Origin of the sequence: uncultured Aquimarina sp. (assembly GCF_947492965.1) — a bacterium.
Classification (GTDB): Bacteria; Bacteroidota; Bacteroidia; order Flavobacteriales; family Flavobacteriaceae; genus Aquimarina.
In genome coordinates this window covers 115,343-230,685 of sequence record NZ_CANLOZ010000005.1, presented here as the reverse complement: position 1 = coordinate 230,685, position 115,343 = coordinate 115,343, and the positions used below count along the sequence as shown (strand labels likewise).

The following is a 115,343-nucleotide window of genomic DNA, read 5'->3' as shown; positions in this document are numbered from 1 at the left end:
GGATCTTTTTGATAAGTGTCATAGAGTTTGTTTTATGGTCTTCGATAGACATTATGGTGAGGCTATCTGGTGAGTATGATGATCTTGAGATTTTAGGATTAGAAAATTTTTCAGTGATATCTACGATTTTATCGTATGGAATATTAATCTACTTTATTGTCCGTTTTTATATCAATTATAAAAATATAAAGACTACAGATTCGGCATCTGTGTTGATGAAAAATATCCTGAATACAAGGAAAACTGTAAAACAATATGTCTGGGTGAATATTAGCTTTTTGTCTTTAACAACGTTGGTCGTTATTATGTACATGACTTTTTATACAGATACGTATGAAGCTCAATCCGCTGATCAGAATATTCCATTATATGTAGTAATCATTACCTCGGTACTGGTGTTAGCAGTTTTCATTGGATTATTAGCATTGCTGTATCGAGTGGTATATGGAATATTAACCAGAAGGCTTAAAAAGAATTATCAAGAACTTCAGAAACTTGAAGTATAAACAAAAAATCCCTGTTCACTTCAGGGATTTTTTTTATTTATTTTCATTAAACGCCGAAGGTAAAAGCTGAGGTATAAATTTTACCAATAACGGTAAAAGGAGACTTCCTCCGGGCAATATAAAAATAGCTAATGACGGAATAGTTTTACAAACGTCTAATAGCTGCTGTTTCATTTGTTGTTTTTCTTCCTTAGAAAGGTCTCTTACTGCAGATTGTCCTAATAATATCATTAAATCCTTACTCTCAGAGATTTCTTTTATAAGTCGTTTCTTATTTCTTAGGATAAGAATACTAACAGTTCTTGAAGTCTGTTTGTAAAAATGAAGTGCTGGATTCGAATAATTGAAAAAAGAAATTTCATCTTTATGATCATTTACAAACCTAAGAACAGAATCCAATGATTCCTGAACCCATCTGTTTGATAATGCTAACTCTGCTCCCAAAGCACGCATAAAATCCTGTTCTCCAAGATCAATTTCTTTATCATTCCAAACGGCTAAACTTGTAAGATCAAGAATATATCGTTTCTCTAAGTCATCGGTATAAGTATCTAGATCGACTTGGTCAAAACTTGCATCCTCCTCCGTACTAATCTTGGTATATCGTACCGAAGAAGCGAAAAGTTTCACTAACAATTCATAATAATCATCTTTCTCTATTTTAGAATTTAATGCCAGAAATACAATATTTGTTAAGGTTTCTTCCAGCGACGCTGCATATTCTATTGGGTTGATATCATGAATCAGAAAATGTTCAAAAGCGAGTACATCAATAAAGAGTAATGCATTTGTAAGCAAATGACTAAAGTTCTTTTTAAAAATAGATTCATTCGTTTGGATACGAGTGTTTATTATCTTTTCAAGTTTTTCACTCTTGTTAGAAGTCAATGAATTGATAAAAGAAAAGAAAGACTTTTTCGTATCTAAATATTCATAAAACTCAACCAATGCATTGATACAATCTTTAGAACTTCCATTGTCGATAGTTTCATAATAGGTCACTACCAATGCAGAGAAAAGATTAATTTTTGTTTTCTCTTCTTCCGAGTAGGTTATTTCGGAGTCTAACGATATCGCTAATGAAATGGAAGTGCCATAAATAAAACCAGCTTCTCTCAGTTTTGGATACAATTCATCTAGAGATGATACTGGGAGAGCGTCTAAGTCAAATTCTCTTAAAAACTTATCTATCCAACCAGAAGTTGATGGGTTCATGAGTCTATTGGTTTATGGCAAAGTTAAATTTATTTTTCTTCTAAAAACAAACTCAAAGGATAAGTATATGCAAATTTAATACTTAACTAATTTTTAACACTTTTAGGAAAACCGTCTTCTTCATAAGCTCGTAAGTAAAAGCGTAAACATTTAAAATTAAATAAAAATGAACAAGATTAGAAAAACAAATTTATACATCCTTGGAGGGCTTTTAAGTTTAGGGACTGTTTTAATGGCGGCAGACCACATTGATGCGCCAGCTGTTGTAGGAAGCACAGCAGACATTACGGATCTTTATGCATTTGAAGGGGGTAACCCAGATAATACGGTATTCGTTGCAAATGTTCAAGGATTACTAGCTCCTGGAAGCTCGGCAAGTTTTGACGAAAATGTCTTAGTAGAGATCAATATCGATAATGATGGGGATCTTATAGAGGATTTGGTCATACAAGCAATACCCAGAGATGGTATTATGTACTTTTTTGGACCTTATCAGCCTACTCAAACAGGCCTGAATAGCACAATCAATGAAGATACTCAGTATTTAGGACAAGTAGCCATTAGTACAGGAGCCAATGCTATTACTTCTGAAGCAAATGGTATATCCTATTTTGCTGGTTTAAGAGAAGACCCTTTCTTTTTTGACTCCAATCAGTTTAATGCAATTATAGGTGGAATGGCACCAGGAGGATTTAATAATCCAGGAAATGATGATTTTGATGGTACCAATGTATTATCTATCGTAGTAGAAGTTCCTAATTCACTATTAGGAGGAACCTTCAGCCATCCGGCAGGAACAGGTGTTGAAGTATTTAATACTTGGGCAGAAGCTAAAAGAAAACAATAATCAAAAATTTAATAATACATAATTATGAAACTTAATAATTTTAAAAATATATCAGCAATATTCATATTAACTCTAGGATTTGTTAGTTGCAGCAGCGATGATGACGTTATAGTAATTGATCCACCAGTAGCGGTAGATTTTTCTGGAACATTTTCTCAGGAAGATCAGATGGGAAGACCAGGAATCAATACAGTTTTTAGCGCAACACCAGATATCGAAAACGATTTTAATGTTACTATTCCTTCTCAACAGGGAGCAGCTTTTCAATCCTTATTTGAAACGCAATTGGCCAATCTTCATGGAGCATTTGGTGCTACTTATGAAAACAATATTTTAGGATTAGACATTACAACCCTAACAACAGTTCTTGCTTCTGATGTATTACAAGTTGCTCCAGATGCTCCGACAACATATTTTGATGGAACTAATGTGTTAACTGGTAGAACCTTAACGGATGATGTAATTGACGTTTCTTTAATATTACTTTTCGGAGGTCAAAATGGAGATCGTTTTAATGGACAAGATACCAATGGAGATGGAACTCCAGACTTACCAATCTTGGTAACAGATGGTGTTAGTAATTCTGGAGAAACTCCCTCTAATACTTTCCCGTATTTAGAAGCACCACACGGTTCTTAAGTATTATAAACAACATAATTTACTGTCAAACTGAGTCTGCCTTTTAGTATAAAAAGTCAGCCCTCAAATGACTTTGTATACCCTATAATGAAGGGGAAAGTAGACTCAGTATGGGCAGTAATCTTTAATTAACAAAATCAAAAAACAATACTTATGAGAATTCTAATAAATATAATGGTCTTGCTTATTAGTGTATTAGTACTATCCTGTGGGAATAAAGAACAACTAATTACTAATTCAGAAGAGTACGCTCAATATCTCAGCGTAACAGAAAACCAAAAATTTAGTGAAGCAAAATTACAACTAGAGTTTTGGAATAAAAGAATAAAAAAAGATAGTTTACAACTTACGGCTCTAGGGCCAGTGGCTTCTGCCTATACTCAACTTTTTGAATCTACTGGAGAGATTAAATATCTAAAATTAGCGGAAAAAGCATTAACCAAATCCTCGGCAATAGCTACGATCGGAAAATCAGATCATCTTTTAGCACTTGCTCATAACTATATCTCTCAGCATCGCTTTATCGAAGCTAAGGACGCAGCTATGGGAGCATATGTATTAGGAACCAATACGAATGCTACGGAAATGGTACTTTTTGATGTGTCTATGGAATTAGGGGAGTATGATAATGCGCACAAATATTTAGAAAAATTTGCAAATCAAAATGATTATAACTTTTTAATTCGCTTGGCAAAATGGAATGATTACAAAGGAAATCTAGATGCTACTATACGAAATATGGAGAAAGCGTTGAAAATAGCACTAAGTAGTAAAAATGATGACTTATTACTTTGGTCATATACTAATTTAGCTGATTATTATGGTCATGCCGGACGAATTAAGGAATCATACGCGCACTATATAAAAGCCTTAGAAATAGATCCTGCAAATGCTTATGCAAAAAAAGGAATCGCTTGGATCACATATTCTTATGAAGATAGACCAGAAGAAGCTTTGAAAATATTAGACGCAATAACAGATACTCATCAAAGTCCAGATTATTTTCTATTAAAAGCAGAAATAGAAGAATACCTTACTAATGAAATAGCCAAAAAGATAAACTTAATCAAGTACAGCAACGCTATAAAAGATAAATCATATGGCGATATGTATAATGTACATACAGCATTATTACTAGCCGAGGAGTATGAAATATTTGATAAAGCACTGGAAATAGCCGATTTGGAAATAGAGAATCGGCCAACTCCACAATCATATGATCTAAAAGCATATATATTACATCTAAAAGGAGAGCATAAAAAAGCACTAAAAATAGCTGAAGAATTTGTTGTTAATAAAACTTTTGAACCTGTCGCTAATCTTCATATTGCCCAAATCTATAAGGCAAACAATCTATTAGGAAAAGCAGATCCAATTTTTGAGGATTTAAGAGAAAGTACTTATGAATTAGGTCCAGTTATGTCCAGTGAAATAACTAACCTATAACTACTTAAAAGGTCTAAATAAAATACCATGAAAAATATTCTAGTAATACTTTCACTGATATTCGGTGTGTACGGCTACGCCCAAAACCAAACCGTAAAAGGAAAAGTTGTTGATACGTTTGATGTTCCACTTGGTGAAGTATATATCTACAGTAATGAAACTAAAAACCATACACATACCTTAGAAAACGGAACTTTTATCCTAGGAGATATTAAGGTAGGAGATACATTAACCGCGCGATTGCTAGGTTTTGAAACGAAAAACATCGTTCTGAAAAAAATGGACATTGAAAACGGAATTACACTAGTATTAGAAAATAAAATCTTCCAGTTAGATGAGTTGATTCTAAAACAAGAAATTAATCCTTTACAATTGATTAATAAATTAGATATGAAAGTTAATCCTGTAAACTCGTCACAGGAACTATTGCAAAAGGTACCAGGTTTGTTTATCGGTCAGCATGCTGGAGGAGGAAAAGCAGAGCAGATTTTTCTAAGAGGTTTTGATGTAGATCATGGAACTGATGTTTCAATTTCGGTAGATGGAATACCTGTGAATATGGTATCTCATGCACATGGACAAGGGTACGCAGATTTGCATTTTATCATTCCCGAAACAATAGAAAACATACGTTTTGGAAAAGGTGCATATACAGCTGATCAAGGAAATTTCAATACTGCGGGATATGTGGTTTTTAACACAAAAGACAGTTTTGAGAATAATCAAATTAAAGTAGAAGCAGGTCAATTTAATACATTAAGAACCGTAGGTTTATTCAATTTTTTAGGAGCTTCTAATCAAGGAAGAGGAACAGTAGCACTAGAATATTTAGAAAGTGATGGTCCATTTGATTCTCCTCAAAATTTTAATAGGATTAATTTTGTTGGAAAGTATACAACCCAATTACAGGATACGCAAAAGATTACTTTATCAGCCTCACATTTTACCAGTAGATGGGATGCTTCTGGTCAAATACCGAATAGAGCTGTAGTTCAGGGATTAATTTCACGATTTGGTGCTATAGATGATACCGAAGGAGGTAATACATCCAGAACTAATTTCAATTTTACCTATAACAAGTATATTGGAGATTATAGTTCTTTTAGAACGAATGTGTTTTATTCACTTTATGATTTTGAGCTATATTCTAATTTTACATTCTTTTTAAATGATCCTATTAACGGAGATCAGATTAGACAAAAGGAGCAAAGAAATTTATTCGGTTTTAATAGTGTTTTTAATACTAAAAAATATTGGGATCAAGTAGAAGCAGTTTTTAATAGTGGAATAGGACTTAGAAATGACGCTGTTAAAGGGAACGAATTATCCAGAACTGTAAATAGAAATGAAACTTTAGAAAACGTAAGTTTAGGAACAGTAAATGAAACCAATGCCTATGTCTTTGCGGATGCAACCATAGACTTTGGGAAATTAAAAATAACACCAGCAGTTCGTCTGGACTATTTTAAATATACGTACGAAGATGCCTTATTAACTCCTTTTCGAATACAATCAGAATCCAAAGCTATTATTGCTCCCAAATTACGGATTGAATATGATCCAATTGATAACTTACAACTGTTTGCCAAGTCTGGAATTGGATTTCATAGTAATGATACCAGAGTAGTAGTTACCCAAAAGGGAGAAGATATTTTGCCAAAATCTTATGGAATCGATGCAGGGATTAATTGGAAACCGTTTTCAAAAGTATTTTTAAATACGACATTTTGGTATTTAGGTTTAGAACAAGAGTTTGTATATGTAGGTGATGAAGGTATTGTAGAACCGAGTGGGGAAACGAGAAGGTTTGGGATAGATTTCAGTGGACGATATCAGGTCAATGATTGGTTGTTTTTAGATACAGATCTTACTTATACTCATGCCAGAAGTATAGACACGCCGGATGGAGAGGATTATATTCCGTTAGCACCAAAGGTTACAGCGGCAGGAGGAATTAGTATAGAAAATTTTAATAATTTCTCTGGAAGTCTACGATACCGTTATTTAGGAGATCGTCCAGCCACCGAAACGAATAGTATTGTTGCAGAGGGATATACAGTTATCGATATGTCTTTAAATTATCGATGGAAACAGTTTGACTTCTCCGTTAGTCTCGAAAACTTATTGGATACAGAGTGGAATGAAACGCAATTTGCTACCGAATCTAGACTTGCAAACGAAAGTGAAGCCGTAGAAGAAATTCATTTCACACCAGGAACTCCTTTTTTTGCAAAAGCAGGTATAACCTACAGATTTTAGAAATTAATAGTAATTAGAAAAACAGGAATAAGTAAGTTAATTGGTTTTGTTTTTTGATGTTGTTGGAAGAAGCTTGTTTGTTGAGGTACAAACAGGCTTTTTCTTAATGAAGTGTTTTAAACTTTTTTGATTTAAGTGAAAAATAGCAGTTTTGTGATCAGATGAAGTAATTTTTTAGTTGCATAGCAGCGCTACGGAAGTCAAAAATTGCGGAATATGGGTGCAAAAAAGCATTTTTTTAGCAAATTGAAAAAAGTTTAAACCACTTCAATATATACAGAAATAATATTTCACCGAAAACGGGTATTCTAAAATAATTTCTGTTGTATATCTTTGGTTACCATATGTAATACGCTAATCAATGATTAATTCAAAGTGCTTTTTATTCGGTTTTATCTTTTTTTGTGTCATTTCTTTTTCTTGTAATTCTTCAAAAACTTCCAAAACTTCCAAAGAAGAAGATACAAGGCCATATTTTGAAGGGGAAATTAAATTATCCGAAGCCAGAGGGTTGTATGGTGCTTTAACCAAGGTACATACCACCTACTATATTTCAGAAAATCGAATAAAGAGAGAACAAAGATGGGGAGGAGTCTATAGTGTTCTAGATAATTATGCGGGTATTATTATCGATATGGAAAAAGATAGTGTAACGATGTATTATGCGGATAAGTTTAGTAAGGTGAAAAATAAGCATATACTTAGTATTAAAAAGTATAAAACGTATTTAGAAACCAAAACAATTCCTAACGGTATTCCATCTCCAGTAGACCATACATTCGAGCTTCTACCAGAGTATAAACTAATACATCATGTTAAAGATTCTACAGTAATCCATGGCTTTACTTCAGATTTTTCCAGATATCATGATGATTCCGATTTTTTAAAACAGGATATTTTTGATTCCAAAGAAATAAAAGTGAAAAGAGATTTTTTAGAAATGATCTTTATAAATATTCCGAAAGAAATTAATTTTCCGCTAGCGTCAGAATCAAAGCTTACATTTTCTGAGATCAGTAACGATTCCATTATCAAAGGAAAACAAACTAGGGCTTTAGATCAATTTGCCAGGAAATTACTACGTAAAAAAGACTCAACCATAAACAAAGAAAGTGATCTAGAAAAACTAGCTAGCAATAAATGGTTGAATCTTGGTCTTAAAATATTGAAAAAGGGAGTGGATCTTAATATTCACGTAACTACCGAGGTTTCTGAATTTTCTGCCAGAGAACTTTTAGATATCGATATATCTTTGCCTTCAGGAGATTTTACAAATGTTTTAGAATTTGATGATTTTCTAGAGGATCTTCCAACTGGTGGTGGAGGAGATTTCGATGATTAAGTAGACTTTTTTATTTAAGAAGCTACCGTTCCCAAGGTGTATAATTGCTCTAGCGTAGGAGATTCACTTCCACCTTCAGGTTCTAAAGTAATACCAAAAGCTTCAGATTCATTGGCGTTTTTTAGAGAGAATATTTTGTTTTCATCTTCCGTAAACGTATCTAAAATTCCTAAACTTGTTGGAGTAAGAGGATTAAGTTGTAAAGACCATACTTGGTAAACCTTTCCTGGAGGAGGTGCAGGCAATCCAGCTACATCGATATATGCAGTTTGTTTGTCTTTGTCCCAATAAACTGTAGCATAGGCATTAGGATCCACTTTTTGAGCTTCTAAAGGAATCTGTAATATATCTTTATTTCTAAGGACACTTAATAATGATTTTGCATTGGATAAATCACTTTCTATAACATTCAGTTTTCCTTCTAATACGTTTTGTTCTATCTGGGATTGTACAACTTGCTGTCGTAATTCTTTATTCTTCGCAAATTGAATAAACAATCCAACCAATAGTGCAATAGAGGCTGCCCATCCTAGGTATGCTGTCCACTTGGTTCTTTTAGCATGTATAGGAATAGTCTTTACATCGGTGTCTCTAGAACTTAATTTGTTTTTAATCGAATTGAAAACCGTTTCCGGATTATAAGGCGCAGTGGTTGCAGAAAGTTGTAGTAGCGATTTTTCAATTGCTCTTACTTCTTCTTCGATTTCAGGATATTCCTTTAGAGCCTTATATACTTCAGCGTTTTCTTTTTCAGAAAGTGCTCCATATACGTAAAGCTCTAAAATTCCAGACGATATGTATTTTTCGATATCCATTCTTATTCTGCTAAGACTTCTCTTAATTTATTAATACAAATTCTGTTCCGAGTTTTAATCGTTCCTATTGGGATGTCTAATTCCTCTGAAGCCTCCTTTTGTGTATATCCCTTAAAAAATAGTAAGTCAATGACTTTTCTACAAATTGGTTCAAGTATATCAATATACTTTTTAATACCAATTGCATCCATTTTATTAGAAAAATTACTTTTTTGTTCTAATATATCTACGAAATTATCAGCGGTTTGGTTTTGCTTAGCGTTTTTAAAAGCAGTAGATCTTGTTTTATCAATGGCAGCATTTCTTGCAATGTTTAGTATCCAGGTAAAAAATCGACCTTTCTTCTCTGAATAGGAACTTGAATTATTCCATATTTTTATGAATACATCCTGTAATACTTCTTCAGCAAGGGTTTCATCTTTTAGAATGGTATATATAATTCCAAAAACATTTTCAGAATACATTTCGTAAATACGTTCAAAAGCCTTTTCGTTCTTTTGTTGTAATTGCAAAATTAATTCGTTAGGCTGCATAAAGATGAAATCGTGTAGTACGAATGTACTGTTTTTCTATAAAAAACAAAAGAGTCTAGTAGAGAAGACTATTAGACCCTTTTGATATATTATTTTGTAGTTAATTTATTTGATAATTCCTCCACAACTCACTCTGCTTCCAGCAGCGCCAGAAGGTTGCGATTTAAAATCATCAATACCCTGATGTACAATAATTGCTTTTCCGACAATATCTTTTTTATCATCTCCACAACCGATACACCATTCGTTAGTAGCAAATGTAATGGCACCTTTTCCATCAGCAGTAGCATTGAAATTACCAATATCTCCTTTATGATATCCTTCGATTGCCCCCCATTTTCCATGAGGTTCCATAGTAGGATTCCAGTGCCCTCCAGTAGACTTTCCGTCATCTGGTGAACAATCTGCTTTTTCATGGATATGGATAGCATGCTCTCCTTCTGCTAGTCCATTTAAATAGGCTACCATGGTAACTACACCACTATCTTCGGTAAAAGTTATATTTCCTGATACTTTACTGTCACTCTTTGGAGATAAGGAAATCGCTAATGTTTTTACATTTTGAATTTCTTCTTTTTCCTCGTTAGTTTCCTTCGAAATTTCTTCATTTACCTGTTTGTCATATGCTTTTCCTTCTTTTTTTTCACCATTGCAACTAACAAGAATGATAGATAAAAAGGCAATTATCGCAAAACTGAGCGTTTTCATATTTCATGGGGTTCTTTCGTTAAGTGCTACCTAAGATAGGGTTGTTTTCGCTTATAGCAAAGGATTTAAGAGGTTTTTACGTTTTGTTATATAGAAATTGTACTTAATTGTGTAATGCTAATTCCTGTATTATTGTCAGCAGCTAGTCTATATTGATACAAACCTGTCTCTCCGATAGCAATTAAAAGATCTCCAGAAATAATCACGTCAAAAGCTTGTTTATTTACAGAAGTAACCAAATTAGATTCTGCAGGATTCGAGATGTCGAACACTTTGATTTCGTCATCACAAACTATTAAGAAATCCTGATATAATCCTAACCCTCTTGGGAAAGTCAAATTTCTGGAACTTACCAATATAGGTTCTGTTACCGTTGTAATATCATATATTTCTAAAAGGTTTATATTGTTACCACAAAAGGTGTCTGAGTGTAAGGTAACGTAGGCATGCGTGTCATTTGCAATAACAGGATCACACGCTGTAAAATGTGCTACTTCAGATAATTTTTGAGGAAATTCTGGATTAGTCAATCCATAGATAAACATTCCGTTTCTAGAACCTATGTACAAGTAATTCTTGTAACTAAAAAGAGTTTCGATATCAAAACCAATAGGAATAGTATTTACCTGGACAGGATCTTTTATATCGGTAATATTAAAAACAGTGAGGTCGGTGTTATCCACGGTATATAGATAATCTCCTACTAGCGTAAAAGTCGCTAATGATCCTCCCTGACCGTCGGAAGAAATAGGAGCTGAAGTATCAGAAGAATCAGAATCGCAACTAAATATTATAAAGGAAGTGAGAATCATATAGATATATTTTTTCATAATGTTTTCTTTTAATTGATTAGAGTCCAACCTACAACGACGTTATCCGCGGGAATATCAAATGGTAAAAATCCATCTGGTGAGCGTAATTCTGGAAATACATTTACTACTCGTTTTGTGAGTGTAATTCCATTTGCAGTATCATATTCTACTGCGATGAGGTCAGTAGCTTGATTGATATAAATCATGTTATCCCTAATCGCCAAATCCGTAGATCCCGGGGCTTCTAAAAATTTAATGGGAGTTGGAGAAGATGGATCACTATTATCATACACATGAAAACCTTTATGTACTTCATTGATAAAAAGTAGATCATCTTTGATATAGATTTTTCCAGAAGTAGTAATAGAGATTGGGTCTTTTAATGAAACCGAATTTTCAAAATCATTTCGATTTATTAAAATTGGTTCATATTGTGATCCCATTATGATAAAATCATCATCATTGTCTTCGCAGTCTGTAAAAAAAGGACAGCAGCTTTGTAGTAAAATAAGGAAGGTTCCTAATAGAAGTAATTTCGTTTTTTTCATCTTTTGATTGTTTGCTTAAAAGATGAAATGATTTAAAAAAGGTTGCGTATAGGTTTTCTAGTTTGGTGAATTTTCAAATGGTATTCCTTTGGAATCCCTACTTTTTTGAGGTGTTTTTATAAGATTATAATTTCTTGATTATTTGTTTTTTATCTCGGATTCCGAGTTTTATGTTTTCAGTGATAATAAGTGATTTATCTATTCTGGTTTGGGAGTTTTTGTATTGCAATACATAGTAAATAAGACTTCTTTTCATTCCATCAGTAAAAGATTCAAAAACTTCAGAAGCTTCAGGGTCACTTTGCAATACAGCTTCTAATTCTTCGGGCATTTCTACACCATATTTAGAAGTGTCTTCTAATAATTGTACTTCGAAATAATCATTTGGAAAGACGTTTACTACTTTTTGATTTTTTTTACTAAACATGAAATAATACTGATCCTTTCGCTTTAATAATGCTGCATGAAATTTAATGGAAAATTCCCCAAAACTTATTTTTACAATAACTCTTTTATGATTTTGAAGAATGAAAGGTGTCACAATATCTTTTGGGATCAATACAGTATGCGTAGATAGTAGGGTAGTTTCGAAAATGGTACTTTTCATTGATGCTAATTAGATGTTTAATAAGTTATGATGTCTTTTTACTTTTTAACGTGGTAAAACCATGGTTAAAGTATTCAAAAATATATAAATATTTGAGTGTAAAGATTTAGTATCAGAATAAGTTGTTTAATGTTTTTTTGACTTTGTTAGTCAAATTGATAAAAATTGATCAGCAAAAACGATTTTTTGCCCAAAAAGAGAAAAAAAAATCTACAGGTATACCGTAATTAGAGAACGGGATAGTTATTATTCTGATTCTTAGGAATTTTGATTTAACCTAATGTTAATATTTTCTAAACTCTAGTGTTTATATAGGTTAACTAACAAATGATAGTTTGATAAAAAGTCTTCTTTTTTTTAATGAAGAAAAATCAATGAAAATGTAAAATTGTTAAACTTCTTTCAGAGTTTTGATATAAGTGCAGGAAACATTTGGGTTTTTGTTAACTTTATTTAACACAAATTCAAATTTATACATATGAGAAAAATGTACTCGTTTGTCTTACTGACATTATTAGTAGGGCAGGCAATGTTTGCACAAAGCATTATGGATGGTATTGTTAAAAACCATCTAAACGGAACGACTGCAAAGTCGGCACTCACAATGGACGATGTTTCTGAGTGGAAAGTAACGGATGTTGTTCCTTCACTAAACCCAGCGATTCAGCATGTTTATGTTCAGCAGTATCATTTGGATATTCCTATTCAATATGCTACGTATAAACTTACTGTAAAGAATGGGCAGGAGGTAACTTGGGAAATTGATCAATTTGTAAAGGATGTTAAGTCCAAAGTAAATTCTGCAAAAGCGTCTTTATCTCCTGAGACGGCAATTATGAATGTAGCCAAAGCTCATAATCTAAGTACGCCTAGATTAACCAAATCTAATAGTAAAGTAAAGGGTGATTGGGTATATGAAAATTCTGGAATTTCATTAGAACCTATTAAAGCCAAACAAGTTTACATTAAACAAGATGATCAATTGATACTTACCTGGAAAGTTAGTTTGTATCAAAAAGATGGTCAGCATTGGTGGAATGCTAATGTAGATGCTACTACGGGAAGGATTTTACATACCGAAGATTGGGTAATCAAGTGTAATTTCGGTGATTCAGATCATGCGGCTCATGATCATGATGGTCATAATCATGGAAAATCTGTACTTTTTGGAGCTGATATTCCAACTGCACCTACAGAAGCTGAAGCAAAGGCTATGGCTTCGTTTGCACCAGATTCCTATAATGTTTATCCACTTCCTGTAGAATCTCCAATTCATGGAGGTCGTTCTATTATAACTGATCCGGCGGATGCAACGGCTTCTCCTTTCGGATGGCATGATACAAACGGTAGTGCGGGAGCGGAGTTTACGATTACACGTGGTAATAATGTATGGGCTCAAGATGATAGTAATGGTAATAACGGGACTGGTTTCTCTCCAGATGCAGGAGCTAGTTTAGATTTTGACTATCCAGTAGATTTAACACAGCAACCTAGTTCTTATAGAAGTGCTGCAATCACTAATTTATTCTATTGGAACAATGTTATCCACGATATCTTCTATCAGTATGGTTTTGATGAAGCTAGTGGTAATTTCCAAGAGAATAACTATGGACGTGGTGGAGCAGGAGGAGATTCTGTAAATGCAGATGCTCAAGATGGTAGTGGAACAAACAACGCGAATTTCTCTACTCCTGGAGATGGAGGAAATCCACGTATGCAAATGTTCTTATGGAATCAAACCAATCCAGGAAGAGATGGAGATTTTGATAATGTAATTATCGTACACGAATATGGACATGGAATTTCTATCAGGTTAGTAGGAGGACCAAGTTCTAATGTACTTGGAGGTTCTGAGCAAATGGGAGAAGGATGGTCTGATTACTTTGGATTAATGCTTACCATGAAAGCTGGAGATGTAGGAACAGATGGAAGAGGTGTAGGTTCTTATGTATTAGGTCAGGCACCAGATGGAGCTGGAATTCGACCAACAAGATATTCTATTGATAGATCGATAAATAACACAGATTATGCTGATATAGGTGGTTTAGCAAGACCTCATGGAGTAGGATATGCATTTGCTACGATTTTATGGGATATGACATGGTTACTAATAGATGCTGAAGGATTTGATCCAGATTTCTATAATGGAACTGGAGGAAATAATATAGCATTAGCTTTAGTAACAGAAGGATTAAAAAATACGGCTAATAACCCTGGTTTCGTTTCTGGTAGAGATGGAATTCTTCAGGCTGATCAAGATTTGTATGGAGGTCAGTATGAGTGTTTAATTTGGAAAGCATTCGCAGAGCGAGGTGTTGGTCAAGGAGCTAATGAAAATAATAATGGAGGAACTAATGGTCAAACGGATCAGACAGTTTCTTTTGACAATCCTTGTGATGGTGGTGGACCTGGACCTGGTGGAGATGAGTGTTCTGGAGATATTGCTTCATTCCCATATAGCGAAAGTTTCGAAGGATCAATTGGAGATTGGTCGCAAGTAACAACAGATGACTTAGACTGGACTGTAGATTCTAATGGAACTCCTTCTAATGGAACTGGACCTAGTAGCGCTGCAGATGGAAATTCTTATATCTATGTGGAAGCTTCAGGTAACGGAACAGGATATCCTAATAAGAGAGCTATTCTAAATTCCCCTTGTTTGAATTTCAGTGGATTAACTTCACCAACATTAAGCTTCCAGTACCACATGGTTGGTAGTGCAATCGGAACTTTTGCTGTTGAAGCTAGAACTGACAATACAGGAGAGTGGACTAGCGTATTCAGTAGAACAGGAGCTCAGGGAACTGACTGGAATACTGCAAATGTAGATTTATCTGCTTATGCAGGTGAAGCAAGTGTACAACTTCGTTTAAATACGGTAACTGGATCAAGCTGGCAAGGTGACGTTACGATTGATGATTTAAGCATTACGGATGGAACTACTCCTCCAGATCCAACTTGTGATTCAATCGACTTTAACGCTTTCACAATTACTTCATTCTCTAATCAGGATGCAGCTGGAGATTTCTCTATAGTAAGTGGAGGAGCTGGTTTATCATTAAGCAATAACACTTGGAAGTATATCGCATTAAACTATACTGTTACTGCTAATACAGTAATAGAGTTTGACTTTAGCAGTACTTCGCAAGGAGAAATTCATGGGGTTGGTTTTGAAAATGATAACTCTTTAACTTCTACTAGATATTTCAAAGTACATGGTACACAGAACTACGGAGTAACGAACTTTGATAATTACTCTGGTGGAACAACTACTTACACCATTCCTGTAGGTAATTTCTACACAGGAAGTATGGATCGATTAGTATTCATTAATGATAATGATGCAGGATCAGGTAACAACTCAATTTTCTCGAATGTGAAAATATATGAAGGATCTTGTGGTAGTTCAGCGGTAGTAGCGGACTTCGGACCAACAACTCCAATTTTAGGAGATGAGGATGAAGAAAGTGTATCTATATTCACTATTGCTCCGAATCCATTAAAAAGAGGTGGAGTATTACAACTTTCTATGAATAATGCTAAGAGCACAAATACTACTTATTCTATCATGAACATGATTGGTCAGGTAGTTGGACAAGGAAAAGTAAGTGGTAGTCAAACTATCAATGTAGGAAACCTTGATGCTGGTATGTATTTATTAAAAGTGCAAGGAGAAACAAAGAGATTCGTAATCAAGTAGATTAGATTAATATCTTAAGTTAGTTAGAAAGCCGTTTTACTTATAAAACGGCTTTCTTCGTTTTAAACAAGGTACTGTAAGAGATTGTTTTACCATATAGAATAACTAATAAAGGTGTTAACCCATGAGGAATTCTGAATACCACTTCGTGTATATTTTGATGAATGGATTGTAATGGAAAATCCAAATAGAAATTTGCCGCAATTCTGGCGATTGCAGTTAGTAATCCCCAAATAACGGCATACCATAAAGCGTATAACTGAAGCTTCGGAATAAAAATAAGAATAGCAAGAATAAAATCGATAATACCTGCTATGTATAAAAATGTAATCGCGTTTTCTTCAGAAAACCCAAGAATTTGAATAACCATATCTACAAATTTTCCTGGGACTGGATAAAAACCAAAAGCATATAATCCATGACAGAAGAAAGTAAAAGCGATAAGAAGTTTAAGTACAAAGATGAACTTTTCTAAATTAAATTTTTCTGAGAAACTATACAGTAGAACAAAAGGTAATCCGAATTGAATACTATGCTCAAAAAACTGTGCAGTATGATAAAATTTTTCCTTAGTCATTAATACTGTAAGTAATATTAAACTAAATCCTCCAATCAATATCGGAATTCGAAACCATTTTCTATTGATGTTTTTTATCAGAATAACGGAAATAGCAGCTATCAGATACAGTACTCCGTTGAGTTTTATAATAGTCTGTATTACACTATCGGTTTTAGCACTTGTTACATATTCTTGCCAAGGAGTTTTAAATAACCCTTCGATGATTGGTTTTAAGGTGGATTCATCCCAAAAAAAAGTGCGATAAGGAGCATCCCAAAATAAATGTTGATAGGCTCTACCTATAAAAATGAGAAATACGCAGGTTTTAAGGAGTAGTTGAGTTTGATTACTTTTCATTTTGCAAAGTAACATAGCAGTATGTTAATAGACTGTGAAATGATGGTTATATTTTTTCTAGGTTATAGGTGTGAAATTTAAGTATGAATTAAATATCAGGAATTATTAATTATTTACAAATCGATACACTAAATTTGAGTAACTAACTTAATCATATTACCAAAATGAAACAACTTATTTCACTACTTTTAGTGGTTTGTGGGCTGCAACTCCATGCTTCAAATGATAAATATCGCTTAACCCTAAGAGGAAATCCATCGACCTCAATTGTGATAGGATGGAATCAATATTCTGGCAATAATGTAAGAGTATACTACGGAACTACAGATTACGGAACTAATTATAATAGTTATCCATTTACTAAAACACCCGATAGAACAGTATCTTACAAAGGAATGAATAATACATTTGCCAGACTGACTGGTTTACAGCCTGATACTGCATATTATTTTGTGATAAGAGATAGTCAGGGAACGAGTGAACGTTTCTGGTTTAAAACAGCTCCAGCGGACAAAAGTAGATTGTCATTTATTGCGGGAGGTGATTCTAGAAACAACAGAACACCAAGACAAAATGCCAATAGATTGGTGGCTAAACTAAAACCTCATGCTGTATTATTTGGAGGAGATATGACGGATGATGATACGAATAGTCAATGGAGAGATTGGTTTAATGATTGGCAGTTAACAATTGCTTCTGACGGCAGAATGTTTCCTATTGTAGCGACCAGAGGAAATCATGAAGATAGCAATAATAGTGTTTATAATTTATTCGATACTCCATCATCAAGTGTGTATTATGCACTAACGTTTGGAGATAATCTTGTGAGGACATATACGCTGAATACGGAGATTTCTATATCTGGTAATCAAACTACTTGGTTACGAAATGATCTGAATGCAAGTACGAACGTTATTTGGAAAATTGCACAATATCACAAACCTATGCGACCTCATGTTTCTTATAAATCGGAAGGATACAGCCAATATAATAACTGGGCGCAATTATTTTATGATAAAGGAGTAAGGTTAGTGGTAGAATGTGATGCACATACCGTAAAAACCACATGGCCAGTAAGACCATCTACAGGATCAGGTAGTGATGAAGGTTTTATAAGAGATAACCAAAATGGAACAGTGTATGCCGGAGAAGGATGTTGGGGAGCTCCATTACGATCTAATAATGACAATAAAAATTGGACTAGGAATTCTGCTAGATTTAATCAATTTAAATGGATTTTTGTTGATGAAAATAAAATCGAAACCAGAACGATAAGAGTTGATAATGCTTCGCAGGTTGGTTCTGTGTCTAATAATAATGTTTTTCAGATTCCTTCAAATTTAGATATATGGAATCCTTCTAATGGTAGTGTAGTTACGATCAATAAAGGAACTACTACAGATCCTGATACAGGTCGTATAGAAGTAGCGATAAGTAGTGGAAATGATGATGTAGAAGAACGACAGAATGGAGATATGTATACCAACAGTAGTGATTTAGAACTGGTATACGATAGTCATAGTAATGCTGGGAATCAGGTAATTGGTCTTAGATTTAGATCTTTGGCATTACCAAAAGATGTAACCATCACAAACGCCTATTTGCAATTTACAGCAGATGAGAGTAATAGTGCTAATGCAGAATTAGAAATTGCTTTACATGATAGCAGTAATTCTTCAGCATTTAGTACAAGTGACTATAATGTTTCGAATAGAGCTTTATTTTCAAATAAAGTAGTTTGGAATCCAAGTTCTTGGTCTAGCAACCAGAGTGGTTCTGGACAGCGAACTCCGAACTTGAAAAATATGGTGCAGCAATTAGTCAATAAAAGCAATTGGTCCTCCGGGAACAATGCTACTTTTATTATCAGAGGAATAGGAGTTAGTTTAACCAACACTTCTGCAAAAAGAGTTGCGGATTCTTACGAAGGAGGAGCTAGTAAAGCCGCAAGATTAGTTGTAGAATATAGTACAGACGGAGGCACAGATCCTGTAGATATTTGTTTAGGAATCGCTCCTTGGCAAAGTGGGATTAGCTATTCCGTTGGTGATAAAGTGACTTATCTAGGATATTTGTACGAAAGGACTGCATCAGGTTGGACAAACCTAGGTGCATGTGGTACTACGAGAAGCGCTACTGAGACTTCTAAAATTATATTTCCTCCGCTAGAAGATGATATGACTTTTAATATACATCCTAATCCTTTCCAGGATGAGATTTATATTACAACCTCTAAAAAAATAGATCATAAATATCAAGTTAAGGTATATGATTTAGGAGGGAAAATCATGTATCATAAAGAATTAAATAGTAATTCTGGAGATACGATGATTATTAATAACATACAGCAATCTGGAATCTATATACTATCCATAAGTGATGATCATGGAAAAATCATAAGAACACAACGATTGGTAAAAAAGTAGTGTTTATCAATACATCGAAGATGTTTACAAACCACTAACCTATATGGATTAGTGGTTTTTTTGTTTTTCCGTTGAGAAATCTTAGCCATATTGTTACTAATTATATTATATAACATTTTGATAATCATTAGATAATCGATGTTGAAGCTTTAATAAAGAACTTTGTACGAAACTCTTAAACCAAAACTACCATGAAATTACTAAAGTACATTACATTGATATTGATAGTTTGCTTTTTTGTATCCTGTGAAACTGAGCAGGTAGTAGATCAGACCATAGCAATTGAAGAAAAAAGTGATGTTCGTTTTGATGTGATTATAAAACTGGTAGATGAATGGTCTGGACAAGAAATTCCAGCAAGTACCTTACCTGGTTATGGTGCTACCAATCTTGAAACAGGAGCAATTTATTTTGATTCCAGATACGAAATTGGATTGTTCGAAAGTCTTCCTGTAGGAACCTATCGATTCGATGCACGTGATGGGTATTTTGATGGAGCGTCTTCGGCGATTGTAGAAGTAAGTGGAGAAAATGAAACTCCAGAAGGTTGGATCGAAGTAACACTACGATATTGGTCAGAATAAAGACCTAAAGATTTTTTATACTTTTCATAATGGAAAAAGGGAAGCGTGAGTCCTGTATAGCTTCCCTTTTTGTTTTTAAGTTTATGATAAATTAGGTGCTGGAATCTATAACAATCCTTTTTCAATAGCTTTTTTGATGATACCAACACTGTTTTTTGCTCCTAGTTTGCTCATGATATTCATGCGATGGGTTTCGATTGTTTTTACGCTTACAAATAGTTTTTCAGAAATCTCTTGTGTAGTTAATTCTTCGGCAATCGCTTCCAAGACTTCTTTTTCTCGTCTGGTCAGTTTTACTAAAAAGCCTTTTTTTGTCTGCATGCCCAAAGATTCATTGAGTAATTTTTTCTCTATATCTCTTTGAATGTATTTTCCGTTTTCTAGGACAACTTTAAATGCAGATAATAGCTCTAATTTATCTGTGTTTTTTAATAAATACCCATCTGCGCCATTACTGAGCATTCGTTTTATAAAAGAAACTTCATCGTAATTAGAAATAGCAATGATCTTTAATTTGGTATGTAGTTGCTTTAATTTTTTGCAAAGTTGTATGCCATTAATGTCAGGTAAATTAATATCTAGTAATAAGATGTCTGGTTGGTCAATTGCAATAGATTCAAGGGTCTGAGCTCCGTTATTGTATAGTCCAACGATAGTAACTTCGTTTACACCTTCGAGCATGGTTTGAATACCCTGTAATACAATTTGATGATCATCTGTTATGGCGATTTTGGTGGTCATGCTAATTTTTCGGTATTAATATCAATTACATAAGATGTTCCTTGTTCATCAGAAGTGACATCCAGTTTTCCATTTAAATAGGTTATTCTAGAGTTTATGTTTTGAAGTCCTATTCCTTCTATATTGGTTTCGGAAGTGTCAAATCCTATTCCATTATCTTCAACCGTAAGTTGTATAGTGTTATTTTCCTGATAACTTAATTGTACGTGTATTTCTGATCCTTGAGAATGTTTCAAGCTATTATTTACTAATTCTTGTACAATCCTAAAGATATTAACTTCAGCTTTCTTGGGAATCTCTATTGCAGAACCTACAGTCTGAAAAGAAACTTCTACATCCTGAATGCTGTTAGTAGTACTGCAATAATCCTGTAAGGTTTCTACCAAACTAAAGTTTTGTAAAGCAGGAGGAACTAAATTATGGGAAATGGCTCTTACTTGTTCACAGGATTTATCTATCATGGCCACAGCTTCATGAATGACTTTGTTATTTCTTTCCAGTAATGAAGTGAGTTTATATTTTATAGCAGATAAATCTACGTTTACTCCATCATGTAATTCTTTTGCCAATCGTAAGCGTTCTTTTTCTTCACCTTCTATCAATGATTCTAGAGTTTTTACCTGTTGTTCTCTTTTAAGGGTTAAAATCTCTTGATCTTTACGTTTTTGGCGTTGTTGATATACAAACCAGATTAAAATTGAAGTCAATAGTAGAAAAATAGCTAATCCTGCCATTATTACGTTTTGAGATTGTTGTTTTTGAATCTTAGCTTCTTGAGATTTTAATTCTAATTGTTGCTTTGTGATTTCTTTGTCTTTTTTTTCGGTTTCATATTTAACATCTAAGTCATTGAGTTTTTCCTTTAACTCGAGACTTTCTAAACTATCTTTTCTGGTATAATATTGATGTAATAATTCATTTGCTTTTTGATGGTTTCCACGCTTAGTTTCAATGGTACTTAAATAGAAATACATTAAATTCTCGTTAGAAACTGTTTTATTTTCTCTAAATATCTGAAGAGCTTCCTTTATATATCTTTCTGCTTTATCTAATTTGTTGGTTTCTATATAAACATTTCCTAAGTCGGATAATGAACCACCAATAGCAGATTTATTATTCATTTTTCTTCTTAAAACTAGTGCTTTTTTCAGGTATTCTTCTGCTTTTGTGAAATCTTTATTTTTAGAATAAATCATGCCAATGTTTCTATATTGGTATGATTTTACTCTGGTGTTATTTGTTTTTTCTGCAATACCCAAAGATTTTTTAAAATAGCCTAATGCTTTCGAAGTACTATCCTGTTTCATAGAAACCAAACCCAAACCGTTGTATACAATAGACAATAAGGTAGAATCTTTTTCTGCTATCGCAATATTTGCAGCGCTTATATGATATTCTTTGGCTTTGTTATACTGACTCGTATTCTTATAAATAACTCCAATAGCGTTTAGTATTTTTGCTTTTTGGAGTTGCATGTCTTTCATATTCTCTATATATGATATAGCTTTGAGGTATGTGGATAAGGCTTGCTCTTTTTTATCCTGATACACTTGAACCGTTGCTAATTGATAAATAGATTTTACAAATTCAATACTGTCCTTTGTTTTATTGGTGTAAGCCAAGTATTTTTCAATAAAGTTTTCAGCTTTACTATAATCCCCTTTCATTCTATTTAGAACTCCGTTATTATAGACGGCGTTCATCTTCATTTCTTCATTATTTTCTTTATTGCTTAAAACGAATAAGGAATCATTATACTTCTCAGAGGCCACAATATCTATATTAACCAGAGCGCGTGATAATTGGTTATATAAATTCATTTTAACTGTAGTGGTGGGATTCATCCTTAATTCATTCTGAATACTGTCTATGATTTTATTTTGAGAAAATCCAGAAGAAAGAAATAGGAATAATAGTATTCGTAGTGTGCCTTTCATAAATGATAAGATGTAATTCAATAAAGATAATTTATAAATCATTTATAAATGAGTTAATTACATTTTAAATTTAATCGATAATATCTTGTGTTATCTAAATAAGTACCACCATCTTCGCCATAAGTAACATGATAGTATCTGGACTCTCCATTATTGTAGTGCAAATACAAAAATACCTTTCCTGCTTCATCCTTAAATTCCCATTCGCCCTGATTATCTTGAGTACCTCCGCTATATCCATGTGCATTTTCGCTTTCTACAGAAACATTAGAACCTCCGTAATACATAAATGTACCAGATGCACATAAGTCTATGATTCTGGTAACACTATAACTGCCGCTCACACCACCAACACCACCAGGAGAGAATGTATTCTTTTCATGCTTCAGTCTTTTTCCACCTAGCTCACGTTTACATATAGATGCATTGAAGCTTTCGTTTACTTTGGGTTTGGTAAGCTTTAAACTATTTTTTATTTTTAAAAGAATGCTTTTATGAGCATCCGAAAAATCACTTGTTCTTGCCATGATCATGGCTGTTACACCATAACCATTAGGATTAAGACAACCATACGCCAATACTTTTACAGCTTGTCCATCAGCAGTTCCTGTATAATAACGTTTCACATAATTTGTTTTTATCTCAATATTATTTTCTGGGGTAAGGGAAATTCCTTCTTCTACAATGTTTTTAGAAAATTCCTCTTTAAGCGCATTAATTGTTTTTAGCTCGTTTACAATAAGCATAACGAGTCCAGTTTCGGTTTGAGATTGCATGGCATATCCATCATTCATCTCTTTACCAAACCATCCATTAGGAATCGTAAACTGTACTCCATATTCTGGATATTGAACAATTCCTGTTTGTAATTGCTGAGCGTTTAAAATATTGATCATTATTATTAAAAATAAAGAAGTTATGAATCTAGTTTTCATTAGTAGTTAGTTTTAGTTATTGGCAGACCACATTGGAGTCGAAGTTGATAACAGTTCCATTTTGTGTTTCTAAATCGCAAACACTTTGAGGAATCATTGTAATTTGATTATCGGTGATGTCCAGAGATTCAAGTTGTTGTAAATATTTCCATTGCGAAGGAATTGAAGTTAGATCGTTACTATTTAGTCTTAGTTCTTTTAAGGTTTTTAGCTTTCCTAAATATTGATTAGAACTTGTGTTGATAATCCGGTTTCTATCTAAAAACAGTTTTTTAAGTTGCTTTAAACCAGAAATGTTTACGGGAATAGTTGTGATTTGATTCCTAGCAAGATTTAACTCTTCAAGTTTTTCTAATTTGTAAATGTTATCAGGAATGGTATAGATATCATTCCAAAAAAAGTTAAGTCCTACTAAATTTTCTATCTCTAATACTGCTTCTGGTATGTTTTGAAATTCATTAAATGAAAGTGATAACCATCTTAGATGTTCCAATTTGTTGAAGTTTGATGGTAAAGTAGATAATTCATTGAAGCTAACATCTAAGTGTTGTAAATTGGTAAGTTTCCCTATTTCATTGGGCAAAGTATCAAGATTGTTACTACCAATAAATAACTGGGTTAAAGACGTTAAGTAATGTATTTGAGAAGGTAAAATGTCTAAATTCTTGTCTTGAAGATTTAGAATTATAATTTGACCTGCTGGATTTGTAATTACTCCAGAAAAATTATGGATATCCGTTGCGTAAAAATCAGTTTTGTTAAATACCCAACCCAAAGAATTACCTGGATTTTGTTTATCTATGGTATATAATACTTTAAGCTGATTTTTAAGATAATCATCATTATCTGATTTGAAATCATTATCATATAAACTATAGGATGGTAAATCTTCTTGTTCAGAACAACTAATAAGTAGTAAAGACATTAGAAAAACGAATCTAAATATGGATGTTTTCATAATCATTATTATTTGTCGTGATTTTGTTTTTAAAGTTTGGTTAGATGCAGAATTTCTGGTGGGTTATTACTTACACGCTCTTCAAATTCTATAGTAGTTCCATTATCGTTAATAGCGGTAACGATCCATTCTTCTATCAGATCTCTAAGTAGATTGTTTACTATTGTTGATGAACTATCTTCTCTAAAAGAGATATCAACTATAGTATATGTTTGACCGTTAATTTCGTCACTAAATAAGTCGTATTCTCCATCGATATTTAAATCTTCCACATCTGCTTCTACATGATCAATAGCGTTAAATAGAAAGCGGAATTCTTCATAATCCAAAGTTCTATCTGTTTGGTTCTCAAAGTAGCTTATTACCCAGGTTCCGCTAAGTTGTTCTTTGGTTAGTGTTGGAGGAGTATTATTAGCACTTATAGTGTCGTCATCATTACTGCAACTTAAAATCAAGATAAGTACTAATAAAGGCGTGATTCTTTTAAAAATATTTTTCATGTGTTTGTGTTTTATTTTTTTGTAATTGTCACATAGAATTCACCATTAATCACTTCAGTGGGTATCACCTTATTATTATGGTTCATTTCATGATATAAAGTTTGTTTTTGGATTACTCATTGGTATTGGTAACTCTTTCAAGATGTAATACTTCTAGATCAAATTGTGGATTGAGTGCTTTTTCAAATTCTATTTTTGAAGCATCTAAGAGCACTTGTTTTACAGGCCAGTTACCACGTATGTTTTCTAAAACTTCATGAGCATCATCAGTAATGTCTAATCCAATCTGTAGTTGCCAAACTCTCTCGGAATCTATTTCGAATGGATCTACCTCGTAGCTACCAAGTGTAGTAGCCTCCTCATTGAATGCTCGTAGCGCTGATGATTCTCCATCAAATTCTAATAAAATATTAATTCCGTCATAGCTTATATTCCGAACTTGATCTTGATATAAGCTGATACGCCATACACCTTGTAATTGTTCTGGTGAGAATGGAATAATTTCTTCATCATCATCACTGCTACAGCTGCATAGCAATACAAATAAATAGATGCTTAAAATTTTCGTTAGTGTTTTCATTGTTTTCTAATTATAAAATTTGATTGTTTTGTAAAGATGTGGGTAGTTGATTGCTTATTCTTGGTAAACCCATTTAGGGAAAAGGGATATATCGTTTACCGAATATCTTGCAGAAATCGGATAACCAGATTCGTTGTATTCGTACTCTATATTGAATTCGATATTTAGGTCTCCATTTCTATAATCTTGTAAATTGATTATATTATGATTTCCTCTTACAAATTGAATTCCATATCCATCGATATTAAAAGTACCAACTCGAAAAGACCTATACTCTCTCGGGACAGAAAATAGGGTTGGGATGTTAAATTGAAACTGCTCTTTGATGATGGGGGTCCAGGGATTTTTTTTGTTGTCATAGGCATAAACCTGTCTACGTGATGTTTCATAGGTGATACCTTCGTCATCACTAGTTTGAAATGTACGCTCCACTAAATTTCCAACATTATCATAGGATAATAACCATCTGTAAAAAGTCAATTGAACTCCATCTGTATTATCAGAGGTATGTCTCCTTTCAAAATGTAGCACGGTAAGATTTCCTGAAGTGTCATAGGTGTACTTCATTTTGGATACACCGACATAATTATTATCTCCGGTTCTGAGGATGTTAAGTTCGCGTATACGATCTTGATCATCATAAAGAAATTTTAAATCTCCTTTGCCAGTACCATCACTAACTTTTGTGAGTAGTCCGTTAAAATTATAAGTATATGTGGTATTACCTATGGATAATAAACGACCATTATCGTCATAAGCCATAGTATTAGTAACACTTTGGAAGCTTTGTATAGACTGTACTAATACATTATTATTGTCATATTCATATAGGAAATTATTATCCGAACCATTATCAGATTCAAAAAATAATAGTTTCATATAATCGGTTTTGAAGGTAAATGGTACTTCTATTTCATTTCCATTACCATCATTGGCAATGATGCTACCTTGATACTCTCGATCATATAAAAGGTCATCTATGATAAAACTGGTTGTATTTTGTGAAATGATTGGAGTGTTTTCCAGCATTACAGTATATTCTATAGTATCATTTTCAGGATCCTCCGCATTTGTCCAGCTTAACTGAGCTGTGTTTTTATCAATAGCTATATTGATTGTAAACTCCGTTGGTGATTGATTTTCTATTGATAATCCTTCGGTCGAGTCATCATTACTGCAGCTTAATATTAACAGTAGTAGAATAAATAAGTTGGAAATTTTAATGCTATTCCTCATCGTTACATAGTTTATTATTTACTTCTGCAAGCTATTATGATAGCATCTAAAAAAGGTAAGGGCATACCTTGATTTATAAAAATCAGGGTATACCCTTAGATGTATAAAGTACTAGAATATCCGATTATTCCATGTTACGATATCAGTTTAGTAATTACTTGTGTTTCTGTATGTAAAGTTTTATGTACTGGACATTTATCAGCTATCTGAAGAATTCTAGCGATTTGTTTTTCATCTAAATCACCCTCCAATTTAATTTCTCGATCGAATGTATCGATTTTAGCAGTTGGATCTTCACAATTCTCACAATCGTCTATATGCCTTCTATCATAACTGGTGTGGACTTCTACATTTTTTAGGTCCCATCCTTTTCGGGAAACGTACATCTTAATGGTCATTGCCGTACAGGCGGATAATCCTGCAGAAACTAATTCATATGGAGAAGGTCCAAAATCATTACCACCGACACTTTCTGGTTCATCAGCTACCATATAGTGATTCCCTACTTTCATTTGAGTAGTATATCCTTCATCATTTCCTAAACTGACTACTACCTGATGTGTACTCTTTAGTTTAGGTTCTTCAGGAATGTCTATATATCTAGATGACCAACCAGCAATTACATTTCCTACGTATATAGAATCTTCTTTACGCATTAGTAAATGATCTGCTCCATCTAAAGTAACGAAGCTTTTAGGATGTTTTGCAGCGTGATATATATCTTCTGCATTTTTGATACCTACCGTAGTGTCTTGTGGAGAATGCAACACCAGTAAAGCTTTATTTAGGTTTTTTGCTACTGTAGCTAATGATTTTGTTTCTAAATCATCTAAGAATTGTTTTTTGATGGTGAAATCTCTACCACTTAGATTGATTACAGCTTTTCCATTGGCTTCAATTTCATCTAATCCACTGCGTAACAAATGCTGTACATGAGTTGGATCTGAAGGAGCTCCGATAGTAGCCACCGCTTTGATAGCATGAAGTTTTGAAGCGGCGAATATTGCTGCAGCACCTCCTAAAGAATGACCAATAAGTAGGGAAGGAGCTTGATAATTTTCAGTAAGAAAATCTGCAGCTGCTACTAGATCTTCTACATTACCCGAGAAATTGGTATCGGCAAAATCACCTTCACTTTCTCCTAATCCAGTAAAGTCAAATCTAAGAACACCAAAACCTTGAGAAGTTAACGCTCTACTGATATTACGAACGGCACCTAAGTTTTTATTGCATGTAAAACAATGTGCAAAAAGTGCAAAATTATGTGGATGTTGATCTGCAGGAAGTTCTAAACGACCAGAAAGGACCTGACCCTCGGCGTTGGTAAAAGAGATTTTAGATAGACTCATTGGATTGTTGTTTTTCTAAAAGTCGAAATTTTTATTCTTTTCTAACTTTTAGAATAGGTTAAAAATGTGTTAACATCTATGAAGTCGATCTATGATATAGAGATAAAATCATACCGATTCAAAATGATGAATTGGTATGATTTAATAGGTTTGTTCTTATGCTAAATGTGCTTCGCAAGGTATCCAAACCTCATCTCCATCTGCATCGATAGATGATCCGCAATCCATCATTACGGATCCCTCTGGATAATACTGAACAAAAGTACAGGTGTTTACCTGTTCTGGCGTGCATTGATCTCTTTGTCCACCGCCAATTTTGATAAGTTCTACTCTAGAAAGTTTTTTAAAATGATCGAATTTTTCTACTAATGTTTTCATAAGTTTTAATGTAATTAAAAGAATAAAATATACTTCCTTTAAAAATACATTAAAAAGTGATTTTTTCCCCATTTTTAAATTAATTTAACTAGCTTTAAGATGTTCAATCAAAATTTTAAAATTATGCTACAAAAAATTCTTAATCTAAAAGGAGTAAATGAGTTACCAAAAGCTCAAATGAAAATTATAAAGGGTGGATTGGCTTGCTTTGGAGATGATGCTATATGTCCAGCACATTCAGTATGTGTCAACAATTTTTGCACAAGTAATGGGTGCTAAATAGAAGATTTAGTTATAGGTAGACTTTTAATCTACCTATAACTGTTTATTTGATAAAATATTTTGGGGTAATAATATCTTTGTTGTTCTGTGGAAGGACCTTAAAATTTATCGAGATTGGTTTATTTTTGTTCATTCAGACTCCAATCATATTCCAGATATGCTATTTTGGATGATTTTTGAATTTTTTCTTTAGCATACTGATTTACATAATCTTTTATATCTCCGTTATTAAAATCTTTCGCATACCATTCAAATACTTTGGACAGCTTAACATCATCATTAGCTACCAAATTCTTCGAAGGATCGTTTATGTATTCGATAGTTTTATCTTCTAGTGCTTGAGTAATATTTCTACTCGTGTACGCTCTATTCCATAGTTTTGGCGATGAGGTGGCAGCGCAATTAAGAAGGAAATGAATTCTTGGTTCATTCATTTTTCTTAGTACTTTATGTTCTATATCATCAAGACTATATTCTTTATTATTAATCGTTATGGATTTTTTCTTCCAAGGATTTTCTAAATCATTAATGGATTTAATGGGATAATGATCGATGACCATTTTCATAACAATGGCATTGTATAAGTTTACCCAATACGCAAGCTTTTCTGTAGCCTCGGAATTTTCTGCAGGATAATTAGTAGATAAAGATTTGAAGTATTTATCGAATAAAAATTTATCTCTAATAAAACCTTTATAATCTACTTTACCGTCATTAGATACGTTCAGCAATAAAAGCTGATCCCATACCATATGATCGATATGATTTTTTTGCGCCTGTATATCAGTAATAAAACTGAATAAAGTTAAGACAGTGAATATTAGAAATTTTTTCATAACAAAACTGTATTAGATTTAGGGGAAATTACAACTTAAATTATGTTAATTACGGTTATACCGTAAATCTATAAAATTTTATCGACAAAAAGCAAATTTTAACGATAAAAATACAATAATTTATGATTTTAACATTTTAAAAGTTGCTAATATATAAACCTAGACTATGAATTCAAGGAGTTTTTTTGGTGAAAAAATCACCTGTTTTGTCTTAGTTTTATGGAAAGAATTGATAGATTTTTGTTTTTTAACTCTGCTACGTATTTCAAATCAAAATTGAGATATTATCTCTTAAGAGTTATTGCGATTATTAGCATAAAATATCAACCAAGTAGCTATAAAATTATTAGAAAAATTTATTCAAAATTACTGAGTAAACTCTCGGTTTTTATGATAGTTGCAAATTCATCTTTTAGATTTGCAATTTCAATATCATGAACCATTTGAGCACTATACCTTTCTCCATTAACACCTATTTTGTCAAAAGCAGCAACACCATCTTCTATCAAAAATGTTTTAAAACCAAAGTTAGAAGCCATTCTGGTACTCGTAGACACACAATGTTCTGTAGTAAGCCCAACAATAACCAGTGTGTTGATCTTTTTATGAGTTAGTTGTTCTCTAAGATCTGTACCTATAAAGGCACTATTTACACCTTTTTCTATGATTGGTTCATGAGCTAGAGGCTTGATAAAATCCTGAAAATCATTCCCAGATTTACCTTTTGCCAGAGGAGATTCAGGATTTGTAGAACAATGCTTTACGTGATATACAGGAAGTTCTTCAGATCTCCATTTACGTAGTAAAGCTTCAATATTTTTTTCTGCATCAGGATTATTCCGTTCTGTACCATAATATCCTGGACTATTGATCCCTTTTTGAACATCTATTAATAATAGTGCCGGATTATCCTTTTTTGTAATTGTCATGATTTCTATTGCTTACTTCTAAAATCAGTATTATAGATAATACCTAGTTGTACTCTATCAAAATTAATTCCTGTAAAATGATTTTTTAAATATCCTACCTGAATGCTAAAGTTAGATTTTACGTTATATCCAATAGCTCCGTATAGTCTGTTTTGACCAAAAATTGGTTCTTGTAAATTGATAAAAACTTCATCATATACATTCAGAAACCATTTATCATTAAAAGGGTAGGTGAGTTGCAAACGATACCTAGCTCGATGTTCTGTAAAATCATCTGCTTGTGTACTGATAAAACGTTGTTCTAATCGATATCTATGTTCGAATGCTACTTTTCCAACTTTATTTTTGAGGATAAACTGTTCGAAAATTCGATGTTCATTGCTGTTTTCCTCACCGGGAATATCGGCAAAGGTTCCATCTGTGTTAATATATCCATATCCAATTGTAGCAATTGCATTGTCAGTAATATGATAATTAAGCCCAGTTCGCAATAGCAATTGGTTAAAAGTGTTTGCTACTTCATAAAATCGAAACTGTGCCTCGGAATGAATACTAAGTTTATCAGTTATTCGATTTGTACCAAAATACATATACCAAGCGCCTAACTCATTTTCACCGGTATTTTGCGCATTAACTTGAGTGATACAGGCTAACAATGCAATTACTAAAATTGTTTTCTTCATAAAAATATACTTATTCTTTTAAGAATCAGATTCTACAGTTTTTACTTCTTTTTTTCCATCATTAATGACATCTGATCCAGATCCTTTAAGGTAAGTATTCAGAAATTTTAAAACTTTTCCGTAAGCTTCAATTTGATTTTCTTTTTTAACAAAACCATGACCTTCATCTTCGAATAGAACATACTCTACTGGAACACCATTTTTTCTAACTCCTTCAACGATCTCATCAGATTCTACTTTTAATACTCTTGGATCTTGAGCACCTTGTAATACAATCAGTGGTTTAGTCACTTTTTCTGTATGAAACAAAGGAGAAATTTTACGTAGTCTTACAGAATCAGCCGTATTGGGATCTCCCATTTCTGTATATAAAGCATCTTTGAAAGATTCCCACCATGGCGGAATGCTTTTTAAAGTTCTTAACCAATTGGTAACACCAAATATATTCACACCAACCTTAAATTCTTCGGGAGTATACGTTAATGCAGCCATTGTCATATAACCTCCATAAGAACCACCGATAATTCCAATTTTGTTAGGGTCGATAATATCTTGCTCAGCTAACCAATCTTTACCAGCTACGCAATCTTTTAGGTCCTTATCACCATGATTTTGGTCATCCATCTTATAAAATGTCTTTCCATAACCACTACTTCCTCTATTGTTAACAGCTAAAATAGCATATCCATGATTTACCAAATACTGAATAATTGAGCTAAATCCTTGTCTAGATTGTCCTCCAGGTCCTCCATGCACCCATACCAAAGCAGGAACTTTATTGGTAGCTGATGCTTGCTTAGGTTTGTAATATATTGCTGGAATTTCTAATCCATCAAAAGATTTAAAACGTACAACTTCAGATGCTACTAAATGATCTGCATTGATATCTTTATTCAATACATCGGTTAGCTGATGGTATTCTTTGGTAGCTATGTTATATGAATATACGTTTCTTGGTGTGCTAGAACCTGCGACATTTAGAAAAGCCATCGTTTCATCTCTAGAAAAACTAGCGCTAGAGATTTCTTTATCTTTAAAGGTTGGGAAATCCATTGGTTTTCCAGTAGCCGCATCTTCTACAGCCATCACTGTTTTAGCATCCTCATTGGTGAACATTACTTTGTATTTTCCATTTCTGGTAAAGTAAAAAGAAGTGATGTCCCAATCTTTCTGAGCTACTTTTTCCTTAGTTCCATCCTCGAGATTGTATTTCATTAAATAACTAAATTCTGCACCATCATCACTCGTGTAATACAAAAATTTGTTATCAGGAGAAAAATCTTCCGGAGAGTTACCACTTAGGTTCTCATTAATCTTAGTTCTCTTACCAGTTTCAGTATTTAATACAAATAAGTCCGTGTCGTTTGTATTTACTGGCTTTAATAAAGCGATATATTTTCTATCATTAGACATACCAGCAAAATCAAATCCATCTTTATTTTCATAAATCACCTTAGACGAGAAGTCAGAAATATTCATTTCATAATGATCCATAAACTTCGGATTTCTTTCGTTACTTCCGTAGAAGAAACTTTTTCCATCTTTGGACCACCCTCTAAACAAGGCGCGTACATTCTTTTCTGGAGTAAGTCTTTTAATTCCAGCGCTATCTTTCATGAAGATTTTAAAAATTTCATCTCCATTACCATCCATCCTGAATAAAATCCTATCATCTTCAGGGAAATATGATATTCCGTATATAGATGAACTATCGGATTTAGTTACTGGGATTAATTCACCTCCTTTTACCGAGGTAGTATACATATTATAGATACCAGAACGATTGCTGGTCATCAGCACTTTGGATTTATCTTTTGAAAACCCATTGGCAAATGCATTTTCATTGTCCACAAACTGTTCTATAGAATACTCTTCTATTTTTACAGATTGTGCAACATCTTGCGTTTCTTCTTTAGCTTCTTTTTTGCAGGAATAGAATAAGAGAAGTCCCATTCCCAGGATAACGAGTTTTTTCATTGGTGAACGTTTTAATTGATTGTGAAAGTCTTTATTTCCTTAAAAGGAGAAGTGTCTAATTTTTCAATTGCCTGTTGGTACGGTAACCATTCATCTTTAAAGAAGGTGTTGGTTTTATTAATTGCATCAGTAAGAGCATCTTTTGCATGCTTCATTAGCGTTTTTTCGGTTGTGGTTAATCCATTTTGTCTACTGCCTGTGTACCATCCTGCGGTGCCCATTCGTTGCATCACAGTGACTTCTGGGTTTCTGGTAATTCCTTGCCTTTTATCTTCTTTACCTAAATAAATAGCAATTACTGAATCTATTTTCTTCGTGATTTCTTTGGAAGATTTTATTTGATCTTTAAATTTCTCTTTATCTAGTTTTTTAAGTTCTTTATGATATTTTGTAGCAATTTCTTTGCTTTCTACTAATTGCTTTACAGCATCTGCAGCTGTTTTTTGCATACTTTCTAGCTCTTTTGAAGCCGCATATATTTCATTAATATTCTTTTGAGAAACTTGTAATCTTGGATCAGATTTTACCGTGATATTGGTTTCAGATTTTTGATCACCATATTCCATAACCAATTTGTAAATTCCTGGTTTTACACCAACACCTCCTGGCTCTCTTTTCTGTTTTTGAATTTTTCTAGAAGGGCGTTGTACACCTTTTTCATCCATAAACCATCTCATTTCGTGAATACCGGTAGAGTCTGGAGTCTCTCTTTTAAGCGTTCGAATAAGCTTATCTCCATTATAAATTTTTAAATGTACAGAATCCCATTTCACTTTATTCTCTTCTTTTTCGTCCTTTTCTTCTTTCTCATCCTCTTTGTCCTCTTCTTTTTTATCTTTAGACGCTTTCTTTTGTTCTACGGTTACAAAAAATGAAATATGAGCTCCACCATCACGATTTTCACCATTAAATAATGCATCCCCACCGAAACGACTTCCTGTTGGTTGCTGATATGCTGCTTGGTATGCTGTTGGTGGTTCGAATAATTGTAATTTTTGGGTAAGGATGTTTTTGTTTTTAGCAATGGCTCTTAATGGTCTGATATCATCTAACACCCATGCAGCTCTACCAAAAGTTCCTATTACTAGATCATGTTCTCTCGGTTGGATTACTAAATCTTTTACCGATACAGTAGGGAATCCAGACGTCCATTTTGTCCATTTATTTCCAGCATCCACAGAAATATATAATCCGTCATCTGTTCCTAAGAAAAGTAAATTTTTCTCTACAGGATCTTCTACAATACATAGTGCATAACTTTTTACGTCATTACTATCAACAATTCGTTGCCATGTTTTACCATAATCTACCGTTCTATAGGCATAAGGAGTATAATTAAATCTTCGGTAGTCATTAGCGACTAATAGCGCTTCTCCTTTTTTCTTGTTAGATGCTTTGATCTGTACTATCCAGCTTCCAGTAGGCAATCCTTTGATATTACTAGAAATATCTGTCCAATTTGTTCCTCCATTTCTAGTTATATGTACTCTACCATCATCGGTAGCAGCCCATAGCATATTTTGTTCTAGCGGAGAAGGTTCTATGACTAAAACGGTACAATGGTTCTCTGCTCCGGTAGCATCCATGGTTAGTCCACCGCTTTCTGCTTGTTTTAGTTTCTCAGGATTGTTGGTTGATAAATCTGGAGATATGACTTTCCAAGTAAGTCCTTTATCGGTACTTTTATGTACAAATTGACTACCAAAATAGATAGTGCTATTATCAAACGGATCAATATTGATAGCAGCATTCCAATTAAATCGTAACTTAACTTCTGGATCTGGGTGTGTAGGTTTTACAGTATAATTATTTCCTGTCATCCAATCATAGCGACTTACAAATCCTTGTTGACTCATGGACCATCCGTATCTAGAATCGTCTTTGTCTGGTACCACATCAAATCCATCACCAAATGATATTTCTTGCCAATAAGAATTTCTTATTCCTTGTGCTTTCCATACATAAGCTGGTCCTCTCCAACTTCCATTGTCTTGCATTCCTCCGTAGACATTGTAAGGATATTCATTATCTACATTGATATGGTAAAATTGTGCAACAGGAAGATTGCCGATAAATCTCCAGTTTTTTCCACCATCTTTTGTAATATTTAAACCTCCATCATTTCCATCAATCATAAAGTTACCATCTTCAGGATGAATCCACCAAGCATGATGATCTGGATGTACACCGTTATCAACGCCGTAAGCAGGCATTAATTGAGTGAAATTCTTTCCTCCATCTTCTGATACATTCACATACGTAAAAATAGAATACACTCTATTTTCGTTTTGTGGATCTACATATATTTCAGAATAATAAAATGGTCTGTTACCTATATCGTTTTTATCATTTACCTTTTTCCAATTAAAACCTCCATCTTCAGATTTGTATAGGGCATTTTTCTTTGCTTCGATTAATGCATACACAATATTTGGTTTGTTTCTAGCAATTGCTATTCCCATTCTTCCCAAATCTCCTTTTGGTAAACCATCTTTGTCTGTTCGTTCTTTCCATGTTTTTCCACCATCATGGGTAATGTATAAACCAGAACCTTCTCCTCCAGATTTAAAAAACCAAGGATCTCTTTTGTGTTCCCATAAAGCTGCAATTAGTTTATTTGGATTCGTCGGATCCATAACCAAATCTGCGGCACCAGTTTTATTATTTGCAAAAAGAACTTTTTTCCAGGTTAGTCCACCATCCGTAGTTTTAAAAATACCTCTTTCAGGATGTTCTCCCCAAGGAGAACCAATAGCAGCTACATAAACGATATTAGGATCGGTAGGATCAACAATAACTCTATGAATATGTCGAGTTTTTTCTAATCCCATTAATTTCCAATTTTTTCCACCATCTAATGATTTATAGATTCCATAACCACCATTAAGACTGTTTCTAGGATTTCCTTCACCAGTTCCTACCCAAACTACAGATGGATTAGATTGCTGGATTGCAATAGCACCTATTGAGGCAGTAGCCTCGTTATCAAAAATTGGATCCCATTTAATTCCACCAGATGTAGATTTCCATAAACCACCAGAAGCGGTACCAGCATAAATAATATCAGGATCTGAAACAACTACATCTATAGAGGTAACCCGACCACTCATTCCACCAGGACCTATGTTTCTAGGATGAACTTTTTTAACAAAATCCATCGAAAAATCTTGGGCATACATTCCGGAAACCAGAATTATAGATAGTAGAAATAGTAATTTTTTCATTTTAGTGTAGAGAGTTAATTAAATTGAAATTGTTTTAAAACTTATGCGTGATTTTAATAGGAGAATATTTCCATTGGATTGAGCAATATTTCTATTAGAATGATTAGAGTTGTCGTGTTTTGGAAGCGTTAAAAGAAAATATCTTTTTAACATTTTTGATTGATTATAAAATTGAAAAGCTAAAGTTAAGAAAATGACAATGCGAAATTCTTAAAGGGGTGTTAAGGTGAAAAAGCGATACCTTTGGAGTATAAAATAGATCTTATGAAATTTATTGAACTTACTTTACATAATCATATCATTGTACACGGATTTGATGCAAGAAATCAAGAAATCACAGAAGAAGTAACGGTAGAGATTCCATCCAAAAAAATAGTTTCTGTAGATAGAATTTTATCTGTTAGCGAAAAATTTATCCTCATCAAATATGCTTTTGATAGAATAATTTATTGGGAATATATAGAAGATTACAACAGCGTAAAGGAAATGCTTACGTAATTATTACGGTATCATAACTTTAGCTTTCTTACTATCCCGAGCGGATATTAATTCGAAATCCTTATTTACTTTAACAATAATAATCTTTCCAGTATGCAGATTTATCATTTTCCATCGAAATCCATAGGAGGTTTCAAAAATTGCTGATCTTGCCATCTTACGCAAATCAACCTCGTCAATTTTTTCGATAACTTCTGTAGCTAATACATCTAATCCACGCTGTTTTACTTCTTCGTCAGAAAGTTTGCGATCTTTTTGAATTTCTATTAAGAAGGAGCAATCCGATCTGTCTAAAAAATCATTTGGATATATAAAAGTGTAAGAAAATAAAAAGAAGAATAGTATATGTTTTTTCATATGTAATGAGTTTTAAGAATCATATACTATTATTAGTAATAGTATGTGATTACTGGATTATAAATTGTGTAACCATACTGTTGTTGTTATTTTGTACTATATGCTGATGTTCTTAATGTAAGGGGAGTTATAAATTTAACTCTTTTATGATCGATTAAATATATAATTTTGTTAAAAAATAATTATTAAATCTTAAAAAAGAATGTTTTATAATAATATATTAATAGTTTTTTTGAAAAATTCTTAAAATATAGGAGGATGTAGCATTACTTTTTTCTTTCTAATTCTAACTGATATATTTTTCTGCCCAATTCTGCTAAGAATGGAATTCCAATTTCATCATATTCGTATTGATCATCGTTGAAAATCTCATTTTCATTTACATGAATGGTAGCAGATAAAAGAAATTCTATATTGTTCTTTGAATCCTTAATGTAGGCGCAATCCGTTAAATATCCATATGCATATCCTACTTTATTATGGATTTCAATATGTTGCGGAATGTCATCTTTGGTATCTCCGAACATAAAAAACTTTACATAACCGTCATAATATTTGGTTTTATCATAACCAGATTCATGGGGCAATAGTTTCATCGTCTTTAATAGGAAACGATGATCAGCTTCGGAAATATTAAATGATTTTTTTTTGTCATAAACTTCGGGAAACTGAACTCTTTTCATTAGCTCATGTAAAGACCTTAGCGGAAGATAATTCTTCTTAGAAAAATCTTTAGGTTGTTTTATAAGAGAGTCGTTTTCGTAATAACCTTTTCCTTTGGAGATATTGATTAAATCCAATTTTGAAGGTGTACTATTAAATATAATTTCTTGACTATAAATAGTCAGACTATCTGTGATACGTTTTTTGAAAATAATTGGTTGCGTCTTTGAAGCATCTGCGTTACTCGTAGATAATCTGTGAGAAATTCTCCCGGATATTTCTTTTGATGCTAAGTTTTGATTAATGTAGTCTTGTCCTAAAAACTCAAATAAACGATTATAGGCATCATTATCACTCACAGAAAAAATTTGGATAATATCATTTTCAATGGATGAATATAAGTTTCCTTGATTCACACTATATTTCGTTTCTCTATTAATAGGAATCCCATTATCCTTTAACTTGTTTAGCTTTTCTAGTGCCATTACGGCTATTGGAAACTTAACGGAACTTGCTGGATAAAAATAAATGCTGTCCGCTACATTAAATTCATAATCGGTAAAGGAAACTTCGTTTTTTGAATTTCGATCAATCTGAGTATATAAAATTTGAATTTCATGTTTTTCGAGCTTATTGATCACCCTTGATATATTCGGAGACTCGGATTGTAAAATAGTATCTAAAGGGTTTTCTGAAGTACAAGAACATATTAAAATACCAAGAAGAATAAGTAGTTTTAATTTCATAGACATGTATTAAATAAGGCGGGTAAATGAATCATTTGTGTTTTTTAAATTAAAATCTTTGCTCTAAGAATTAGCTGTCATTCATCATACTAAGTTAAATATAAGAATTGTTTTGCTAGCCTGTTCAAATAAAAAAAGGGAACCCAATAGAAACAATTCCAAAACATTTGTTAATTCTGTGTGATTCCATACTAGTTGGGGCGGTATCTTTTGTAAAATATACTAAATTTATATAATGAAAGAGAAAAAGGGAATTTTTAAAAAAGGTTTTGCTTTTAGACATTATGAAGCTCCAGAACAATCTCCATTCGAAAAACTTTTCGACATTTTTCAAGAAATAATTACTCATACTTCGGGTGATCTTGATGAAGCGCTAGACTGGATGAAAGAATTAGATAAAGAGTATCAGCTTACTAGTGAGGATTATACTTTAGATGATTTTGTAGAAGACCTTAAGAAAAAAGGTTATATCCGAGAAGAAATTAAGCCAGATGGAAAAGGAGGAATGTCCATAACTGCAAAAACAGAACGTGCAATTCGAAAAAGAGCGTTAGATCAAATTTTTGGTAATTTAAAACGCAGTGGATCTGGAAATCATCGTACTAAATATACAGGACGAGGTGATGAGCATGCTGGTGAGTATAGAAACTATCAATATGGTGATGCATTAGAAAGGATATCGATTACTGAGAGTTTAAAAAATGCCCAAATTAATCATGGCATTGGTGATTTACATCTTACCGAAGATGATTTGGTAGTCGAAGAGACTCAGTTTAAAGCTCAGATGAGTACAGTATTGATGATCGATATTAGTCATAGCATGATTTTGTACGGAGAAGATAGAATTACTCCTGCCAAAAAGGTAGCTATGGCTCTAGCAGAGCTAATAACAACGAGGTATCCTAAAGATACACTAGATATTCTTGTTTTTGGGAATGATGCTTGGCCAATAGCTATTAAAGATCTACCATATCTGCAAGTTGGCCCTTATCACACCAATACCGTTGCAGGTCTTCAATTGGCAATGGATATGCTGAGGCGGAAGCGAAACACCAATAAACAGATTTTTATGATCACCGATGGTAAACCTAGTTGTTTAAGGCTTCCAGATGGTCAGTATTACAAAAACAGTAATGGTTTAGATCGTAATATTGTGAATAAATGCTATGTGATGGCACAACAAGCAAGAAAATTACACATACCCATCACCACTTTTATGATTGCCCAAGATCCTTATTTAATGCAATTCGTAAGAGAGTTTACTTACGCAAACCAAGGAAAAGCATTTTATACTGGTTTGAAGGGGTTAGGAGAGATGATTTTCGAGGACTACGAAACAAATAGAAAAAAAAGAATTAAAGGATAAAACAATATTGAGTTTATAATACTTCCGAAAAAGAAAATATGGACATTAACAGCATAAAGACTTTAGAACAGTTAGAAGCATCAGGATACAAAAGTAAAAGTATAAAAGACGAATTACGAGATAATCTCAGAGAAAAAATTAGTAACAATCAAACTACATTTACTGGAATTCATGGTTATGAAAATACTGTAATTCCTGAACTGGAAAGAGCTATATTATCTCGACATAATATTAATTTGTTAGGATTACGAGGACAGGCTAAAACACGTTTAGCTAGGCAAATGGTGAACTTATTAGATGAGTGGATTCCTATTGTAGAAGGATCAGAAATTAACGATGATCCTTTACAGCCAATATCTAGATACGCGATTAACCTTATTAAAGAAAAAGCAGGTGATACTCCAATATCCTGGATTCATAGAGATGATCGTTTTGCAGAAAAATTAGCTACTCCAGATGTAACAGTAGCAGATATTATTGGAGATGTGGATCCTATAAAAGCCGCGAATTTAAAATTGAGCTATGCAGATGATAGGGTGATACATTTTGGGATGATTCCAAGAGCTAATCGTTGTGTTTTTGTGATCAATGAATTACCAGATTTACAAGCTCGTATACAGGTAGCTTTATTTAATATTTTACAAGAAGGTGATATCCAAATAAGAGGTTTTAAGTTACGTCTTCCTCTAGATATGCAATTTGTATTTACCGCAAATCCAGAAGATTATACCAATAGAGGAAGTATCGTTACTCCACTTAAAGATAGAATAGGTTCTCAAATTCTTACGCATTATCCAGAGACTGTAGCGATTGCAAAAACTATTACTCAGCAAGAAGCTCAGTTAGATTCTAGACAGAGTAGTTTAGTTCATGTTCCTGAGCTCGCTAAAGATTTATTAGAACAGATTAGTTTTGAGGCGAGAGAAAGCGAGTTTATCGATGCCAAAAGTGGTGTTAGTGCCAGAATGAGTATTACTGCTTTTGAGAATTTATTGAGCACGGCAGAATATAGAGCACTGAAATCTGGTGACAATCAAACATTGTTACGATTAAGCGATTTTATGGGAGTTGTTCCGGCTATTACTGGTAAAGTAGAATTGGTATACGAAGGAGAACAAGAAGGTGCTGCTTCTGTTGCGCTTACACTAATTTCGGATGCAATTAAATCATTGTTTCCAGATTATTTTCCTAAAATAGAACGTCTTGAAAAAGAAAGTGAAACAAGTCCTTATCAGGAATTAATTGACTGGTTTTTTGAGGAAAGTGGTTTCGAACTGTTGGATGAAATACCAGAGGCAGAATATATCGAAAAGTTAGATGCTATAAAACCACTTAATGATCTTCTGAATAAGTATCAGGAAGATATCGATAAAAAAGACAGCTATTTTATGAAAGAGTTCCTATTATGGGGACTGGTAGAGCATAAAAAATTGAGTAAATATAGATTGTCCGAAGGTTTTAGATTCAGAGACTTGTACGGAAGTTATATTAATGATCTTTAGATCTTATTTTACCACCAAACAATAAAACATTTGTCATAAGAATCTTCATTACTTTTTATCCAAAGTAATGGAGATTTTTTTTTCCAGAGTTGTCCTTCTAAAGACTCTTGAATTGTATTGTAGGAATGCCAAATTCTATGATCTTTTGGGTTTGTAACCCAATCTTTTTTTGAAGGAATATAGTATAGATAATGGTGATATTTTTCTGAATTGAAATCATGCCAATGTATCCAGAAACCAGAAATACAATCATTATTAATTTCAGGTAAAATTTTGTTTTGAAAGGATAAAGGAATAAATAACTGACCAAAAAAAGAGACTCTTTGTTTTATTGTATCCGTAGAAATGTCTAGTTTTTGTAAGGCTTTAATCGTCTCAGACTGGTAGAGTAGAGGAAATTGTTTATGCTTTAATTTAGCTACTTTTTCTAACAAGCTGTCTTTTTGATTAGGACCAATCCATCGTTCTAATTCATTTTTGCTTCTTTGAGGATCATAGAGATAGAACTTATATACTAATTCTATGTGTAAAAGACATTTTTTAGAAATGTCTTCAATCACAAAGTCTAGTTCTCCAATGGTAATTTTATCCTTAAATATTTGTAGGTTTTTTACGAGTAGTTGATAGTCTTTAGATGAGTTTATATAGTATTCAAAGAAATGTTCGATTCCTTTTCCTAAAACTTCATTATCTCTAACTTTAATGTTTGTTGGTTTTTTTATAACACATTCGAAATTTTTTAAATCCAATTGAGATAATCCAAAAAGAGAATCACCGTTCCATAGTGGTTTACTACTAATAAATCCATTGTATTGATGGTCGATAGAAGTCATTAAGAGTTCTATTTCTTAAAAATGGAAATGTATTTATCCAAAATAGGGCGTAATATTTTTCGATCTACGGGTTTAGCTAAAAAATCATCACATCCTGCGGCTAATGCTTTTTCAATATCTTCTTCAGTAGAATAGGCAGTTTGTGCGATAACCGGTAATTCTGGTCTTAATTTTTTGATCTGTTTGGTAGCATCATATCCATCCATAATAGGCATTTTGATATCCATTAACACCAAATCAATTTTGTCGTTTTTTTCGCAGATCTCTACTGCTTCCTGACCATTTTTGGCTCTATAAATAACGAATTCAAAATCAATCATTTTGGTTAAAACAGTTCTCAAAAATAGGAAATTGATTTCTCCATCTTCTGCAATAAGTACTACATGTTTTTGCAATGTTCTTTCTTGTAAATTAGTAGTTGTTGGTTCTAAATTGTTCAGCATTGAATCTGGGGTAAATGGTATTTTTAATATAAAGGAACTACCTTCATTTTCTTTGCTAGAAAACGAAATTTTCCCTCCAATTAAATCTGTATATTCTTTTGCTATTGCCAGGCCTAAGCCTAAACCTCCAAAATTTTTAGAAATTTCCTTTTCGGATTGAGAGAAACTCTTAAAAATAATGTCTTGGTCTTTTTGTTTAATTCCGATGCCGGTATCTTTAATCGATATGGTAACAAAATTTTCTACAATATAAGAAAATATTGTTATGGATCCGGTACTGGTAAATTTAATGCTGTTATCTACCAGATTACTTATGATCTTATATAACTTTGGTTGATCTGTAAGAATGATATTTTCCCCTGGTTTTATTTCGTTTTTGAAATAAATCTCTAGATTTTTTTCTTTAGCCTTATCTGTGTATTCAGCAATTATCTGCTCTAATAATTCTTTTAAATCTGTTTTCGAGAACTTTACTTTGCTCTGTTTTGTTTCTAAGACTGAAATTTCCAATATGTCATCCACTGAAGCAATTAGATCTTTTCCACTCTTTATAATGATATCGGTATACTCTCTTCTTTCTTCTTCGGTTAATGTATCTGATTTTAGTAATTCAGAGAATCCCATGATACCGTTCATCGGTGTTCTAATTTCATGTGAGATGTTTTGAATAAAATTAGTTTTTATTCGATTACTCTCTTCTGCTTCCTCTTTTGCAATTCTAAGTTCTTTTGTCTTTTGTTTTATTTTAAATTGTAAATAAAAATATATTGAAACGACACCTAATAGCACTAATGTAAAAATTAGTGAAAAAATAATCCAAAATTTTGGCTTTTTATAAAATGGTTTAACCATATCAAATAGCCAATTATCTAATATTGCCTGCTTTTCTTCGTTGGAAATAGCTTTTGAAGCTTTAGAGATGATGCTGTTGAGAATTTTTTCTTCTTTACGCACAGCAATGCTAGGTATATAACTAAAATCTATTTTATTAATAACTTTTAGGTCATTAAGTCCTTCAGATTTAATAAGATAATTTACTACCGCTCTTCCTCCAATATATGCATCTGACATTCCTGTCTGAACACTGCGTAGGCATTCAATATCATCGGAATAGTTGTTGATCCTTAGATTTGGGTAGTTTTCTTTTAGATAATCGTCAATGGAATACCCTTTTGGGACAGCAACTTTTTTGTTGAGAAACTCTGAGAAATGTAACCCGCTATCCACTTCTTTTCTAGTCACCAAAACAAATGGAGTTTCAAAAAACTTAGTGTAAAAGTTTAAGTATTCCTCTCTTGTTTCAGTTTCTTGCATCTCGAGAATAATATCAACTTTTTTTGTTTTAACGTCTTTCAATAAAAGACTCCAATTGGAGTAATATTTTTTTTGAAATTTATAATTGATCTTATTTTCAATTAGATTAAAATAGTCGACTAAAATACCATCAATACTATCTTTTTTGTTTATAAATTGATAAGGCGGGTAGTATGGGTATACTGCCACATTTACAGAAGTTTGTTCGGCAAGCCATTCTTTTTCCGGCGTACTAAGTATTTCCTGTTTAGAACAAGAAAAAGTGATACATACAAAGCATACTAAAATGGAAATATAAAATATTTTATTTTGCATAGTTCGTCGATTTAAGGAGCTTTGTTTCTTTTATTGAGTACAGAAAAATATTTATTTAGAATGGGCTTTAAAATTTTTCTGTCTACTGGTTTGGACACAAAATCATCGCACCCTGCATCCAGAGCTTTTTGAATATCTTCTTCTATAGAGTAAGCGGTCTGCGCAATTACGGGTAAATTGGGTCTCATTTTTTTTATATAAGCAGTAGCATCATATCCATCCATAACTGGCATTTTGATATCCATTAGCACTAAGTCAATATTTTTATTTTCCTGGCAAATGGAAACCGCTTCTTTTCCATTTTTAGCACGATATATCGTAAAGTCATAATCATTCATTTTAGTAAGAATGGTTTTTAGAAATAGAAAATTGGTTTCTCCATCTTCAGCAATTAATATGATATTCTTTTCTGGCTTGGCAATAGGCTTGGATGTTTGTGTTGTTTTTGCGCTTATTTTCTTTAATGGATTATATGGTACTTTTAGGGTAAAGGAAGTGCCCTTATTTTTTTCACTGATTAGCTGTAGCTGCCCTCCAATAAAATCTGTATTCTTTTTTGCAATGGTTAGTCCTAATCCCATTCCACTATAATCACCAATTGTTTTATCCGTGCTAGATGGTATTGTTAAACTTTCTATGATTTTATTTTTAGTAGTTTCACTAATACCTATACCTGTGTCTACAACTGAAATTGTTAAAAATTCTTCTTCTACGTCGCAGAAAAGTTTAATAGATCCGTCTTCGGTATATCTAATGGCATTATCGATAAGAACATTTAATATCTTGTTTAATTTAGGCCTATCCATCAATACTATGTTTTCTTGATCTTTTAGCTTGTTTTCTATAAGAAATTCAATGTTTTTTTCTTCCGCTTTTATTTTATAATTAGAAATTAGGTTTTGAAATACATTCTGAAGATTAACTTCTATAAGTCTTAATGTAAATCTATTTGATTGTAATTGAGAGATTTCTAAAATATTATCTATAATAGAGAGCAATTCTTTACTATTTCCGATAATCATTTGAGTATATTTTTTCCTGTCTTCAAGACTTAGATCTTCATTATTAAGAAACTCGGATAACCCTATGATTCCATTCATTGGGGTTCTAATTTCTTGAGGGATATTATAAATAAAGTTTGTTTTTAATCGATTACTTTCTTCAGCAATATCCTTGGCAATCATCAATTCATCAGTTCTTTGTTTGATTTTATACTTTAGATATGAATTAAATGACATACCAAATAATAACGACAATAACGCTACCAATGCGATAATGGTCCAAAATTTAGAAGTTCTGTAAAATGGAATGACATTGGTATAAAACCAGTTATTTACGATGGCTTGCTTTTCTTCTTTGGTGATTTTGGAAATTGTTTTGGAAATTATACCGTCTAAAACAGTGTTAGTTTGATTAATAGCAAAACCAGGTTCATAATATAGGTCAGTCCCAGACTTTATTTTTAGATTATCCATTTTTTTTGATCGGATATAGTAGTTAGCTACTGCTTTAGGACTAATAGTAGCATCATAATCACCTGCGTTCACTTTGGACAAGCAAGTAAGTTCATCATATAGTGTTATAATATTAAAATTAGGATATTTCTTTCTTAGATTTTCGGTGATAGCATAGCCTTGGGGTAAGACAATAGATTTTCCTGCAAGACTTTCTACATCATTTCCGAAATCTACATTGTCTCTAGTAACAATTACATTTTGAGATTCGAAAAGAGGTTCGTAAAACTTTAAATAGTATTCTTTTTCATCAGATTGTTGTATTTCTAATATTAGGCTGGCATCATTATTTTTAACACCTTCTAATAGCTTGGGCCAATCATCATATCTTTTTCTTTTGAATTTATAATTGATTTTTTGTTCAACGAGTTCTAGATATTCGATAAAAATACCATCGATTTGATTCTGTTCATTAATAAATTGATAAGGCGGATAGTATGGATATATAGCAACTGTTATACTATCATTTTGAGCTAACCATTTTTTTTCGTTTTCATCTAATAATGAAGGTTTTGAACAAGATTGAATTATAAAAAATATAGGGAGTAATGGAAGTAAACAAAGTATTTTTTTTGGCATAAGCTTTCATTATTTAAATACTTAACTTTTTTGATTCCATTAATAAAGATAGTACTTTAATCATAGTTTTAAAAGGAGAATCTTTTGAAAACTATGAATATAGTATGTGAAATGTAGTTATTTAAAAGCTTTAACTAGGTTTAATAATTTCTGTTCCATCAGGATATAGAGCAAAACGCCCTTTTGATTTTTCATGTACATGGTCATGACTAGGCCAAGGCCAACCACCAAATTCGGTTTGTTGATATTCCAAAATAGCATCCCTTATTTCATTATGATTATTCATCACAAAAGGCCCTTGTTGAACAACAGGTTCATTTATAGGTTTTCCTTGTAGCAATAGAAAATGTGCTTCCGTATTTCCATTGGTAATGGTTAGTTCTTTATCGGCATGGACTCTAATTTCATGATTAACCGAGATTTTATATCCATCAACAATGATCTCATCTCCTTTGAAGAAATAGAGAGAACGATTAGCATCTTTAGAAGCGTTTGGAAAGGTATAAGTAGCGTTGGGAGCCATTTTAATTATCCAAATAGCAATTTCATTATTAGTATCAGCTGCCCAAGAATCTGGAGCAGGATCAATTGCATGGGTTGTATTAAGACTACCAGCAATTAATGTAATTTCTGTAGAAAGATTATTATCATCTACTTTGGTAAGCTTTGGGATTTCTTCATTCCATAACATTTTAAAATGAGGGGCAACCATTTTATTTGCTTTTGGAAGATTTAGCCAAATCTGAAATAGTAAGAATGGATTTTTCTGATCGGTATTAAGAAGCGGAAACATTTCAGAATGTTGCACTCCTTTTCCTGCTGTCATCCATTGCACGTCACCATTACCAAAACGCCCAGCAGCTCCTAAAGAATCTGAGTGATCTACCAGTCCTTTTTGTACAATCGTTACTGTTTCAAACCCACGATGCGGATGTGCTGGAAAACCTGGTACGGTATGACCATGATACATTTTCCATCCATCTTTCCCCTGGAAATCTTGCCCTATATTTCTTCCTTCTAAAGAAGCATCTGGCCCCAATTGTTGATTCCCTTTTGGATATAGATCTTCATGATAGGCACAGAATAAAAAAGGATCCTGAGTTTGCCAGGTAAACCCGAGAGGTTTTATAGAGATAATTGCAGCCATGAATATAGAATGTTATAACTTTTGGTAATTGGTAGCATCTTCTGGAGTAAACTTACTTTTAAAAGAAAATGCATAAGGAGTTTCACCATGTTCTTGGAGATAATATAGTCGCTCTTTTGCTTCCGTTGGGCTAGGTTCATGTCCATCTTCTACGTACCAAAAAGCCATATGCATACGAGGCATTTTATGAAACCATTCTTTCTTACGTTTTAGAATTTCTACGTGTGCAGATTGATATGTGAAATTAAATAGGTCTTGCATGCTCTCCCATACAGACATATTGATGATTAAGAATAGATTATCAAAAACTGTAATGGCGGTTGCATTTCCTTCATCTCCTTTTAATCTCCATACGAAACCATCACTTTTTTCAGCTAATTCATTAATACGATCTAGATTATTTACAAAATCAGCCATAATAGGATCATTTATAGGCGCTAACATCTCTGCTATGTTTACTTGTGCTAGTTGCATTTGTTTGGTTGTTTTAACTCTAAAATAAAGATAAAGAAATCAAAATGTCTTAAAGTGTTGTTAAGTAAGAATGTCAATATTCCTCTTTTCATTTATCTCCCTTGATCTCTAGCTTTGATATTCGCTTCGCAAAGTCTGATGATTTCTTTTATTCTTTTACCTCTTGTTTCGGGGCGTTTTGCTTGATAAAGCCAATACAAATAACTTTTTCTGTAGCTTTTAGAAAATCCTAGGTAGTTATTAAATGCTACTGGTGATTGGTCGAAAGCTGTTTGTAGGTCTTGTGGTATAATGCCATTTTCTACATTGTCAAGTGCGGTCCAAGATCCATTTTCTTTTGCGATTTCTATAGATTTTAATCCGCTTTCATGCATTAAATTATCTTTCATTAAATCTATGATATAAGTCTTATTTAATTTACTCCAAACACTTTTAGGTTTTCTCGGACAGAAATATTGTCTTCTTTTTTCGTTATCAATTTTTTTAACCGTAGAATCTATCCAACCATAACAAAGAGCTACTTTTACCGCTTCTTCCCAACGCATACTGAGGTGCTCACTTTCTACTTTGTAAAAAATTAAATAAATACCATCACTTTCTGTATGATTTTGATGTAACCAATTTCTCCATTCTTTATCATTTTTAAAATATAGTTCTGATTTGGGTTTCATATAGATTTCTTATTTTTTGTTTGCAAAAGCATGATAATAATTGATGCTTAACCATAATCTATTTTTAGTAGGTAAATTAAGAAATTGACTAATTCTATAATCAGGACCTATCTCAATTTTACTTTTATCATTCATGTTATAACCTAGGAAAGGAATTAACCGTAGTTCTAAATCTGAATTGGAAGCTTGATACGATCCAAGATATTCGTTATTAATTTTTAAGTAAAATTCTTTAGGGTCAACTCTATATCCGTTAAATGGAATTTCTACAGTAAATCGATATCGTAGTCTGAATTCTGGAGATTCTTTAGAGCTAAATGTTTGATCAGTTACAAAACGATGTGCTATTCGGATTGCCTCTAACTGTTGGGCTATGGAATACTGAAATATAGAACGATGCACAAGTTCATCTTTTTCAATGCGCAATAGATAGCCAACATTAAAAACATGATCAGATGATAGCTTGTAAGAGAGAATATTGGTTATATCTGTTAAGAGGTATTCATACGAAAACTCTTCTGAAGGACTATGCTCCCATAGTTGTTGACGAGATTCGATACTGTTAATTAATTTGAAACGATCCGAAATTTTATGAGAGATTACGATTTTAGGTAATAATCCAGTAGTAAATGATGTTTGGGCATTCGTATAACTATTTAAAGAACACATACAGAATACGATAAGGAGACAAAATCTTTTCTTCATCACTAATATAGCAGATTATCAGTGTTATCATTCACTATTCGTAACATCTTCAATAAAACTCCATCATTAGAATAAAGTAATTCATAATAATGAGAATGTTTCTCTTTTTTACCCTTTACAATTAGTTCGTAGTTTGTTGTGTACGCTGCTTTGGTATTTTTCTTATTTATCAATGAAATTAAGGTAGACCGATCACTGACCCATTGTAATTGAGTTTTTTTGATTTTTGATTTTGTGAAAATACTATCTAAAGAAGAATGAATTGTTTTTTGTAAATCGATGGAAAGTTCTGAGAAAGGAATTTTTATTTCTACATCTTCGGGCTTGCCTTCGCTCGTAAACTCGATACTATATTTGCTTTTTTGATAAAAAGTTTTGGCTTCGATACTTTTCCCACTTTGACTTTCTTCGATATACCATTTGATTTTTTTCTTGAAAGGACATTTTTTAATAAAATCCAATGCTTCTTTTGGAACCTGTGAAGGTTTGATACGATATTCTTTTTCTATTTTATTCTGAGCATTTACCGAAAGGGTAGAACACATCATGAAACAACAAATCCATATCCATAAATAACGTGCGAACATAAGCTTTGAATTCTTTTATGGAATGTACAAAAAATAGATAAATTTCATAAAAGAACCCATACTATAATTAACATAGTATGGGTTGAATGATTTTGTGTAATACATTAATCTAGTAGAACCTCGTATATGCTCTAAAGTTTCCAGTATTATATGGTCTTGTACGTTTTACTTGTCTTTCCGTATTGGTAGATGTGTAGTAGTAGTAATACCAGTACCCATTTGGTAAATCTACTTGATATTTTAGCACCCATTTCCAGTCACTAAAAGGCCAAGAAGCTGTATTTTCCCAAGCGTAAAATTGCAATCTTGTTAAACCACATACCACATTCGTTCTAGTATAGGTGTCGTCTAATTCTTTCCAATCACCACCGTAAAAAGAACTACGAGTTAGAGAATTCCATAATCCATTATCACAAAATCTAATATCAGTTGGTGTAGAAGTTACAGGAACACCACCACAGTAGGAATTCATAAATGTGGTTGCTCCTATATCATAACAAGACTTTTGATCAATATTTGTATAATTAGGGTCATTGATTTCTAATAATGCTCCACTATTTTCTATTTGTCTGCCAGACGATTGCAATGCTGATGGCGAAGCTGTCTTGGCAATACGATCAGGAATAGATACAGATGTTTTTGTCAAAGAAATAAATAAATTAAAAGGCGATTGATCAATACTATGTAAGCTTTCTTCTTTATTGTTAGCAGCTTCACCATACAGCGTTTCTGCTACAATCATCTCATCATCGTCTCCTAGCGCAATAAAATGATATTCATGACCATCTTTTTGGATTTTAGCTACCTCAAAGGATGTTTGAGTCAATTCATTGCTATATTCTGCATTTTTGGTAGGACTATCTTGTAGTTCTTCTACAGAATCATCATATAATTCTTCTTCTTTGTTTTCGCAAGATAAAAGTGAAATACTAAGTATTCCAACAAGGATAAACGGTTTAAAAATTGATTTTTTCATGTTTTAAGTTTTAAAAGTATTTAACTAATTGATTAAGGTGTTCCGGTAATACCATATTGTAGACAAAATTATTTTTTAAATAGTTGTTAGTCAATGAGTAAAGAACGGTTTTCATATAGGTATATCACCAGTTTTAAATGGGGCTTTTTCCCGAATAATTTAATGTTGTTAAGGTTTTAATAGATATAAAGTAATTCTATGACTATGATTTTCGTTGATCTCAACCTTTTTTATAGTTTTGCATTTTTAAAAATGAAAGTATATGATTTCTGTAGATGGATTAGCGGTAGAGTTTAGTGGAACAACCTTGTTTAGCAATGTTTCTTTTGTTATCAACGAAAACGACAAGATCGCTTTAATGGGCAAAAATGGGGCCGGAAAGTCCACTATGATGAAAATCATTGCAGGTGCTCAAAAAGCAACCAGAGGTAATGTTAGATGTCCTAAAGAAACTGTGATTGCTTATTTACCACAGCATTTACTTACGGATGATAATTGTTCAGTATTCGAAGAAGCTTCTAAAGCTTTTAGTGAGATTCATGAAATGCAGCAGGAAATAGATCGGTTAAATAAGGAATTAGAAACTCGTACAGATTATGATTCTGAAGAATATATGGGAATCATCCAGAAGGTAACTGATTTAGGAGAAAAGTTTTATGCAATTGAAGAGGTGAATTATGATGCTGAAGTAGAAAAAGCGTTGCAGGGATTAGGTTTTAAAAGAGAGGATTTTACCAGACCCACTAGTGAGTTTAGTGGAGGTTGGAGAATGAGGATTGAACTTGCTAAAATTCTATTACAAAAGCCTGATTTAATTTTGTTGGATGAGCCAACCAATCATGTAGATATAGAATCTGTTATATGGTTGGAAGATTTTTTAAAGAATAAAGCTAAAGCTGTTATAGTAATTTCCCATGATAAAGCTTTTATAGATAATATTACGAATAGGACTATAGAAGTTACAATGGGTAGAATTTATGACTATAAGGCTAATTATTCTCATTATTTACAATTAAGAGAAGAGCGAAGATCTCATCAGATAAAGGCATATCAAGAACAACAAAAGTTTATAGCAGATACCAAACAGTTTATCGAAAGGTTTAAAGGAACTTATTCGAAAACAAATCAGGTGAATTCTAGAGAGCGAATGTTGGAAAAATTAGAGTTAATAGAAATTGATGAAGTGGACAACTCATCTTTAAAACTTCGATTTCCTCCTTCGGCCAGATCTGGAGACTATCCTGTGATTGCAAAAGATTTATCTAAAAAGTATGGAGATCATGTTGTTTTTAAAGAGGCAAGTATGTCGATTGCTAGAGGAGAGAAAGTATCTTTTGTAGGTCGTAATGGAGAAGGAAAGTCAACAATGATAAAGGCTATTATGGGAGAAATTGATTTTGAAGGTGAATGTGCTTTAGGACATAATGCCAAAGTAGGATATTTTGCTCAAAACCAAGCATCATTGTTAGATCCAAATCTCACGGTTTTTCAAACGGTTGATGAAGTTGCAAAAGGCGATGTGAGGACTCAAATCAAGAATATTTTGGGTCAATTTATGTTTAGTGGCGACAATATTGATAAAAAAGTGGGCGTCCTTTCTGGAGGAGAAAGAACTAGATTGGCGATGGTAAAATTACTTTTAGAACCTGTAAATGTGCTGATCTTGGATGAGCCTACAAATCACCTAGATATTAGATCCAAAGATGTATTAAAAGAAGCACTAATGGCTTTCGACGGAACATTAATTCTAGTATCGCATGATAGAGATTTTCTCTCAGGATTATCTAATAAAGTATTTGAGTTTAAAGAGAAAAGAGTTATTGAACATTTTGAGACAATTGATGCATTTTTGGAGCGTAACAGAATGGAAAACTTGCGAGAAATACAATTAAAAAATTAGATTGAATCTATTCCAACACGATTTTGTCGATTTCCAATCTAAATTTTTCTTGTTTTTTGTTGCCAATTAAAAATGCTATTTCTTCCATTTGTATGGAAGGATAGTTTTGCATATCCAACGATACACCTCTAAAAGCTGGATACATTTCGGATAATGGTATTTCGATAGTTTGCCATTCTCCTGAAGTTTCGAAATGAGCTATGTATGAATGACGATCATAGGTATTCGTTTTAACTCTAAATTGATATCTTTTTTGATCACCTTTTAACGTAATCAAGGCTTTTGTATACCCTTTTACTTTTTTGGTCGAGAATCGGTACCGTACCATCGAAAATCCACCATTGTTTTCTAAAGAAATGGCTCCAGAGAAAATAGCATTTCCTTTATCATTCAGCGTTATTTTACCTTTAGATAAGCCTCCCATTACGCCGTCGTTAACAACAATCCAATCGGAAAGCGTATTCGTTTTTTTAAAATCAAAGATAGTGAGAGAAGGAGCCGTCAATCCAATAAAAATTAAAAATAGATATGTATTCACAGAATTAATGATTATTTATCTACTCAGGTAATTGTTCTATTTGTTCTAAGATCTCAGCAGCTTCGGCTTGTTTTTCGTCGCTAGCCTTTCGATTGGTATGAGACAACTTATACGATTCTTCCATCAACGTTTTATACTTTTTTTGTAAACGCTCTTTCTCAGTTTTCTTCTTAAATATAGCAAACATAGTTTTTGTTTTATCTAAAGATAAAGGGTAAGCTTTTAAACAGATGAGAAAGTTATCTTAAATAACTTTTTTATAAGAGTCTTTATATTAATTCTAGATAATATGTACTAGTAAATATTAGTTTGTAAGGTAGGTCTTTAGTAACTCTAAAGCTTTGATGTTTGATTTTTCTTTCGCTAAAGATAAAGCAGTATCTCCACTAAATCCTTCTTTGGCATTAATATCAGCACCATGTTCTAAGAGATATTTAGCAATCGAAAGATTACCAAATCGTATACTTTCTATTAGAGGTGTGGTCATTGCCTCAGGATGTTGATAATTAATATCTACACCATTGGTAACATAATATTTTACAAGCTCTAGATCTCCAGTTTGTGATGCTAATAGCATATCCTTCCAATTACCTCCAGACATAAAAGTTATAAATTGATAAAAACCTTAATTAGACCAATAAGTTAATGATTTTTTTGATAGGAGTTAATTCGGAAATTTCTGTAGTAACAGATTCTAAGACACTACTTCCTACAATGGTAAAATGTTCTTGTAATGTTTGAATATAGTTTTCGGCCTCAAGAATTTTTACACCTTTAGAAACTTGGTAATATGTTTTATCATAATCATTGGGTTCCAAACAATCAAAGTCGAAGTGAAGATAAAGATGTGTGATTTTTTTAGATTGTAAAGTACCTACAAGATCTAAAATATTTACTTTTTTAGGGGCATAAATATTGCCATCCTTAATTCTAGTTTGTTCTGTACTATCTATATCTCTAACTCCAATATAATGAATTTGAGAAGCGGTAATAGTAGAAAAAAGTAATGGATTCATATGCTCTGAACCTTCTCCTAATAATGTTCTAAGCGGCATGCCATGAAAATTACAACTAGGAGAATCGCAAGGGCGGTTAATATCGGCATGTGCATCAAACCAGATAACTCCCAGGTTTGGATAAAGTGCGTTTAGATACGAAACAGGAACAATCTCTAATCCACAATCCCCTCCAATGGTAGTAATAGTTTTTGGTTGTTCTGCATCAATCTTATTTTTAAGACGAGTTAGTTGTTCGAAAATCGCATCATAGTTATTAATGTCGTACTTTTTCTCTCCATTTGGACCTGCTTCAATGTTAGATAATGGGATTTTAATAAATCCTGGATCTTCTACATATTCTAAAATAGTTTGTGCACCATTTTCTATCGTTTTACCAGTACCAGATCCTTGCCATTGAGGAAAATATATTTTCACAGATTTTAAGTTTTAGAGATGAATATGTATTTGATTATATAGATTTTCCTTTTACATAAAAATTAGGGTCTATGTCAATTTTGTCAGCTTTTACCTGAAGAGTTTGCCAAGAAGCGTTTGGCTGTATCCATTTTTCTTTCCCGTCTATTTTTAATCGTACAGGCATATCAAAACCTTTAACAATATCGATATATCGATATTTAAGCTCTTTATTATCTAAACGATATTCCAAAGTAGGAATTCTGGTATCACGTAAATATTGATTAAAAAATTCAGTGAGATCAATTTTTGATTGCTCACTTATATAATCTTCAATTTCTTTTGTAGTTACTGTTTTATGATAAAACTCTTTGTTTAGTCCTCGTAGTATAGATCGCCATTTGTCATCATCTTCAATAAGTTGACGTAGCGTATGTAACATATTGGCTCCCTTATAATACATGTCGCTAGATCCTTCATTATTCACATCATAATGACCTATAATGGGTTTGTCATTTCTAATTCCTTTTCTTGTGCCAATAACATAATCTGAAGAAGCTTCTTTTCCATAATGGTAGTCCAGAAATAAATTTTCTGAATATGCGGTGAAACTTTCATGTATCCACATATCGGCAATATCCTTATAGGTAATATTATTAGCAAACCACTCATGACCCGATTCATGTATTATTATAAAATCGAATTTTAATCCCCAACCTGTTCCGGATAAATCATTACCTAGATATCCGTTTACATATTTATTTCCATAAGTCACAGAACTCTGATGCTCCATGCCTAAATAAGGAACTTCTACCAGTTTAAAGCTATCCTCATAAAAAGGGTAGGGGCCAAACCAATGTTCGAAAGCTTTCATCATTTTTGGGGCATCTTTAAATTGCTTCTTAGCAGCCTCAAGATTATCTCTTAGTACATAATAATCCATATCTAACAGGCCTTTTTCTCCTTTGTATTTTTCTCCAAAATGGACATAATCCCCAATATTAATGTTTACGCCATAATTGTTTATTGGATTATTAACAAACCAATGATAGGTCTTTGTATTTGGGTTTCGCTCTTCAATCTTACGCAGTCTTCCATTGGAAATATTCATTAAATCTTTTGGCACAGTAACACTCACCAACATACTATCTACTTCATCGTACATATGATCTTTATTTGGCCACCAAACACTTGCTCCTAATCCTTGACAGGAGGATGCTACGAAGTGTTTGCCATTTGTGTCTTTTTTCCAGGAAATACCACCATCCCAAGGAGCTCTGACGGCTTCTCTTGGTTTGCCACTGTAGTGAACAATTATAGAATTAATACTTCCTTTTTTCTGTTTTTTGATCAATTCTATAAAATGAGCATTTTCTTCAGAACGAACTTTTAGTAGTTTTCCATCTTGTTCTACTTTTTCTATAGTTAATGGAGGCTGCAGATCCACTTGTAACGTGCTTTGATTTTCCAATACTTTATATTGAATTGTATTTTTACCTGAAATCGTTTTTTTTTCGGGATCCACTGTGATGTCTAAATGGTAGTAAGTAAGATCCCACCATGATCTTTCTGGCGTAATGGAACCTCTTAAAGTGTCTTGTCTTGTGAATTTTTGATGCGAATCAAAAAGAGATGTCTGTCCGATAATTGGAATACTTGAGCAGATCAAACATACTACTAAAAAAAACTTATTCATTTTCAATTTAATTTATTGTAATAGGAACTCTAATGGGACGTGTATACGTTCATTCCAACTTTTCTCATTATGACCATCTCCTTCAAATTTTTTGGTGATCCAGTTCTTTCCTTCTTCATACCCTTTATCTTTCATCATTTGGTCCACTTGTTTCTGAAAAGGTTCATATTGAGCGTCTAAACCTTCGGTTCCAAAATCAAAATATATTTTATGCGTTTTAGGATCGGGTAGAGTAGATGGTAAGGTTTTGATATAGGCTTCGCCCAAAATAGGAACTGGCCAATGAGTAGAAACACATCCTGCAGCTCCGAAAACTTCTGGATATTTACATATTCCGTATAATGATATTAATCCACCCATTGAAGATCCCATAATTGAAGTATCTTCCATTTTAGTGGATACATTATAGGTTTTATCAATAAAGGGTTTTAATTCTTCAACCAGAAATTTCAAATATTCATCAGAATATAAAGAATCGAATCCTGTATTTTGTTTTAAAGCTGCTTTTGCTTCGGGATTGTTTGTAGCTTCTGCTGGAGCTTCTGGCATGTATTCTGAAAAGCGCTTTCTTTCTGTATTCCAAGGGGCAACAACAATAGTATTTTTGATGCTACCTGTTTTTATTAAGCTATCTATGGTTTCATCTACTCCCCAATCGATACCTGTATAAGAAGTTTTAGGGTTAAAAACATTCTGTCCATCATGCATGTACAGTACTTTGTATTTCTTATTTGAAGTATCATAGCCATGAGGTAAGAACACTTCTACGTTTCTTGGGATTACATTTTTAGATTTGAAATTCTTATGAATAACAACTTTTCCCTTGGTTTCAATGGATAATTTTTCTGCTATATCAACATTTATGGATGATTTTTCTTTTACATTTTCTTGTTTACAAGAAAACGTACATAATAGCGCGATGATGAAGAAGATGTTTAAGAATTTCACACGTTTAAATTTTAGTTGATACACATTAATAGTTTGATTTAGAACATTCTCTATTTACTTTCTAAAAATGGCAGTAGGGAACACAACCAGACTTTCAAATCCGTTTTTTCCTACAGTTGCTATTCCAAAAAAGTAATTATCAATAACAATACCATCGAGTACAAAGTTATCTACATTACCAACAAACCTGCTATAATCCCAGGTAGGTGATGTAGTATCTCTCCAATATATTTTATATCCTTGGATATTAGGATCATTTGATTTTTCCCATTTAAACTTCACAGAAGGTTCCACTATTCCACCAATTTTAACTTCTGTTGGAGTTGGTGGTGCCCATGCAATGGATGCAAGATTGATTGCATTAACAGCAGTTAGTTTAGTTGCATATTCAAAGTTTACATGTTCTACTACATCTCCATATGCAATCCCATCTTCTTTTCTAATGTCTTGGTGTTGCTGAGTATAGTTTTCATGAGCCTCCATAATTCTAATTCCAGCGAATCCAGCATCATTAAAAGGACGATGATGACCACCACGACCAAATCTATCTAGTCGATAGATCATCATAGGATTCATTTCTGGCATATATGTTTTGGTAGTTTTATGAATATACCGAGCCAACTGACGAGAAATTCCATCCACTTCGCCTCCATAAAAACGTCTGTTTTTAACTGTTCTTTCATTGTCAGTTAAATTGGTTGGTTCAGAGAAAATTCTAAATGTTCTATTATCGATAACACCATCTACACCTTTGATATTACCAATCATATCATTATTCATAACTCCAACAATATCCCAATTGTTCTTTTTGGCATAGTTGGCCAATCCTTTTCCGCCAAACAGTCCTTGTTCTTCTCCAGAAAGGCCTACGTAAATAATACTACTTTCAAATTTGTATTTGGACAATACTCTTGCCGCTTCCATCGCTCCAGCCATTCCTGTTGCATTATCATTAGCGCCAGGAGCATCATCAGTAAAGTTATTTGGGTCAGAAATACGGGAATCGATATCTCCACTCATAATAATGAAGCGATTAGGGTATTTAGTTCCTCGTTGTATGGCAACTACATTTACAACCATTACATCTTTGGTAATACGTTGATTTGTTCCTTTTTTAACAAGGTCTTTTTGATAAAAAACTTCTAAACAATTATTACATTTTTTGGATATGGTTTCAAACTCAGATTTGATCCACCTTCTGGCAGCACCAATTCCTCTTGTATTGGAAACTGTATCGCTTAAGGTATGTCTGGTGCCAAAACCAGCTAATGTTTTAATATCTGCTTCTATTCTTTCGCTAGAAATAGCATTGATAATATCATATATTTTTGAGTTTGTTTGTGCGCTAGCAATTATTGAAAATAAAAAAAGTGTTGAGGTAAAAAAAATCTTCATTTGTGTTAATTTGATCGCGTAATTTAAGTAAAAGCAATCATTGGGAGTGACTCCTTAACAAATTTATAAGACCTACACGATGGCGCTTTAATATGAAACATAAATGAATTGATTTATCATAGTTATCTTTTAAAATGTACAAATATGGATTTTCGAACATGTATTTATACTATGCTGTTTTCATATCTAACTTTTTGTTCATGTATAAGAGTACCATAGCAATCTGATACTAGCATTTTTCCATTCAATTGAGTTTTGATTTTAAGAAAAATTTCATTTGTAGATTTAGCTATTAAGTTTATCTCTATTATCAAAAGATATGTAGGGTGGTTCACGATCTTCTAGATAATTAATATTGATTATAGAAGGAGCTTCATAATCTGTAATCAACCAATGTTCTATAGCAAAACGAAGAATATGTTCTTTGCATTTCTCATTTTAAAAAATAGCTTTTATACAACCTTTAGTAGTCTAATATTCTTTTTTACAACTTCTCATTCTTGCACTTAATATTGATGCCTCCGTTTTTTAGTAGTTTTTAAAATGGCTCAACATAAAATCAAACTCTTTGTCCGCAAGTGGAACAATTTCTTAAATATGTAGTTGCAAAGGATGTTTCATTTGACTGTAACCTCTATTCGATTCATCTTAAGAAGGTAACTTTAGCTATTTTACCATTTTCTACTTCATAGATTGTTATAACATTGGAGTAACGATCTCCAAATCTTACATATTCTCGATCGACTACTTTATTACCAAGAACAATACGGTTTTTAATTTCACAGTATAAGTTTGGAACTTTTTCAAACATAGTTTCAAAACTTTTTTTCATGTCTGCTTTACTAGAAATGGATAGTTCATTAGGGAAGTTGTAGATCTTTACGTCATCCGAATAAGTGTCCATAAAAGCATCTATATTTCTAGCATTGTAAGCGTTTACTTGCCTTTGTACAATTTGTTCTGGAGTTTCTTTTAAAAGCTCTTTAATATTCAATATTTCTCCACTTTTAATAACTTCTTCTATTGAATTTAAATTTTCAATATTTTCAACAGGATTTTTAGATAGAATAACCAAATCGGCTAATTTTCCTTCCTTAATAGATCCAATATCACCTTCTAGTCCAAAACCTAAAGCAGCATTAATTGTAGAAGCTTTTATAATATCAAAATTAGATATGTTTGATTTTTTCATAGCTTCAATCTCTTGGATGTATGAAGAAGCGTGGATTGTACCTATATTTCCAGCATCTGTTCCAGTAGCTATATTAATTCCTTTTTCAGTTAGTTTTAAAAGGTTTGTAAGCATTATGCTATCGCGAGTTCTATTTCTTTTTTCTAAGGATTTTGGATCTTTTCTTAGTTTTTTTATTCTGTCTGGAATTTCATTATCAGAAAATCTATTCATATCGGTTAATGTACCATATACTTTTGGATTTGCGTAGGTTAGATCTTGTATATGATTGCTAGGGTTAGCTAGATATGCCTTGCCATAATTTTTACCAACAATTAAAGTTGGGATATATGTTACTTTATGATCTTTAAGCATTTTGATAAATTCATCATCTACAAGTTGATCATTTACACTATGCACTAAAATATCGGCACCTGCTTTTACCGCTAGTTTTGCAGTTTTTAGATTAGTTGCATGAACTGTTAATTTCAGGTTGTTTTTATGAGTTAACTCAGCAATATGAGCAACGATAGGATAGGTTTTCTCTGCAGGTAATCCATTACCTGATATATACCATATTTTGATAAAATCAGGTTTGTAAGCAATCATTTTATTAAATAGTTTCGTGGCTTCTTGTTTAGAGTTGATTTTTTCTATAGGGATGTCTTCCAGACTAGAAAAAGCTTTAGGTTGGTATGGAGAAAATAAAGGACCTGTAACATAAACATTTGGAGAAATATGATGTTTAGCAATACTATCTCGTACAGTAAAATTATAAAAAGGACCTCCAACATCCATTACCGATGTGATACCTAATTTTAGATAGCGTTTAAAATTATCGGGGATTATATCTTTTGCAAACTGTATCTCATCTTCATAAGAAAAGTTATTTGTTAGATCGATTGCATCTGGTCTGGTATATAAGCTTCCTGTTTGAAAAAAATGTATATGAGTATCAATCATACCAGGAATTAGAAACTTATCTGTTCCGTCAATAATCGAAACTTCATTATTTACTTTTATTTCGTCAGCAGTAATTTTTGATATGCGATCTTTTTCAATAAGTATATTCCTGTTTTTTTGAATTTTACCGTTTTCTACATCGATAAGATTTATGTTTTTGAGTAAAATTGATTGAGAAAAACCTGAAAAAGTCGAGCATATAACTACAATAGTGATTAAAACGAAATTTCTATTCATTAGTGATTTGTGTGATTGTTAATTTTATTAATACAAATGTCAAGTATAAAAAAATATTAGATACGTGAAAAGAAAAAATAATTCTAAATAAATATGTGTTTCCGTTTAAATTATATTTATGAATCTTATTAATTAAATTTTGATACTAAGAAATGTTATTTTGCCTTTATTATTGATGAATTCTAAAAAAAAGTAACCTTAGCTATTTTACCGTTTTCCACTTCATAGATCGCTACAGCTTTTATCTTTTTACCATTTATGAGTACTGATTCTTCGTCAATGACTTTGTTTCCGTATACAATTCTATTCTTTACTTCACAGTGCAGATCTGGTGTATTTTCAAAAAAGGATGCGTACCCTTTTTTTAGATTATCTATCCCTTCATAACTTAATTTATTAGGATAGTAATACACTTTTACATTTTTTGAGTATGTTGAGGCGAAGGCGTCAATGTTTCTAGCGTTATAGGCATCTAATTGCTGCTGAACGATACGCTCTGGTGATATATCAGAAACTATGGACAGTAAAGTGCTAATGGAATTTGTAGCAATTCTTGTAATATTCCCAAGTCCTGGATCTGTAGAAGTATAAAACAAGCTCCAATTTTTATCTGTTTTTGGATTAAACTTATAGATTATATTTCCTTTAGGCATTAAAATAGTTCCATTTAGTAACCAACACATATCTTCGGCCTCTGGAATCGTATTTATAATTTTTTTCGTTTCTCCAGAGATTGGATTTAATGACTTTATTTCCCATTGTTCATTTTCTTTGCTGATATAACTGATAAGCTTAGAGTTTGGAATTTTATGTAATGATCTTCCTATTTTCTTTTGTAGAGTTGCATTCGTCTTATTTTTCAGGTTAGAAACCACCAGTGACAGACTCTGATCCTCTAATACAGAGGAAACAATTATATCTTTATCATACCAACAGTGATATCCAACTACAAGATTTTCTAATAATACCTTAGGTTTCCCAGTTTTAAAATCATACGAGTACAATAGTTGCTTGCCTGTGGTATCCAATCTAATAGCCGAAATAGCCTTTTGATTCGGGATTTTAGTAGGTGAATATTCACTTCCTTCTAAAGTATTAGAAATCCAATCAATTTTATTGTCTCTAATATTATACGCAGCTATATCAGTCTGTCCATTTCTGGTAGAAGAAAACAAAACAATATTATCGTTATAAAAAGAAGGCTGATTGTCATAGCCTGGATTGTTTGAAATATTTCTTTGATTGGTAAGCTTTAGTTCATTATTCTCTGTTGAAATGTCGAATAAATATACTTCTGTATCCGTTTGAGCTGTACTTAAAAAAAAATGGGATAGTATTACGAAAAAAAGAATGTTTCTCATGGGTTTTGTTTTCTAAAATACAGGTAAATATCAAGTATTTTCTTAAGTATTTGTTAAGAGTTATTTCCGATAATTAAGAGTTGATAAATATCAACTTTAAAATCTAGTCTACTGTTTTCGAGAAGCGTAAAGACCAATTAGTGGACCAATTCCCAAAAAAAGGAATATATACATAGAATCCATATGGTTGACTAGATAGGAAAGTAATTGAATACTAAGAATCGTTATTGCAAAACCAATACAATTTACAATCGTAAGTCCAGTTCCTCTAAGTTCTGGAGGAGCAGCACCAGCTACCATTGTAGAAAACTGAGGAGAATCAGATATCACCACCATCCCCCAGAAACCTAACAGGCCTAAAAATATTTCTACTGGTAATTGAAATAGGAGCGGAGAGATTAAGCAAAAAAGCCCAGAAATAATTAGTGAATACCGTGCCACTTTTCTACTTCCAGTTTTCAAGGAAATATAACCACCCAAAACACACGAAAAGAAACCAATAGCAATGATCGTAAATGACCAGAGGGATATTGGAATTCCTATTCTATGCTTTTCGACATAGGTTTTTAGTAGTACTGGAACAAAGCCCCAAAATGCATAAAGCTCCCACATATGACCGAAGTATCCGAAAGCAGCTTTTCTAAAACTAATAATTCCAAAAAGTTCAGTGATTACTCCTAATTGTAATTTAGAAACGGGTTTTCTATAAGGACCATTAGGAATACAAAAATAAATTAATAATCCGCCAAGTAAGGCTAGCAAACTAGTAGATTGGATTACGATTTTGTAATCGCTATTCCATGATAGTTCTTTTAATAAATGAGGAAGTGCAGTACCCATAACTAAAGCACCTACCAAATATCCTAATGCTTTTCCTAAACCATCTTTGTAATAATCGGAGGCTATTTTCATACCAACAGGATAAATACCGGCTAGAAAAAAACCAGTTCCAAATCGTGCTGTGAGTACATTAAGAACAGTAATGTTGGGTATTAATAGAGCAATATTACAAAGCGCTCCCAAGATTGCTGAAATCATAAATACTTTTGATGGAGAAAATCGATCTACCAATGTAAAAAGAGCAAAAGTGAGCGTACCGATAATAAAACCAAATTGAACCGTTGATAAAAGATATCCTAGTATATTAAAACCTACATTAAACTGAGCTGCAAAATCATCTATAACAGCGTTTCCTGCAAACCACAAAGACGTACAGAAAAACTGCGCAATAATAATAACAGGAAGTATATAGATCTTTGGTTTCAGAATATTTATATTAAAAGTTAGTTAAGCTCTTGTAATAATTGATGAACCTGATTTGTATCTTCTACGTAAAACTTGGCAATCGTTTTTTTTAATCCTACTTTAATGGTATATGAAGAAGATGGCAATTCTTTGAACATATATTCATCTGTCCAATCATCACCTATGGCAAAAATAAAATCATAGTCTTTTTCTACAAGCATTTTGCAAGCAGATTTTCCTTTGTTGATACCACTTACTTTTATTTCTAATACCTTATCACCTTCTAAAATTTCGAGATTATGATTAGCAATGAGGTGTTGTATTGTGGTTTTTAATTCCATAGATCTTAGTTTACCAAGATCTGGATCTACGTTTCTAAAATGCCAAGCCAACGAATAATTTTTTTCTTCGATAAGAGAACCTGGTGTTCTGTCTGTAAACGATTCCAATACAGGAGCAATAGACTCGAACCAATCGTTATTTACTCTTTCTAAAAGTTCCCAATCTTTATCTACGTCTTTTAGCCAAGCTCCATGTTCGGTAATTAAGGTATAATCTTTATGACCGAACCATTTATTAAAAGTAAATTTATCTCTACCAGTTATCAATATGACTTTATTTCTTTTATCTTTTTGAAGGTTATCTAAAATATCAAATATTTTTTGGGTGGGTTTAGCATTTTCAGGAATTTTTTCAAAAGGAGCTAAAGTTCCATCATAGTCAATAAATAAAATTCGATTTTTAGAAGTTTCGAAATCTGATAATAAATCTTTCTTTAGTTCGGGAGTTAATTTCTTTAATGAGTACTTTTTAGCTGTGGTTTTAGTGTTTTCTAGAGATTCCATGAAATCTTTGGCCCATTTCTCTACATTATATCTTTTCAATCTCTTTTGGAGCGCAGTATTTCTTTTTATCTGTTCTTCTTCAGGCATCTCTAAAGCAAACTTTAGGGTATCCGCTATTTCTTCAAAATTATTTGGATTGATAATAAGTGCTTCGCTCATCTCTTTTGAAGCACCTGTCATTTCACTTAAGATAAGAACCCCTTTTTTATCAACTCTAGAAGCGATGTATTCTTTGGCAACCAGATTCATTCCATCTCTTATAGGAGTTAGCAAAGCCACTTCACTAGAAGTATATAAATCAATTAAATTCTCAAAAGGCATCGAACGATAAAAATACCAAATAGGAGTCCAGCTTACTTCCGAGAATTTGCCATTAATTCTACCTACCAGTTGATCAATTTCATTTTTTAGTAGTTGATATTGTGGAACGTTAGATCTAGAAGGTACCGCAAGCATTACTAATCTTGCTTTTCCTCTAAATTGAGGGTATTTATCTAAGAAATATTCAAAGGCTCTTAATCTGTTAGCAATCCCTTTTGTGTAATCAAGTCTATCTATGGATAAAATGAGTTTTGCACGATCTCCATCTGCAAGGTGCTCATCTATTTTTTGTTGTATTTCAGTTTGATCCTGTTTTTCTTTTTCATTATGTAAGGTAGCGGCATCATGAAATTTTTGATAATCAATACCCATAGGGAAAGAATCTACTTTAACAATTCTGTTATCCAGCTGTACATTGTTAAAGTTAATTTCTAATCCTAAAATTCTTTGCGCGGAACTTAGAAAATGTCTTTCATAATCATACGTATGAAACCCAACTAAATCAGCTCCCAATAATCCTTTTAGTATTTCTTTTCTACAAGGAATTGTTCTAAATACTTCATATGATGGAAAAGGAATATGCAAAAAGAATCCTATGGTTACATTCGGTTTCTTTTTTCGGATCATTTCGGGTAACAGTAGTAGTTGATAATCGTGTACCCAAATAGTATCATTTTCATCAAGGTTTTCGATGACAATATCCGCAAATTTTTGGTTTACTGATTGATATATATTCCAACTATCTTTTTCAAATTCGGTATATTCCATGAAATAGTGAAATAGTGGCCATAAAGTATTATTACTAAAACCATAATAAAATCCATCAATTTCTTCAGAAGTTAATGGAACTCCAACACATTGATGTTTTGTCAACGCATTTTTTACCAGAATTCTTTTATTATCGTCTAATTGTTCTTCAGTAAGACCACTCCAACCGATCCAAATACTATCACTTCCAGAATGAACAGATTTCATTCCTGTTGCTAATCCTCCAACACTTGGTATCGTATTAATGGAATTATTATCAATTTCTAATTGTAAAGGCAGTCGATTTGAGATTATGATAGTTTTACTCATAAAGCTTGGTGAAAGTTGGTTGACTAATTTTGATTGATTAAATTTCGGTTCAGCGAATAAAGGTACGTTTATTTAAAAGAACTTGAAATTATATGAATAATTTGGACTACGGAATTATTGGAAATTGTAAGAGCGCAGCTTTAATTTCAAAGAAAGGAGCTATTGATTGGTGTTGTCTTCCCAATTTTGATTCATCTTCAGTTTTTGCAAAAATTCTGGATGAAGATAAAGGAGGAACTTTCGAAATTTTAGTGAGTGATGATTATAAGGTTTCTCAGAAATATATAATTAAAACAAATATTCTGGTAACGGAATATAATAATGGAACGGATGTTTTTGAAAGTATTGATTTTATGCCGCGATATCAAAATGAAGATGGTTCTTATCATGCACAGGCAGATATCATTAGATACATTAAGTTAATTTCGGGTAAACCGACTTTTAGGGTAAATTATGATCCTAAATTAGAATATGCAAAAGAGGATACTTACTCAAAAGTAACTGAAACTTATATTAAAAGTATCACAGATAAAGATAAGTATGATACCTTATATCTCTACTCTGATCTTGATTTAGAAACCATTCTGAATTCTGAAGAAATCACATTGACTGATAACGCTTATTTTTTGATAAGTTATCACGAAAAGATTTTGAAACAATCATTAGAGCTTTGTTACCTTAAACTACAAAGAACCAGAGTTTATTGGATGGATTGGAGCGAAAAAACGACCTCTTATAATTTGTATAATCAGGAAATCCTAAGAAGTGCTTTGGTGCTTAAATTATTAAGCTATGAAAAGTCAGGAGCTGTATTAGCGGCTGCAACTACTTCGTTACCAGAAACTATAGGAGAGGTACGAAATTGGGATTATCGTTTCTGTTGGATTAGAGATGCCTCTATGGTGATAAAAGTAATTTCAGATCTTGGGCATAAACAAGTAGCACAACGCTTTCTAAGATTTATAATTGATATCATACCTGATAAGGATGAAAAGATTCAGATTATGTATGGAATTAATGGAGAGAAGGATCTTACGGAAAAAACACTGGATCATCTTAGCGGTTATAAAAATTCTAGTCCAGTTCGTATTGGAAATGCAGCTTTTCACCAAAAACAAAATGATATCTATGGTATCTTAATGAATGTAATTTATCAGCAGTTTGTAAAATTTGATGCTGCGGTAGATGATAGCGAAAGTTTATGGACTATTAGTAAAAGTATTGTACATATTGTAAACGTAAACTGGGAAAAGCCTGATAAAGGTATTTGGGAGTTTAGAACAGAAGAAAGACATTTTACATTTTCCAAACTACTTTGTTGGGTAGCTGTGGATAGAGCTATAAAAATAGGAGAATTAATAGGTAAAACTAATAATAATGAAAGGTGGAGAGAACTGAGAGATCGAATTTATAATGATATATATGAGAATGCCTGGAATGAAGAGGTGCAAGCGTATACACAGTCTTATGGGTCAGCTGACCTAGATGCTTCTACTTTATTAATGGAGTCCTATGGATTTATCGAGGCAAAAGATCCAAGATTTGTGAATACCGTAAAAGCTACCGAACGAGAATTATGTAATGATGGATTATTATATAGATATAAAAATAAAGATGATTTTGGATTGCCTTCTTCTTCATTTACAATCTGTAGTTTTTGGTTTATAAATAGTTTAAACAAAATAGGAGAGAAGGAAAAGGCCCGTAAAATGTTTGATCAATTATTATCATACAGTAACCATTTAGGGTTGTTTAGTGAGGATATAGATTTTAAATCAAAAAGATTACTTGGTAATTTTCCTCAAGCATATTCTCATCTAGCATTAATAGAAACTGCAGTGAATTTTTCGGAAAGCTAATAAATAGAATAGAAATACTACAAATACAAGATCTCAAATAGCATCTTGTATTTGTAGTTTATAAAAAATGTTATTCTACTAAAACAATAGTGCCAAAGATATCTGCATTGATCCAACCTTGGTTTTTATCTTCTCCAGGCACAAAAACAGAACCCATAAAGTTTTCTCTCTCTTTACTCGCATCGTTATCATTGTATGCAATGGCAAAACCTAGTTTTTGATCTTTAGATAATACAACAGGATCATTAGCTTTCCCTTCTTCATAGGTATCATCAAATACAACCATTTCGAATTCCCAAACAGTAACATCACCATCCGTCTTGCGCTTCATTTTCACATGATTGTTGTATAACAGAGGTTTTTTACTGGCATCTAAATCTACCACATTACCATCTAATGCTACATGATATGCAAATGCGTTATTATTATATTGGTGTTCACCTCCAGAATTATCAGCATCTATAAAAATTTCTACACAATCATCATCCCACCAAAGTTTTAAAGGATCTTTGTATTGATCATATAATACATCATCTTTTATTTCTACTAATATATATAGCGCTTCTGGTGTCCATGCCATTTTATAGCGTCCAAAAAAATCGTTAACATCTGGAAATTCTCCTATCCAGTTTTGATCCATTGGGTACCATTTGGTTTCGTTCCAAATAGGATCATTCATATCACCGTCTATAGTAGGAGTAATTTCTGCCTTCTTTATATTTCTAAGCTGATGGTCTTTTTTTTCTTTTTTAGCAACCTCTACAGGTTTTTCCGTACTATCAGCAATTGTTTTATCCGAATTATTATTTTCCTTCTTTTTGCAGGAAATGATTAAGATTAATGAAAGTAAGAAGACTATTTTTTTCACAAGATTATTATTTATAGTTATTGAATTTAAATTTAACAGGATCGGAAAGATATTAAAAACATTCACTCGTTTTTGAGGAATCTATAAAAGTTAAGATTTTGTAAAGTCGATAATCAATATTTAAATGCTCTAAGGATTGAACCGAGGATGATTAACTTAAAGGAAAGGGTGAATTCTAATCATAAAAAAAGCGGTCGTTTACTTCAAACGACCGCTTTTTGACTGACATATCAACATGTGATATGATGGTAAGTAATTAGGACAAAAAAATTATTGTTTTACAATTTTAATTCTTTTCAGTTTTGCTCCATTAAGAGTTACCGTACAGAAATATATTCCAGATTCACGCATATCATTAGCGTTTATCTCAATAGTTTGATTTCCTTTTAAGGTACTTTTGCTATAAATTGTTTTTGTCTGACCTAAAATATTCGAAATAGATACACTTAAGACACCGTTTTCTGGAGTATTAACACTTAAGGTTCCTCTTTCTCTTACAGGATTTGGCCACAGCGTAACGTCTGTTTCTATAATCGAACTATTTCCTTTATCAGCTTCATCAGCTAATTCTAGTGCTCTTGTAGAAGGACAGTTATTCGGGCAATTAGTAGACCAAGTTCCAGTTCTTTGTCCGCTACTACTTCCGGTAACAGTAAACCATCCATCTGTACCTCGAGTAAGGTCTACAGTTTGTTGGCCATTTCCATTATTGAATACAACTCCGATATCATTTGCGGATACTCCGTTTGGTATTGTAAATGTTTTTCTTGCCCAAGAAGTTCCACTTAAATTGGTCATCACATCTCCTGGCCATCCAGGGGTTCCAGCTAATGTTTGGTTTGTAGCTCTATTGAATAGATATAAATTAGCATTAGTACCCCATCCACTACTAGGTTTTTGGAAGTTTAATGTAACATCATTAGATCCTCCTCCAGATGAGCTACAGTCAGATGGACAAGTATCTGACCATGTTCCATTGGTATACCAACCGTCTGTACTTCTGGATAAATCTCCAGTTTGATTGCTTCCATCGTTAAAGATTACTCTTATGTTACCAGCAGATACTCCAGCGGGTGGTGTTAATGTATAAGAATACCAAGGAGTACCAGAGATGTTAGTCATCTGTTGTCCTGGCCAACCAGCAGTTCCTGAAATAGTTGCATTAGCTGAAGCATCGAAGAAATAAGCATTGATTGTATTTCCCCAATTAGATGGTTTTTTGAAGTTTACCGTAAAAGGTGCAGCGGTATCTCCACCACCTGTATTATCTCCACCACCTTGTGTCCAAACAGCGTAATCACTTCCAGAAGTTCTTAGAGTCCATCCACTTCCATTAGGAGACCAATTACCACTTCCTAATTTCATGGCAATAGTACCATTTCGTCCATCGATATAGGCTGCATATAAATCATTTCTTGCTTCTGCAATGTTAATAGAAGATCCAGCAAATACTCTTACATCTTTTCTAATTGCGATTAAATCTCTAATCGCGTTTTGTACTCCGGCTCCAGCATCAAAGAAGTGTGTCCAGAATACCATTGGATTACCAGGGTGTGTTAAAATGTAAGCGTATCCTTTTCTTAAATTGGTTTCTCCTCCAGGAAATACAAAATTAGATCCACAACATTGTTGCGCTTCTCCAGTGTCATGATTATCTAAAAAAGTTACGGATTTTGTTGGGTTGATTCCGATCATTCCAGATGGATTACCAGAAAAGTCTCTTAGGTAAGATAAATTGTTATCTCTTAGTGCATTTTGAAGACTTACTTTAGTATTAAAATCAAATGCAGATGAAGATCCTTGTGTCCAGTTTACAAAATTGTTGGTTTGTACTCTGCTACTTTCTAGTAATTCTCCCACTGCAAAATAAGGATTTGTAGCATCGTTGTATTCTTTGTTGTATATAGGATTATATCCATGTACGAAATCATATCTCCAACCATCGAAACCTAGATCATTTCTTAGGAAATTCATCCATGCGATGATTTCTTGTCGTACTTCTGGATTTTCATGATCTAAATCTCTTGCAGCAGCAAATCCACCACCAGATCCATCTGCTTTTAGAGCATTACCAGGAACAAAATCACCATTGATACTAAACTCTACTGGGAAGTTTACAAAATTTCTACCTTCATCATCGGCAGTAATAAAATAAGTTGGCCAAGCAGGATTGGTAAAAGTAACGGCGTCATTGCTGCCAACTCTATGGTTGATTACAATATCACTAATTACTCTTACATCCTGAGAGTGATACTGGTTGATTAGATTTCTCAATTGTGTTTCTGTACCGTAGGCACTATTAAAATTATAAAGTTCCCTTGGAAGGTATCCCTGTGGCGCTGCTGAGTTACTTGGAGGCGGCATCCATATTAGATCAATACCAGCATCGCTAATCGTACTACTTACACTGGTTACTACATCATACCAAGTTTGGCCAGCAGGTTGATTTTGAACATTCCAGTCAAAGGCTTGGAACATAACATCTTCATCTTGCGCTTGCATCTGCATAAGCGGGAAGCAGCATAAGAAGCTTACTAAAATTTTAAAAAGGGTTTTTCTTTTCATTTCATAAGATTTTTTGTGTTCTTTAATGAGAACGGAGGTTTTAAATACGTAAGTAAATTTGTGTTTTTCTCAAATTTTCGCTGTCGGAAAAAAGAGCCTGAAGAGATTAATAATGAGCTGGTCGTATGTATTTGAAATAGGAATAATCGTAACACTGATTTACGTTACACCGTTTTAAAGAATTTTTAAACTAATAGTCTTTTGGTAATTATTTGACTGATGACATATTAGTTATAACGACAAGTAATAAGTAATTTTTTCTCGGCAATCTTTATTTTAGAAATTTATTCTTGTATTCCTGACTGAATATTTAAAAGAAAAGTTTGTTTAATTAGAGTAGCTCAAACAATTTAGAAATTTTCGGAGGAGGTGAAATTGTTTTCATAATTCGTAAATTTTAGTTTGTAAAAGTGTTTCTTGTGTTAAATTTCCACTAAGTTATTACGAAATATTCAATTTTTGAGTTTCGAAAAGTTACTACAACGTTTTCGTGTTGATAAATTCTTACTATTTCACATAATATGTTGAGAAACAAGCTATAATTAACAATTTTTTATAGTATTTCAGTAATTTTTAGGATTTTGCCAGTACGCGCTACTTTTTGTTGTATCGATCATATCTTCTAGAAATCATCGGTTTAGAATTTTTTAGGTTTACTTTTAAAGCCTGTCTTTACGTTATAATAGATTAATGTTTTCATAATATTTTCTTTGTCTTCAAAGAATTTTACCTGGGTATCTTTAAGGAACCAACTTAAATATATTTTATTATGAAAATTCATTTTAGATTTTACGGATTATTTTTTTTATTCCTTTTGGTGTTATTTTCTTGTGATAAACAAGAAGATATACAAACAAAAGAAGTGCTTGGTCTAGAAGTGCACCAAGAAGATCATTTAGAAGGAAATAAAGAAATAAATGGCTTTCAGATTGGTTATAAGGTAACCAGTAAGGATTTGAATTACTATCAGGTTAAAGTTTCTATTAATGATGTAAGAATTACAGCTTCGATAGATTACAGCAACGAGTTTATTGAAATAGACGGAAAAAATGTAATACTTTCTACCAAAGAAAAAGAAACGCTATTGATGTTAGGAGAAGAGTTATCAATGTATTTATTTAAAGATGGTTCTGTAGATAATTTTACAATGGCAGAGTTTACCTTGTTACGACTATTAGAGTATTGGGCGAAATCCCCGAATAATTATCGTTACGAGAAAATCGTAATAAAAGGTTCTCAAACAAACTTGTCGAAAGGTAATGATGAAGGTATTACCTGTATCAGAAAGAACACCTATGTTACAGCCGAATATGATGATAACAATGGACAATCCTTTAGTGATCGAAAACTAGTTAATGGAGATCGTTGTTTAGGTCGCTGTGGATCTGGATGTCCAGGAATTTTTACTATTGCCAGTGCTTGGACTAAAGATTGTTTAGATCATGATCAATGTGGAAGAGTGCTTGGAGGAAGTACGAATCCTTTTGATAGAAATTGTGGAGATGAGTATGGGCAAGCTGCTGATGACTTCCTTTTTGGTGTGATCCGTGGTTGTAGAGGATGATTAGATAATATAAGAAATAAAAAACCGCCTTTCCCCAACAGAAAGGCGGTCTATTAAATCAAAATTAAACAACTTTCCTAGTTTTAATCCTTAGGATAGGATTTATTAAAATTATTATTAGAAGCAGTATCCGTTTTCTGCGGCTACTTTATCTGCAATTTTAGTTCTTAATGCAACAACATTTGGTTGATTTGCATATTTAGTAAAACGCTTAAGTCCCATAAGCATCATACGCTGCTCATCACCTTCAGCAAAAGAAACGATCGCTTCTTTTCCTTTCTTGATAATAATATCTACGGCATTGTATAAATATAATTGAGACATTGCGATCTGGATTTCCTGAGAATCTTCTCCAAAACGTTTTGCATTTTTCTCTGTACGTAAGATCGTAGATTCAGCCATATAGATTTCGATAAGAATATCTGAAGCAGCCATCAATAATTGTTGGTGCTCCTCTAATTGTGGACCGAATTTCTGAACAGCAGATCCTGCTACCATTAAGAATACTTTCTTAAGTTTAGCAAGAATTTCTTTTTCTTCAGAAAATAATACGGAATAATCCGGAGTATCAAAAGAAGGAATTCCTGTTAGTTCATCAGCAACTTTCATTGCTGGTCCTAAAAGATCTACATGTCCTTTCATTGCTTTCTTCACTAACATTCCCACAGCTAACATTCTGTTGATTTCGTTAGTACCTTCATAGATACGAGAAATACGAGCATCTCTCCAAGCAGATTCCATAGGCGTGTCTGCAGAGAATCCCATTCCTCCAAAAATCTGGATACCTTCATCGGTAGTATTCTGAACGTCTTCAGAAACTGCTACTTTCAAAATAGAACACTCAATTGCATATTCTTCAACTCCTTTTAATTCAGCTTCTTGATGCGTATTTCCTTCCGCTTGACGGATAGCAATTCTATCTTCAATATTTTTCGCAGCTCTATAAGAAGCAGATTCATCAGCATACGTATTCGTTGCCATTTCAGCAATCTTAGCTTTGATCGCTCCAAAGTTCATAATTGGAGTCTTAAACTGAATACGCTCATTAGCATATTTTGTAGCTTCACCAATTACTCTACGTTGTGCATCTAAACAAGCAGCTGCTAATTTGATACGCCCAACATTTAATGCATTCATTGCAATTTTAAATCCGTTTCCTCTTTCAGATAACATGTTCTCTACAGGAACTTTAGTGTCGCTAAAGAATACCTGACGAGTAGAAGAGGAGTGGATTCCTAATTTCTTCTCTTCATCTCCAAGAGAAATTCCATTAGAAGGATCATTTTCTACGATAAATCCTGTGATATTTTTATCATCTCCAATACGAGCAAATACAATAAATACATTACAGAACCCTGCATTAGAGATCCACATTTTTTGACCAGATATTAGGTAGTGTGATCCATCTTCTGACAATACAGCTTTTGTTTTACCAGAGTTTGCATCAGAACCAGCACCTGGCTCTGTAAGACAGTACGCTCCAAACCACTCACCAGAAGCTAATTTAGGAACATATTTTTGTTTTTGTTCTTCATTACCATATAATGTAATTGGCATAGTACCAATACCAGTATGTGCTCCAAATGCAGTACTAAACGATCCTGTAGCACCAGAAATGTAATCACATACTAACATTGTAGAAACAAATCCCATTCCTAGTCCACCATACGCTTCAGGAACTGCTACACCAAGAAGACCAAGCTCACCAGCTTTCTTCATACATTCCTCTGTAAAAGCATAATCTTTTGATTCAAATCTTTCCCAGTGTGCCCAAAGTTCGCGATCAACGAATTCTTTAGTACTATCACGCATCATCTTTTGCTCTTCAGAAAAATCTTCTGGAGTAAATACATCTTCAGCTTTCGTTTCTTTAACAAGGAATTGTCCTCCTCTAAGAATGTCTTTATTTAAAGTTTCTGTACTCATTTTATTAGTGTTATTTCTTTATTCTAGTTTTTCTTAATTTAAAAATTCAAAAATACCTGCAGCACCTTGTCCGGTTCCAACACACATGGTTACCATTCCGTATTTTCCTTTCATATCACGTTTACGCATTTCATCAAATAGCTGCACGGATAGTTTTGCTCCAGTACATCCAAGAGGATGTCCTAATGCGATAGCTCCTCCGTTTACGTTTACTATATCCTGATTGATATTAAGTTCGCGCATAACCGCTAAGGATTGTGATGCAAATGCTTCGTTAAGTTCAATAAGTTCTATATCGTCTTGCTTAAGACCTGCTTGTTTTAATGCTTTAGGAATAGCTTTTACAGGACCAATACCCATAATTCTTGGTTCTACACCTGCAGCAGCATAGTTTACTAATCTAGCAATTGGTTCTAGATTAAGTTCTTTTACCATGTCTTCACTCATTACCATTACAAAAGCAGCACCATCACTCATCTGAGAAGAGTTTCCAGCGGTAACACTACCACCAGCAGCAAAAACAGGACGTAGTTTACCTAACACTTCTTTGCTAGTTCCAGCACGTGGTCCTTCGTCTTTAGTTACAGTATATGATTTAGATGCCTTTTTACCATTTTCGTCAACATAAATTTGCTCTACATTGATTGGAACGATTTGATCCTGGAAACGATTTTCTGCCTGTGCTTTTAAAGCTTTCATATGAGAATTGTAAGCGAACTCATCTTGATCCTCTCTAGAAACCTTAAACTGATTCGCAACAGCTTCGGCAGTATTTCCCATTCCCCAATAATAATCTTCATGACCAGATTTTGCTAAATCATAGTTTAATTCAGTCTTGTATCCTGTCATTGGAACAGAACTCATACTTTCAGCACCTCCTGCAATAATACAATCTGCCATTCCGGCTTGTATTTTTGCAGTAGCCATACCAATAGTTTCTATTCCTGAAGAACAAAATCTATTAACCGTTACTCCTGGTACATCAATAGATTCTAATCCCATTAATGAAATTAAACGAGCCATGTTTAATCCTTGTGATCCTTCTGGCATTGCATTTCCTACGATTACATCGTCGATACGACTTTTATCTAGTTGAGGAAGTTCTTTCATCATGTGCTGAATTGTTTCAGCAGCTAACTCATCAGTTCTTTTAAATCTGAACACTCCGCGAGGTGCTTTTCCTACGGCTGTTCTATATGCTTTTACTATATATGCGGTTTTCATTTCTTTATGGATTTTTTAGATTATTTGATTTTTAGATTGATTGGATAGTTGATAACCTTGCAATCTTGTAATCTAATTACTTAATGCTAGTTTCTTAAAGGTTTACCTTTTTTAAGCATGTGTTCTATACGCTCTAACGTTTTGCGTTCTGTACATAATGATAAGAAAGCTTCACGTTCTAGATCTAACAAATATTGTTCTGTCACGAAAGTTGGTTCTGATAAGTCTCCTCCAGCCATTACGTAACCTAACTTATTTGCTATTTTATGATCATGTTCTGAGATGTATTTACTAGCTTCCATAGAATCTGTACCTACTAAGAACATTCCTAGTGCTTGTTTACCAAGTACTTTTACATCTTTTCTTCTCACTGGCTGTGTATATCCTTGCTCAGCCATTAATTTAGCATATGCCTTAGCAGTAGCAATCTGACGATCTTTATTAACTACTACGATATCTTTTCCTTTTTGAAGAAGATTAGTATCAAATGCTTCGTAAGCAGAAGTCGATACTTTTGCCATTCCGATAGTTAAGAAGTGCTCCTGAAGAACATTTAGCTCTACATCATCTTTTCTAAAAAGATCCGATGCTCTTAGTGCCATCTCCTTGGATCCACCACCACCAGGAATTACACCAACTCCGAATTCTACTAATCCCATATAGGTTTCTGCTGCAGCCACAACTTTATCGGCATGAAGTGAAATTTCACATCCACCACCTAATGCCATTCCGTGAGGAGCAACTACTGTTGGGATAGCTGAGTAACGCATACGCATCATAGAATCTTGGAAGTATTTTACTGCCATATTCAATTCATCATATTCTTGCTCAACAGCCATCATAAAGATCATTCCAATGTTAGCTCCTACTGAGAAATTAGCTGCTTGATTACCAACTACTAACCCTTGGAAATCCTTTTCAGCAATATCGATAGCTCTATTTAATCCTGCAAGCACATCTCCACCGATAGTGTTCATCTTACTTTGGAATTCTACATTTAGGATTCCATCTCCAAGATCTTCAACCACAACACCACTGTTTTTGAAAACTTCTGTGGATTTACGGATATTATCTAAGATGATAAATGCATCTTGTCCTGGAACTTTTACTTGTTCTTTTTTAGGAATATCGTAGTAATAAGTAGCACCTTCTTTTACAGTATAGAAAGAAGTACTTCCTGAAGCGATCATATCATTTACCCAAGCAGCTGGCTCATATCCTTCTGCCTTCATCATTTCGATTCCTTTTTCAACGCCTACAGCATCCCAGATTTGGAAAGGTCCATGTTCCCAACCAAAACCAGCTTTCATAGCGTCATCGATCTTATAAAGGTCATCTGTGATTTCAGGAATACGATTAGATACGTAAGCAAAAAGAGCCGCTAAGTTTTTACGATAAAATTCTCCAGCTTTATCTTTTCCTGCTACTAATACTTTAAAACGATCTACTACTTTGTCAATAGTTTTGGTCATTTCTAAAGTAGCAAATGATGCTCTTTTCTTTTCTCTATATTCTAGCGTATCTAAATCAAGAGAAAGAATGTCCTTTTTTCCTTCTGGAGAAACGTGTTTTTTATAGAACCCTTGTCCTGTTTTGCTTCCTAACCATTTATTTTCCATCATGGTATTGATGAAATCAGGAAGTTTAAATAATTCATGGCGTTCATCATCTGGGCAGTTATCAGCAATACCATTTGCCACGTGAACTAAGGTGTCTAAACCAACCACATCTACAGTTCTAAAAGTTGCAGATTTTGGGCGACCTATTACAGGACCTGTTAATTTATCTACTTCTTCTATAGTTAATCCCATCTCTTTTACCATATGGAATAAACTCATGATACTAAAGATACCAATACGGTTACCGATAAAAGCAGGTGTATCTTTTGCTACAACTGAAGTTTTACCCAAGTATTGCTCTCCATATCCATTTAAGAACTCAAGTACTTCAGATGAAGTGTTTGGTCCAGGAATGATTTCGAATAATTTTAGGTATCTAGCAGGGTTAAAGAAGTGCGTTCCACAAAAATGCTTTTGGAAATCTTCACTTCTTCCTTCATTCATAAATTTAATTGGAATACCAGAAGTATTAGAAGTAATTAAAGTTCCTGGTGTTCTATACTTTTCTAAATTTTCAAAAACTTGTTTCTTAATATCAAGTCTTTCTACGACAACCTCGATGATCCAGTCTACATCAGCTACTTTTGCGATATCGTCTTCCAGATTTCCAGTAGTGATACGAGCAGCAAATTTTTGACTGTATATTGGTGAAGGTTTGGATTTAAGAGCGGCAGTTAGTGAATCATTTACTAACCTGTTACGAACCACTTTACTTTCTAGTGTAAGGCCTTTTGCCTTTTCTTTGTCGTTTAATTCTCTTGGTACGATATCTAATAATAGTACTTCGACACCGATATTGGCGAAATGACACGCAATACCTGAGCCCATTATTCCTGAACCAACGACTGCAACTTTTTTAATGACTCTTTTCATTTTTTTTAACTTCTGGTTGTTAAGATGTTATAGATTCTTTATTCGTGTAAATTTTCTTTGTAGCTATGAGATCATTAATCATTTGAAAAACTTCTAAGAAAGTATCAAGTTTCTCTTTTGGAACATGCTTTCGTACAGCATGATCGAAAGTAAATACTACGTCTTTAGAAAAGTTTCTCATTTCTAATCCAAAAGGAGTTAGATAGATTAATACGCCACGTCCATCTTGAGGATTTTTCTTTCTGAAGATCAATCCTTTTTCTTCCATGGTTTTCAAAGTTCTTGATAGACTAGTGGCTTCCATACCCATTTTTGGGCCTAAAGAAGTAGATGGTGTTCCATTTTCGGGATCAATGCTTATTAAAGCAAATCCGGTTGCCATAGTACTTCCTTTTTTACTTGCTTCCTCGTTGTACATCTTGGCTACAGCCATCCATGTAGCGCGGAGTGCATAATCAATTGTTTTTTCTCTCATTCAGAAAATTTGTTATGCTGTAAAGGTAAGAAAAATTTATTATGCACGCATAATAAATTGGGTAAAAAATTACAAAAAGAGCAAGTAATTTACATTTTTCTGATGAATTAATAAAAAAACTCCCCATAAAATGAGGAGTTTACTGATTTAAAGTTAAAGTTTTACACCATACATTTGTAATCAGTGAATTGAATTAGCCATAAATCTTAGCGTATAAATCTTGGTATTTTGCCTTGATTACACGTCTTTTTAATTTCATAGTAGGAGTAAGGTGTCCAGCATCGATACTCCACTCATCTGCAGTTAGTTCAAACTTTTTGATGCGTTCCCATTTTCCGAATTTTTCGTTATGTTCGTCTACTTCTTCTTGGAAACGGTCAATTACTGTTTGGTTGGAAACAATTTCTTCATGAGTAGCACCAATCGAAATTCCTTTTCTCGTTGCCCAGTCTTTCACAAATTCAAAATTAGGTTGAACGAAAGCAGCTGGCATTTTTTCTCCATCTCCAATGACCATAATTTGTTCTATAAAACGAGATTGTTTCATCGCATTTTCGATTACTTGAGGAGCAACATATTTTCCTCCAGAAGTTTTGAACATCTCTTTTTTACGATCTGTAATTCGTAAGAAACCTTCACCATCTATTTCTCCAATATCTCCAGTATGGAAATATCCGTTTTGTAATACTTCTTTACTTTTTTCTTCATCCTTATAATATCCCATCATCACTTGAGGACCTTTTACAAGAATTTCTCCATCTTCTGCAATCTTAACTTCGGTTTCTGGAATCATTTTTCCTACAGTACCTATTTTAAAACCTCTATCCCGTACATCGTTTACAGATACTACAGGAGATGTTTCGGTTAATCCATAGCCTTCCATCACACTAATTCCAGCAGCATTAAATACTCTGGCAAGTCGAGATTGTAATGCAGCACTACCAGATGCAATTACTTTTAGATTTCCTCCTAAAGCTTCTTGCCATTTACTGAATATTAGTTTTCTTGCTATTCCTAGTTTCTTTTCATACCACCATCCGTTGGCTTCATATGGTTCATATTTTAAACCTAATTCAACGGCCCAGAAAAATAATTTCTTTTTAATTCCAGTAAGATCAGTTCCTTTAGCAATAATCTTGTCATATACTTTTTCTAATAATCTAGGAACCGCAGTCATTACATCTGGTTTTACTTCTTTTAAATTATCACTAATCGTTTCTAGTGATTCTGCGAAGTAAATTCCAACTCCTCTGTATTGATATAAATACATCAACATTCTTTCATATATATGACATACAGGTAAGAAACTCAATGCTTTTGTTTCTCCATCTACAATTGGGAATCTTGTAGAACTATGCAATGCATTGCTTACCACGTTTTTATGGCTTAGCATTACACCTTTTGGTCTTCCGGTAGTTCCGGAAGTATAAATCAAAGTTGCTAGATCGTCCTCTTTTACAGACGCCATTATTTTTTCTACCTCTTCTTGATTGCTGTCGTCTTTTCCAAGTTCTAAAACTTTATTCCAACTATCACAACCGTCAAGGTCAGTAAAAGAATATACTCCTTTTAGTGAAGGAACATTTACTTTAATGTTATTTACTTTTTGTAAAACTTCGTCATCAGACACGAAGCAATACATAGATTCAGAGTGATTTAATACATATTCATAATCTTCTTGAGAAATAGTAGGGTAGATAGGCACATCCTGAGCCCCAATTTGTAATACACCGATATCTACAATGTTCCATTCGGTTCTGTTATTTGAAGAAATAATAGCAACCTTATCATTTGGTTTTACACCTAATCGTAAAAGACCACGACTGATCTGATTTGCTTTTTCTACATATTCTTTCGTTGAAGTAGCGACCCATTCTCCATTATATTTGGTGATTAAGGCTTTGTCTAGGTTATATTTCTCTAATTGATAATGCGGAAAATCAAATAATCTAGTAATTGTATTCATACGTTTTTCAGATAGTTTTACTCTGTTTTAAAGAACTTCGATCACTTGGTACGTTCTTATAAACATAACTGTAACCGTTATTATAAAGTTGCACAAAATTTTTGGTTTATTACTTAAAATTCGCTTACTTTTTAATTATAATAGAATTTTAAAAACTACTATGCGTGCATAGTTTCGCAAATTATAAAAAATATAACAATACACAACCCTAATATATAAAAAAAGGAGCTATCTTTTGATAACTCCTTAATTTTTATGGGTTTTAATTGAATTTTTATTGTTTTATAATTTTAAAAGTTTTTACACTTTCTCCTAGTTCAATCGTTAAAAAGTATAATCCTGCGTTTAATTTTGAAAGATCAAATTCTTGATTTCCAGAAGCTTGTTTTTTTGTCATTACTTCTTTGCCTACTACATCTCTCAATTGAATATTAAAATTACTCGTAGCATTCGGAGTAATAGTTAGTATATCTTTTAAAGGATTAGGGAAAACTACAAATTCAGACAATATGTTCTCCTCAATGTCTAGTGTGTTTTGATTTAAAGTATTTATAACGAGATCATCAAAGTAAAAACCATCTTGCTCTACTTGATCATCTGATACAAACTGAAACCTAACTTTTATAGTTTCTCCAATATAATCACTCAGACTAATTTCTTCTAATACCCAATCAGTTTGTGTGCCATCGTATAAGGGTTCTCCATTAGGTTGTCCTGCATTATTACTTCCAGAATTAGTGAATTTACCACATTGTGGAATCCAGGAGGCTCCGTTGTCTATAGATACTTCAAACTGAGTGTAATCCCAATTATTTTCAATATCCCATTTCGCATAGAATTGAACATTTGCAGCAATAACGCTGGTAAGATCAATACTCTGATCAAGTTCGATTATTTTGTTTTGGTTAGGACCATAATTACCACTTGGCGATTCGGTAATAGAAGATGAAGCAGATACAAATGTGGTGTTGGTAGTGTCCCATCCAGTTCCTGTGAAATCATTTAGAGTATCAGCATTATTGTCAACCAATGCCTGAAAAGAACCAAATTTTTGAGTTACCCTTGTTGTATGCTTGATGATGCCTCCATTCACTTCTATATCATAAACGATTTCATCTCCCGCATCAATAGTGTTGTTTAAATTGATGGTTATTTGATCATTGATAGGATTTCCTATGGTAAGATTCGTGTAGCTTTTAGAAGCTCCAACGCTTTGGATATTGCCACTTATAGGAACGATGCTTACAGTAAAATTACCGTTGCCATTAAGTCCTAAACGATTTATAGTATAATCTGCATTAAAAGTTGTGTTATCACCTATGAATTCTGTCTGATTACTCTGCGCTTTTGCAAAATTATGAGTCATTTTAGCTGCAGTAATATTTAGATACATCATCTCTTTACAAATACCATCGATTAGATTAGATGTAGGCCAAAATGAAGTTCCTATTTCTGGAGCAAATCCAAAAATTCTATTATGAGGTCTTACGGTACCGCCGTACATATAATCAACACTTCCGCCAGCAGCAACAGTTAAATCAGTGATAAGAATGTTGCTATAATTATTCTGTGATACTAATTCTTCTGAGATTGTTTGGTAGATATCTCCTTCTGGTGTCGGGTTATTGGGTTCATAACCATATGGCATTAATAGTAATTCGCCAGAAGTATGATTATCCATAGATATTGTAAAATTATGCTGTTCTATAAACCATTTCATAGCTTGCGTTTCTACTTCCGAAAATGCACTAGCACCTGCATAAATATTAGATGAGGTATCATTAGACGTTCCAACAGTGTTCCAGGTGGATGTAGCTGCTGTTCCATCTGTATAGTGATCATAATTTCGGTTATTATCTACACCATGGGTGTTAAACCTATTTTTTCTCCATAAGCCTCCACCATTTGGGTTTGTAAGCTCATTATACAGATATCCATCTGGGTTTACCACTGGTATAAAGTACAATTGCGTATTATCCACGATTGCTTTGATTTCTAAATCAGTTTCATAGTTTTCTAGTAAATACCACATAAAGTAAATCAACTGTGATAAACTTGCAGGTTCTCTAGCATGGTGTATTGAATTATATAGAATTTCTGGTTCAGAAGGCTCATCTGTATCGGGGTTGTCCGAAATTCGAACCCATTGCAAAGCATTTCCCCCAATTGATGGTGAGACGCTATTATTGGGAGTTCCATTAGTTAAAAAAGTACCTACATCTGCTCTAGCGGTTATCAGATTCGGGTATTTGGTTTGCATTTCGTCCAGATTATCTAACATTTCCTGATATGTCAGATATCCTCCCATAGACCCTAAACTAAAATTTGAAGGTGTAGGGTATGTGATGATAGGGTTGTTATCTGTTGGACAAGAAAGGTTTTTAGTTGAGTTTTGATTTTTAGCAACTTTATTTTTTTTAAGAAAATCTGATGTGACATCTTCAATTAAAATGTCAAAATCTATACCAAGACGTTTAACAATTTCTATTTCTCTTTCAGAATAATCTGAAATGATAAAAACTCCTTGTTTATGAATTCCATGATCCATAGGAATCCCTTCTTTTTCTAAAAGTCTGTAATTGTAAACGTTGTTATAGTTAATTTTAACTTTTTTATAAACGGAAGATTCCTGAGCTATTGCAAAACAACAAACAAAGGACATCAATATGAAAAGTACTATTTTCATTGATTTTAGAATTTTGTTTAATGAGATTAGGGTTTCTTTTGGTAATCAAAAGGATAAATGGATAATCTGAAGTTGATACCAAGTTTTATTATTGTTTGATAATTTTAACGGTTTTTGTGTTTCCAGAAACTTCAATATTTAAAAAATATAGTCCGGATTTAAGGTTCGAAATATTAAACTCTTGTGTTCCTGTTATTTGATTCCTACTCATCACTTCTTGCCCCAATATATTTCTTATATAAATATTGTAATCTCCTGCATTAGCAGGTGTAATGGTTAGCATGTCTTTTGCAGGATTTGGGAAGACTTTGAATGCTGACAATAAATTTTCTTCAACATCCAAAACATTTGGATTTAAAATATTGACTATTAGATCATCAAAATAGAATCCATCTTGTTCAATTTGGTCGTCTGATACGAATTGAAATCTAACTTTTATGGTTTCACCCAAGTAATCACTAAGACTAATCTCTTCTAGTATCCAATCATTTTGTACGCCGTCATACAAAGGCTCGTCTGTTGGTTGTCCTGCATTTGTACTTCCAGAATTGGTGAATTTACCACATTGGGGAATCCAAGAAGCTCCATCATCTATAGATATTTCAAACTGCGCGTAATCCCAATTATTTTCAATATTCCATTTCGCATAGAATTGAAGATTTGCGGCAGTAGCATCTGTAAGATCAATCATTTGTGAAAGTTCTATAGATTTATTTTGATTAGATCCATAGTTTCCTGTAGGTGATTCTGTTATAGAACTGTTAGATGAAACAAATGTAGTTGTAGTTGTAGACCAGCCAGATTGGGTGTAGTCATTTATATCACTGGCATCATTATTAACTACTTGTTGTAATGCTCCAAATTTTTTGGTAACCCGAATCGATTCGGTTAATAAACCTCCATCTACTTGAATTATATACTCTATGTCATCATTTGTGTTTACAGAATTGTCTAGAACAATCTCTATGCTATCCGATATATCTGTACCTATCTGGGTGTTCGTGTAATTTTTTGGATTTCCTACACTAGCAATGTTTGATGATATGGGAGTAATTGTTACAGTGAAATTTCCATTTCCAGTAATTCCTAATCTTCTTAATGTAAAATCAGCGTTAACAATTAAATTGTCTCCTACAAAAACGCTCCCATTACTTTCTATCTGCGCGTAGTTATTGGTCATTTTTGCAGCGGTAAGATTGAGATATATCATTTCCTTGCAAATTCCATCTATCTGATTAGATGCGGGCCAAAATGAAGTTCCAACCTCTGGTGTGAAAGAAAATATCTTATCATGATGTTGTGTAGTTCCTCCATACATAAAATCATCACTATCTCCAGAAAAAGGAGCATCTCTTAGTGGACTATATCCATTTTGAGAAGTAAGTTCAGCGCCAATTGCGATAAATATATCTTCATCGGGAGTAGGGGTATTGTCTGCATAAGAATATGGAAAGTATAATAATTCACCAAATGTATGATTGTTCAAAGCGATAACAAATTCATGCTGCTCTGTAAACCATTTCATAGCTTGATTTTCTACTTCAGAAAATGCACTCGTCCCATGATATGTCTGAGCACTGGTACTACTAGAAGATCCAGGACCTCCCCATGTAGCATTTGCGGCATTTCCATTTGGATAATGGTCGTAGTTTCTATTGTTGTCAACACCATGTGTATTAAACCTATTTTTTCTCCAAAGACCACCTCCGTTGGGGTTAGTTACTTGATTATAAAGGTATCCATCTGGATTTATGACTGGAACGAAATATAATTCGGTGTTATCAACGATTTGCTTTACTTCTGGATCAGAGTCATAATTCTCTAGAAGGTACCACATATAATAAATCAATTGAGAGAGACTTGCAGGCTCTCTGGCATGATGAATTGCATCGTATAAAATTTCTGATTCGTTTTCATCAATATCCGGATTATCAGATATGCGAACCCATTGGATGGTATTACCGCCGATCGAAGGAGTTACTGAATTATCTGGGGTTCCATTGGTAACAAATGAGCCGATATCTGCTCTTGCCGAAATTAGATTGGGATACTGGTTTCTCATCGCATCTAGATTATCTAGCATCTCTTGGTAAGTAAGGTATCCACCCATAGATCCTAATGCAAAATTTGATGGAGTAGGATAAATATTTATTGTCCCATTTCCTGAAGGACAGGTAGGATTTCGGGCTGCTTTTTGATATTTAGCTATTTCGTTTCTCTCAAGAAAATCTGCTTCAGCATCTTTGATTAGGATTTCTACTTTATATCCTAGATTTCGTGCGATATCAAGTTCTTCTGAAGAAAAATCTGAAATGATGAAGATTCCTTCTTTATGCTGGCCATGATCCATAGGAATTCCTGCATCCATTAGGACTTTATAATTAGCTCGAGAATTATAGGTGATTTTAGCTCTGCTATAGGTTGGTTTTGTTTGAGCAATAGATAGGGCTGAAACCAAAAAAAATAGGGTACATAGTAATTTTTTCACGGTTTACGTTTTAAGGTTTTAAAAAATAGTTATTTATACTTTAGTTAAGTATATAACAATTTAGGATCTTGTTTGAGGATCCAAATAACTGTTATATGTTAATAACAGTTATATTAAAATAAACCCTAACTTTTTTTAACAATTAACTATAGCAAATTAAAATATCGCTGTTATTGTTTTGCAATCCATTCTCTAGCATTTACAAAAGCTTCTATCCAAGGAGATACTTCATCGGCTCTTCCATCTGGATAATTAGCCCAGTTCCATTGAAATGTGGAACGCTCGATATGTGGCATCATTACTAGGTGTCTCCCGGTTTTATCACACATCATAGCCGTGTTATAGTCAGATCCGTTTGGATTTGCAGGATAGGAATCATATCCATATTTAGCAACAATATTATACTGATCTTCAGAAAGAGGAAGGTGGAATTTACCTTCTCCATGAGAAATCCAAACACCTAGTGTACTTCCTGCTAATGATGATAACATAACCGAATTATTCTCTTGTATTTTTACAGAAGTAAAATTACTTTCATGCTTATGAGAATCATTATGATGCATTTTTCCATGCTCACTATGATCAGGGTTAATAACTTCTAGTTCCATAAATAGCTGGCAACCGTTGCAAATACCTACCGATAGTGTATCTTTTCTTTCAAAGAATTTTTTTAATGTGTTGTTCGCTTTTTCGTTATAAAGAAAAGCTCCTGCCCATCCTTTTGCTGATCCTAAGACATCACTATTAGAAAATCCTCCTACAGCTCCAATGAATTGTATATCCTCTAATGTTTCACGTCCAGAGATGAGATCGGTCATATGCACATCTTTTACATCAAAACCAGCTAAATACATGGCATTAGCCATTTCACGCTCCGAATTACTTCCTTTTTCTCTAATCACAGCTGCTTTTGGTCTTGGTTTAGAAGCGTCAATTACAGGTAGCTTTCCAGTAAAATGTTTTGGAAATTCGTATTGCAATGGCTGATTTGCGAAATTAGTATAACGATCTTCCGCTAGATTATTTGCAGTTTGCTTTTTATCTAAAAGATAAGAGGTCTTATACCAGGTTTTTCGTAAACTTTCTATTTCAAGTGTATGTGAATCATCCCCATTTGTAATTCTTAAGGAAGCTTCATTTGTGACACTACCAATATTGAAGAATTCGATATTGTTTTGAGATAAAACGGTTTCTACATCTGCATTAGCTGTACTCTGGAAAACAATACCAGCATTTTCAGCAAAAAGTACCTTAATAGAATCTTGCTCTCCTAGTTTAGATAGATCAATATTTGCTCCTAAGTTTATATCTGCAAAACATAGTTCTAATAATGTAGTAATCAGTCCTCCAGAAGCCACGTCATGACCGGCAACAATCTTTCCATCTCGTATTAATCCTTGAATTGTATTAAACACATTCTTGAAATTCTCTGGGTTTTTTATACTTGGAGCTTCAGTGCCTATTTTATTAACGATTTGAGAAAAAGAAGATCCTCCGAGTTTAAAAGTATCTTGAGATAGATTTATATAATAGATGTTCCCTTCATTTTTCTTAAAAACGGGTTCTACTACTTTGGTAATGTCATTACAGTTAGCAGCAGCTGATATAATTACAGTTCCAGGAGAGATTACTTCTTCATTAGGATATTTTTGTTTCATAGAAAGAGAGTCCTTTCCTGTAGGTACATTAATTCCTAAATCGATAGCAAAATCAGAAATTGCTTTTACTGCTTTATAAAGTCTAGCATCTTCTCCTTCGTTTTTACAAGGCCACATCCAGTTAGCAGATAGCGATACCGACTGTAATCCATCTTTTAGTGGTGCCCAAACAATATTTGTTAACGCTTCGGCGATAGAGTTTTTACTGCCTGCTTCTGGATCTATTAATCCTGAAATAGGGGAGTGTCCAATAGAAGTTGCAATACCTTCTTTAGATGTATAGTCCAATGCCATGACTCCACAATTATTTAGCGGTAACTGAAGAGGACCTGTACACTGCTGCTTAGCTACTTTTCCGCCTACACAACGATCTACTTTATTTGTTAACCAATCTTTACAAGCAACTGCTTCCAGTTGTAATACCTGTTCTAGATAGTTTACTATATTTTCCTTCTGATATGTAACACTATTATAATTACGATCAATGGTTTTATCAATCATTATCGTTTTAGGGGAGCTACCAAACATATCACTTAGTTCTAAATCCATAGGAGTATCTCCTTTAGTTTTAGACTGAAATGTAAAACGATCATCACCAGTAACATCACCCACTTGATATATTGGAGAACGTTCTCTTTCTGCAATACGTTCTAAAGTTTCGATATCTTTTTGTCCGATGACAAGCCCCATTCTTTCCTGAGATTCATTACCAATAATCTCTTTCGCAGAGAGTGTTGGATCTCCAACTGGTAATTTATCTAAATCAATATTACCACCTGTTTCTTCTACTAATTCTGATAAGCAGTTTAGATGTCCACCAGCACCATGATCATGAATAGAAACGATGGTGTTAACATCACTTTCTACCATTCCTCTAATGGCATTGGCAGCACGTTTTTGCATTTCGGGATTAGATCGCTGAATAGCATTTAATTCGATACCGCTACTAAATTCACCTGTATCAGCAGAGGATACTGCCGCACCTCCCATACCAATTCGATAGTTCTCTCCACCCAAAATAACAATTTTATCTCCAGCAGCTGGTTGATCTTTTAATGCTTGTTCATTTTTTCCATATCCTATACCACCAGCTTGCATGATTACCTTATCGAATCCTAATTTTCGTGCATCTTCTTCATGCTCAAAAGTAAGTACAGAACCCGTAATCAAAGGTTGTCCAAATTTGTTTCCAAAGTCTGAAGCTCCATTCGAAGCTTTAATTAAAATATCTACGGGTGTTTGATATAACCATTTTCTTTCGTCCATAGCCTGTTCCCAAGGGCGATTCTCTTCTAATCGAGAATAAGAAGTCATATACACAGCGGTTCCTGCAAGAGGTAAAGACCCTTTTCCACCCGCTAGACGATCTCTGATTTCTCCTCCAGAACCTGTAGCAGCACCATTAAAAGGTTCAACGGTGGTTGGGAAATTATGGGTTTCTGCTTTCAATGAAATAACGCTATCAAACTTTTTTTCTTCATAAAAATCAGGCTTATCAGCACTTTTTGGTGCAAACTGCGTTACATTTGGCCCTTTAATAAAGGCAACATTATCCTTATAAGCAGAGATAATATCGTTAGGATTAGTCTCTGAAGTTTTCTTAATTAACTTAAATAGAGATGTGGGCTTTTCTTCTCCATCTATAACAAAAGTTCCATTGAATATTTTATGTCTGCAGTGTTCAGAATTCACTTGAGAAAAACCAAACACTTCAGAATCGGTAAGTTTTCTCCCGATTTTTTTAGCAACTTCTTCAAGATATTCAACTTCATCTGGGCTTAATGCTAATCCTTCAGCTTTGTTGTAAGCATCAATATCATCAATCTCTAAAATTTCTTCTGGCTTAATATCTATAGTATAAATATCTTGATCTAGACGATTATACTTTTGTGAAAGCATTGGATCAAAATCAGAAAAATTAGAATCAACAGCTTTGAATTCTTCTATTCTAATGATCCCTGTGATACCCATATTTTGAGTAATCTCTACAGCATTCGTACTCCATGGAGTAATCATAGCGGCTCTAGGACCAACAAAAAAAGCGTCAATAGACGCCGCAGATATCTTAGGTTGGTTTCCAAATAACCAGCTTAACTTTTTATTATTTTCTGTTGAGATTTCATCAGTAGTTTGTACTGCAAATACTTTCTCATTTTGGTTTCCGAAGAAATGGATCATGCTCCCAGACTTTGAGTTGTTTTTAATAAACTGCAAATTTACTACTTTTCTATAGAAAGTGTTATATAAAACTTCAGTTGAATTATGGAGTTATTCACTAAATTTTAAACAATCCTTAAAGAAATAAAAAAGCGGCTTTCTTTAGCCGCTTTTCTTATTATCGTATCAATACTTTTTTGGTAATACTCCGTTTGGAAGAAATAATTTCTACCAATAACATTCCTTGCGGGAGGTTGGATATTAGGGTGTTTTCTAATAAATTTTTCTTTGAAAATATCAGCTTCCCTATAATGTCATAAACATTTATTTCAGCACCAGTAATATTTGCTGTGTTTATAGTTATACTTCTGTCTGAAGATGGATTTGGATATACTGTAACAAGTTTTTCCAAGTTAAGATCATCAATTCCCAGTGTAGGGTCATAACAACTCCAAGATAAATCATCAATAATTACTCTATCACTGGTAGTGGTTTTATCTGTAAAAGAAACTATAATATTTCCAGTAACATCAATGTTGTTTATAGTGGTCGTTTCTTGGACATCGCTATAAGGTATTGTTCCTACCACTGTTCCGTTAACTTTAACATTAAATGTTCCCGTACCGCCACTAAAGGCTCTTAGCGTAGTTACGGTTAAGGATCCAATTCCTCCGGAAATCGAAGAAGATGTTAGTTCACCATTTCTAATAGTAATTGCGCTTCCTGTTAATGTTTGATCTGTTCTGGCATCTGTAGCAGTCCATTCTCCACCATCATCACCAGTCCACGTACGTTCAGCATATGAACTAGAAGCAGCTCCAATATTACTAAATGTTTCGGTGGCGCAATCAGTTCCGCCAGTTCCACCTGCTAATGTAGTTCCATTTACAGAAACACTTTGAGAGGATTCATTTCCAGCTGCATCTTTTGCCAAGATGGTAAAAGCATATGTGGTTTCTGAGTTTAAACCAGTTACAGTGGTAGTTGTAGAAGAGGTAGATTTATTAAAAACACTATTTACATATACATCATACTCTGTTACTGCTATATTATCTGTAGAGGCTGTCCAGGACAAATCAATACTATTTGACGTCTCATTAGAAACCATTACATTAGTCGGTACCGATGGTGCTTCTGAATCAATTGTAGAACTCCAGATCATTTCCACGTATTCTGGATGATCTATAAATGGATTTCTATTATTTTGTCTGCCAAAAATTGCATTATTTCTGTCCATCTCTCTTGTAGATACAGGATCTTGATTGTGCCAAGTGATAAGGATGTTTAAAAATGTTTGATCAAAAACTTGATCACTAGTTCCATTAAACATACTATATGAATAACTAGCTACATCATCTTCATAACGAGTTGCAAAATAAAAATGCATTCTAGCAATATCGCCTTTAAATTCATCTATAGGTTCAAAAACAGTGGAGGTATATCCTGCAGAATAACCAGAGTTCAGATTATTACCTCTTTTAGAACCATTTGTTGTGGTTAAGTTCGCTGTTTCCACCCTTCCGAAAGGAAAACTGCCACGAGCCCCATTAACAAATTTGTCTGAGGGAACGACAAAATGAGCATCCGAGCGTTGCGGAGTAACCTGATTAAAAACAGATTGCGGAATGATATGTTCTCTATTATAAAATTCTCCTTCTGAAGTTCCTCCAGTTCCAGGGTCTTGATCTGTAAAGTGAGTATATTCGTAATCATCAGCACCTGTAGGGTTTTCTGAATACATGTCTAGGACACTTCCATTATTTTCATAATAGGAATCCGAATCTGATGTCACATAAGTAGTGTACAATCCACTATATCCAGGATCTGTTGATTGAAACTCAGGAGATAATCCATCATTATCACTATCAATAATATTTTTTAACTGCGTTTTTAGTGTATATCCTGATCCTGTAACCGAATTGTAATATCCAGCAGGAACCTGACTAAACCCTATACAAAATGTACAAAGCGCAATAAGAAGTAGTTTTGTTTTCATTGTTTGTTACGTGAGTTGAGTTATTTTCTTTCTAGCAATGCCATGTAAAATCCATCAAAACCTGATTCAGATGAAAGTACTTTTTTGTCTTTTACAAAGGTAAATTCTTTTCCTATTTCTTTGTTTAAGAAAGTTTTAACCTGTTCTTGGTTCTCAGAAGGTAAGATAGAGCAAGTAGCGTACACTAGTTTTCCTCCTGGTTTTACCATTTTAGCATAACTCTCTAATATTTCAGATTGTGTTTGCTTTATTTTTTGTAGAAACTCAGGTTGCAATTTCCATTTGGCATCAGGATTTCGGCTTAATACTCCTAATCCACTGCAAGGAGCGTCGATAAGCACACGATCAGCTTTGTTATGGAGTTTTTTGATATCCTTAGAACTTTCTATTATTCTAGTCTCTATATTATGGGCACTTGCTCTTCTGGCTCTTCTTTTAAGTTCCTTTAGTTTATTACCATAGATATCCATGGCAATTACCTGACCTTTATTTTCCATTAATGCGGCAAGGTGCAATGTCTTTCCACCAGCACCAGCACAAGTATCTACAATTCTCTGTCCTGGTTGTACATCTAAGAAACTAGCGACTAGCTGAGAAGAAGCATCCTGAACTTCAAACAATCCTTTTTTAAAAGCTTCTGTAGAAAATACATTGGCTCTTTCTGTAAGTTGTAATGCAAATGGATAACCTTTGATAAACGCTGTGTCGATGTTTTCATCTTCTAAAATGCCTCTAAGTTTATCTCTAGAAATTTTTAATGTATTTGTTCTTAGTACAACAGGGGCTTGTTCATTAAGTGCAGCTATTTCTTTTTCCCAAATAGATCCAAGTTCTTTTTCACCCAATGCATCCATCCAATCAGGAATGGATTCTCTAAACTTTCTAATTTTACTGAGTTCATCAAAACGTCCTTTGATACGTCTTGTTGGTGTTGGACCAATTTGTTTCCAATCAGGTAATGTGATTCCACGTAAGGTGGCCCAAACAGCAAATATTCGCCAAAGATTTTCTCTAGTAAAAGGTTCAGAAACATTTGCTATCTCAGCATATAAGCGTTTCCAACGTACAATGTCATAGGTAGTTTCTGCAACAAAACTCCTGTCTCGAGATCCCCATCTCTTATCACGCTTTAATAATTTTTGAACTACCTTATCAGCATATGCTTGCTCATTAAAAATTTCATTGAGTCCATCAATTACGGCAAATACCAGATTTCTATGTAAACGCATCCTTTATTTTTTTAAGGGATGCAAAGGTAACTCTTTGCTTTAGAATAGTATTATATTTGATCAAAAATATTGGGTATGAGATTTTTACTGTTGATATCAGTTATATTCCTTTTTATAAGCTGTAAACCTAAAGAACCTGAAGTGGTTGCTCACAATTTTTCTATGGTTGTAGTCACACCTTTTTATACAGATTCTGTTAGTATTCGGGCAGTAACAATTTCAAATGATGAGGTTTTCTTTGCTGGTAGTAATAGTATGTATGGAATATTTCAAATAGAAGAAAACTTTGATATAAAAAATAAAAAAGTGAGTACGTTAGAATTTGAAGGGAAAAAGATTCAATTCAGAGCAGTTGCAAGTACGAATACTCATTATTTTTTGCTCAGTATTGCTTCTCCAGCACTTCTGTACAAAATGAATAAAGTAACTGGCGAAACGAAACTAGTTTACAAAGAAGAACATGAAAAAGTTTTTTATGATGCTATTGCCTTTTGGAATGATAAAGAAGGTATCGCGATGGGCGATCCCACCGAAGATTGCTTGTCTATAATTATTACTAGAGATGGAGGAGAAAACTGGACTAAAACTCCGTGTAATCAATTGCCCGAAGTGGTAAAAGGGGAAGCGGCCTTTGCGGCAAGTAATGGAAATATTAGTATCGTTGGTGATAAGGTATGGATTGTCTCTGGAGGAATGGCTTCTAGGGTTTTTTATTCTAGTGATAAAGGAAATACTTGGAATGTATACGATACTCCTATGATACAGGGAAAAGAAACAACAGGAGCGTATTCTATGGATTTTTATAATGAAACCACAGGTATTATTTTTGGAGGAGACTATACAAAACCAGAAGAGAACTCACAAAATAAAGCTATTACAAATGATGGAGGTATAAGCTGGAAACTTATTGCAGATGGAGTAGGAGCAGGGTATAAAAGTTGTATAAGGTATATTCCTAATAGTGGTGGTAAAGAAATGGTAGCTGTTGGTTTTACTGGAATTTCAATTTCTAATGATGCTGGAAATACTTGGAAAGAAGTGAGTAAAGAAGGTTTTTATACCATTCGTTTTATAAATGATAGTATCGCTATTGCTGCAGGTAAAAATAGAATAGCAAAAGTATCTTTTAAATAAAAAAGGTAAATGAAATAAAGTTTCCATTTACCTATTCGTATATGTTATTGTAAAATCACTTACTGATTTGCTCTTCTTCTATCTCGTAATTGTTTTAAAAGTCGTTTGTTAAAATCCATTTCAGCTTTTACCAGTTTTAGAATCTTTTTATTTGGGATTACATTACTTAGATTTTTAATTAACTGCTTACGTGCTAAGAATTTTTTCTCTTCGGTAGATACATAATTAGTCAAAAAATCTTCAGCTTCTTGTTCACTGATATTTTCTAGGCCATTAGCTTCTTTTATGGCGCGTATGGATTTACGTTCGTTTCTCTTTAGATTTTCCATAGCTTCTTCGTGCTCATTATAGATGGGCCAAAATTGCTGAGCTTCTTTAGTACTTAAATCTAACTGTTCTGTAATGTATGCGATTTTTAACGCTTTTACTTTTCCTCTTGGTCCTCTTTGACCAAATGAGAAATTAACGATAAAAATAACTACGCATAATAGTAATATCTTTTTCATGTTTTAATATCTTGTTTTAGAGATTACATGGAACCAACCGTTCATCTCCTTTTCGTATGCCTACATATTTTTTATAGTTCGTTTCATACGTTCTCTTATTCTATGTATATCATATCGTCTGATAATTCTTCATCAGAAAGATAAGATTCTAATTCTTGTTCACTAATTTCCTCATCAATGAAAGTATCAGTTAAACTAATTTCTTCATCTAATAATTCCGCTATTTCTGAGTCACTAAACTCTGCGTTACCCTCATCAAAATACTGTTGGATGTCTGCAATTGCAACACTCCCAAAAACATCTTCAGTTTTTTTATCTGAAGGAAGTACCACCGAAAATAAAATTGCAATCATAGCCGCTATACTTGTTACATATACTATATTCTTGCGAGATACCAATGATATTACCTTTGGCTTTTTGTTAGTGGCAGCAACAGTCTTTTCTAAAATATTCTTTTCTAATGTTTCAAAATAGTTATCAGGAGTAGTGAAACTATTTTTCGAAATTAGATCAAGAGAAGGAGAATCTTCTTTATGTATTGCAAGTTTATCCAATAACTGTTCTTCTAAATCGTTCAAATAATTTTCTGGAGTAGTAAAGCCTGATTTTAGATCATCTGAAAGCATTGAAGACTCTTCCTTATCCTTAGAAATTTTATCAAAAAGCTTCTCTTCAAAAGTATCGAAATAGTCTTTTGGGATTTTAAATCCTTCTTTGTAGTTATGTAGATTATTCTTTTTCACTATATATAAGACGATGTAAAAGTAAAAAGGTTTAATTTGTTTTTAAGAATTCTTCTATTTTTTTAGAAGCTAAATGGTAAGAGGCTTTTAATGCTCCTTCGCTGGTTTCTAAAATATCCGACATTTCTTTGTATTTCAATTCCTGAAAATATTTCATGTTAAACACCTGCTGTTGTTTCTGAGGCAATTGTGCAATTGCTTTTTGCAACTTAAGCTGTATAGCATTGCCTTCAAAATAGACATCTGCTTCTAAGTTTTGAATCAGTTGCTGTTGTAACTCTTCATTACTGATATTATATTTTTTTGCTTTCTGATTTAAAAACGTAATGGATTCATTCGTAGCAATACGATACATCCAGGAGTATAATTTACTTTCTCCTTTAAACTTACTAATATTTTTATACACCTTAATGAATACATTCTGAAGAACGTCATCAGTATCATCATGACTTTTTACCATATTTCGGATATGCCAATATAGCCGTTCTTTATATAAAGAAACGAGTTTTGCAAAAGCCTGATTGATATCTTTATCAGTTTGTAGTGCTGTTAGTAGGTTTTCTTCTTCTATATTATTCAAAAGCAAATTATAGTTTAAACGGTTAGTGTTAGTATACGTTAATTTACTCTTAGACTAAGTTACACAAAAAAGGTTTAATGTATATTTAAAACATTAATTTGTAGGAAATTGTAGGAATATGGTTATTTGTAATAGGTAAAATACGTTAAAATTCGATAAAAAACATTTTTTGTTTGGAAATTAAAAAATAACTCTTATCTTTGTAATGTAATTATGAGTTAAAGTTTTCATTTCCCCCAAAATGAAAAAGTTTTTTAAAAGTTGAGTTTTTATTTTATAAAATGCCCCCTAGATTAAAGATGATTTGTTTCGAAAAAGAGTGCTATAAAGCACTCTTTTTTGTTTTATTGATGTTTGTTTAAATTTACGCATCAATCTAATGATTATTAAAAAGTAAGAAAAATACTACTTTTTTGTATATTTTTTATTTCTAACAAAGATTAAAAGCTTTTTTTTTAGATAAAATACATTTAAAATTTGTTTAAGTAAAAAATAGTAGTATCTTTACAGTGTAATTAAGAGTTAGTACTTTCATTAAACCCCAAGATGAAAGTTTTTAATAAAAGTGAGTTTTAATTTTAGATTAAGCCCCTAAATTAAGATGATTTGTGTGAAGAAAAAGAGCGTGGAGACGCTCTTTTTTATTTTTATATAATTGAGATTCATGTATGTGTTGTTTTGTATTATTGAAAGAAAAATACTACAAAATGATATGTTTAAGTATATATAAATGTTAAAATGCATTTTTTTTAGATAAAATACACAAAAAAGTTTGTGTATTCGAATTTGAGTTGTATCTTTACAAAGTGAAAATGAGTTAGTGCTTTCATTTCCCCCAAAGTGAGAGTTTTTATAAAAGTGAGTTTTAATTTTAGATTAAGCCCCTAAATTAAGATGATTTGTGTGAAGAAAAAGAGCGTGGAGACGCTCTTTTTTATTTTTATGTAATTGATAATCAGTTTTTTTTAACTATCGAAAGATTGCATGGTTACCAATTTTTGGTAAGCTCCGTTTTTAGCAATTAGCTCCTCGTGGGTACCTTGCTCGACAATTTTTCCTTTTTGCATTACAACGATTAAATCTGAATTTTGTATTGTAGAAAGCCTGTGCGCAATTACAATACTCGTTCGGTTCTTCATCATATTTTCTAATGCGGATTGTACTAATCGTTCACTTTCTGTATCTAAAGCAGAGGTAGCTTCATCTAAGATCATGATAGGAGGGTTTTTTAATACAGCTCTGGCTATTGATAATCGCTGCTTTTGTCCTCCGCTTAATTTATTACCACTATCTCCAATATTAGTATCAATACCTTTCGGTAAATCTTTTACAAATTCCCAAGCATTTGCAATCTTTAACGCTTCTAATATATCTTCATCAGAGGCATTTTCATCCCCAATAAGCAAATTGTTCTTTATAGTATCGTTAAAAAGAATAGAATCTTGAGTAACTAACCCCATCAATCCTCTTAAGGATTTTTTACTTAGATCTCGGATGTCAATTCCATCAATTTGTATTGTTCCTTTATTTACATCATAAAATCTGGTAACTAAATTTGCAATGGTAGATTTTCCACTTCCAGATTGTCCTACTAATGCTACAGATTTACCTTTTGGTACTTTTAGCGTAAAATCATTCAATACATATTCATCTTCATATTTAAAGGAAATGTTATCGATATGGATATCAGTGGTGAAATCATCTTTTTCTTTTGCTGTAGGTTTGTCCTGAAGCGGAGAAGTAGTGTTTAGAATTTCTAATACACGTTCCGCAGCAGCATTTCCTCTTTTTACGCCATAACTTGCTTTAGAAATAGCTTTAGCAGGTGTGAGTATATTATATGCAAGACCCATATATACCAAGAATGCACTGGCTTCTAGGGTTTTGTCAATAAACACCATACGACCACCATACCATAATAATATTGCAATTACACAAATCCCTAAAAACTCACTGGTAGGAGAGGCTAGATTTTGTCTGTTCAATAGCGTATTTGAAAATTTATAGAACCTAGATGTGGACTCCTGAAACTTATTACCAAAAATACTTTCAGCATTAAAACCTTTAATTACTTTTAGTCCTCCTAAGGTTTCTTCTATGATAGAAAGGAAGTTACCTTGTTCGGTTTGTACTTTATCTGAATGCTTTTTTAGAGATTTTCCAATTTTTGAAATTAAAAATCCTGATACAGGAATAAAAATAAAAACAAAAATGGTGAGTTGTACACTGATTCCAAACATTACTATAATCGTAAAGATGATCATTAACGGTTCTCTAACAATCAATTCTAAAATAGAAAGAAATGAATGTTGTATTTCTAGAACATCTGTGGAAATACGGGCAATCACATCTCCTTTGCGTTTTTCAGAAAAATATCCAATAGGAAGATCTGTCACCTTATTATAAAGCTTATCTCTCATATCTCTAAGAACTCCGTTTCTTAGAAATGTAATAAAAAACATGGCTAAATAATTGAAGATATTTTTGATAAAGAACATAGAAATTACCAGTCCTACCATAACGGTAAGTACATATATTTCTCCGTGTTCTTCGGTTTTTAGCGTTACAAAGTAATTTAGATAATCCTCTAGATAAGATTTTACTTCCGTAAAACCTTTGTAAACTGGTTCTGTTTTTACCGGCTCCGTTTCTCCTAATAATACACTTAACATCGGAATTAACGAAATGAATGATAGTGTACCGAAAAGGGCATAGAAAATATTACATATAATATTTAGAATCCCATAAGATTTATAAGGCTTCGCAAAGCGAAGAATTTGTTTAAAGTAATCCATTCAATGTTTAGAGACGGTAAAAACCGTCGTTAATTTATTTGTAAATCTTTTTTGATGGTTGCGATTTTAGTATTCAGTTTTTGTTCCACAGTATCAAAAGCTGACAAATCGTCAAGCGTTTCTTGTACACTCATATAGAACTTAATCTTAGGTTCGGTACCACTTGGTCTTGCAGCTATCTTACTTCCAGCTTCTGTATAAAAAATTAATACATTGGATTTTGGAATGTCGATTGCTTTTTCTGTTCTATCCAATACATTGGTTGCAATGCTCGTTTGGTAATCTTCGATAAGAACGATTTTCTCATTGTTTACATGAGTAGGAGGATTGTTTCTAAGATCAATCATGGTCTGCTTAATCTCTTCAGCTCCTTTAATTCCTTTTTTAACCAGTGAAACCAGATTTTCTTTATAAAAACCATGCTCCACGTATAGATTTAACAATTCTTCATAGAAAGAACTACCATTTGCTTTTGTGTATGCTACAATTTCACAAGCTAATAGAGTAGAGGTAACTGCGTCTTTATCGCGTACAAAATCTCCAACCATATACCCAAAACTCTCTTCTCCTCCACCAATAAAATGCTTTTCAGGAAAATCTTTGATCAATTTTGCAATCCATTTAAATCCTGTAAGTACTTCCATATATGATACATCGTAGGCTTCAGCAAGATTTTTCATCATAGGTGTAGATACAATAGTAGAGGCTATAAATTCATTTCCTTTTAGCAATCCTTTTTCTTTATAATGCTTTAATAAAAACCAAGTCATTACAATCATGGTTTGATTTCCATTGAGCAATTGCAATTCTCCAGCAGTATTTCTAACAGCAATCCCTAAACGATCACAATCAGGATCTGTACCGATAACAATGTCTGCGTCTACTTTATTTGCTAACTCCATGGCCATCGCTAATGCCTCTGGTTCTTCGGGATTCGGAGATTTTACTGTCGGAAAATTTCCATCAGGCACCTCTTGTTCTTTTACGATATGTACATTTTTATATCCAGCTTTTTTCAAGGTATCCGGAACAGCAGTAATAGATGTGCCATGCAAAGAAGTAAACACAATCGTGGTATTGTCTTTTGCCTCCTGATCAGCAGCAAAACTTCCATTTTTCACACTGTTTTCTATAAAAGGAATATCGATTTCTGTATCGATCTTTTGAATAAGATCTGAATTTGTGTCAAACTGAATATCTGCATAATTCAGAGAATTGATTTCTGCAATGATTTCACCATCTTGTGGTGGTACCAACTGACCTCCATCTTGCCAATATACTTTATATCCATTATACTCTGGTGGATTGTGGCTAGCTGTTAATACGATGCCACAATTACATCCCAATTCCTTTACGGCATACGAAAGTTCTGGAGTAGGTCGTAAGCTAGAGAAAAGATATACTTTAATGCCATTAGCAGAGAATACATTGGCAACCACTTCTGCAAGGGTATCACTATTATTACGGCAATCATAAGCAATTACTGTTTTAATTTCTTCACCAGCAAATACTTTTTTTAGGTAATTGCTTAATCCTTGTGTGCTTTTTCCTAACGTATATTTATTAATGCGATTGGTTCCCACACCCATCACACCACGCATACCACCGGTTCCAAATTCCAGATCTTTATAAAAGCTTTCTTTTAATGCTTCTGCATCTTGCTTTTGTAAGTTGGTGATTTCTTCTTGAGTTTGTTGGTCAAAAACTGGTGATAACCACTCTTCAATTCTGGTTTGTAGTGAGGTGTCTGATATTTGCATGTTTCTAGGTTTTAGTAACAAAAATACTATTTAATTTTCGTTTGTGGGGTACTTAGAAAAGGTCGTATTTGGTTAAACTTTGGTTATATATTAGTATATTAAAAAATCCTCAATTTGTCACCTGTAATTTTAATGATACCAGTATTTTCATACGGTTCTAAAGGTGAATTTTTTCGGAAATATGATATCGTTCTTTGGTTCTTTTGCTGGTAAGCATTATCTCTCCCAGAAAACCAGCTAAGAAAAACTGAGTTCCAAGAATCATAGCTGTTAGGGCGATATAAAATTCTGGTCGTTGCGCAATAAGTCTTCCTTTTTTTGCAATAAATAATTTGTCGATCCCTAAGTATAATGAAAAACAGAAACCAATGATGAATAATATGGTTCCTATGAGTCCAAAGAAATGCATCGGTCTTTTGCCAAAGCGCGACATAAACCAGATCGTTATGAGATCTAAGAATCCATTGACAAAACGATTCATCCCGAATTTCGTTTTACCATATTTTCTGGCTTGGTGTAGGACTACTTTTTCACCAATTTTATTAAAACCAGCATTCTTTGCTAATACAGGAATATAACGATGCATTTCGCCATGAACATCAACATGTTTTACAACATCTTTTTTGTAGGCTTTTAGTCCACAGTTAAAATCGTGTAGTTTTAATCCTGATGTTTTTCTGGCAGCAGCATTAAAAAGTTTAGAAGGCAGATTTTTAGCAATGACAGAATCGTAACGTTTCTTTTTCCAACCAGAGATTAGATCGTATCCGTCTTTGCTAATTAAATCATATAGTTCTGGGATTTCCTCAGGATTGTCTTGTAAATCTGCATCCATGGTGATGACTACTTCTCCATTCGCGGCTTCAAAACCTGCATGAAGCGCCTGAGATTTTCCGTAATTTCGTAAAAATTGTATTCCTTTTACATTGGGATCTTCCTGTGATAAGGTTTGTATCGTATTCCAGGAACCATCGGTACTACCATCATCGATAAATAAAATCTCGTAGGAATAGGAATGTGTGCGCATCACTTTTACAATCCACTGATATAGTTCTGTAAGAGATTCTTGTTCGTTTAATAAAGGTATTACTACAGAAATATCCATTTACTTTGATGCTTCTTTTGTTTTGTAAACTGATCCAGCAATTAAAGAAATCACTGTTCCTAAAAATACAAACCAGATGGTATACATAATTACTCCAAAATAAGATTTACTAGGATCTTGATTGGCCAGATTCTGTTTTGTTTGCTCTAATTGATCGGGACTAAATTGCTCGGTAAATCGCAATGTCATATTTGTCTGAAAATCCGGATCTATATACATATCATATATATATGCCATTGTACAATACAATAGTCCAATCACTCCCATTATGATAATACCTGTTTTTAATGCGTCAACAATCGTTAATGGATTTTTGAGCTTTTTGTACTTTTTGATCACAAAAACAATAATATATATCTCTAATATAAACGCTAGTATAAAAGTAAGATAGTAGGCAATAGGAGAGAGTTCTAGTATTCTGAATAGATAATCTAAAGCAACTCTGGCAATTCCTGATATAATAGCTACACCAAAAATATATGAGAGAAAATTTTTCTGAGAAACCTCCATAAATCGTATTAAAATGATTTGGTTGACAAATATAGGTATTCCATCTTAAGAACATTGCATAAAAAAAGACTATCTAAAAAGTTGCTTTTCGGTGTCGAACTGAGCTTGTCGAAGTTTTAATATCTAGACTTTTAATTTGTCTTCGACAGGCTCAGACTGACAATACAAGCTTTTTAATACTTTTTAGACAGTCTTTATAAAGAATATTATTTTTTAGTAAAGAGGTTCTTTCTTTTTAACTGCAAGACAAGCTAATAATCCTACGATGATATAGATTAGGATTCCCCAGAACCAACCTTTTATTTGAGTTACTAAACCAAACTGGTTTTCTTCTTCCATCTTAGCCACTGCTTTTTCTATTTCAGCTTCTGGAGCTCCAAATTTTTCCATAAAACCAACTGAAGATTCTATGATTTGTTCGTTAATTGCTGTGGCAGCATCTGGATCTATTACCACATAAATTAAGATATTAACTACCATACTGATTAGTGTACCAATAGCTACCGTAATGAGGTAAGAGGTAAAAGCATCTTTAAAACTTATGTAGCCACCTAGTAATTTTCTACTTTTTACGGCAGATACAATACCAAAGACAATAATTAAGATAGCAATACCAATTCCTGCCATCCAATTGGTGTACATACCTTGGTAAGCAGTATAAGCAATAACGGTAATAAGTGCTAAGACTACGCCTAATATTGCACCAAGAGATATTGCATTAGATTTAACAGATTTTTCCATATGTATAAAATTTTTGGTTATTTAGATATAACACATAAGTACACAAATGTAGTAATTTGTTACATTTTTGATCAAAAAAGATCTGAGAGGATGGAAATAGTAAAGTTATGATTAGATAAAAACAAGCGTCTAGTCTGCGATTATTTAAAAGGATCTCTTTTCTTTTGAACGATCAAACCTCCAATTAATGAGAATAAAAAACCCATAAATAAATTTACTCCTATAGCAGCAACAATTTGAATAAGAGGTGAAGTGTATTTTTTCGTAATAGCTATTTTTCTATCAATATTTTCTTGAGTGAAATCAGTTGCATTTTCAGCAATAATTTTGATTTGTTTGTCTCCTAATTCTGTTATAATACCAGGATCAATTACTTTGATTAATATGAGTTTCCATAAAACAGCTATTAATCCCCCTAAAATAGCAACACCAATTCCAATTTTGAGTGCTTCCTTCAAATTGATAAAGTTATCATTAGATTTTTTAAAACTAATTATTGCTGTTATAATGCTAGAGATAGTAATCAAAGATAAAACTGATGCATGAAATAAATTTTGTTTTGCATAATCTCCTGTTAAGTATGTGTACAAACCAAAAAGTATAGTTAGTAAACCATAAATTAAGCCATATTTTAGGATATATTTTTTTATAGGAATACTCTTACTTTTCATTACGTTATTTTGGGTTATTGTACTGTTTTCTCCCTTCAAATATAGTAAAATGTTAGTAACAAGACAGTTATTTTCTACTTTTTAGCTTAATAATTAATAAAAAAAGACTATATTTACGTTGTAAAACTACGGGTAAACCATCATTTTTATTGTTTTTTACAAGTCAAACATAATAAAAGGTAAGATGCACTTTAGCCGTTTTTTTCGCTCTTTAACTCCCAAAATATTGTAATATGAAAACAAAATTACTTTATCTAACAAGCTGCATGCTTGTATTATTTACAGCTTGTTCTGTAGATGAACACCAAAATGAACTTGAAATCGAAGAAAATAAAACTAAGGTTGTAGAACTTTTCAAAAAATTTTCTAAGGATGTTGTGGGTTCTCCAGAGTATACAAAAATTATTAATCAAATAGATGTTAAAAATTCTGAAGAATTAACAGCCGAAGAACGGGAAAGATTAGAACAAGAGTTGTTAAGTCAGCAAAGTCCAGAATTTGTTATTTTATATAAATATGTTGTTGATTTGGAATTATCTCGAGAGGAACTTCGCACTATAGTGTTTGAATACTATTCTATTTCAAAAAGAAATGCATTAGAAGTTAAGAATGATGGAGATGGTTGTGCAGTGACAAGTGCTTTAGGAGATATGTTTATATGGCTTGCAGAGTTGGTTTGTGAAGTTAAGAGTGAGCAAGTTGATGGCTGATTTCATTAAGTGATAGATTTTTTGCTTAATTAATTTTATTTCATCTTGCTATTTTATAAAAAATACTTACATTTGCACCTCGAAAATGATAAGATATAACCATGAGAAAAGATATTCACCCAGAAAATTATAGACTAGTTGCCTTCAAGGACATGTCCAATGATGAGGTTTTTATTACTAAATCTACTGCGAATACTAAAGAAACACTTGAAGTAGATGGTGTTGAGTATCCGTTAGTGAAATTAGAAATTTCAAGAACTTCTCATCCTTTTTATACAGGTAAGTCTAAACTTATCGATACTGCAGGACGTATTGACAAGTTCAAAAACAAATATGCTAAATTCAAAAAGTAATTTAGTAAATACAACAAACAGAAAGCCTTTCGATAAAGAAAGGCTTTTTTGTTTTTATACGTTACCGTATTTTTGATTCCGAATTATGAAAGTGGGTGGCGGAAGATATTTTGAAACAATAAATGTCACACTGAGCCTGTCGGAGCAAATTGTAGGTTATATTTCCTTCGACAAACTCAGGATGACACGAAGTTATTGATAAAATATATCGGATTATGGACTCATTAAAATGTTTTTTTGATCTTCGACACTTGTTCGCCTATGAAGGAAGATTAGATGAACAAAACAAGTATCAATACAAAACCAATTAGAACAAACATATCATCTAAACAACTATGAACTATATTCTTTTTGATGGGGCTTCCAGAAATGCATTATTGCCTTTTACTTATACGCGTCCTGTGGCAGATATTAGAATCGGAGTTTTAACCATTCGCGAAAAATGGGAAAAATATCTAGGATATACTACTTCTACTGTTACTGAGGATTATCTAAGTGAAAAATATCCAATGGTAGAAGTCGAAGAAAATGTAATGATCAATGCTTCGTTTCTACCAACAAAAAATTTGGTAGTAATGATTCAGAACTTACAGTCAGAGCAAGCTATCTTTTATGAAGATGAACCTCTAGCTTTTTATACCAAAGAAGATCAGGAGGTGGATTTTGACACCTATGACGTGATTCAATATAGTTATGAGGTATTAACGGTAAAAAATACATGGGATATTTTTTCTAAGAATGAAGAGGCAATCAAAGAAGATTTTGCCTTACTTACAGAGGATAGAACCAGTGAGCCGATTCCAGATAGTGTTCAGGTAATTGCACCAGAGAACATATTTATCGAAGAAGGAGCAAAGCTAGCATTTGTTACTTTAAATGCTTCTAATGGTCCTATTTATATTGGTAAGGATGCAGAGATTATGGAAGGTAGCTTAATAAGAGGACCTTTTGCCTTATGTGATCATGGAACCATAAAAATGGGAGCTAAGATATATGGAGGTACCACAGTAGGGCCGTTTTCTAAAATAGGAGGAGAGGTAAGTAATTCTGTCATATTTGGATATTCTAATAAAGGGCATGATGGATTTATTGGAAATACAGTACTTGGAGAATGGTGTAATTTAGGAGCTGATACGAATACATCTAATCTTAAAAATAATTATGCTCCAGTACGATTGTGGAGTTATGAAACCGAAGGATTTGCAAAAACTGGATTGCAATTTTGTGGATTAATGATGGGAGATCATTCTAAATGTGGAATCAATACCATGTTTAATACCGGAACTGTAGTAGGAGTAAATGCTAATATTTTTGGGAGTGGTTTTCCACGTAATTTTGTGCCTAGTTATAGTTGGGGAGGAAGTAACGGCTTTTCTACCTACTTAACCAAAAAAGCTTTTGAAGTGGCAAAAGTAGTAATGGCAAGACGCAAAATAGATTTTACCGAGACAGATCAAAAAATCTTGGAGCATGTTTTTGAAGAAACAAAAACTTGGCGAAAGAGTTATGAGTAAAACCTTAGTAAGTTATAAAACGAAAAAGGGTAGTAAGTTTTCTTACTACCCTTTTTATATAAACTAAGATACACTTTTAAATAGTGCTATTTCTTTTTTATTGTCTAGTAAAGAAAGACTTTATAGCTTCTTCTCCAGGATCATTTACTGTAAATGTTGAGCTAGTAACTTCTTCTAAAGTAACGGAATAAGCGTCACCGTTTTCATATGTTGCAGGATCTCCATTTGTTGTTTCGTTAAAAATAACTAGCGTTAGGCTAGATTCTTCTTCATCATATGCCCAATATCCAGTGGCAGCATAATCATACTCTTGAGAGTCAAAATATGAAGCTTGGCAATTTTCTATAGTTGCTGAATAGTTATAGTCTCTGTAAGACTCATTAAATGTTTCGGATAGTGTTCCGTCTGCATTAAACGTGATTTTAGCTAAATTGATAGTGTAACAATACGCATCGTCTATGGTTAAACTAGCATCATTGTTACAGGTAACTGTGCTAGAATCACAAGTTTCTTCACCGACAATATCGGTGTCTGTTTCTCCTCCATAAGTAACTTCTTCTTTAGTAAGATTCCAAGTACCAACTAAATTTGGGTTTCCACCCCAAGCTTCAACTTCTACACATACTTCCACTGGTTCACTAATATTACCATCGGTATCATAAATACAAATTACATAACAGAATGTTCCTGCTGGAACACTATCATCAAAATCTACATCTATTTCAATATCTTGATCATTGGATTTTGCCTTGGCAATAGATTTGCTAAATAATCCTTTTTGTTTGTTATTAGTTTTATTAGGTCCTGTTATGTTCCAATATTCATCTGCCATCGTTCCATCCGGCGATTGTACCTGAATATAGGCTCCTGCATAATTCGCTGGAGCAGCGAAATTAATATCAAAACCATTTTTCTGAAAACCGGATTGTGTTGTTTCGCTTAAGCTAAAAGGAAGTGTTCCTGTTGGTGTTGGAGCATCTCCAGGAACTCTAGTACCATTAGTAATGATAATTCCGTCAGAAACATCATCAGGATTTAATGAGATTTCTTCAGTAGGGTCAGGAGTTACTGTTACGATTCCTGGTCCATTATTGGAGTCATCATCACTACAGGATACTGCGGCCAAAAACAAGGAAGCCATGGCAAATAGATAGGTTTTTTTCATTTGTTGTTTGTTTTAGATGTTAAGTGTCAGATAAAATTTACCAAAGAATAAAGAGGTTTTTAAAGCCTCTATTTCGATGGTTGATTTTAAAAGATTTGGGTTAGTTAAAATTAATCGATGCCGAATATAGGGAAAATTCACCGATAAAATACCGTTTTTATCGATAAAAAGTTAATTTTCTTACTTTGATGATTTTTTGAAATCTATTTTTCTTTCCAAACTCGTTTTAATACCAGGAAGTTTTGTGGATTATTGGTAAGTCCTTTTACATTTTTTTGAACAAATCGTGTAGCCTGATCATAATATAAAGGAACAATAGGAGCGTGGGCAATCACGATAGAATCCATTTTAATATATAGTTGTTCTCTTATTTTTGGATCTGTTACAGAAAAACTTTGCTCATATAATTGATCAAAAGTCTCATTTTTGAAGTGCGTATAATTAGGACCGTTTGGTGTAAAGTTTTTGCTATAGAAAGGAGATAAAAAGTTTTCGGCATCTGGATAATCTGCAATCCAACTAGCTCTAAACGTATCCAATTCACCACTCCATTTCTTTTTTCGAATGGTAGCAGGTGTCATAACATCTACAACAACAGTTAGTCCTACTTTCTCCATTTCTCGCTGGATAAACTCAAATAAGCTTTGGTAATTGTTATCTGTAGCAATCCTTATGGTAGGAGTTTTATTTCCGCTTATTCGTATGTATTCTTTAATCAATTTCTCTGCCTTTTCAGGATGATACGTATATCCTTTTTGTTGGTTGTATCCTGGTAATCCGTTTGGTATAAAACCGCTATTTGCAGGTGTTCCAACTCCGTTTTTGAGATAGGTGATCATTTTTTGTCTATCAAAACCATAATTAATGGCCTTTCTGATGAGTTCTGATTTTACTTCGTCATTTTCACCATCCAGATAAAATCCCAGATATTCAGAATTTAAATAAGGGCTTTTGGTAAATGTAATCTTATCCTTGAATTTTTCTCTTAACTTACCACTAGGTGTTAATAATTCATCTTTATAAGAAGCATCCAAACTATTTAGGAAATCAATCTTTCCTTTTGCAAATTGTAAAAATTCGGTTTGTTTGTCTGGTAAAAAAGTTACAGCGATAGCTTCAAGATAGGGTAGTTGTTTTCCAGTTGCGTCTTTTTCAAAATACAATTCGTTTTTACGAAGAACGAGTTTGATATTTTCTTCCCATAATTTGAATTTAAACGGACCAGTGCCAATAGGATTAGCTCTAAAATCACTTCCGTAAAATTCCACAATTTCCTTAGGTACTACAGAGCAGTAGCGCATGCTCATTAGTCCGAGAAATGCAGGAAACGGTTTCTTTAATTTAATCTGAAAGGTAGTATCGTTAATAGCTTTATATTTTTCGACATTTTTTAAAACCCAATTTCCTGGAGAAGCTACTTTTGGATCTATAAGACGATTGAAGCTATATTCAAAATCTTTGGCGACAACAATTCTGGTACTGTCTGTTGTTTTGAACTCTGGATGTTTATGAAATTTTACATCATTTCTTAAAAAGAAGGTGTATGTTAGGTTGTCATCACTAATATTCCAGTGTTTAGCAATATCAGGTTGTACGTGCAATGAGTCATCAAGTTGTACTAAGCTGTTAAATAGTTGATTTGTGGTCCAAATAATCGGAGGATTTCTGGCAAAAGCTGGATCTAAGGTTTGGATATTAGAATATTCGTTATAGCGAAATATCAAATGTTCTTTATTCTTATTGTTAGTCTCATTACAAGAAATACAAAGAAGGCAAAAGTAAACTGCTACAAAATAGTTAGTTAAAGAAGTTAATTGGTTGATTTTCAATTTTAGTAAACGAATTATTGTTGGTATCTTTGACGGCTTTTAATTAGGATACTAACAAAAGTTGGAATCATGGATTAAAAACCAGTGTAAATATAAATAGATTTCTTTCCCTGTGGAAATGACTTTATAAATGTTGATGAGAAAAAAAGTTGCTTTTTATACCTTAGGTTGTAAACTGAATTTTTCGGAAACCTCTACCATTGCCCGAAGTTTTACGGATGAAGGCTTTGATCGTGTAGATTTTTCCGAGAATGCAGATATTTATGTAATCAATACATGTTCTGTTACTGAAAATGCTGATAAAAGATTTAAAACCATTGTAAAGCAGGCACAAAAGTCTAATCCGGATGCTTTTGTGGCAGCAGTAGGTTGCTATGCGCAATTGAAGCCAGAGGAACTCGTAGCGGTTGATGGTGTTGATTTGGTATTGGGTGCCACAGAAAAATTTAAGATCACCGATTATATCAATGATTTATCGAAAAACGAGTTTGGAGAAATCCATTCTTGTGAGATAGAAGAAGCAGATTTTTATGTAGGAAGTTATTCGATAGGGGATCGAACCCGTGCTTTTTTAAAAGTGCAAGATGGGTGTGATTATAAATGTACCTATTGTACAATTCCTTTGGCTAGAGGAATCTCTAGAAGTGATACTTTAGAAAATGTGTTGAAGAATGCAAAGGAGATTTCAGGACAAGGAATCAAAGAGATTGTTCTTACTGGAGTAAATATTGGTGATTATGGAAAAGGGGAATTTGGAAACAAAAAACATGAGCATACCTTTTTTGAACTAGTTCAAGCCTTGGATAAAGTTGATGGTATAGAGCGTTTGCGAATTTCTTCAATAGAACCGAACTTGTTAAAAAATGAAACGATAGATTTTGTTTCTCAGTCGAGAACTTTTGTTCCTCATTTTCATATTCCTTTACAATCAGGAAGTGATGAGGTGTTAAAAATGATGCGACGCAGATATTTGAGTGATTTATATGTAGATCGCGTAAAAAAGATCAAAGAGGTTATGCCTCATGCGTGTATCGGAGTAGATGTTATTGTTGGTTTTCCGGGAGAAACAGATGATTATTTTTTAGATACCTATAACTTTTTGTCAGAATTAGATATATCTTATTTGCATGTTTTTACCTATTCTGAAAGGGAAAATACGGTGGCAGCTTCCTTGGATGGAGTAGTGCCGCAGAATATACGAAAAAAGAGAAGTAAGATGTTACGAGGGCTTTCTGTAAAGAAGAGAAGAGCTTTCTATGAGAGTCAGATAGGAACGGAGCGAACAGTCTTATTCGAATCTGAGAATAAAGAAGGATATATTCATGGTTTTACCGAGAATTATGTAAAAGTAAAAATGCCTTGGGATCCTTCTTATGTAAATACCTTGCGAAAGGTAAAATTGACGCATATTGATGATGATGGGATGGTACGTTTTGATTTACTATAAAAGCAATCTTACAATGATTCTATTAAAATAAAAAGCCTGCTGATAAGCAGGCTTTACTTTTTTTAATTTACTCGGTGCGACTATATATTAATGCCAACAGGAAGTAAATCTTTGTATTTTCTTCTATTCTTTCGCATAAACTTAGCGATGATAGGGCTCGTAGGAACAAGTCTAATATTACGCTCTTCGATAATATTAAAAACAGCTACTATAAAATCTTCTGAATATCCCTTTTCTATTTGCTCTTCGCTCATTACAAGCTTGGTAAGGAATATTTTTCTCTCTTGTTGAGCATACTCGATCTTTGATTTCTGACCTTCAATAGTAGTTTCGAATTGTCTTAGGAATTCATTGTCTACTATCTCTAATTCGACATCGCTCATGTTCTCCATATGTTTTAATTTACTATTTAAAAAATTAAAAGATTTTCGAAAGCTATAGCTGCTTTTTAGAAAATTAAAATAGCATAAAAACCATGTAAAAGTTGGATGAAATTTTGTTAATTTGTAACAAGCCTAACTAAGATTTGTTAGTCTATTTTTTTCCTTTTACAATAATTTAATACCCTGTTTACTTTTTTCTGATAAAGTATTACTATAGTTTTGAGCTGCAAAGATAAGAAAATTAGAACTTTAAACTGATAAATCACTGTTAAAATACCTAGTATGAAGGAAGTTACCCATGTTTATTTCGTTCCAGGCATGGCTGCAGATGTATCCATTTTTGAATTTATAAAATTACCTGAGGTATCTTATCAAACTCATACACTTCCTTGGAAGATTCCGGATAAAAATGAATCGATAGAAGCGTATGCCAAGCGAATGTGCGAAGAGATTGAGCATGAAAATTGTGTGCTAATAGGTGTTTCTTTTGGAGGGATTATGGTTCAGGAAATGAGTAAGTATTTGAAATTAAAGAAATTAATAATTATTTCGAGTGTTAAAAACAAGTACGAATTACCTAAACGAATGCATATTGTTCGCAAGACTAAGGCGTATAAATTAATGCCTACTTCTTTGGTTTCTAAAATTGATAATTGGGAAAAACTAGCTTTTGGAGACTTCGCCAAAAAAAGAGCAGCGATGTATCAAAAGTATTTATCTGTAAATGATAAAACGTATTTAGATTGGGCCATAGAAAAAATAGTATGCTGGGATCAGGAAGAATCTATTGATGGGATAGTTCACATCCATGGAGATAAAGATATTGTTTTTCCTATTTCGTATGTAGATAGCTGTATAACAGTTGAAAAAGGTACTCATGTCATGATTATTAACCGTGCAAGGTGGTTTAATAAGCATTTACCTGAAATTATTGAGAATTAATTGCCGATATTCCAATATTTTACATTATTTTGGAAACTTAGAAAGTATTTCCCCTATAAAACCTACTTAAACATGAAGATGATTAGAAAAATGCTGATTTTTTTAGGTGCGCTATTTACCTTTAGTATTTTGGTTAACGCCACCCAAGAAGAACCTCAAAAACCAATTGCGCAAGAACTTTTAGAAGAAAAGTTGATTAATGACTACAATGTCTATGCTGTACCTATGCCAGAGAATATCAATTTCGCTGGTGAGTTAGTTCCGGTTGAAAACCCTGATATTCGAGAGCGAATGGATAGAGAGCTATTAGTAAATACATACTGGCAATCTAACGGTTTGTTGCTTTTTAAAAGAGCTAATAAATATTTTCCGATTATAGAACCGATTCTAAAAGAAGAAGGAGTTCCTGATGATTTTAAATATCTTGCTGTAATCGAAAGTAGTTTAACACAAGCTGTTTCTCCAGCGAGAGCTACTGGTTTCTGGCAAATTCTAAAGACAACTGGAAAAGAATATGGTCTAGAAGTGAATAATAATGTAGACGAGCGTTATCATATAGAAAAATCTACAAGAGTTGCCTGTAAGTATTTAAAAAATGCAAAAGAGCGTTTTGGTAGCTGGACACTAGCTGCAGCTGCATATAATGCTGGTCCTGCTGGGATAAACAAGCAATTGCAGCGACAAAAAGCAACTTCATATTACGATCTTTTATTAGGACAAGAAACAGGAAGATATGTGTTTAGAATTGCTGCGGTAAAAGAAATCCTTAGCAATCCTAAGAAGTATGGATTTAATTTTAGTCAAAAAGACTTATATGAATATATTCCTACTTTTAATGTATTAGTGGATGAGCCTATAGCAGATTTTAACGAGTTCGCAGCAAAATATAATATCAATTATAAAATTTTAAAATTGCATAACCCTTGGTTACGCGAAACACACCTGAACAATGGAACAGGTAAGGAATATCTAATTAAAATTCCTAGAGAAGGATATTATAAAACAGGAATGGGACAATAAACTTCATTGCTTTTCCATAAAAATTACGTGTTTTATGTATGTACGATTACCACAATTATTGTAAAATTGTGTTATGGATACAATGACTATTATTTCGTTAGTGGTAATTGGACTACTAGCGGGTTTTCTTAGTGGAACTATGGGCATAGGTGGGAGTGTTGTTATGATTCCTCTTTTAATCTTATGGGTTGGTTTTACGCAGCATCAAGCACAAGGTACTAGTTTAGCTGTGCTTTCAGTTCCTGTAACACTATTAGCAGCATTTAATTATTATAAAGAAGGGCATGTAAATTGGAAATTTGCAGCGATTATTGCGATAACCTTTATTGTAGGAGGTTATTTAGGCAGTAAATTGGCTATTTCTGTTAATCAGTCAACACTAAAAAAAATATTTGGTGGTGTGCTTTTATTAGTAGCACTTAAAATGATTTTTGGAAAATAAACCCTTTATTCAAACTAATACAATTTTTTAATATCAATGAGAAAGCCTCTTTTTTAATTAAAAAGAGGCTCTGATATAAATAGAATAATTTCTTGGTCTACATATAGACTTATAAGTTTTGCCAAGTGTCTAATGCATTAACTGCTTCATCTGTATAATCTGTAAAAAGACCGTCTACGCCCGCATCAAAAAATAAGTGATACTCTGCTTCAGGGTTACCAGCACTCCATTGTGTATTTTCATTACGAAAGGTATATGGGTGTACTAATAAATTGTTTTCATGTGCTAAGGTTATAAAATCCGTTGGAGGTAATAAAGTAAGCTCTCCAGAATCTTCTGTTTTGTACGAAATGATGAAAGGTTTCCACGGACCAATTCCGTCAGCGTAACTAGCAGCGAATTCCATTCCTTCTCTAGTGGTGAAAAATTCGTAGGTTCTAGGATCTCCATTACTATAAAAATCGAAAGGAGCACCATAAGATATGAAGTCTCCTACAGGAACATTGTAGTCTAAAGATCCATCCTGGTTAATATTATAAGTAGAAATTAATTGTACAAGTTTTACAGAAGACTTGTTATTGATATATTGTAATGGTTCTACTTCAAAACACTGAACAAATACTGGAGCACTTTTTCTATTTATATGATATTTAGAAAGCACTTGTAATAATTTGTTTTCCATAAAATGTGTTCCAAAAATCTCATTATGAAATAAAGGATGTTTAATCTCAGGATAGATACCTACAGTTCTACCTCTTTTAATAGATTCTTTTTTTGCCAGTAAGATGATCTCCTCGAAAGTTGGGATATCAAATAAGTTGTCAAAATCCGTAGGTCTTCCATTAAACGGTTGTATTGCTTTAAGAGTTTTGATTTGGGCAAGAGTAAAATCTGAGGCAAACCAATCAGTGATCATTTTACCATCTAAGTTTTTAGTGGTTTTTAAATTAGCAAACTCAGGAAGTTCAGAAACATTTGTTGTACTAGAAAGAAAAGGTTCATGACGAGCAATTAAATGACCATCTTTGGTAAGTACTAAATCTGGTTCGATAAAATCTGCATCCAATTCAGCAGCTTTGGCATATCCTTCTAAAGTATGTTCTGGTAATACTGATTGTGCACCTCTATGAGCAATTATTAAAGGTCTTTGATCATCACCAGATCCTGGATCACCACTGGAATCATCAATGAAGTCACAAGAAGTAATCATTGTAATAATTAATGATAATAGTGTAATACGTTTAAGAGTTTTCATTTTTGTAATTTTAAATTTCGCACAATAAATGAAACTTAAATTAGCTTATTGTAAAACTAAGGTTACACTACGGTCACTTTAATACTACTAAGGTTAAATTTTTGAGAGATGTGATATAAATACCTTATATATATGGGTAAGATTATCAATGATTATCCATCTTGGTAATCTGATTAAAGATAATAGTAATCTTGGTAAATAATGATTAAGGATTAAGAGATAAAAGGATGTTCTTATTTATTATCTCTTCTTCTTTGATTTTCTAAAGAGTCTTTTTCTCTTCGATAGCGTTCGTACTCTTCATCGATGTCACGTTCTTCTTGGGTACGAGTATCTCC

The 115,343-nt window shown here is 33.1% G+C and carries 92 protein-coding genes and 1 pseudogene (2 of these 93 running past the window's edge); 23 read left to right on the top strand and 70 right to left on the bottom strand.

The window, feature by feature from the left end; genetic code table 11:
- A protein-coding gene (locus Q1B37_RS14535; RefSeq protein ID WP_299607793.1) for a hypothetical protein crosses the window boundary here: on the top strand, positions 1-506 show its 3' portion. 118 nt of this gene lie to the left of the window's left edge; only the last 506 of its 624 coding nucleotides appear in the window; its start codon lies beyond the left edge, outside the window; the stop codon is at positions 504-506.
- Positions 507-539: 33 nt separating this feature from the next.
- On the opposite strand, the gene Q1B37_RS14530 is transcribed toward Q1B37_RS14535, so the two are convergent.
- Positions 540-1,721 (bottom strand): LETM1-related biofilm-associated protein, encoded by a 1,182-nt coding sequence (locus tag Q1B37_RS14530; protein ID WP_299899607.1) that lies wholly within the window; start codon positions 1,719-1,721, stop codon positions 540-542.
- Positions 1,722-1,896: 175 nt separating this feature from the next.
- Here Q1B37_RS14530 and Q1B37_RS14525 point away from each other — a divergent pair.
- The 4 genes and pseudogenes from Q1B37_RS14525 (at position 1,897) to Q1B37_RS14510 (ending at position 8,254) form a co-directional block, all read left to right on the top strand.
- Positions 1,897-3,207, top strand: a pseudogene (locus Q1B37_RS14525) (DUF4331 family protein).
- Positions 3,208-3,360: 153 nt separating this feature from the next.
- Positions 3,361-4,653, top strand: coding sequence for a tetratricopeptide repeat protein (locus tag Q1B37_RS14520; protein ID WP_299899605.1), 1,293 nt, complete (start codon positions 3,361-3,363; stop codon positions 4,651-4,653).
- Positions 4,654-4,680: 27 nt separating this feature from the next.
- A complete protein-coding gene (locus tag Q1B37_RS14515; RefSeq protein WP_299899603.1) occupies positions 4,681-6,912 on the top strand; it encodes a TonB-dependent receptor plug domain-containing protein in 2,232 nt (743 codons plus the stop codon).
- A gap of 361 nt (positions 6,913-7,273) precedes the next feature.
- Complete coding sequence (locus tag Q1B37_RS14510) at positions 7,274-8,254, top strand: hypothetical protein (RefSeq protein ID WP_299899601.1); 981 nt, start codon at positions 7,274-7,276, stop codon at positions 8,252-8,254.
- A 14-nt stretch (positions 8,255-8,268) separates the two neighbouring features.
- Here Q1B37_RS14510 and Q1B37_RS14505 read toward each other — a convergent pair whose 3' ends face one another.
- The 6 genes from Q1B37_RS14505 to Q1B37_RS14480 all read right to left on the bottom strand — a co-directional run bounded on the left by Q1B37_RS14505 (position 8,269) and on the right by Q1B37_RS14480 (position 12,277).
- Complete coding sequence (locus tag Q1B37_RS14505) at positions 8,269-9,069, bottom strand: anti-sigma factor (protein ID WP_299899600.1); 801 nt, start codon at positions 9,067-9,069, stop codon at positions 8,269-8,271.
- A gap of 2 nt (positions 9,070-9,071) precedes the next feature.
- Complete coding sequence (locus tag Q1B37_RS14500; RefSeq protein WP_299607777.1) at positions 9,072-9,602, bottom strand: sigma-70 family RNA polymerase sigma factor; 531 nt, start codon at positions 9,600-9,602, stop codon at positions 9,072-9,074.
- Positions 9,603-9,707: 105 nt separating this feature from the next.
- A complete protein-coding gene (locus tag Q1B37_RS14495; RefSeq protein WP_299899598.1) occupies positions 9,708-10,310 on the bottom strand; it encodes a superoxide dismutase family protein in 603 nt (200 codons plus the stop codon).
- An 86-nt stretch (positions 10,311-10,396) separates the two neighbouring features.
- Positions 10,397-11,140 (bottom strand): hypothetical protein, encoded by a 744-nt coding sequence (locus tag Q1B37_RS14490; RefSeq protein ID WP_299899596.1) that lies wholly within the window; start codon positions 11,138-11,140, stop codon positions 10,397-10,399.
- An 11-nt stretch (positions 11,141-11,151) separates the two neighbouring features.
- Entirely contained in the window at positions 11,152-11,670 is a 519-nt protein-coding gene (locus Q1B37_RS14485; protein ID WP_299899595.1) for a hypothetical protein, read from the bottom strand.
- A 124-nt stretch (positions 11,671-11,794) separates the two neighbouring features.
- Entirely contained in the window at positions 11,795-12,277 is a 483-nt protein-coding gene (locus tag Q1B37_RS14480; RefSeq protein ID WP_299607765.1) for a YdeI/OmpD-associated family protein, read from the bottom strand.
- Between the two features lie 478 nt (positions 12,278-12,755).
- Here Q1B37_RS14480 and Q1B37_RS14475 point away from each other — a divergent pair, with 478 nt between their 5' ends.
- Entirely contained in the window at positions 12,756-15,977 is a 3,222-nt protein-coding gene (locus Q1B37_RS14475; RefSeq protein WP_299899593.1) for a M36 family metallopeptidase, read from the top strand.
- Positions 15,978-16,017: 40 nt separating this feature from the next.
- Here Q1B37_RS14475 and Q1B37_RS14470 read toward each other — a convergent pair whose 3' ends face one another.
- Positions 16,018-16,893, bottom strand: coding sequence for a DoxX-like family protein (locus tag Q1B37_RS14470; RefSeq protein WP_299899591.1), 876 nt, complete (start codon positions 16,891-16,893; stop codon positions 16,018-16,020).
- Between the two features lie 164 nt (positions 16,894-17,057).
- Here Q1B37_RS14470 and Q1B37_RS14465 point away from each other — a divergent pair, with 164 nt between their 5' ends.
- Both Q1B37_RS14465 and Q1B37_RS14460 read left to right on the top strand, forming a co-directional pair.
- Positions 17,058-19,319: a fibronectin type III domain-containing protein gene (locus tag Q1B37_RS14465; RefSeq protein WP_299899589.1), complete on the top strand. Its 2,262-nt coding sequence runs from the start codon at positions 17,058-17,060 to the stop codon at positions 19,317-19,319.
- A 191-nt stretch (positions 19,320-19,510) separates the two neighbouring features.
- Complete coding sequence (locus tag Q1B37_RS14460) at positions 19,511-19,903, top strand: hypothetical protein (RefSeq protein WP_299899587.1); 393 nt, start codon at positions 19,511-19,513, stop codon at positions 19,901-19,903.
- A gap of 105 nt (positions 19,904-20,008) precedes the next feature.
- Here the strand turns inward: Q1B37_RS14460 and Q1B37_RS14455 are convergent, their stop codons facing one another.
- The 9 genes from Q1B37_RS14455 to Q1B37_RS14415 all read right to left on the bottom strand — a co-directional run bounded on the left by Q1B37_RS14455 (position 20,009) and on the right by Q1B37_RS14415 (position 28,517).
- The gene (locus Q1B37_RS14455) at positions 20,009-20,644 is read right to left on the bottom strand and encodes a response regulator transcription factor (RefSeq protein ID WP_299899586.1); all 636 of its coding nucleotides are present in this window, start codon (positions 20,642-20,644) and stop codon (positions 20,009-20,011) included.
- Complete coding sequence (locus Q1B37_RS14450) at positions 20,641-22,581, bottom strand: sensor histidine kinase (RefSeq protein ID WP_299899584.1); 1,941 nt, start codon at positions 22,579-22,581, stop codon at positions 20,641-20,643. Before Q1B37_RS14450 ends, Q1B37_RS14455 begins: the two co-directional genes overlap by 4 nt.
- Before the next feature lie 53 nt (positions 22,582-22,634).
- The gene (locus tag Q1B37_RS14445; protein ID WP_299899582.1) at positions 22,635-23,516 is read right to left on the bottom strand and encodes a hypothetical protein; all 882 of its coding nucleotides are present in this window, start codon (positions 23,514-23,516) and stop codon (positions 22,635-22,637) included.
- Between the two features lie 16 nt (positions 23,517-23,532).
- Complete coding sequence (locus tag Q1B37_RS14440; protein ID WP_299899580.1) at positions 23,533-24,474, bottom strand: leucine-rich repeat domain-containing protein; 942 nt, start codon at positions 24,472-24,474, stop codon at positions 23,533-23,535.
- Between the two features lie 29 nt (positions 24,475-24,503).
- Positions 24,504-24,974, bottom strand: a complete 471-nt coding sequence (locus Q1B37_RS14435; protein ID WP_299899578.1) for a hypothetical protein — start codon at positions 24,972-24,974, stop codon at positions 24,504-24,506.
- Positions 24,975-25,086: 112 nt separating this feature from the next.
- Positions 25,087-25,554, bottom strand: coding sequence for a hypothetical protein (locus Q1B37_RS14430; protein ID WP_299899576.1), 468 nt, complete (start codon positions 25,552-25,554; stop codon positions 25,087-25,089).
- Positions 25,555-25,608: 54 nt separating this feature from the next.
- On the bottom strand, positions 25,609-26,790 hold the full coding sequence (locus Q1B37_RS14425) for a fibronectin type III domain-containing protein (RefSeq protein ID WP_299899574.1): 1,182 nt from the start codon (positions 26,788-26,790) through the stop codon (positions 25,609-25,611).
- Between the two features lie 134 nt (positions 26,791-26,924).
- Complete coding sequence (locus tag Q1B37_RS14420; RefSeq protein WP_299899572.1) at positions 26,925-28,139, bottom strand: bifunctional alpha/beta hydrolase/OsmC family protein; 1,215 nt, start codon at positions 28,137-28,139, stop codon at positions 26,925-26,927.
- Positions 28,140-28,295: 156 nt separating this feature from the next.
- Entirely contained in the window at positions 28,296-28,517 is a 222-nt protein-coding gene (locus Q1B37_RS14415; protein ID WP_299607722.1) for a hypothetical protein, read from the bottom strand.
- Between the two features lie 123 nt (positions 28,518-28,640).
- On the opposite strand from Q1B37_RS14415, the gene Q1B37_RS14410 reads away from it, so the two are divergent.
- Entirely contained in the window at positions 28,641-28,796 is a 156-nt protein-coding gene (locus Q1B37_RS14410) for a hypothetical protein (RefSeq protein WP_299899570.1), read from the top strand.
- 122 nt (positions 28,797-28,918) lie between these two features.
- Here Q1B37_RS14410 and Q1B37_RS14405 read toward each other — a convergent pair whose 3' ends face one another.
- The 5 genes from Q1B37_RS14405 to Q1B37_RS14385 all read right to left on the bottom strand — a co-directional run bounded on the left by Q1B37_RS14405 (position 28,919) and on the right by Q1B37_RS14385 (position 36,448).
- Positions 28,919-29,635 carry a DUF547 domain-containing protein gene (locus Q1B37_RS14405; protein ID WP_299607717.1) on the bottom strand — a complete coding sequence of 239 codons (717 nt, stop codon included), beginning with the start codon at positions 29,633-29,635 and terminating at the stop codon, positions 28,919-28,921.
- A gap of 356 nt (positions 29,636-29,991) precedes the next feature.
- Positions 29,992-30,564: a cysteine hydrolase family protein gene (locus Q1B37_RS14400; protein WP_299607714.1), complete on the bottom strand. Its 573-nt coding sequence runs from the start codon at positions 30,562-30,564 to the stop codon at positions 29,992-29,994.
- 5 nt (positions 30,565-30,569) lie between these two features.
- The gene (locus tag Q1B37_RS14395; RefSeq protein ID WP_299899568.1) at positions 30,570-31,247 is read right to left on the bottom strand and encodes a DUF2490 domain-containing protein; all 678 of its coding nucleotides are present in this window, start codon (positions 31,245-31,247) and stop codon (positions 30,570-30,572) included.
- Positions 31,248-31,265: 18 nt separating this feature from the next.
- Entirely contained in the window at positions 31,266-33,224 is a 1,959-nt protein-coding gene (locus Q1B37_RS14390; RefSeq protein WP_299899567.1) for an alpha/beta fold hydrolase, read from the bottom strand.
- A gap of 11 nt (positions 33,225-33,235) precedes the next feature.
- Positions 33,236-36,448, bottom strand: a complete 3,213-nt coding sequence (locus tag Q1B37_RS14385) for a hypothetical protein (RefSeq protein ID WP_299899566.1) — start codon at positions 36,446-36,448, stop codon at positions 33,236-33,238.
- 264 nt (positions 36,449-36,712) lie between these two features.
- Between Q1B37_RS14385 and Q1B37_RS14380 the strand changes: the two genes are divergently transcribed.
- Positions 36,713-36,946: a hypothetical protein gene (locus Q1B37_RS14380; RefSeq protein WP_299607704.1), complete on the top strand. Its 234-nt coding sequence runs from the start codon at positions 36,713-36,715 to the stop codon at positions 36,944-36,946.
- Positions 36,947-36,949: 3 nt separating this feature from the next.
- Here the strand turns inward: Q1B37_RS14380 and Q1B37_RS14375 are convergent, their stop codons facing one another.
- Complete coding sequence (locus Q1B37_RS14375; RefSeq protein ID WP_299899565.1) at positions 36,950-37,303, bottom strand: hypothetical protein; 354 nt, start codon at positions 37,301-37,303, stop codon at positions 36,950-36,952.
- Positions 37,304-37,569: 266 nt separating this feature from the next.
- A complete protein-coding gene (locus tag Q1B37_RS14370) occupies positions 37,570-38,712 on the bottom strand; it encodes a serine hydrolase (RefSeq protein ID WP_299899564.1) in 1,143 nt (380 codons plus the stop codon).
- Between the two features lie 235 nt (positions 38,713-38,947).
- Between Q1B37_RS14370 and Q1B37_RS14365 the strand changes: the two genes are divergently transcribed.
- Both Q1B37_RS14365 and Q1B37_RS14360 read left to right on the top strand, forming a co-directional pair.
- On the top strand, positions 38,948-40,078 hold the full coding sequence (locus Q1B37_RS14365; RefSeq protein ID WP_299607695.1) for a VWA domain-containing protein: 1,131 nt from the start codon (positions 38,948-38,950) through the stop codon (positions 40,076-40,078).
- 38 nt (positions 40,079-40,116) lie between these two features.
- Entirely contained in the window at positions 40,117-41,580 is a 1,464-nt protein-coding gene (locus Q1B37_RS14360; protein ID WP_299899563.1) for a magnesium chelatase, read from the top strand.
- Between the two features lie 8 nt (positions 41,581-41,588).
- Here the strand turns inward: Q1B37_RS14360 and Q1B37_RS14355 are convergent, their stop codons facing one another.
- The 9 genes from Q1B37_RS14355 to Q1B37_RS14315 all read right to left on the bottom strand — a co-directional run bounded on the left by Q1B37_RS14355 (position 41,589) and on the right by Q1B37_RS14315 (position 51,138).
- Complete coding sequence (locus Q1B37_RS14355) at positions 41,589-42,413, bottom strand: DUF1853 family protein (protein WP_299899562.1); 825 nt, start codon at positions 42,411-42,413, stop codon at positions 41,589-41,591.
- Between the two features lie 8 nt (positions 42,414-42,421).
- On the bottom strand, positions 42,422-44,485 hold the full coding sequence (locus tag Q1B37_RS14350) for a transporter substrate-binding domain-containing protein (RefSeq protein WP_299899561.1): 2,064 nt from the start codon (positions 44,483-44,485) through the stop codon (positions 42,422-42,424).
- A gap of 11 nt (positions 44,486-44,496) precedes the next feature.
- Positions 44,497-46,578, bottom strand: coding sequence for a transporter substrate-binding domain-containing protein (locus tag Q1B37_RS14345; RefSeq protein WP_299899560.1), 2,082 nt, complete (start codon positions 46,576-46,578; stop codon positions 44,497-44,499).
- 130 nt (positions 46,579-46,708) lie between these two features.
- Positions 46,709-47,725 (bottom strand): pirin family protein, encoded by a 1,017-nt coding sequence (locus Q1B37_RS14340; RefSeq protein ID WP_299899559.1) that lies wholly within the window; start codon positions 47,723-47,725, stop codon positions 46,709-46,711.
- A gap of 12 nt (positions 47,726-47,737) precedes the next feature.
- Complete coding sequence (locus Q1B37_RS14335) at positions 47,738-48,199, bottom strand: DUF3291 domain-containing protein (protein ID WP_299899557.1); 462 nt, start codon at positions 48,197-48,199, stop codon at positions 47,738-47,740.
- Between the two features lie 92 nt (positions 48,200-48,291).
- Entirely contained in the window at positions 48,292-48,870 is a 579-nt protein-coding gene (locus tag Q1B37_RS14330; RefSeq protein ID WP_299899555.1) for a YdeI family protein, read from the bottom strand.
- A gap of 9 nt (positions 48,871-48,879) precedes the next feature.
- Complete coding sequence (locus Q1B37_RS14325) at positions 48,880-49,539, bottom strand: DUF2490 domain-containing protein (protein ID WP_299899554.1); 660 nt, start codon at positions 49,537-49,539, stop codon at positions 48,880-48,882.
- Between the two features lie 38 nt (positions 49,540-49,577).
- Positions 49,578-50,162 carry a hypothetical protein gene (locus Q1B37_RS14320; protein WP_299899551.1) on the bottom strand — a complete coding sequence of 195 codons (585 nt, stop codon included), beginning with the start codon at positions 50,160-50,162 and terminating at the stop codon, positions 49,578-49,580.
- A gap of 109 nt (positions 50,163-50,271) precedes the next feature.
- The gene (locus Q1B37_RS14315) at positions 50,272-51,138 is read right to left on the bottom strand and encodes a hypothetical protein (RefSeq protein ID WP_299899549.1); all 867 of its coding nucleotides are present in this window, start codon (positions 51,136-51,138) and stop codon (positions 50,272-50,274) included.
- Between the two features lie 262 nt (positions 51,139-51,400).
- On the opposite strand from Q1B37_RS14315, the gene Q1B37_RS14310 reads away from it, so the two are divergent.
- A complete protein-coding gene (locus tag Q1B37_RS14310; RefSeq protein WP_299899547.1) occupies positions 51,401-53,038 on the top strand; it encodes an ABC-F family ATP-binding cassette domain-containing protein in 1,638 nt (545 codons plus the stop codon).
- 7 nt (positions 53,039-53,045) lie between these two features.
- Here the strand turns inward: Q1B37_RS14310 and Q1B37_RS14305 are convergent, their stop codons facing one another.
- The 11 genes from Q1B37_RS14305 to Q1B37_RS14255 all read right to left on the bottom strand — a co-directional run bounded on the left by Q1B37_RS14305 (position 53,046) and on the right by Q1B37_RS14255 (position 66,247).
- A complete protein-coding gene (locus Q1B37_RS14305) occupies positions 53,046-53,576 on the bottom strand; it encodes a CIA30 family protein (RefSeq protein ID WP_299899545.1) in 531 nt (176 codons plus the stop codon).
- Positions 53,577-53,595: 19 nt separating this feature from the next.
- The gene (locus Q1B37_RS14300) at positions 53,596-53,763 is read right to left on the bottom strand and encodes a Lacal_2735 family protein (protein WP_299899543.1); all 168 of its coding nucleotides are present in this window, start codon (positions 53,761-53,763) and stop codon (positions 53,596-53,598) included.
- Between the two features lie 117 nt (positions 53,764-53,880).
- On the bottom strand, positions 53,881-54,177 hold the full coding sequence (locus tag Q1B37_RS14295; protein WP_299899541.1) for an ankyrin repeat domain-containing protein: 297 nt from the start codon (positions 54,175-54,177) through the stop codon (positions 53,881-53,883).
- 28 nt (positions 54,178-54,205) lie between these two features.
- Positions 54,206-55,009, bottom strand: a complete 804-nt coding sequence (locus tag Q1B37_RS14290; protein WP_299899539.1) for an arginase family protein — start codon at positions 55,007-55,009, stop codon at positions 54,206-54,208.
- A gap of 34 nt (positions 55,010-55,043) precedes the next feature.
- Positions 55,044-56,684, bottom strand: a complete 1,641-nt coding sequence (locus Q1B37_RS14285) for a M1 family metallopeptidase (RefSeq protein WP_299899537.1) — start codon at positions 56,682-56,684, stop codon at positions 55,044-55,046.
- A gap of 12 nt (positions 56,685-56,696) precedes the next feature.
- Positions 56,697-57,632, bottom strand: a complete 936-nt coding sequence (locus Q1B37_RS14280) for an alpha/beta hydrolase-fold protein (RefSeq protein ID WP_299899535.1) — start codon at positions 57,630-57,632, stop codon at positions 56,697-56,699.
- Between the two features lie 54 nt (positions 57,633-57,686).
- Positions 57,687-59,027, bottom strand: coding sequence for a M28 family peptidase (locus Q1B37_RS14275; protein ID WP_299899533.1), 1,341 nt, complete (start codon positions 59,025-59,027; stop codon positions 57,687-57,689).
- A gap of 643 nt (positions 59,028-59,670) precedes the next feature.
- A complete protein-coding gene (locus tag Q1B37_RS14270) occupies positions 59,671-61,398 on the bottom strand; it encodes an amidohydrolase family protein (RefSeq protein WP_299899532.1) in 1,728 nt (575 codons plus the stop codon).
- A gap of 182 nt (positions 61,399-61,580) precedes the next feature.
- A complete protein-coding gene (locus Q1B37_RS14265; protein WP_299899530.1) occupies positions 61,581-62,759 on the bottom strand; it encodes a nuclear transport factor 2 family protein in 1,179 nt (392 codons plus the stop codon).
- A gap of 108 nt (positions 62,760-62,867) precedes the next feature.
- Positions 62,868-63,989, bottom strand: a complete 1,122-nt coding sequence (locus tag Q1B37_RS14260) for an MFS transporter (RefSeq protein WP_366944328.1) — start codon at positions 63,987-63,989, stop codon at positions 62,868-62,870.
- A 53-nt stretch (positions 63,990-64,042) separates the two neighbouring features.
- The gene (locus Q1B37_RS14255; RefSeq protein WP_299607644.1) at positions 64,043-66,247 is read right to left on the bottom strand and encodes a bifunctional alpha,alpha-trehalose-phosphate synthase (UDP-forming)/trehalose-phosphatase; all 2,205 of its coding nucleotides are present in this window, start codon (positions 66,245-66,247) and stop codon (positions 64,043-64,045) included.
- Between the two features lie 92 nt (positions 66,248-66,339).
- On the opposite strand from Q1B37_RS14255, the gene Q1B37_RS14250 reads away from it, so the two are divergent.
- Complete coding sequence (locus Q1B37_RS14250; protein ID WP_299899529.1) at positions 66,340-68,106, top strand: glycoside hydrolase family 15 protein; 1,767 nt, start codon at positions 66,340-66,342, stop codon at positions 68,104-68,106.
- 70 nt (positions 68,107-68,176) lie between these two features.
- Here the strand turns inward: Q1B37_RS14250 and Q1B37_RS14245 are convergent, their stop codons facing one another.
- Both Q1B37_RS14245 and Q1B37_RS14240 read right to left on the bottom strand, forming a co-directional pair.
- Positions 68,177-68,974, bottom strand: coding sequence for a sugar-binding protein (locus Q1B37_RS14245; protein WP_299899527.1), 798 nt, complete (start codon positions 68,972-68,974; stop codon positions 68,177-68,179).
- Between the two features lie 270 nt (positions 68,975-69,244).
- Positions 69,245-71,539, bottom strand: coding sequence for a starch-binding protein (locus Q1B37_RS14240; protein ID WP_299899525.1), 2,295 nt, complete (start codon positions 71,537-71,539; stop codon positions 69,245-69,247).
- Positions 71,540-72,308: 769 nt separating this feature from the next.
- On the opposite strand from Q1B37_RS14240, the gene Q1B37_RS14235 reads away from it, so the two are divergent.
- On the top strand, positions 72,309-73,103 hold the full coding sequence (locus tag Q1B37_RS14235) for a hypothetical protein (RefSeq protein WP_299899523.1): 795 nt from the start codon (positions 72,309-72,311) through the stop codon (positions 73,101-73,103).
- A gap of 117 nt (positions 73,104-73,220) precedes the next feature.
- Here Q1B37_RS14235 and Q1B37_RS14230 read toward each other — a convergent pair whose 3' ends face one another.
- The 10 genes from Q1B37_RS14230 to Q1B37_RS14185 form a co-directional block, all read right to left on the bottom strand.
- Positions 73,221-75,029, bottom strand: a complete 1,809-nt coding sequence (locus Q1B37_RS14230; RefSeq protein ID WP_299607632.1) for an acyl-CoA dehydrogenase family protein — start codon at positions 75,027-75,029, stop codon at positions 73,221-73,223.
- A gap of 33 nt (positions 75,030-75,062) precedes the next feature.
- Entirely contained in the window at positions 75,063-76,253 is a 1,191-nt protein-coding gene (locus Q1B37_RS14225; protein WP_299899521.1) for an acetyl-CoA C-acyltransferase, read from the bottom strand.
- A gap of 86 nt (positions 76,254-76,339) precedes the next feature.
- A complete protein-coding gene (locus Q1B37_RS14220; RefSeq protein WP_299899519.1) occupies positions 76,340-78,745 on the bottom strand; it encodes a 3-hydroxyacyl-CoA dehydrogenase/enoyl-CoA hydratase family protein in 2,406 nt (801 codons plus the stop codon).
- Positions 78,746-78,764: 19 nt separating this feature from the next.
- On the bottom strand, positions 78,765-79,220 hold the full coding sequence (locus Q1B37_RS14215; RefSeq protein ID WP_299607627.1) for a MarR family transcriptional regulator: 456 nt from the start codon (positions 79,218-79,220) through the stop codon (positions 78,765-78,767).
- A gap of 193 nt (positions 79,221-79,413) precedes the next feature.
- Positions 79,414-81,186: a long-chain fatty acid--CoA ligase gene (locus Q1B37_RS14210; protein ID WP_299899517.1), complete on the bottom strand. Its 1,773-nt coding sequence runs from the start codon at positions 81,184-81,186 to the stop codon at positions 79,414-79,416.
- Between the two features lie 274 nt (positions 81,187-81,460).
- Positions 81,461-83,872: a M14 family metallopeptidase gene (locus tag Q1B37_RS14205; RefSeq protein ID WP_299899515.1), complete on the bottom strand. Its 2,412-nt coding sequence runs from the start codon at positions 83,870-83,872 to the stop codon at positions 81,461-81,463.
- Between the two features lie 88 nt (positions 83,873-83,960).
- The gene (locus Q1B37_RS14200) at positions 83,961-86,360 is read right to left on the bottom strand and encodes a M14 family zinc carboxypeptidase (protein WP_299899513.1); all 2,400 of its coding nucleotides are present in this window, start codon (positions 86,358-86,360) and stop codon (positions 83,961-83,963) included.
- A 170-nt stretch (positions 86,361-86,530) separates the two neighbouring features.
- A complete protein-coding gene (gene purL, locus Q1B37_RS14195; protein WP_299899511.1) occupies positions 86,531-90,196 on the bottom strand; it encodes a phosphoribosylformylglycinamidine synthase in 3,666 nt (1,221 codons plus the stop codon).
- A 157-nt stretch (positions 90,197-90,353) separates the two neighbouring features.
- Complete coding sequence (locus Q1B37_RS14190; protein ID WP_299899509.1) at positions 90,354-92,171, bottom strand: endonuclease; 1,818 nt, start codon at positions 92,169-92,171, stop codon at positions 90,354-90,356.
- Positions 92,172-92,191: 20 nt separating this feature from the next.
- Positions 92,192-93,400, bottom strand: coding sequence for an RsmB/NOP family class I SAM-dependent RNA methyltransferase (locus Q1B37_RS14185; RefSeq protein ID WP_299899507.1), 1,209 nt, complete (start codon positions 93,398-93,400; stop codon positions 92,192-92,194).
- A gap of 75 nt (positions 93,401-93,475) precedes the next feature.
- Here Q1B37_RS14185 and Q1B37_RS14180 point away from each other — a divergent pair, with 75 nt between their 5' ends.
- Positions 93,476-94,534 carry an oxidoreductase gene (locus Q1B37_RS14180; RefSeq protein WP_299899505.1) on the top strand — a complete coding sequence of 353 codons (1,059 nt, stop codon included), beginning with the start codon at positions 93,476-93,478 and terminating at the stop codon, positions 94,532-94,534.
- 59 nt (positions 94,535-94,593) lie between these two features.
- Here the strand turns inward: Q1B37_RS14180 and Q1B37_RS14175 are convergent, their stop codons facing one another.
- The 9 genes from Q1B37_RS14175 to Q1B37_RS14135 form a co-directional block, all read right to left on the bottom strand.
- Positions 94,594-95,040 (bottom strand): sensor of ECF-type sigma factor, encoded by a 447-nt coding sequence (locus Q1B37_RS14175; protein WP_299899504.1) that lies wholly within the window; start codon positions 95,038-95,040, stop codon positions 94,594-94,596.
- 95 nt (positions 95,041-95,135) lie between these two features.
- On the bottom strand, positions 95,136-95,783 hold the full coding sequence (locus tag Q1B37_RS14170; protein WP_299899502.1) for a hypothetical protein: 648 nt from the start codon (positions 95,781-95,783) through the stop codon (positions 95,136-95,138).
- 31 nt (positions 95,784-95,814) lie between these two features.
- Entirely contained in the window at positions 95,815-96,354 is a 540-nt protein-coding gene (locus Q1B37_RS14165; protein ID WP_299608097.1) for an RNA polymerase sigma factor, read from the bottom strand.
- Positions 96,355-97,328: 974 nt separating this feature from the next.
- Complete coding sequence (locus Q1B37_RS14160) at positions 97,329-99,158, bottom strand: ABC transporter ATP-binding protein (protein ID WP_299899500.1); 1,830 nt, start codon at positions 99,156-99,158, stop codon at positions 97,329-97,331.
- 29 nt (positions 99,159-99,187) lie between these two features.
- Entirely contained in the window at positions 99,188-100,918 is a 1,731-nt protein-coding gene (locus Q1B37_RS14155) for a phospho-sugar mutase (protein WP_299899499.1), read from the bottom strand.
- Between the two features lie 157 nt (positions 100,919-101,075).
- Complete coding sequence (locus Q1B37_RS14150) at positions 101,076-102,023, bottom strand: glycosyltransferase family 2 protein (protein ID WP_299899497.1); 948 nt, start codon at positions 102,021-102,023, stop codon at positions 101,076-101,078.
- Complete coding sequence (locus Q1B37_RS14145; protein ID WP_299899495.1) at positions 102,024-102,533, bottom strand: DUF4199 domain-containing protein; 510 nt, start codon at positions 102,531-102,533, stop codon at positions 102,024-102,026.
- A gap of 213 nt (positions 102,534-102,746) precedes the next feature.
- Positions 102,747-103,274, bottom strand: coding sequence for a DUF4199 domain-containing protein (locus Q1B37_RS14140; protein ID WP_299899493.1), 528 nt, complete (start codon positions 103,272-103,274; stop codon positions 102,747-102,749).
- A 140-nt stretch (positions 103,275-103,414) separates the two neighbouring features.
- Positions 103,415-103,945, bottom strand: coding sequence for a DUF4199 domain-containing protein (locus tag Q1B37_RS14135; RefSeq protein ID WP_299899490.1), 531 nt, complete (start codon positions 103,943-103,945; stop codon positions 103,415-103,417).
- Between the two features lie 233 nt (positions 103,946-104,178).
- On the opposite strand from Q1B37_RS14135, the gene Q1B37_RS14130 reads away from it, so the two are divergent.
- The 3 genes from Q1B37_RS14130 (at position 104,179) to Q1B37_RS14120 (ending at position 106,522) form a co-directional block, all read left to right on the top strand.
- Positions 104,179-104,655 (top strand): hypothetical protein, encoded by a 477-nt coding sequence (locus Q1B37_RS14130; RefSeq protein ID WP_299899488.1) that lies wholly within the window; start codon positions 104,179-104,181, stop codon positions 104,653-104,655.
- A gap of 101 nt (positions 104,656-104,756) precedes the next feature.
- Positions 104,757-105,008 (top strand): type B 50S ribosomal protein L31, encoded by a 252-nt coding sequence (locus tag Q1B37_RS14125; protein WP_219008121.1) that lies wholly within the window; start codon positions 104,757-104,759, stop codon positions 105,006-105,008.
- A 335-nt stretch (positions 105,009-105,343) separates the two neighbouring features.
- Positions 105,344-106,522 (top strand): GlmU family protein, encoded by a 1,179-nt coding sequence (locus Q1B37_RS14120; RefSeq protein ID WP_299899486.1) that lies wholly within the window; start codon positions 105,344-105,346, stop codon positions 106,520-106,522.
- A 97-nt stretch (positions 106,523-106,619) separates the two neighbouring features.
- Here Q1B37_RS14120 and Q1B37_RS14115 read toward each other — a convergent pair whose 3' ends face one another.
- Together Q1B37_RS14115 and Q1B37_RS14110 are read right to left on the bottom strand one after the other, a co-directional pair.
- On the bottom strand, positions 106,620-107,687 hold the full coding sequence (locus tag Q1B37_RS14115) for a hypothetical protein (protein ID WP_299899484.1): 1,068 nt from the start codon (positions 107,685-107,687) through the stop codon (positions 106,620-106,622).
- A 203-nt stretch (positions 107,688-107,890) separates the two neighbouring features.
- Entirely contained in the window at positions 107,891-109,411 is a 1,521-nt protein-coding gene (locus Q1B37_RS14110) for an ABC transporter substrate-binding protein (RefSeq protein WP_299899482.1), read from the bottom strand.
- Between the two features lie 241 nt (positions 109,412-109,652).
- Here Q1B37_RS14110 and mtaB point away from each other — a divergent pair, with 241 nt between their 5' ends.
- Positions 109,653-110,963, top strand: coding sequence for a tRNA (N(6)-L-threonylcarbamoyladenosine(37)-C(2))-methylthiotransferase MtaB (mtaB, locus tag Q1B37_RS14105; protein WP_299899480.1), 1,311 nt, complete (start codon positions 109,653-109,655; stop codon positions 110,961-110,963).
- Between the two features lie 80 nt (positions 110,964-111,043).
- Here the strand turns inward: mtaB and Q1B37_RS14100 are convergent, their stop codons facing one another.
- The gene (locus Q1B37_RS14100) at positions 111,044-111,346 is read right to left on the bottom strand and encodes an N-acetyltransferase (protein WP_299608094.1); all 303 of its coding nucleotides are present in this window, start codon (positions 111,344-111,346) and stop codon (positions 111,044-111,046) included.
- Positions 111,347-111,628: 282 nt separating this feature from the next.
- Between Q1B37_RS14100 and Q1B37_RS14095 the strand changes: the two genes are divergently transcribed.
- The 3 genes from Q1B37_RS14095 (at position 111,629) to Q1B37_RS14085 (ending at position 113,750) form a co-directional block, all read left to right on the top strand.
- Positions 111,629-112,288, top strand: a complete 660-nt coding sequence (locus Q1B37_RS14095) for an alpha/beta hydrolase (protein ID WP_299607581.1) — start codon at positions 111,629-111,631, stop codon at positions 112,286-112,288.
- Between the two features lie 72 nt (positions 112,289-112,360).
- A complete protein-coding gene (locus tag Q1B37_RS14090) occupies positions 112,361-113,308 on the top strand; it encodes a lytic transglycosylase domain-containing protein (protein WP_299607579.1) in 948 nt (315 codons plus the stop codon).
- Between the two features lie 73 nt (positions 113,309-113,381).
- Positions 113,382-113,750 (top strand): sulfite exporter TauE/SafE family protein, encoded by a 369-nt coding sequence (locus Q1B37_RS14085; protein ID WP_299899479.1) that lies wholly within the window; start codon positions 113,382-113,384, stop codon positions 113,748-113,750.
- 109 nt (positions 113,751-113,859) lie between these two features.
- Here the strand turns inward: Q1B37_RS14085 and Q1B37_RS14080 are convergent, their stop codons facing one another.
- A complete protein-coding gene (locus tag Q1B37_RS14080; protein ID WP_299899477.1) occupies positions 113,860-115,005 on the bottom strand; it encodes a glycerophosphodiester phosphodiesterase in 1,146 nt (381 codons plus the stop codon).
- A gap of 233 nt (positions 115,006-115,238) precedes the next feature.
- On the bottom strand, positions 115,239-115,343 hold the 3' portion of the coding sequence (locus Q1B37_RS14075; RefSeq protein WP_299899475.1) for a redoxin domain-containing protein. The gene runs 735 nt beyond the window's last position; the window shows 105 of its 840 coding nt (coding positions 736-840); the start codon falls outside the window, past its right edge; its stop codon occupies positions 115,239-115,241.

Coding starts and splice junctions, on each gene's coding strand:
- Q1B37_RS14530 (WP_299899607.1), bottom strand. CDS start 1,721: ATGAACCCATCAACTTCTGGTTGGATAGATAAGTTTTTAAGAGAATTT.
- Q1B37_RS14520 (WP_299899605.1), top strand. CDS start 3,361: ATGAGAATTCTAATAAATATAATGGTCTTGCTTATTAGTGTATTAGTA.
- Q1B37_RS14515 (WP_299899603.1), top strand. CDS start 4,681: ATGAAAAATATTCTAGTAATACTTTCACTGATATTCGGTGTGTACGGC.
- Q1B37_RS14510 (WP_299899601.1), top strand. CDS start 7,274: ATGATTAATTCAAAGTGCTTTTTATTCGGTTTTATCTTTTTTTGTGTC.
- Q1B37_RS14505 (WP_299899600.1), bottom strand. CDS start 9,069: ATGGATATCGAAAAATACATATCGTCTGGAATTTTAGAGCTTTACGTA.
- Q1B37_RS14500 (WP_299607777.1), bottom strand. CDS start 9,602: ATGCAGCCTAACGAATTAATTTTGCAATTACAACAAAAGAACGAAAAG.
- Q1B37_RS14495 (WP_299899598.1), bottom strand. CDS start 10,310: ATGAAAACGCTCAGTTTTGCGATAATTGCCTTTTTATCTATCATTCTT.
- Q1B37_RS14490 (WP_299899596.1), bottom strand. CDS start 11,140: ATGAAAAAATATATCTATATGATTCTCACTTCCTTTATAATATTTAGT.
- Q1B37_RS14485 (WP_299899595.1), bottom strand. CDS start 11,670: ATGAAAAAAACGAAATTACTTCTATTAGGAACCTTCCTTATTTTACTA.
- Q1B37_RS14480 (WP_299607765.1), bottom strand. CDS start 12,277: ATGAAAAGTACCATTTTCGAAACTACCCTACTATCTACGCATACTGTA.
- Q1B37_RS14475 (WP_299899593.1), top strand. CDS start 12,756: ATGAGAAAAATGTACTCGTTTGTCTTACTGACATTATTAGTAGGGCAG.
- Q1B37_RS14470 (WP_299899591.1), bottom strand. CDS start 16,893: ATGAAAAGTAATCAAACTCAACTACTCCTTAAAACCTGCGTATTTCTC.
- Q1B37_RS14465 (WP_299899589.1), top strand. CDS start 17,058: ATGAAACAACTTATTTCACTACTTTTAGTGGTTTGTGGGCTGCAACTC.
- Q1B37_RS14460 (WP_299899587.1), top strand. CDS start 19,511: ATGAAATTACTAAAGTACATTACATTGATATTGATAGTTTGCTTTTTT.
- Q1B37_RS14455 (WP_299899586.1), bottom strand. CDS start 20,644: ATGACCACCAAAATCGCCATAACAGATGATCATCAAATTGTATTACAG.
- Q1B37_RS14450 (WP_299899584.1), bottom strand. CDS start 22,581: ATGAAAGGCACACTACGAATACTATTATTCCTATTTCTTTCTTCTGGA.
- Q1B37_RS14445 (WP_299899582.1), bottom strand. CDS start 23,516: ATGAAAACTAGATTCATAACTTCTTTATTTTTAATAATAATGATCAAT.
- Q1B37_RS14440 (WP_299899580.1), bottom strand. CDS start 24,474: ATGAAAACATCCATATTTAGATTCGTTTTTCTAATGTCTTTACTACTT.
- Q1B37_RS14435 (WP_299899578.1), bottom strand. CDS start 24,974: ATGAAAAATATTTTTAAAAGAATCACGCCTTTATTAGTACTTATCTTG.
- Q1B37_RS14430 (WP_299899576.1), bottom strand. CDS start 25,554: ATGAAAACACTAACGAAAATTTTAAGCATCTATTTATTTGTATTGCTA.
- Q1B37_RS14425 (WP_299899574.1), bottom strand. CDS start 26,790: ATGAGGAATAGCATTAAAATTTCCAACTTATTTATTCTACTACTGTTA.
- Q1B37_RS14420 (WP_299899572.1), bottom strand. CDS start 28,139: ATGAGTCTATCTAAAATCTCTTTTACCAACGCCGAGGGTCAGGTCCTT.
- Q1B37_RS14415 (WP_299607722.1), bottom strand. CDS start 28,517: ATGAAAACATTAGTAGAAAAATTCGATCATTTTAAAAAACTTTCTAGA.
- Q1B37_RS14410 (WP_299899570.1), top strand. CDS start 28,641: ATGCTACAAAAAATTCTTAATCTAAAAGGAGTAAATGAGTTACCAAAA.
- Q1B37_RS14405 (WP_299607717.1), bottom strand. CDS start 29,635: ATGAAAAAATTTCTAATATTCACTGTCTTAACTTTATTCAGTTTTATT.
- Q1B37_RS14400 (WP_299607714.1), bottom strand. CDS start 30,564: ATGACAATTACAAAAAAGGATAATCCGGCACTATTATTAATAGATGTT.
- Q1B37_RS14395 (WP_299899568.1), bottom strand. CDS start 31,247: ATGAAGAAAACAATTTTAGTAATTGCATTGTTAGCCTGTATCACTCAA.
- Q1B37_RS14390 (WP_299899567.1), bottom strand. CDS start 33,224: ATGAAAAAACTCGTTATCCTGGGAATGGGACTTCTCTTATTCTATTCC.
- Q1B37_RS14385 (WP_299899566.1), bottom strand. CDS start 36,448: ATGAAAAAATTACTATTTCTACTATCTATAATTCTGGTTTCCGGAATG.
- Q1B37_RS14380 (WP_299607704.1), top strand. CDS start 36,713: ATGAAATTTATTGAACTTACTTTACATAATCATATCATTGTACACGGA.
- Q1B37_RS14375 (WP_299899565.1), bottom strand. CDS start 37,303: ATGAAAAAACATATACTATTCTTCTTTTTATTTTCTTACACTTTTATA.
- Q1B37_RS14370 (WP_299899564.1), bottom strand. CDS start 38,712: ATGAAATTAAAACTACTTATTCTTCTTGGTATTTTAATATGTTCTTGT.
- Q1B37_RS14365 (WP_299607695.1), top strand. CDS start 38,948: ATGAAAGAGAAAAAGGGAATTTTTAAAAAAGGTTTTGCTTTTAGACAT.
- Q1B37_RS14360 (WP_299899563.1), top strand. CDS start 40,117: ATGGACATTAACAGCATAAAGACTTTAGAACAGTTAGAAGCATCAGGA.
- Q1B37_RS14355 (WP_299899562.1), bottom strand. CDS start 42,413: ATGACTTCTATCGACCATCAATACAATGGATTTATTAGTAGTAAACCA.
- Q1B37_RS14350 (WP_299899561.1), bottom strand. CDS start 44,485: ATGCAAAATAAAATATTTTATATTTCCATTTTAGTATGCTTTGTATGT.
- Q1B37_RS14345 (WP_299899560.1), bottom strand. CDS start 46,578: ATGCCAAAAAAAATACTTTGTTTACTTCCATTACTCCCTATATTTTTT.
- Q1B37_RS14340 (WP_299899559.1), bottom strand. CDS start 47,725: ATGGCTGCAATTATCTCTATAAAACCTCTCGGGTTTACCTGGCAAACT.
- Q1B37_RS14335 (WP_299899557.1), bottom strand. CDS start 48,199: ATGCAACTAGCACAAGTAAACATAGCAGAGATGTTAGCGCCTATAAAT.
- Q1B37_RS14330 (WP_299899555.1), bottom strand. CDS start 48,870: ATGAAACCCAAATCAGAACTATATTTTAAAAATGATAAAGAATGGAGA.
- Q1B37_RS14325 (WP_299899554.1), bottom strand. CDS start 49,539: ATGTGTTCTTTAAATAGTTATACGAATGCCCAAACATCATTTACTACT.
- Q1B37_RS14320 (WP_299899551.1), bottom strand. CDS start 50,162: ATGTTCGCACGTTATTTATGGATATGGATTTGTTGTTTCATGATGTGT.
- Q1B37_RS14315 (WP_299899549.1), bottom strand. CDS start 51,138: ATGAAAAAATCAATTTTTAAACCGTTTATCCTTGTTGGAATACTTAGT.
- Q1B37_RS14310 (WP_299899547.1), top strand. CDS start 51,401: ATGATTTCTGTAGATGGATTAGCGGTAGAGTTTAGTGGAACAACCTTG.
- Q1B37_RS14300 (WP_299899543.1), bottom strand. CDS start 53,763: ATGTTTGCTATATTTAAGAAGAAAACTGAGAAAGAGCGTTTACAAAAA.
- Q1B37_RS14295 (WP_299899541.1), bottom strand. CDS start 54,177: ATGTCTGGAGGTAATTGGAAGGATATGCTATTAGCATCACAAACTGGA.
- Q1B37_RS14285 (WP_299899537.1), bottom strand. CDS start 56,684: ATGAATAAGTTTTTTTTAGTAGTATGTTTGATCTGCTCAAGTATTCCA.
- Q1B37_RS14275 (WP_299899533.1), bottom strand. CDS start 59,027: ATGAAGATTTTTTTTACCTCAACACTTTTTTTATTTTCAATAATTGCT.
- Q1B37_RS14270 (WP_299899532.1), bottom strand. CDS start 61,398: ATGAATAGAAATTTCGTTTTAATCACTATTGTAGTTATATGCTCGACT.
- Q1B37_RS14265 (WP_299899530.1), bottom strand. CDS start 62,759: ATGAGAAACATTCTTTTTTTCGTAATACTATCCCATTTTTTTTTAAGT.
- Q1B37_RS14255 (WP_299607644.1), bottom strand. CDS start 66,247: ATGAGTAAAACTATCATAATCTCAAATCGACTGCCTTTACAATTAGAA.
- Q1B37_RS14250 (WP_299899529.1), top strand. CDS start 66,340: ATGAATAATTTGGACTACGGAATTATTGGAAATTGTAAGAGCGCAGCT.
- Q1B37_RS14240 (WP_299899525.1), bottom strand. CDS start 71,539: ATGAAAAGAAAAACCCTTTTTAAAATTTTAGTAAGCTTCTTATGCTGC.
- Q1B37_RS14235 (WP_299899523.1), top strand. CDS start 72,309: ATGAAAATTCATTTTAGATTTTACGGATTATTTTTTTTATTCCTTTTG.
- Q1B37_RS14230 (WP_299607632.1), bottom strand. CDS start 75,029: ATGAGTACAGAAACTTTAAATAAAGACATTCTTAGAGGAGGACAATTC.
- Q1B37_RS14225 (WP_299899521.1), bottom strand. CDS start 76,253: ATGAAAACCGCATATATAGTAAAAGCATATAGAACAGCCGTAGGAAAA.
- Q1B37_RS14220 (WP_299899519.1), bottom strand. CDS start 78,745: ATGAAAAGAGTCATTAAAAAAGTTGCAGTCGTTGGTTCAGGAATAATG.
- Q1B37_RS14215 (WP_299607627.1), bottom strand. CDS start 79,220: ATGAGAGAAAAAACAATTGATTATGCACTCCGCGCTACATGGATGGCT.
- Q1B37_RS14210 (WP_299899517.1), bottom strand. CDS start 81,186: ATGAATACAATTACTAGATTATTTGATTTTCCGCATTATCAATTAGAG.
- Q1B37_RS14205 (WP_299899515.1), bottom strand. CDS start 83,872: ATGAAAATAGTACTTTTCATATTGATGTCCTTTGTTTGTTGTTTTGCA.
- purL (WP_299899511.1), bottom strand. CDS start 90,196: ATGATCCATTTCTTCGGAAACCAAAATGAGAAAGTATTTGCAGTACAA.
- Q1B37_RS14190 (WP_299899509.1), bottom strand. CDS start 92,171: ATGAAAACAAAACTACTTCTTATTGCGCTTTGTACATTTTGTATAGGG.
- Q1B37_RS14185 (WP_299899507.1), bottom strand. CDS start 93,400: ATGCGTTTACATAGAAATCTGGTATTTGCCGTAATTGATGGACTCAAT.
- Q1B37_RS14180 (WP_299899505.1), top strand. CDS start 93,476: ATGAGATTTTTACTGTTGATATCAGTTATATTCCTTTTTATAAGCTGT.
- Q1B37_RS14175 (WP_299899504.1), bottom strand. CDS start 95,040: ATGAAAAAGATATTACTATTATGCGTAGTTATTTTTATCGTTAATTTC.
- Q1B37_RS14160 (WP_299899500.1), bottom strand. CDS start 99,158: ATGGATTACTTTAAACAAATTCTTCGCTTTGCGAAGCCTTATAAATCT.
- Q1B37_RS14155 (WP_299899499.1), bottom strand. CDS start 100,918: ATGCAAATATCAGACACCTCACTACAAACCAGAATTGAAGAGTGGTTA.
- Q1B37_RS14150 (WP_299899497.1), bottom strand. CDS start 102,023: ATGGATATTTCTGTAGTAATACCTTTATTAAACGAACAAGAATCTCTT.
- Q1B37_RS14145 (WP_299899495.1), bottom strand. CDS start 102,533: ATGGAGGTTTCTCAGAAAAATTTTCTCTCATATATTTTTGGTGTAGCT.
- Q1B37_RS14140 (WP_299899493.1), bottom strand. CDS start 103,274: ATGGAAAAATCTGTTAAATCTAATGCAATATCTCTTGGTGCAATATTA.
- Q1B37_RS14135 (WP_299899490.1), bottom strand. CDS start 103,945: ATGAAAAGTAAGAGTATTCCTATAAAAAAATATATCCTAAAATATGGC.
- Q1B37_RS14130 (WP_299899488.1), top strand. CDS start 104,179: ATGAAAACAAAATTACTTTATCTAACAAGCTGCATGCTTGTATTATTT.
- Q1B37_RS14125 (WP_219008121.1), top strand. CDS start 104,757: ATGAGAAAAGATATTCACCCAGAAAATTATAGACTAGTTGCCTTCAAG.
- Q1B37_RS14120 (WP_299899486.1), top strand. CDS start 105,344: ATGAACTATATTCTTTTTGATGGGGCTTCCAGAAATGCATTATTGCCT.
- Q1B37_RS14115 (WP_299899484.1), bottom strand. CDS start 107,687: ATGAAAAAAACCTATCTATTTGCCATGGCTTCCTTGTTTTTGGCCGCA.
- mtaB (WP_299899480.1), top strand. CDS start 109,653: ATGAGAAAAAAAGTTGCTTTTTATACCTTAGGTTGTAAACTGAATTTT.
- Q1B37_RS14100 (WP_299608094.1), bottom strand. CDS start 111,346: ATGAGCGATGTCGAATTAGAGATAGTAGACAATGAATTCCTAAGACAA.
- Q1B37_RS14095 (WP_299607581.1), top strand. CDS start 111,629: ATGAAGGAAGTTACCCATGTTTATTTCGTTCCAGGCATGGCTGCAGAT.
- Q1B37_RS14090 (WP_299607579.1), top strand. CDS start 112,361: ATGAAGATGATTAGAAAAATGCTGATTTTTTTAGGTGCGCTATTTACC.
- Q1B37_RS14085 (WP_299899479.1), top strand. CDS start 113,382: ATGGATACAATGACTATTATTTCGTTAGTGGTAATTGGACTACTAGCG.
- Q1B37_RS14080 (WP_299899477.1), bottom strand. CDS start 115,005: ATGAAAACTCTTAAACGTATTACACTATTATCATTAATTATTACAATG.